This window comes from Streptomyces sp. NPDC048514 (assembly GCF_043199955.1).
Taxonomy (GTDB): domain Bacteria; phylum Actinomycetota; class Actinomycetes; order Streptomycetales; family Streptomycetaceae; genus Streptomyces.
This window is the reverse complement of sequence record NZ_JBICWT010000008.1, coordinates 1-115343: the sequence shown is the minus strand read 5'-3', so window position 1 is coordinate 115343 and position 115343 is coordinate 1. Positions and strand designations below refer to the sequence as shown.

Here is a 115343-nt window from a genome sequence, read left to right as displayed (position 1 = left end):
TCCCGGGGGACGGGCCCCAGGGCCGGCCCGCCGTACCCGTCGGCGCCTATGGCGCCGCCGTCAGCGCGCGCGGCGGGCACCGGGAGGCGGCCGAGGAGTACGTGAAGTGGCTCTGGGTCGACCGCACCGACTACCAGCAGGACTTCGCGCTGTCCTACGGATTCCACATCCCCGCCCGGATCTCCCTCGCGAGGAAGGCCGCCCGGCTGCGGAAGGGCGCGGCCGCCGACGTCGTCCGGTTCACCACCGACCACGGGTACGCCCAGCCGCTGCTGTGGACCCCGGCGAGCCAGACCGCCTACCAGGACGCGCTCAGCCGGATCATCAGGGACGGGGCCGATCCGGACCGTGAGCTGAAGGCGGTCGTGGGGAAGGTGTCGGGCGAACTCGGCCGTGTGAAGAAGAACGCGAAGAAGAACGCGAAGAAGAAGTCGTGAGGCGCCGACGGGCCCTGTGGTTCTGGGTGTTCGTCGGGCCGTTCGCCCTGGGCCTCGCGCTGTTCACGTACGTTCCGCTGCTGTGGAGCGTGGGCCTGAGCTTCTTCGACGCGCACAACACCGTCACGCCCACGCACTTCGTCGGCCTGGACAACTACACGTCGATGCTGCACGACGAGGCGTTCGTCGACAGCCTGTGGACCTTCCTCGTGTTCACCGCCTTCATCGTGCCCGCCACCTTCGTGTTCGCCCTCTCCCTCGCCCTGATGGTCAACCGCGTCGGGCGTGCCCGGGCCTTCTTCCGGTCGGTGTTCTTCCTGCCCGCGGCCTGCAGTTACGTCGTGGCCGCCCTGATCTGGAAGATGTCGATCTTCAACGGGGTGCGGTTCGGGCTGGCCAACACGGTGCTGGGGTGGTTCGGCGGCGATCAGGTGGCGTGGCTGTCCACCACCGATCCGCCCTGGTACTGGCTGGTCGTCGTCACCGTACGGCTGTGGCTGCAGGCCGGGTTCTACATGCTCCTGTTCCTCGCGGGGCTGCAGCGCATCGACCCGGTGCTGTACGAGGCGGCCGCCGTGGACGGGGCCCGGCCCGGCTGGACGGTGCTGCGGCACATCACCCTGCCCCAGCTGCGGGCCACCTCGGTGGCGGTGCTGCTGCTGCTCGTCGTGGGGGCCTTCCAGGCCTTCGACGAGTTCTACAACCTGCTCTCCGACGCGCGGGGCTACCCGCCCTACGCCCGGCCGCCGCTGGTCTACCTCTACTACCTCGCGCTCGGGCAGGGCCAGGACCTGGGGCTCGGCAGCGCGGGCGCGGTGATCCTGGCGCTGATCATCGCCGTCGTCACCGTGGGGCAGGCGCGGTGGCTGAGACTGGGAAGGACGGACGCGGATGGATGACGCCCTGGTACGCACCGGGCGGGCGCTGCGGCTGGTGCTGCTGATCGTGCTGGCCCTGCTGTTCCTGATCCCGTTCTATCTGCTGGTCCGCAACGGCCTGTCCACCGAGCAGGACATCACCTCGCCCGAGTGGACCTTCGTGCCGGGGGAGCTGCGGTGGGGGAACGTCCGGGAGCTGTTCGACGACCCGTCCGTCCCGTTCGCCCGGTCCCTGCTCAACTCCGCGCTGATCGCCGTGGCGACGACGCTCGGCACGCTGCTGCTGGCCTCCCTCGCGGGCTACGGCCTCGCCCGCATCCCGTACCGGCACGCGAACAAGGTCTTCTACGGCATCCTCGGCACCCTGCTGGTCCCGGCGGCCGTCACCTTCGTGCCGAGCTTCGTGCTGGTGTCGTCGCTGGGCTGGATCTCCACCCTGCGCGGCCTGGTCGTGCCGACCCTCTTCTCGGCCTTCGCCTGCTTCGTCTTCCGGCAGTACTTCCTCGGCTTCCCGCGGGAGCTGGAGGACGCGGCGCAGGTCGACGGGCTCGGGTACTGGCGCACGTACTGGCTGGTGGTCGTGCCGAACGCGCGGCCGGTGTTCGCGGCCGTCGGGACGATCGTGTTCCTCGGCGCGTGGAACTCCTTCCTGTGGCCGCTGGTGATCGGGCAGGACCAGAACGCCTGGACGGTGCAGGTGGCCCTGTCCTCGTTCACCACCGCCCAGGTCGTCAGGCTGCACGAGCTGTTCGTGGCGGCGGCCGTGTCGATCCTGCCTCTGCTGCTGGTGTTCCTGTGCTTCCAGCGGTGGATCGTGGCGGGGGTGGAGCGGTCGGGGATCGACTAGGCCGGCGCGAGCCGGTTCACAGGGAGCCGCCGCCGTCCACCACCAGGTCGGTGCCGACGAGCGAGGCCGCGTCGTCCGAGGCCAGGTAGAGGACGGCGGCGGCGACCTCCTCGGTGGCGGAGATCCGGCCGAGCGGCAGGGTGGCCCGGGCGCGCTCGGCCCGGTCCGCCTCCGTCTCGCCGGCGCGCAGGGACATGGAGGTGGCGGTGGCGCCCGGGCTGACCACGTTGACGCGGACCCCGTCGCGTACGTGGTCCAGCGCGGCACCCCGGCTCAGGGCGGTGACGGCCGCCTTGGTCGCGGAGTACGCGGCCGCCCCCGCCGAGGTGGCGTGCCGGCCGAAGGTGGAGGACACGTTCACGATCGCGCCGCCCGCCGGCTGGGTGCGCATCCGGCGGATCTGGGCCTGCAGGGCCAGGTGGACACCGGTCACGTTGACGGCGAGCTGGGTGTGCCAGTCGTCCTCCGGCAGGTCGGCCAGCGGTTGCCCGCCCCGGAAGACGCCCGCGTTGTTGACCGCGACGTCGAGCGAGCCGAAGTGCTCGACGGCGGCGCGCACCAGCGCCTCCGCGTCGGCGGCGCGGGAGACGTCGGCGGTCACCGCGAGGGCCTTGCCGCCCAGGTCCTCGATCAGGCCGACGGTCTCGGCGAGGGGGCCGGGCCGGCGCCCGGCGACGACGACCTGGGCGCCCTCGGCGGCCAGCGCGACGGCGACGGCCCGGCCGATGCCGGATCCGGCGCCTGTGACGAGGGCGGTGCGGCCGGTGAAGCGGTGACGTGCGATGGTCATGATCTCCCCTTTTTCTTGACCGATCGGTCCATTATGAGGGCGGCGAAAACGCCCTCCGGCGGAGGGCGTGCCGCGGGTGGCTCAGTCCAGCAGGGTCAGCGCCAGCTCGGCGGCGTCCCGGATCCGGGCGGGGTCCGCCGACGCCTTGCCGACCACCCGCAGACCCTGCAGCAGTACCAGCAGGGTGCGGGCGAGCCCGAGCGGATCGCGGTCCGCGGGCAGCTCGGCCTGGGCCTGGGCACGGGCCAGGGCCGAGTGCAGCGCGCTCTCCAGGTGGTCCCAGTTCCGCTCGACGCGGCGGGCGGCGGCCGGGTCGTGCGGTGCCAGCTCGGCCGCGGTGTTGGTGACCATGCAGCCGTTCAGGCGGAGCCGATCGTGCGTGGCCTCCGCCGCATAGCGCCGTACGACCGCCCGCACGGCCGGCAGGGCGGGGCCCGGCCGGGACAGCTCGCGCACGATCGCGGTCGAACCCGTCCGCTCGTAGCGGTCCAGCGCCTTCAGGTACAGCTCGTGCTTGCTGCCGAAGGTGGCGTACAGGCTGGCCCGGCCGATGCCCAGGTGCTCGACCAGGTCGGCCATCGTGGTCGCCTCGTAGCCGCGCCGCCAGAACAGCTCCACGGCTGCCTGCAGCACGGCGTCGGGGTCGAATTCCTTGGTTCTGGCCACGGGCCGCAGCGTAGTCTTTCTGGAACGAGCGGTCCAGTTGGCAGGGGCGGTGGAGGGGTCAGGCCGTCCGCACCCGGTATGCGGTCACCCGCACCGACTCGTCGTCCAGGCACTGCCCGCCGGCCAGGTCGAACCGCTGCTTCAGCAGGGGCGACGCCACGAACGGGCGGCCCTCGCGGCTGCCGGTCAGGCCTCGGGAGAGGACTGCCGCGCCGGTGAACGGGTCGACGTTGTCGATGGCGTACAGACGGTCGGCGCGGTCACGGAAGACGGCGGCCTGGCGGCCGCCCGGCAACAGGGCGGCCACTCCGCGGCCGGGCGTCAGCGCGCTCAGGCCGCAGACCGTGAACCAGCCTTCGGCCAGCATCAGTTGCACCTTCAGGCCGGTGCGCTCCAGGGTCGTGGTCATCGCTGGGCGGTTCCTTCCAGGACGTCGGCGGGCCGCGTGCCGATGGCCAGCAGCGGCAGGTCGGGCTTGATCTGGTCGCGCTCGGGGACGAAGGCGACGACCGGGTCCGGGGTGCCCGGTGCGTTGACGAAGGACACGAACCGGGCCAGCTTCTCGGGATCGCCGACGGTCTGCGCCCACTCGTCCCGGTAGGCGCCGACGTGCGCCGCCATCAGCGTCTCCAGTTCCGCGCAGATGCCGAGCGAGTCGCGCACCACCACGTCCCGCACGTGGTCCAGGCCGCCCGGGATCCGCTCCAGCCAGGCCGAGGTGCGCTCCAGGCGGTCGGCGGTGCGGATGTAGAACATCAGGAACCGGTCGATCAGCCGGACGAGTTCGGCGTCGGACAGGTCCTGGGCGAGGAGGTCCGCGTGCCGGGGGGTGGCGCCGCCGTTGCCGCCGACGTACAGGTTCCAGCCGCCCGCGGTGGCGATGACCCCGAAGTCCTTGGAGCGGGCCTCGGCGCACTCGCGCGCGCACCCGGAGACCGCCGACTTGAGCTTGTGCGGCGACCGCAGGCCCCGGTATCGCAGCTCCAGGTCGATCGCCATCCGGACGGAGTCCTGCACGCCGTAGCGGCACCAGGTCTGGCCCACACAGGACTTCACCGTGCGCAGCGACTTGCCGTAGGCGTGCCCGGACTCGAAACCGGCGTCCACCAGGCGGGCCCAGATCAACGGCAGCTGCTCCACCCGGGCGCCGAACATGTCGATCCGCTGACCGCCGGTGATCTTCGTATAGAGCCCGAAGTCGCGGGCGATCTCGCCGATCACGATCAGCTTCTCGGGTGCGATCTCGCCGCCCGGGATGCGCGGCACCACCGAGTACGAGCCGTTCTTCTGCAGATTGGCCAGGAAGTGGTCGTTGGTGTCCTGCAGCGCGGCCTGCTCGCCGTCCAGGACGTAGCCGCTCGCCCCGATCGCCGGGGCGAGGGAGGCGATGATCGAGCCGACGGCCGGCTTGCAGACGTCGCAGCCGTCGCCGCCCCGGGTGCCCTCCCGGCCGTAGCGGTCGAGCAGGTCCCGGTAGGAGGTGACGCGCAGGGCGAGGACGATCTCGTACAGCTCCTCGCGGGTCTGCGCGAAGCAGCCGCACAGGCCCTTGTCGACCTCGACCCCGGACGCCTCCAGCTCGGCGGTGACCAGTTGGCCGAGCACCTTCGTGCAACTGCCGCAGCCGGTACCGGCCCTGGTGCACTTCGACACCTCGGGCACGCCGGGGCAGCCGTGCTCGGTCACCGCGGCCCGGATCGTGCCCTTGTCCACGTTGTGGCACGAGCAGATGATCGCCTCGTCCGGCAGGGCGGACGGGCCGAGCCGGGCCCCCGCGTCCGCTCCGGCGGGCAGGACGAGGGACTCGGGGGAGACCGGCGGCACCGAACCGGTCAGCGCGCGCAGCGTGCCGTACGCCTCCGCGTCGCCGACCAGGATGCCGCCGAGCAGCGTGCCGTCACGGGCGACGACCAGCTTCTTGTACAGCCCCGCGCGGGAGTCGGAGTAGACGACGTCCAGGCAGTCCTCGGTGGTGCCGTGCGCGTCGCCGAAGGATGCCACGTCCACACCGAGCAGCTTGAGCTTGGTGGACAGGTCCGCGCCGGTGAAGGACGCCCGCTCGGCGGAGGCGATGGCGGCCGCGGCCGCCGTCGCCTGCTCGTAGCCCGGCGCCACCAGGCCGTAGACCCGGCCGTCCGCGGCCTGCGCGCACTCGCCGATCGCGAACACCCGCGGGTCGGTGACCGTGCGGCACCGTTCGTCCACGGCGATGCCGCCGCGCTCGCCGACCGTCAGGCCGCAGTCCCGGGCCAGCTGGTCGCGCGGCCGTACACCGGCGCTGAACACCACCATGTCGACGGCGAGTTCGGAGCCGTCGGAGAGCTTCATGCCGGTGACCGCGCCGTCCGGGCCGGTGACGACCTCCTGGGTGCCCGTGCCGGTGTGCACGGTCAGGCCCATGTCCTCGACGGTGCGCAGCAGCGCGGCACCGCCGCCCGCGTCGACCTGCACCGGCATCAGGCGCGGCGCGAACTCCACGATGTGCGTGGCCAGTCCGAGCCCGTCCAGGGCGCCCGCCGCCTCCAGGCCCAGCAGGCCGCCACCGACCACGGCCCCGGTCGCCGCCCTCGACCGGGCGTACGCCTCGATCGCGAACAGGTCGTCGATCGTGCGGTAGACGAAGCAGCCCTCGGCGTCCCTGCCGGGCACCGGCGGGACGAACGGATAGGAGCCGGTGGCGAGGACGAGGACGTCGTAGCCCACCGTGAGCCCGCTGCGGGCCGTCACGGTGCGCGCGGCGCGGTCGATGCGCTCGGCCGGGTCGCCCAGGTGCAGCTCGATGCCGTTCGCGGCGATGAACTCCGGGTCCGACAAGGACAGTTCGTCGGGGGTGCGGCCCGCGAAGTACGAGGTCAGCTGCACCCGGTCATACGCCGGACGCGGCTCCTCGCACAGCACGACCACCCGGTGCGTCGCGGTCGTGCCGTGCTCGGCGAGCGCCTCGAGGAAGCGCTGGCCGACCATGCCGTGGCCGACGAGCACGATCGTGGGGCGTGGCCGGTCACGAAGGGCCGTCGTGGACATCAGGAGCCTCCATCGTCGGTGAACAGGTGGAGCGGGCGGAACAGGGGACGTGGGTGGAGCGGGTGGAGCGGGTGGAGAAGGCGGGGCAGGTGGAGAAGGCGGGGCGGAGGGCCGTCGCCGGGGTCATGTCCCCGAGCGTGGGATCCCGACGTTTCCCGGTGGCATCCCTGCTGTTTCCCGCGCGGAACGCTGCGCTCAGCGGGGCCGCGCGGACGGTGTGAGGGTCCCGTGCCGGCGTCCGGGAGGGCTGTGAGGAGGCGCGGACCAGGCCGGAAGCCTCAGAAGCCGCTCAGATGCGTGGACGGCACAACCGTCCGCTCCCTAGGGTCGTGATCATGCCCGACATCTCCCTGACCGTCGTAGCCCTGCTCTGTCTGGCCGCCCTCGCGGCCGGCTGGATCGACGCGGTGGTCGGCGGGGGCGGACTGCTGCTGCTGCCGGCCCTGCTGCTCGGGCTCCCCGCGTCCACTCCGGCCGCGTACGCGCTGGGCACCAACAAGGCGATCGCGATCTGCGGCACCGGCGGCGCCGCGGTGACGTACGCCCGCAAGGCGCCGGTGGAGGTGGGCACGGCCGTACGCATCGGTCTCGCCGCCCTCGCCGGGTCCTCGGCGGGTGCCTTCTTCGCGGCCGGGATGAGCACGGACGTCCTCAAGCCGGTGATCATGGTGGTGCTGCTCGCGGTCGCCGCGTTCGTGATCCTGCGCCCCGCGTTCGGCACGGCTCCCGCCATCGGTCCCGCCACCCGCCGCCGGAAGCTCGCCGCGATCGGCCTGGCCGGTCTGGGCATCGGCTTCTACGACGGCCTGGTCGGACCCGGCACCGGCACCTTCCTGGTCCTCGCGCTGACCGCCGTCCTCCGGCTGGACCTGGTCACCGCGTCCGCCACCGCGAAGATCGTCAACTGCTGCACCAACGCGGGCGCCCTCGCCATGTTCGCCTGGCAGGGCACGGTGCTGTGGCGGTTCGCCGCGCTGCTCGCCCTCTTCAACCTCGCGGGCGGCACCCTCGGCGCGCGCACCGCGCTCAAGCAGGGCAGCGGCTTCGTCCGGATCGTCCTGCTGACGGTCGTCCTCGCGCTGGTGGCGAACCTGGCGTACCAGCAGTGGCTGGCCTGAGAGCGGCGGCCTTCCGCCGTACGGCGGGTTCTGCGCGGGGTACGGGGGTCGCATCCCGGGACACGGCGGCCTCTTCGCGGAAGTCCGGGCCCTCGCCGCCTACGGCCTCACGGAGGGCGCCGGCGGGTTCTCCGCGGAGCACGACGGGTTCCGCCCGGGGGACCGGCGGCCCCTGAGCGGGGATCCGCGCTAGCGGCTGCCCGTCAGGTACGCGAACACCACCACGTTGCCCTGGTAGCCGGTCGACCTGGAGTAGCCGCCCCCGCAGGTGATCACGCGCAGCTCGGGCCGGGAGGCCGCGCCGTACACCTTCTCGTCGGGGAAGTCGCGCGCCGCGTACACCTCCACCGCGTCCACGGTGAACACGGCCACCGACCCGTCCCGGCGGTCCACCTCGATGCGGGCGCCCCGCTTGAGCGCGCCGAGGTCGTAGAAGACGGCGGGACCGTCGGCGTTGTCGACGTGCCCGGCGACGACGGCGGTGCCCGTCTCGCCGGGGATGGTGCCGGCCTCGTACCAGCCGGCGAGGTTCTTCTCCTTGGGGGGCGGCACGTCCAGACTGCCCGAACCGGTGAGGGCCAGACCCATCAGCGGGGCGTTCACCCGGATCGCGGGGATGCGGATCCGGGTGGGCGGCGACGGCGCGAGCGCGGGGGCGCCGAGCCGCTCGCCTCCCGGATCGGGGCGGCCCTCGACGGCCGACGGCTGCGGTGGCGTCCCGGCGCTGCCGCCGAGCAGCCACACCCCCGTACCGAGCGCCGCGACGGTGACCGCGGCTATGGCGGCGTCCTTGAGCCTGGCACTCCTGCGCATCTGAACCCCTCTCCCGGAGGCGGACTGCGAAGGCCCCCGCCCCCTCCGGGCCGCGAGGGGCATCGGACCCGGAGGGGGTGGGACGTGCGGTACCGGCGGACGGACAGCGGAGGGTGTCCGTCAGATCCCGTCGCCTCTCGCCCGGCGATGCAGGAGCCAGGTACCGCCCGCGGCGGCGACGGCCAGAGCCGCCACACCCGCCGCGGTCTGCACGGGGTCGGGACCGAGTGCGCCGCCGACCCCCGTCTTCACACTTCCCCGTGGTTGCAGCTGCTGCCCGAGCGTCGTGGTCAGCGCCACCAGCAGGTCGCCCGTCACCTGCCGGCCGCCCTCGGCGCAGGTGGCGACGATCTCGTACGTCCCCGGCTGCGCGCTCGGCGGTACCCGGAACCGGCCGACGGCCTCCCCCTCGTGCGCGCTGGGCGCCAGCGTGAACGTGCCGGCGCCGACCGCGCTCGCGTCCCCGGTCGCGGAGCCCTTGTCCCCGCACGCGGCGGTGTTCACCGAGACCTGGTCCCCAGGCGACACGGTGGAGGGGTACACCGCCAGGCTGCCGGCGGGGGAGCCGGCCTCGGCCCGCGCGCTGCGGAGGTGGGCCGCCGTGTGGACGGCGTCCCCGGCGTGGGCGGGTCCCCCGACGGCCACGGCGAGCGCGGTACCGGTCAGCAGACGGGCGATGCCTCGCATGGTGCTCCCCAGAGCTTGTCCGACTCGTGCCCTACCGAGATAAGTGGCTTCCGGGCCCGGGCGCTTCCTGAGTGGCCGTCAGAAATGCGGTGAACGGGTGGCGGCCGCGCCCCCCGCACGGGCTAGTGCGCGCGGGGTTCCGGCAGGTCATGGACGGATGCGGGGTAAGTGGGAGGTTGCGGTATGAAAAGCACACGAATGGAGCGGCGGGCACCGGTGAACGGGTGACGAGCCGTCAGCGCCGCCGCCGCCCGCGGCCCCGGCGGTGGCACCGGGGGGCGTCCGTGGCACCCACCCGGTCCCCTCGGCCGTCGGCCCGGCTCCTCGGGCGTCCATCCGGTGTCCTCGGGCGTGCCCAGGTGTCCTCGGTCGTGCCTCGGTGTCCTCGGTCGCCCGTCCGGCGGGCCCGGGTGGCCGATCAGGTGACCGGTCGGGCGCCCCCGGCGTACGCGCCGCATGTACCCGCCAGAGGCCGCGGAGCCCGCGCCCCGTACCCGCGAGAGGCCGGAGTCCGCGCCAAGTACCCGCCAGAGGCCGGAGTCCGCGCCCCGTACCCGCCAGAGGCCGGAGTCCGCGCGCGCCCCCGTGCACGCCGGAGGCCGGTGCCCGCGCCGGGCACCGGCCTCCGGTGTCGTCACCGCCCGGTCAGTTCACGTTCACCGCGCTCCAGGCGGCGGCCACCGCGTTGTACTCCGTGCCTCCCGCGCCGTAGAGGTCCTTCGCGGCGTCGAGGGTCGCCGTCCGCGCCGCCTTGTAGTTCGTCGAGGACGTCATGTAGACCGTCAGCGCCCGGTACCAGATCTTGCCGACCTTGTCCCGGCCGATGCCGGTGACCGTGGAGCCGTTGTACGTCGGCGAGTCGTAGGCGACCCCGTTGATGGTCTTCGCGCCGCTGCCCTCCGCCAGGAGGTACGCGAAGTGGTTGGCGACGCCCGAGGAGTAGTGGACGTCCAGGTTCCCGACCGAGCTGCTCCAGTAGTCCGCGGAACTGCCGTCCCTGGACGGCTTGTCCATGAAGCGCAGGGCCGCCTTGCCGAAGCCGGGCTTCACGATCTGCTCGCCGATGAGGTAGTCACCGGTGTCGGAGGAGTTGTTCGCGTACCACTCCACCATCGTGCCGAGGATGTCGGAGGTGGCCTCGTTCAGCCCGCCGGACTCGCCGGAGTAGGTCAGCGCGGCCGTCTTGGAGGTGACGCCGTGCGACATCTCGTGCCCGGCGACGTCGAGGGCGACCAGCGGGCCGAAGGTGGTCCCGTCACCGTCGCCGTACGTCATGCAGAAGCAGCTGTCGTCCCAGAAGGCGTTGTTGTACTTGTTGCCGTAGTGGACGCGGTTGTACGAGCCCTTGCCGTCACCGGCGATGCCGCTGCGGCCGTGGACGTTCTTGTAGTAGTCCCAGGTCTCGTCGGTGCCGTACTGGGCGTCGACGGCGGCCGAGGCGCGGTCCGCGGTGGTACCCGTGCCCCAGTGGTTGTCGGCGTCCGTGAACAGGGTCGCGGGGGCCCGGCTGATGCAGATGCCGAAGATGCACAGGTCGGTCTTGCCCGCGGCGTCACCGGTGTAGGTGTTGCCCCGCGTCGGGTCCTTGAGCTGGTACGACGACCCGGACTGGGTGGTCTCCAGCGGCACCGTCGAGCTGTAGAGCGACTTGCCGTCTCCGGTGGCCGTCTCGATGCTGTCCCAGGAGTCGATCCGGGCACCGGTGCGGGCGTCGGTCAGCACGGTCCGGGCGACCGGGTTGCCGAGCGAGTCCAGACCGGCGGCGGTGGTCCGCCAGGCCAGCCGCGGCGCGCCGTGCAGGGCGTCGACGACCAGCTCCGGCCTGGCCTTCACCTGCTTCAGCCGCCCGCCGGAGCCGGCGGCCCGCAGCGCGTCCACGGCGAGGGCGGCGGCCTTCGGGCCGGACACCCGCGGGGTGAGGGACGACAGGGCTATCCGGGTCCGGGTGGCGCGGTCGGCACCGCGGTAGCCGCCGTCGGACGCCAGGTGGACGACGAAGTCGCCGCCGAGGACGGGGAGTCCGCGATATGTGCGGTCGTAACGGACGTGCTGGGTGCCGTCCTTGTCCACGATCACGTCCCGGACACCGGTGTCCTCGGCGGACGTGAGGCCCAGGCCGGCGGCGTGGGCGAGCAGCGCCGACGCCGCGTTCTCGATCGCGGTGGCCCGGGTCGGTCTGCCGTCGGCGTGGGCGGCGGGGGAGAGGGTGGCGGCGAGCAGGGTCGCGGTGGTGACCGCGACACCGGCGGCGGCGAGACGACGGGTTCCTCGGGTGTGCTGGCGTATCCGGCTCATCTGTCTCCTCGGGGAGGCGCCGAACTAGGCGTGGGGGTGGCGCTGATGACGACAGTGATTTAAGAGGGCATGACAAGTCATGTCCATAGCGCCTCCATGGAGATGTGTGGCGGGCCTGCGGGGGTACAGAATCGTTTCCGTGATCGCTGAGGACTCCCGGCCGCTGCCCTTCTTCGTCTACGGCACCCTCCGACCCGGTGAGGGCAACCACGATCTGTTCCTGCGCGGCCGGACCGCCGCGGAGGAACCGGGCCGCCTCGAGGACGCCGTGCTGTACGACGGCCCCGGCTATCCCTACGTCGTCGAAGGGCCCGGGGGAGAGGTACGGGGGGAGCTGGTGACCGCCCGGCCGGAGGCGTACGAAAATCTGCTCGCGGACCTGGACCGGCTGGAGGAGTACGCGCCGGGCGACCCCCGCAACCTGTATGTGCGCGTCGCCCGGGACGTCGTACGCGCCGACGGCACCGCCGTCGCGGCCTGGGTCTATCTGGCCGCCCCGCGCGTCGCCGCCCGGCTGCGCTCGGCCGGCACCCGCATCGAGGGCGGCGACTGGCTCACCCGCCGCTGACCGGGGCCCGGCGGCTTCGGCGACCGGCCCACCCGCCGCTGACGCCGGCCGGGGCCCGGCGGCTTCGGCGACCGGCTCTGCGCCGTCGACTCAGCCCAGCAGCTTCAGCCCGTCCGGCGTCTCGATCCCGAACTCCTCGCGCACCACGCGACGCGCCTCCGCCTCGTCCGTCAGCTCACGGGAGGTGACCGTGCCGTCGGCCCGGACCTCGGTCAACAAGCTTGCGTCCAGGGAGAGATGACGCTCGGCGGTGGTCCGCTGCAGATAGGCGCGACGGGTGAACGGCGAACGGGGATTCGTGCCGACGTGCCAGTTGAACACCTCGAAGTCCGCGGCGGCGAACGGCTCCAGCGTGAACGCGTACTGGCTCACCCACTCCCGCGCCGCCGGATCGTACGCCTGCAGCGCCCACAGCTCCAGCGGCCCGTCGTGCTCCAGGACCGTGAACCGGTGCCGGCGCCCGCCGCCCGCGGACTCCACGCCGAGGGCCAGCGGCACCGGCTCCAGCAGCGATCCGACCGCCCCGAAACCGACGTCCGCCAGATACGGCCGGCCGGCGTCCGGCACCTCGACCCGCAGCATCGCGTGCGTACGCGGCCGGCTCTCCGGCGTCCGGGCCCCCAGCACCACCCGCGCCGCCAGTGCGCCCACCCGGAAACCGAGCGCTTCCAGCGCCCGCCACAGCAGGATGTTGTGCTCGTAGCAGTAGCCGCCGCGCCGGCCGTGGATCATCTTGGCGATCAGGTCGGCCGGGTCGAGGGACGGGGCCCTGCCGGACAGGGGGTCCAGGTTCTCGAAGGGCAGAGCGAGGGCGTGCGCCAGATGCACCCCCCGCAGCGTCGCCAGGCCCGGCCTTCGGTCGCCCTCCCACCCGATGCGGCTCAGATAGGCGTCGAGGTCGGACCTCTCGAAGACGGACATACACCGAATCTACGCGAGCCCCGGCCACCGCGGGCTGACGCCTCTTCCCGGCCGCCGCGGGCTCACGCCTCTTCCCGGCCGCCGAGTGCCGGCGTTCTTCCCGGCCGCGGGGTGCGCGCGCCTCTCCCCGGCCGCTCCTCGGGCAGGCCCGCTCGCTCGGCCCCCCCTGCCCCCGGTCCGCTCGGCCCCCCTGCCCCCGGTCCGCTCGGCCGCTCCCCGGTCCGCTCGGCCGCTCCCCGGTCCGCCCGGCCCCGGCCCCGGCCCGGTCCGCTCGGTCGTCACCGGGCCGAGGCCAGCGCGTGCGCCACCCCGGGCTCCTGCGGTCCGAGGAAACGCGGGTCCGGGCGGAACACCGCGTCCAGCGCCGCCTTGCCCGCCGCGAACACCTCGCGGGAGCCGCCGTAGTACCAGGTCGCGTCGTGCTCGTCGTCGACACCGACCCCGTACGAGTCGACCCCGGCCGCCTCGCACAGCGCCACCGCCCGCCTGATGTGGAACCCCTGGCTGATCAGCACCGCCCGGTCGACTCCGAAGATCTTCTTGGCCCGCACGCACGAATCCCAGGTGTCGAAGCCCGCGTAGTCGCCCACGATCCGCCCGTCCGGCACCCCGTGCGCGGTGAGGTAGCCGCGCATCGCGTCGGGCTCGTCGTAGTCCTCGCGGCTGTTGTCCCCCGTGACGAGGACGACCTCGATCCGCCCCTGCCGGTACAGCGTGGCCGCCGCGTCCAGCCGGCGCGCGAGGTACGGCGACGGCTTCCCCCCGTGCCACAGCCCGGCGCCGAACACCACGGCGACCGGCGCCGGGGGCACGTCCGCAGTCGTCCGCAGCCGGTCGGCCGTGGACACGTACAGCCAGGTCGACGGCAGCAGCGCCAGCACGCACCCGGCCATCACGGCCTGCAGCAGCCGTCGTTGCCCGGCACGGGTGCGCGGCAGCCGCGGTCGACGGATCTTCATACGGTCCCCCCGGGGAAACGATCGGTTCCGACCAGGGAGGACGCCGGTGACACCGATCCGGTTTCCCCTCACGCGCCGACCCGGCCCGGAGTGAGGCCGCGGCAAACCTCCGTGACGGTGCCGCAACGGCGGCGCAACCTCGGCCCGTCAGGCTCCTTCCATGACGGCGTCTCATCCTCCCCGCTCCGGGTCCCGCCTCCGCCCGCGCAGCACGGCGCACCTCGTGGAGGGCATCCGCGGGGAACCGGCCGGCCGGCTCCGGCTCGTCCCGCCGCCCGGTCACCATCCGGCCGCGCCCGCCCTCGTCCTGGTCGCCCACGGCAGCCGCGACCCGCGCGCGCTCGCCACCGTACGAGCCCTGCTGGCCCGGGTACGCGAACTGCGCCCCGCCCTCGCCGTCCACCTGGGCCACGTCGAGCTGAACGAGCCGCTGCTCCCGCACACGCTCGCCGCCCTCGGCGACACCCCCGGCATCCTCGTCCCGTTCCTCCTCAACCGCGGCCACCACGTCGATCAGGACATTCCCGCGATGGCGGCCGCCGCACCGGCGCGCACCCGGGTGGCCGCGCCGCTCGGCCCGCACCCGCTCCTCGTGGAGGTCCTGCACGACCGCCTGGCCGAGGCCGGCTGGCAGCCAGGCCCGGACGAGGCCACCCGCCGGACGAGCGCGGTCGTCCTGGCCGCGGCCGGCTCCCGCGTCCCCGACGCGGCGGCCGGCACCCGCCGCACGGCCCGCCTCCTGGCGGACCGCCTGGGCGTCCCGGTGGTCGCCGCGTACGCCTCGGCGGCGGCCCCCACGATCCCGGCCGCGGTGCGTGCGATGGCGGCCCGGGGCAGGGACCGGGTGGCGGTGGCCTCGTACTTCACGGCTCCCGGCCGTTTCGCGACCCAGTGCGCTGAGGCGGCCCCGGGGATCGCGTCGGCCCCGCTGGGAGCCCACGAGGCGATGGCCCGCCTGGTGCTCCGTCGCTACGACCGGGCGAGGGCGAGGGAGAGGGCGGAACTCACCCCGGCCTGAACCGACGCCCGAAGCGATCCGCCCGGACCCGGCCGCCCGATGCACCGCCCAGGGACCCGGCCGCCCGACGCGATCCGCCCGGACCCGGCCGCCCGATGCACCGCCCAGGGACCCGGCCGCCCGACGCGATCCGCCCGGCCCCGGCCGCCCGATGCACCGCCCAGGGACCCGGCCGCCCGACCCGACGCCCACGGACGCGGCCGGCCAGGCCACCCACCCCCCGGCCAACCGACAGAATTCCGTGGGTGACCAGGCCCCCGGTGCCCCGATTGTCACTGCCTGCGCTTACTGTCGAATCATGGAAGGCACCGCACCCTCTTCGGCCTATGACCCGGCGTCAGCCGACCGCTGGGCTCCCGAGCCCGACAAACGGCCGGGCCGCACCGCCTTCCAGCGCGACCGCGCCCGCATCCTGCACAGCTCGGCGCTGCGCCGTCTCGCGGGCAAGACCCAGGTGGTCACCCCGGGCACCCGCAGCCAGGCCTGGGACGCCAGCCCGCGCACCAGGCTCACCCACTCCCTGGAATGCGCCCAGGTCGGGCGGGAGCTGGGCGCGGCCCTCGGCTGTGACCCCGACCTCGTCGAGGCGGCCTGCCTCGCCCACGACCTCGGCCACCCGCCCTTCGGCCACAACGGAGAACAGGCGCTGAACCGCTTCGCCGACGACTGCGGCGGTTTCGAGGGGAACGCCCAGTCCCTCAGGCTCCTCACCCGGATCGAGCCCAAGCGCTTCACCCCGGAGGGCTCCGTCGGCCTCAACCTCACCCGCGCCACCCTCGACGCCGCCACCAAGTACCCCTGGCGGCGCGGCGGCCACCCGTCCGACCCGGCGTCGCCGAAGTTCGGGGTGTACGAGGACGACCGCCCGGTCTTCGACTGGGTCCGCGAGACCGCCCCCGGCACCCGCACCTGCTTCGAGGCCCAGGTCATGGACTGGTCGGACGACGTGGCCTACTCCGTCCACGACGTGGAGGACGGCCTGCACGCCGGCCACATCGACCCCAACTGCCTGCACGCCGAACCGGAACGGCAGGCCGTCTTCGAGGTCGCCGTCGGCCGGTACGTCCCCGCGGACACCGATCCCGACGAACTCGCCGCCGCGCTCGACCGCCTGCAGGACCAGGAGTGGTGGCCGCACGGCTACGACGGCACGGCGGTCGCCCAGGCCCGGCTGAAGGACGCCACCAGCCAGCTCATCGGCCGGTTCTGCCTGGCCGCCGAGGGCGCCACGCGCGCCGCCTACGGCACCGGCCGGCTCACCCGCTACGGCGCCGAACTCGTCGTACCCCACGAGGCCCGCATGGAGTGCGCGGTGCTCAAGGCGGTGGCCGACCGGTACGTGATGCAGCGGGCCGAGCAGGAGCGGCTGCGCGCCGACCAGCGGGTGATCGTCGCGGAACTGGCCGAGGCACTCACCGTCCGCGCGCCCGAGGGCCTGGACCCCCAGTTCCGGGCGCTGTTCGACCGGGCGCCCGACGACCACGCACGCAAGCGGGTGATCGTCGACCAGATCGCGTCGCTCACCGACGCCTCCGCGCGTTCGCTGCACGCGAGACTGACCGGGCATATGTAGGAGGAACGTGACGCGGGGTGGCCTGATCGGGTCACCCCCTCTTCCCGCAACACGCCGCGTGCGGGACGCTCGCACATGGCGGCACCCTTACGAGGAGGCATCAAGTGGTCGACGCGGATCAGACATTCGTCATCGTCGGAGGCGGACTCGCCGGCGCCAAGGCGGCCGAGACGCTCCGTGCGGAGGGCTTCACCGGCCGGGTGATACTGATCTGCGACGAGCGCGACCACCCCTACGAGCGCCCTCCGCTGTCCAAGGGCTACCTGCTCGGCAAGGAGGAGCGCGACAGCGTCTTCGTGCACGAACCCGCCTGGTACGCGCAGAACGACATCGAGCTGCACCTCGGCCAGACCGTGGACCGCATCGACCGCGCGGCGAAGACCGTCCGCTACGGCGACGACGGCACCCTCGTCCGCTACGACAAGCTCCTCCTCGTCACCGGCGCCGAGCCCCGCCGGCTCGACATCCCCGGCACCGGCCTCGCGGGCGTCCACCATCTGCGCCGCCTCGCGCACGCGGAGCGCCTCAAGGGAGTCCTTGCCTCCCTGGGCCGGGACAACGGGCACCTCGTGATCGCGGGCGCCGGCTGGATCGGCCTGGAGGTCGCGGCGGCGGCCCGCGAGTACGGGGCCGAGGTCACGGTGATCGAACCGGCCCCGACCCCGCTGCACGGCGCCCTCGGCCCCGAACTGGGCAACGTCTTCGCCGAGCTGCACCGCGAGCGCGGCGTGCGCTTCCACTTCGGCGTGCAGCTCACCGAGATCATCGGCCAGGACGGCATGGTCCTCGCGGCCCGCACCGACGACGGGGAGGAGCACCCGGCGCACGACGTCCTCGCCGCGATCGGCGCGGCCCCCCGGACCGGCCTCGCCGAGGCGGCCGGCCTGGAGATCGCCGACCGGGCGCACGGCGGCGGCATCGTCGTCGACGAGCGGCTGCGCACCTCCGACCCCGACGTCCACGCCGCCGGCGACGTGGCCTCCTTCCCGCTCGCCCGGTTCGGCACCCGGCTGCGGGTCGAGCACTGGGCGAACGCGCTGAACGGCGGCCCGGCCGCCGCCCGCGCGATGCTGGGCAAGGACGTCACCTACGACCGCGTGCCGTACTTCTTCACCGACCAGTACGACCTGGGCATGGAGTACAGCGGCTGGGCGCCGCCGGGCTCCTACGACGAGGTGGTGATCCGGGGCGACGCGGGCAAGCGCGAGTTCATCGCCTTCTGGGTGAAGGAAGGGCGCGTACTGGCCGGGATGAACGTGAACGTGTGGGATGTCACAGAGCACATCCAGCGGCTGATCCGGGCCGCGGCGCCGGTGGACCTGGAGGCGCTGGCCGATCCGCACCTGCCGCTGGAGTCGCTCGCCTAGGCCCCTGCCGCCCCCGGCCGCCGTCCGGCGGCCGGGACCCGCGGTCGCCCGCGCGGTCCCCGGCGCCCCTTCCGGGGCGCCGCACGCGTCCCAGGTGTGTCGGTCCGCCCCCGTAGAATTCACGCCGTGGCAGGACGGATCAACGACGAGGACGTGAAGGCGGTACGGGACGCGGTCCCGATCGACGCCGTGGTCTCCGAGTACCTCCAGCTGCGCAACGCGGGCGGCGGAAACCTCAAGGGCCTGTGCCCGTTCCACGACGAGAAATCGCCGTCCTTCCAGGTCAGCCCGAGCAAGGGACTCTTCCACTGCTTCGGCTGCCAGGAGGGCGGGGACACCATCACCTTCGTGATGAAGGTGGACCACCTCTCCTTCTCGGAGGCGGTCGAGCGCCTCGCCGCCCAGGCCGGCATCACCCTGCGCTACGAGGAGGGCGGGTACAACCCGGCCCACCAGCGCGGCGAGCGCATCCGACTGGTCGAGGCGCACAAGATCGCCGCCCAGTGGTACGCCGAACAGCTCGCCACCGCCCCCGAGGCCGAGACCGGCCGGATCTTCCTCGCCGAGCGCGGCTTCGACCAGGCCGCCGCGGTCCACTTCGGCGTCGGCTACAGCCCCCAGGGCTGGGATCACCTCACCCGCTATCTGCGCGGCAAGGGCTTCACCGACAAGGAGCTGATCCTCTCCGGGCTCTCCCAGGACGGCCGCCGCGGCCCCATCGACCGGTTCCGGGGCCGGCTGATGTGGCCCATCCGGGACATCGGCGGCGAGGTCGTCGGCTTCGGCGCCCGCAAGCTGTACGAGGCGGACAACGGCCCGAAGTACCTCAACACCCCCGACACGGCGATCTACCGCAAGAGCCAGGTGCTGTACGGCATCGACCTGGCGAAGAAGGAGATCGCCAAGTCCAGCCGGGCCGTCGTCGTCGAGGGCTACACCGACGTCATGGCCTGCCATCTGGCCGGCGTGACGACGGCCATCGCGACCTGTGGCACGGCCTTCGGCGGCGAGCACATCAAGATCCTGCGCCGGCTGCTCATGGACAACGGCTCGGCCCGGGTGATCTTCACTTTCGACGGCGACGCGGCCGGGCAGAAGGCCGCCCTGCGTGCCTTCGAGGACGACCAGAAGTTCGCCGCCGAGACGTACATCGCGATCGCGCCCGACGGCATGGACCCCTGCGAGCTGCGGCTGGCCAAGGGCGACGAGGCCGTCGCCGACCTGGCGGAACCGCGCACCCCGCTCTTCGAGTTCGCGCTCCGCCAGATCGTGCTGCGCTACGACCTCGACACCCCGGCCGGCCGTGCCGCCGCCCTGGACGAGGCCGCCCCGATCGTCGCCCGTATCAAGAACAGCGGCGCCCAGCACGAGGTCGCCGTGGAACTCGCGGGCATGCTCGGCATCCTCGACACCCAGTTCGTGGTCCGGCGCGTGGCCCAGCTGGCCCGCTGGGCGCGCGAGCGCGGCGGCAAGGGACCGGCCCCCACGGGCGCCCAGCGGTACGAGTCAGCCGCCCGGCCCGCCACCGGCGGCCCCGCGCTCCAGCTCCGCAATCCCGTGTACGCCACCGAGCGGGAACTCCTCAAGCTCGCCCTGCAGCGCCCCGAACTGGTCTCCCCGGCCTTCGACGCGTACGGCGTCGACGAGTTCACCGCCGCCCCCTACGCGGCCGTGCGCCAGGCCATCCTGGACGCGGGCGGCGCCGAGCGCGGCGTCCAGGACGCCCAGGAGTACCTGGTCCGCGTCCGCGAGGCGGCCCCCGACGACGCCGTCCGCGCCATGGTCACGGAGCTGGCCGTGGAGGCGATCATGCGCAGGACGGTCGACGAGAACTACGCGGGCGAGCAGCTGGTGACCGTCCGCCGCCGTGCCGTGGAGCGTCGCGTCCGCGAGATCCAGATCACCGTCCGGCGCCTGGAGGCGGGCGGCGACCCGGCCCAGCTGGCCGCGGCGGGGAACGAACTGTGGGTCCTGCAGCAGTACGACCAGGCGCTGAAGACGCGCGGCGCCGCCGCCCTCTGACGCCCCCTCGGACGCCGGCGTCACCGCCCGCACCAGCCGCCCGGCGAACTCCCGCTCACGCTCCGCGAACTGCGGGAACGCGAACTGCGGGATCGCGAACCGCGGGATCGCGAACCGCGGGTACGCGAACCGCGGGTACTCGACGACGAGTGGTGCCGTGCGCCGAACCCCGTCCCGCGCCGAGAAGCGGACCTCGCCGCCACGGCCCGGGGCGCCCGCGCCGACTCCTCGGTGCAGGACGCCGAGCCGGCGAGGGTGGGCATCGGCCGCCGTCGCATCCGGCCGCGGGCCGGCACGATGTGCGTCGGCTCCGGCCCGGCCGGGTCCGCCCGGCCGCGCAGCCGCTCCGCCTCGTGGGAGCCGGCGCAACCGACGGTCACATGGGTTTCGTACACAAGTCCGGGGACCCGGAGATCGGCCCAGATCAGGGCCGTACGGGGCGCCCGGTTTTCCGGCTCCGGTGAGCAGCCGGTCACGGTCCGGACGCAAAAAGTCACCGCACGCCCCTCGTGGCGGGGATGCGTCGTACTCCACACTGGGGGCGGTGCCCGAGTCCTCGGAGCGCAGGCCGTCGACTCTCCACTCCCTCAGTGCCGCTGCCGCACACCCTCAGCAGCGATCATCCTGGAGGTCGCCCCCGTGCAGACCCAGACCCGCACCCAGACCGACAGCGCCACCGGTACCACCGCGGACGAGCCGGACGCGGAGCCGGACGTCCTCGTGGCCGTGCCCCCGCAGAGCCGCGGCGCTCTGCACCCGGAGGCGGGGCCCGCCGAGCAGGCGGAACCCCCGGCCGAGGCACTCGTCGAGGAGCCCCCGGAAGCCGACGAGCCGCTGGAGCCCGCAGAGCCCGTCGCCGCACCGTCCGCCGCCCGGGCCGAGACCGGCGGGCCCTCCGCCGACCTGTTCCGCCAGTACCTGCGCGAGATCGGCCGCATCCCGTTGCTCACCGCGGCCGAGGAGGTCGACCTCGCCCGCCGGGTCGAGGCCGGCCTGTTCGCCGAGGAGAAGCTGAGCACCACCCCGGACCTGGACAGCCGGCTGGCGGAGGACCTGGACCGGCTCGTGGTCCTTGGCCGGATGGCCAAGCGCCGGCTGATCGAGGCCAACCTGCGGCTCGTGGTCTCCGTCGCCAAGCGGTACGTCGGCCGCGGCCTGACCATGCTCGACCTGGTTCAGGAGGGCAACCTCGGGCTGATCCGCGCGGTGGAGAAGTTCGACTACGCGCGCGGCTACAAGTTCTCCACCTACGCCACCTGGTGGATCCGCCAGGCCATGTCCCGGGCCCTGGCCGACCAGGCCCGCACCATCCGCGTCCCGGTCCACGTCGTGGAGCTGATCAACCGGGTCGTCCGCGTCCAGCGCCGCATGCTCCAGGAGCGGGGCTGCGAGCCGACCTCCGAAGAGGTGGCCGCGCACCTGGACCTGCCGCCGGAGCGGGTCGGCGAGGTGCTGCGCCTCGCGCAGGAGCCGGTGTCGCTGCACGCCCCGGTCGGCGAGGAGGACGACGTGGCCCTCGGTGACCTCATCGAGGACGGCGACGCGGCGAGCCCCATGGAGTCCGCCGCGTTCCTGCTGCTCAGGCAGCACCTGGAGGCGGTCCTGAGCACGCTGGGCGAGCGTGAGCGCAAGGTCGTCCAGCTCCGCTACGGCCTCATCGACGGCCGCCCCCGCACCCTGGAGGAGATAGGCCGCCTGTTCGGTGTGACCCGCGAACGGATACGGCAGATCGAGTCCAAGACCCTGAACAAACTCCGGGACCACGCCTTCGCCGACCAGCTGCGGGGTTACCTGGACTGAGCGGGGGCCGCAGCTGCGGCCCCCGCCGGCTAGTCCACCTCGGCCACGGCCTGCGCGAACTGCGCCTGGTACAGCCGGGCGTACGCGCCGTCCGCGGCCAGCAGCTCCGCGTGCGCGCCCTGTTCGACGATGGACCCGTTCTCCATCACGAGGATCGTGTCCGCGTCCCGGATCGTCGACAGCCGGTGCGCGATCACGAACGACGTCCGCCCCGCGGCGAGCTTGGCCATCGCCTTCTGGATCAGCACCTCGGTGCGGGTGTCCACCGAACTCGTCGCCTCGTCCAGCACCAGGATCACCGGGTCGGACAGGAACGCCCGCGCGATGGTGATCAGCTGCTTCTCACCGGCGCTGACCCCCGTGCCCTCGTCGTCGATGACGGTGTCGTACCCGTCGGGCAGGGTGCGCACGAACCGGTCGGCGTGCGCGGCCCGCGCCGCATCCTCGATCTCTCCCCGGGTGACCTCCCGCGCGGCGCCGTACGCGATGTTCTCCGCGATGGTGCCGCCGAACAGCCAGGTGTCCTGGAGCACCATGCCGATGCCGGACCGCAGTTCGTCCCGGGACATCCTCCCGATGTCCACGCCGTCCAGCGTGATGCGCCCGCCGGAGACGTCGTAGAACCGCATCAGCAGGTTGACCAGCGTGGTCTTGCCCGCGCCGGTCGGGCCGACGATCGCGACCGTGTGGCCCGGCTCCACGGTGAGCGACAGGTCCTCGATCAGCGGCTTGTCCGGGTCGTACCGGAACGACACGTGCTCCAGGCGCACCCGCCCGGTCAGCTCCTGCGGGCGCTCGCCCGGTACCGGGTCCGCCTGCTGCTCCTCGGCGTCCAGGAGCTCGAAGATCCGCTCGGCGGAGGCGACACCGGACTGCACCAGGTTGGCCATCGACGCGACCTGCGTCAGTGGCATCGAGAACTGCCGCGAGTACTGGATGAACGCCTGGACGTCGCCGATGGACAGGGCACCGGACGCGACCCTCAGGCCACCGACGACCGCCACCAGCACGTAGTTGAGGTTCGAGACGAACATCATCAGCGGCTGCATCACACCGCTGTTGAACTGCGCCCTGAACCCCGCCTCGTACAGCGCGTCGTTCTGCTCGGCGAACTGCTTCGCCGACTCGTCCTGCCGCCCGAACACCTTCACCAGGGTGTGCCCGGTGTACATCTCCTCCACATGGGCGTTGAGCTTGCCCGTGGTGCGCCACTGCTGCACGAAGTGCGGCTGCGACCGCTTGCCGATCCGGGTCGCCACCACGAACGACAGCGGCACGGTGGCGAGGGCGACCAGCGCGAGGATCCAGGAGACCCAGAACATCATCGCGAGCACGCCGACGATGGTCAGCATCGAGTTGATCAGCTGGCCCATCGACTGCTGGAGCGTCTGCCCGATGTTGTCGATGTCGTTGGTGGCGCGGGAGAGCACCTCGCCACGCTGCCGCTTGTCGAAGTACGACAGCGGCAGCCGCGACAGCTTCCCCTGCACGTCCTCGCGCAGCCGGTACATCGTCCGGTTCACGGCCCGGTTGGTCAGCCTGGTCGCGACGGCCATCAGCAGGCCGGCAGCCAGGAACGTACCGAGCGCGACCAGCAGGACGTTCCCCACGGCGTGGAAGTCGATGCCCTGGCCGGGAGTGAAGTCGGTGCCCTTGAGCATGTCCGCGACCTGGCCCTGGCCGCGCTCGTGCATCGACCGGAGCACCTGCTCCTTGCTGGCCCCGGCCGGCATCTGCCGGCCGATGATGCCGGCGAAGACCAGGTCGGTGGCCTTGCCCAGGATCTTCGGGCCGACCACGCTCAGGCCGACGCTGACGACCGTGCACAGCAGCAGGCCGTAGATGGTGGCCCGTTCGGGCCTGAACTGGGCGACGAGCCGTCTGCCCGACCCCTTGAAGTCCATCGAGCGCTGGTCGGGGCCGCCCCCGGCCATCATGCGTCCCATGGGCCCGGCCATCAGGCGGCCTCCGCTTCCGTCAGCTGGGAGAGCACGATCTCCCGGTAGGTCTCGTTGGACGCCATCAGCTCGTGGTGCCGGCCGGAGCCGACGACCCGGCCCTCGTCCAGCACGATGATCCGGTCGGCGTCCCGGATGGTCGCCACCCGCTGGGCGACGATGACGACGGTCGCCTCGGCGGTCTCCGCGGTGAGCGCGCCGCGCAGCGCGGCGTCCGTGGCGTAGTCGAGCGCGGAGAAGGAGTCGTCGAAGAGGTAGATCTCCGGGCGCTGCACCAGCGTGCGGGCGATCGCCAGGCGCTGGCGCTGACCACCCGAGACGTTGGTGCCGCCCTGCGCGACGAGCGCGTCCAGGCCGCCCTCCAGCCGGCTCACGAAGTCCTTGGCCTGCGCCACCTCCAGCGCGTGCCACAGCTCCTCGTCGGTGGCGTCCGGATTTCCGTAGCGCAGGTTGGTGGCGACCGTGCCCGCGAACAGGTACGGCTTCTGCGGCACGAGCCCGACCGTGCGGGCCAGCAGCTTCGGCTCGACGTCCTGCACGTCCACGCCGTCGACCAGCACCGCGCCCTCGGTGGCGTCGAACAGCCGGGGGACGAGCCCGAGCAGCGTCGACTTCCCGCTGCCGGTGGAGCCGATCACGGCCGTCGTCTCGCCCGGCCGGGCCGTCAGGTCGATGCCCTTCAGCACCGGCTCCTCGGCACCCGGATAGCGGAAGCCCGCGCCCCGGATCTCCAGCAGGCCGTGCCGGCGCAGCTCGGTGACCGGTGCCACCGGCGGCACCACGCTGGAGTCGGTCGTCAGGACCTCCTGGATGCGTTCGGCACACACCTCGGCCCGCGGCACCATCATGAACATGAAGGTGGCCATCATCACGGACATGACGATCTGCATCAGATAGGCGAGGAACGCCGTGAGGTCGCCGATCGCCATCTCCCCGCTGTCGATGCGGTGCGCGCCGAACCACACCACCGCGATCGACGAGACGTTCACCACCGTCATGACCATGGGGAACATCAGCGCGAGCATCCGGCCGGTGGCCAGCTGCATGTCGGTCAGCTCGCCGTTGGCCCGCCCGAAGCGGCCCTGCTCGTACTCGTCGCGGACGAAGGCGCGGATCACCCGGTTGCCGGTGATCTGCTCGCGCAGCACCCGGTTCACCGTGTCGAGCCGGACCTGCATGGTCCGGAACAGCGGCCGCAGCCGGCGCACGATCAGCGTCACGCAGATGCCGAGCACCGGGACCACCGCGATGAGCACCGCGGACAGCGGCACGTCCAGCCCGAGGGCGAGGACGATGCCGCCGACACACATGATGGGCGCCGACACCATCAGCGTGAACGTCATCAGGGCCAGCATCTGGACCTGCTGTACGTCGTTCGTCGTACGGGTGATGAGCGAGGGTGCCCCGAAGTGACCCACCTCACGGGCGGAGAAGGACTGCACCCGGTCGAAGACCGCGCCGCGCACGTCCCGGCCGAGTGCCGAGGCGGTACGGGCGCCGTAGTACACGGCACCGATGTTGCAGACCACCTGCACCAGCGAGATGCCGATCATGAGGGCGCCGAAGGACAGGATGTAACCCGTGTCCCCCTTCACGACGCCCTTGTCGATGATGTCCGCGTTCAGGGTGGGCAGGTAGAGGGTGGCGCAGGTCTGCAGGAACTGCAGCAGCACCAGGAGAGCGATGGGTTTCCTGTAGGGCCTGATATAGGTCCGCAGAAGTCGTATGAGCACGCTGGGTCTCTCGGAGTCGGCGGTGGGGGCGGGGTGTGCCCCTGGCCCCTATCGTCGAACACTGCACCCGCGTTACCTCAACCGATTTACCGGAGGGCCGCGCGGATACCGCCTCACGGGTGGCACGGCCGCCGGGAACCGTCCCGCGGCCCTGCGGCCGTAACCTCCCCCGCCCCGTTCCGGAGCCCTACAGCTGGAACGCCCCGGGGTGGGTCTGCTCCCGTACCGCCGTGAACTGCTGCCGCACCGCCTGGCCGACGGCCAGCTCGTCGCCCGGCTCCAGCACCTGTGCCGCCGCACCCCGCCAGGCCGGCGGGGTGCGCGGGTCGAGTGTGCCCTGCGACACACCGAGCGCCCAGGCGGCCTGCCGGGCGGCGCCGATCGCCGCGTAGTCAGCGGGCTGCGGCACGACGACCTGCACGCCGAACAGCGAGGGCGCCACCGCCTGCGCGGCGGGCAGCTCGGCGGCCGGCCCGAGCAGGAAGATCCGCCGCACCTCCACGCCCCGCCCGCGCAGCACGTCCAGCGCGTCGGCGAGCCCGCACAGCATGCCCTCGAACGCGGCCCGGGCCAGATGCTCGGGCTTCATCGACTCGCGGCGCAGCCCCGCGAGCGTCCCCGCGGTGTGCGGCAGATTCGGCGTGCGCTCGCCCTCCAGGTAGGGGAGCAGCACCAGCCCGTGCGAGCCGGGCGTCGACTTCATGGCCAGGTCGGACAGGCTCTCCAGATCCGGCAGGCCGAGGAGTTCGGCGGTGCCGCGCAGGGCCCGTACGGCGTTCAGGGTGGTGACGACCGGCAGGTGCATGCCGGTGGCGTCGGCGAGAGAGGTGATCATCCCGGACTGGTCGGCGAGCGCCTCCCGGTGCACGGCCATCACGGACCCGGACGCCCCGAGGGAGACGACGGCGTCCCCGAGCCCGATCCCGAGGCCGAACGCGGCGGACATGGTCTCCCCGGTGCCGGCGGAGATCAGCAGCCCCTCGGGGGTGGTTCCGGCCGCGTCCGCCGGGCCGATCACCTCGGGCAGCATCGCCTGGTGGCCGAGTGCCAGCTCGACCAGGTCGGGCCGGTAGCCGCCGCTGGCCGCGGACCAGTACCCGGTGCCCGAGGCGCCGCCGCGATCGGTGGTCCGCTGCACGGGCCGCCCGAGCAACTGCCAGACCAGCCAGTCGTGGGCCTGCAGCAGTACGGCCGTGCGCAGCGCGTTCTCCGGCTCGGTCTTGGCGAGCCAGCGCAGCTTGGTGACCGGCTGGGCGGCCTGCGGAACGCAGCCGACCGCCTGCGCCCAGGCCTCCCTGCCGCCCAGCGCGTCGACCAGGTCGGCCGCCGCCACCTGGGCCCGCTTGTCGCCGCCGACCAGCGCCGGGCGCACGGTGTTGCCCTGGGCGTCCAGCGGCACGAGCGCGTTCTGCTGGGCGGAGACGCCGATCGCCTGCACGCCCTCCAGCAGTCCGCCCCCGGCCGCCTCGCCCAGGGACAGCAGCCAGGCCTGCGGATCGACGTCACTGGGCCGGCCGCTCCCGCCGTCCGGCGCCTCGACCGGATGCGGGGCGTACCCCTGCCTGAGCACGGCGCCCGTGTCCGTGTCGCAGACGACGATGCGCGTGAAATCGGGCGAGCTGTCCAACCCGGCGACTATCCCCATACCGAGGATTTTGCCGTACCGCCGAGGCTGCTTCGGCCGAGGGCGTCCCACGGCGGGCCACCGCTAGGTGTTGCTCGTGCCCCAGTCGTCCTCCGCCGTGCCGTTGATGTTGCGCTCGCGCAGGGAGCGGACCCGCTGGGCCACCGAGGCCGGGACGCGGTCTCCGACCTTGTCGCTGACCGTGTGGAAGGCCTTGCCGGCGTAGACGCGGCCCTGCTGGGCGGCGCTCTCCGCGGTGTTGCGGACGGCCGGGTTCTGCGCGATCTGCTGAGCGGACTTCTTCAGCTGCTCGTAGCGCTCGCGTCCGGCCCTCGTGCCGAGTACGTAACCGAGGGCCAGTCCGGCGACGAATGTGAGCCGGTAGCGCATGGCTGCCACCCTTCCCTTGCGTAGGTCTCTGGTGCGGCGTCGGCGCGGGGGGATACCGATTGGCGGAGCACCCCCCTGCTTGCGCTAATGTATGTGTCGCAGCGAGCGCCCGCCCCCTGGCGAATACCCGGGTAGGTACGTTCGATGCAATCGAGGCGATCCTCCGTAGCTCAATTGGCAGAGCAGCCGGCTGTTAACCGGCAGGTTACTGGTTCGAGTCCAGTCGGGGGAGCTTCGGTCCTCCGTAGCTCAATTGGCAGAGCAGCCGGCTGTTAACCGGCAGGTTACTGGTTCGAGTCCAGTCGGGGGAGCACGCTGAACGAGGACCCCTCCGGGGTCCTTTTTCATGTCCGGGGGAACCGTCGCGCCTGCGGTGATGTCCTCAAGGTCATGAGCAGCGCGGAAGCCGACCATCCGAAGCAGGAGATCGTATGAGCGGCTATGCTGCGGCAGACGGCGCGCACACATGTACGCGACACGCCGCTATGGGGCGGTAGCTCAGCCGGTTAGAGCAGCGGACTCATAATCCGTCGGCCGTGGGTTCGAGTCCCACCCGCCCCACCATGCAGGTCTGTGACCTGCCGACGTCTCAGCAGGGGCACGGATTCAGGACTTTGGGCCAACGGACTGAATCCGCCGCTCGTGAGTCCAACGGCGCCTGAAGCTCCTGGGTTCAGGATGCGTTGACCTGGGCGGATGCGTGGGTCCGTGGTCCAGGGGAGCCGTAGTCGTCTATCTGCGCGGGGTTTGGACGCACAAGTTGGGACGCTGAGGGGACGCAGGGAATGGGAAGAGTCGTCTGTGGGCCCACTTGCACCGCCCTCCGACCCTGACGGGCGGGGTCGACGGGCGGCTTGGCAGGAGAGCGAGTCACCTTGATCGTTCGGGGCTGCGGCCGTCGGGGACGGGGGAAAACGGCTCGTACCGCAAATGGCCCGAGGAATCCCCCGTGTGCAAGGGGGTAGCTCACAGACCGTGGCTGCTCTGAAACTGCGAGTGTAGGTGGGGCGAGACCGGGGCAGGGGTGCCCCCTAGGTCTGCCAGACGACGGCCCGGGCAGGCTGAGGTTCGTTGAAGGTCTCCGTTCCGGAGCATCGCGAAGAGCACGTCGGCTCGTCGTCTCGCGATGCAGAGGAGGGCTTGATCGTGGTGCTTGACCTGGGCGGGAGAACAACCGCGTGACCATGCTCGCAGAACAGGTCGACGGCATCATCGGCGTCGACACCCGCCGCGACACCCTCGCCGCTGCGGCCGTCAGCCCCATCGGTGCGGTCCTGTCCAGCACCGATGCCCCGGCAAACGCTCGGGGTTACCGCCGCCTGCTCGACTTCGCCCGCCAGCAGATCGCCGGCCGCCGGAGCTGGGCGCTCGAGGTTATCGGCAGCTACGGCGCCGGCCTGGCCACCTTCCTCGACCAGGCTGGCGAGCGTGTCGCGGAGGTCTGCCGCCGCAAGCGGCCCGCTGTCCGTGGCGGCCGCAAGACCGACATGATCGACGCCATCCGAGCGCCAGGAAAGCACTCTCCACCGAGCACCTGATCCAGCCCCGGCTCCGCGGCGAACGGGAGGCTCTCCGTGCCCTGCTCGCTACCCGCCACGGCGCGGTTCTCGCCTCCACCGCCGCGATCAAACAGCTCCAAGCCCTGATCGTGTCCGCACCCGACGACCTCCGCGCATCAAGCTGCGGAAACTCAAGTGTCCGGCCCAGGTCGCGCGTTGCGCCCAACTACGCGACCGCCCGGCACACGGCATCGTGACCAGGATGACCAGTTGGCACCAGGCAGCCTTCACGAACTGCGTGGATGCCAAGTGGTTCCAGTAACCGGCATTGCCTTTGCATTACCCAGGCATGATCTCTCCTTGAACTCACCGCCATAGAGTCGGAGACCGCACCTGCGAACAGGGGTTCATCGATGGGCGACGGCAAGGTCCCCGGCAAGGTCCTGGACATCAAGGCGGCGGCACCTGCCCTCCACCCAGGGGCCATCGATCTGAGCGAGGCGCTGACCACCCTCATCCAGACCCTCGACGGTCTGGGCGAGCCCCTGGGGCCACGACGAGCAGGGCGACAAGTTCGGCAATGCCTACAAGCCGCAGCAGAAGAGGATCGAAAGCGCGGCGGGCGTCCTGGTGCTCGGCCTGACGAGTATTCACGAGGCCATGGTGGACCTGGCCGACGGAACCGTGGACAACGACCAGCTCATCGCCGGCATGTTCACGGAAGTGAAGACCGGCAAGCAGAGCGACGGTGCCGGTGAGCGTTGAGGACAAAGCCCGGCACATCCTTCTCAAGCTGGGCATGTGGTGGCCCGAGGCGGACTCCGGCAAGCTGCGGGACGCGGCGAAGGCCTGGCGTACCTTCGCAGGGGCTGTCGACGACGTCCGCTCTCCAGTGCACCGCAGCGCATCGTCGATCATCCACCACAACACAGGGGAATCGATCGAGGCGTTCAGCAAGTTCTGGGGCCGCTATGCCAAGGACCAGGACGGCGGCTGGCTGAAGGACCTGGCGGACTCGGCGCGCGAAATGGCCAAGGCGCTCGATAAGTTCGCCGACGCCATCGACGACGCCATCAACAAGCTCTGGACGCAGATCGGCATCGACGCCGCCGTGATCGCGGGCGGCGTGACGCTCGCCTTCTTCACCGCGGGCCTCGCCTCCGGGGCCGCCGTCGCAGCGGCGGACGCGGTCATCGAGTTCGGCGCCACGATGGGTGTCGCCGTCACCACGACCGTTGCCGAGATCGCCGCAGGCACGCTCGTCGCCGCCGCCTTCGGTGGCGTGGAGTCGGTCGCCGTCGACCTCGCCGTGGCCCAGCCGCTGAAGATGGCGACCGGTCTGCAGGACGGTTTCAGCCTGGACGAGGTCAACCAGGCCGCCAAGGACGGCATGATCTTCGGCGGCGCGCTCGGAGCGGGCGGCGGCCTGCTGAAGGCGAGCATGGAAGGTGGGCTCAGCGACACCACCCCGCTGCTGCTGCGCCCGCCGTCACTCCGCCCCGACCTGGTCGAGCTGGGCCCTGCAGCCCGCAACGCCGAACGCACCCCGTGCGTGGGCGAGCCGATCGACGTGGCGACCGGCGCGATGCTGACGACGCAGACGGACCTGACGCTGCCGGGAAGTCTCCCGCTGGAGTTCACGCGCACCCACCTGTCCTCGTACCGGGGCGGGGTCTGTTTCGGCCCTACCTGGATATCCACCCTGGACGAGTGCCTCCAGATCGATGGGGAGGGCGTCGTCTTCGCGGCGGCGGACGGCATGCGCCTGGTGTACCCGGTGCCCGAACCGGGCGTGCCGACCATGCCGGTGAAGGGCGCCCGCTGGCCGCTGGAGTGGGACGGCAAACCGGACAGCGCGATGACGGTCACGGACCCGGCAACGGGCGTGACCCGCACCTTCGCCGCCCCGGTCCCGTCCCCGACCTTCGGCGTCTTCCACCTGGCGCTCGAGTCCTGGAGCGACCGCAACGGCATGCGCGTCGACGTCGAACGCGACGACGACGGCGTCCCCTTCGGTCTGCGCCACTCCGGCGGCTACTACGTCGCCGTCGACACCCAGGGCCCGCGCATCACCGCCCTGCGCCTGCTCGACGAGCCACCCTCCCGCTACGGCCCGCAGGGCACGCAGGGCGAGGGCACGGTCGTCATGCGCTACGACTACGACCATGCCGGCAACCTCACCGAGGTCATCAACTCCAGCGGTGAACCACTGCGTTTCGCCTGTGACGGCGAAGGCCGGGTCACCCGCTGGACCGACCGCAACGGCACCTGGTTCTCCTACGTCTACGACGAGCGCGGCCGGGTGACGCGCACCGAGGGCGTCGACGGCATCCTGTCCGGGACGCTGACGTACGACGACGCCGCACGAACGACGACATACACGGACTCCCTGGGCCGCGTCTCGGTACACCGCTACAACGCCGAGGGCCAGGTCGAGGAGGAGACGGATCCGCTGGGGCACGTCATCCTCACCCGCTGGGACGAGTACGGCGCCCGGCCCGTCGCCGTCACCGACCCTCTGGGACGCACGACCCGGTACGCCTACGACGCCTCAGGCAACCTGACGGAACTCACCCTGCCGGACGGATCGGTCGCGCGGGCCGCGTGCAACGCGTTCGGGCAGCCGACGGAGGTCGTCGAGCCGGGCGGGGCCGTCTGGCGGCACACCTACGACGAGCGGGGCAACCTTCTCACGAGCGTCGACCCTACGGGGGCCGAGACCCGGTACACGTACGACGAGGCGGGCCGCCCGACAGCGATCACCGACGCCCTCTGCCACACCCGCACCATCGCGTACGACCCGGCCGGCCTGCCCGTCGCGACGACCGACGAGCTGGGCCACACCACGACGATCCGCCGGGACTCCTTCGGCCGGATCGTCGAGGTGACGGATCCGCTGGGCCACACCACCCGCCTGGGCTGGACCACCGAGGGCAAACCGGCGTGGCGCCAACACTCGGACGGCACGCGCGAGTCATGGGCCTGGGACGCGGAAGGCAACCTCCGCGGCCACACCGACGCCGCCGGCAACACGACCCATCACACTTCGGGCCCCTTCGACGTCCCCGCCACCCGGACGGACCCGGATGGCGCCCGTTACCAGTTCGCCTACGATGCCGAGCTCCGCCTGACCGGTGTCACCAACCCACAGGGGAGCACCTGGTCGTACACCTACGACGAGACGGGCCGCCTGACTGCGGAGACAGATTTCAACGGCCGCACGCTGACGTACGTCCATGACGTGGCCGGACAGTTGGTCTCCCGGACCAACGGCGTCGGGGAGACACTGCACCTCACGCGGGATGCAGTGGGTCGGGTGGTGGAGCAGCGATCCGAGGCGGGCGCCGTCACGACGTTCGCATACGGTCCCGACGGCGCTCTCGCGTACGCGGCCAACACCGACGCCGAGGTCATACTGGAGCGGGATTGCCTGGGCCGCGTGCTGTCGGAGACGGTGAACGGCCGCACGACCACGCATGCCTACGACGCTCTCGGCCGCCGTGTCAGCCGGGTGACACCGTCTGGGCTGGCCTCGGAGTGGACGTACGACCCGGCGGGCCGCCCGCTCATCCTGCGCTCGCCCGTGGGCGAACTGCACTTCGCCCACGATCCCGCGGGCCGCGAGACGGAGCGCCGCCTCGGTACGGAGGTGAGGCTGACCCAGAGCTGGAGCCCGCGGAACCTCCTCACCGGTCAGAGCCTGACCTCCGGCCCGGAGGCGGACGACGCGGACCGCCTTCTGCAGCACCGCACCTACACACACCGCGCCGACGGCTACCTCACCGAGATCCGCGAGCTGACCTCGGGTACCCGGCGCTTCGACCTCGACGGCATGGGACGCGTCACCGGAGTGCGCGCCCACGGTTGGACCGAGACCTACGCTTACGACGCGGCGGGCAATCTGGTGGACGCCTCCGCGCCCGCCCACGACACGCCCGGCGAGCGAGAGTTCGACGGCACCCTCGTCCGCTCGGCGGGCGTGACCGCGTACGAGCACGACGAGCAGGGACGCCTGGTCCGCAGAACCCGCAGGCTCCTGAACGGCCAGAGCCGTACGTGGACCTACGTCTGGAACGCCGAGGACCGTCTGACAGAGGTGGTCACTCCGGACGAGGACCGCTGGCGCTACGCCTACGACCCGCTGGGCCGGCGCATCTCCAAGCACCGGGTGGCCGTGGACGGCTCGGAGCACGACCGCACGGAGTTCAGCTGGGATGACACCCTCCTGGCCGAGCAGACCGCACCGGACGGCCGGGTGCTGACCTGGGACTACAAGCCGGGCACCCCTCGCCCGGTGGCCCAGACCGACCAGGAGCCGTTGGCCACGCGGTCGAACGCGTCGTTCCTGGCGCGCCTGGCCGATGAGACGAACCCTGAGCGCACCGCTCGCTTCCACGCCGTGGTCACGGACCCCGTCGGTACGCCCATGGAATTGGTGCCCGCGTCCGGAGAGCTGCTCTGGCAGCGCCGCACCACCCTGTGGGGCGCGTACTTCCCGGTCCCGGACGATGGCGCGGGGCCCGTCGACTGCCCGTTGCGCTTCCCAGGGCAGTACGCCGACGACGAGACAGGGCTGCACTACAACCTGCACCGCTACTACGACCCCGGGACAGCCCGGTACATCAGCGCGGACCCGCTGGGGCTGGAGCCGGCGGACCATCACCACGGCTATGTACGCACGCCGCTGACCTGGATCGATCCCCTCGGTCTCTCCCCCTGCAACTATGGCACCGACGACTTGTACCAGGCGGCCGCCACCATCAAGAAGGGCCAGTTGTCACCGGCCGGCAGGGCCTTGCAGAAGCACGGTGACCCGAGCCCTGGCAATCTGGCCAAGCGGGGTCAAGCTCATGTCGATATGTACAATTTCGGCAAGGTCACCAATAGTGAGCGGACCGAGATCGCCAATGAGATGATCCAGGACATACTCACCGACCCGAACGTGGTCGAGAAAGTCAACACCTCGGCGTCGTCCCAATACGGCGGCATCATCCGGGATTTCAGGGTTCCCGGAGGCTGGGGCGCCCGATGGAGTTGGCGTGGGGGCCAACTCACCTTCGAAGGATTCCTGTGATGGCGTGGCAGCACGAGGCCGAACCGGTCTACCAGGCAGAGGACTTCGTCGCAGACGGAGCACTGCGGGACGTCTGCGTCCTCGACACCACGATCGACGACTGGCGGCGGATGTTCGACGGGCTGCGCTCGGTCCCGGGACACCATGTGCTTACCTGGACGCTCTCCGGCACGACGGACAGCGGTGCTTTGGACGCCTCTGCCGTATGGTCCCGACTGGAGCGGGATCCGGAGGAGTCGGCGAGCCTGGCCATCGACGTCGACGGTGTGTGGTTCACCTGCTACTTCTTCGACATCGAAGAGATCGAGTTCACCTTCGATCCTTCCGACGTAGTCGACAAGACGACCTTCGCACCCGTTCGCGCCTTCGTGACCTGGCTGGGAACGGCGACGGGCCGGGAAGTCATCGTGACGATGGAAGGCACCGACCACGCTGCCATGCCTGCCCTGATCCGGTGGCGGCCGTGATGTGCGTCAAAGCTGGCTGGGCTCCCGAGCTGCACGGCTTCCGTCTGGCTTGCGGGCGCCTGTCTCGACGAGCTGCCACAGTGGCGTGACGGCCTGCTCCCGGGGGCGCGCTCCTTCGCGTACGATCCGGCACGCCGGATCCAGACCTTGGGAAAGGCTGCACACCGTGATCACTGTGCAGTTCACCGTACGGCCTGGCCAGGGCGACGCCCACGGTTTCGATCTGGGCGACATGACCTTCCCGGGGACCTCGGTACGGCCGACTCGGCCGGATACGTCCCCGATCAGGGCATGATGGTCTACCTTCCGATCGTCCAGCTGCTGGACAGCCTGGGCGACTCTCTCCGGGGCAACACGCGCGTGCTCACCTTCACCGGTGCCGACACCTCGTTCTGCCTTGTCGTTCGACGAACCAAGAACGGTCCGTCGGCCGCCGGCAAGAACGGCGTCGTCGCCCGGACGACGGCTCCAGAGCTCGTCTCCGCCGTGCTGAACGCTGCGGAGGTCCTTGGGCCGCGGCCTCCCTCCGGAAGACCCCGTCACACCCGACAGAAAGCTACCCTCGCCAACGTTTTCACCTGCACCGACTCCACCGTAGGCCGGGCGACCACCATTCATCGCACCCCGGACGCACCCCGGAGCCCCGGCCAGCCGCGCCCCGGAGTCCTTACTACCTGGCAGCTCCCGGCGGCCCGGCGGCCCGCCCCCTCTCCCGGCGGGCGCGCATCGCCCCCCGCCCGGTATCCAACCCGTCGCACAGGGTGGCGACGTGTCAGGCGTGGGCCATACCCTGGACGCAGGGCGGCGGAGCCCGGTCTGCCCTGCCCCGACGGGAGGTTGGGGGGCCCGGGCCGAGACGGGGGAGCGCTTGTACGGCGAAGGAAATGGCGGTCATGCGCCAGGACTCGAGCGTGAGCTTGTTGATCAGATGTGCGCGGTGACCGGACTCGATGCACCGGAGGGGCGCGATCTCTTGATCAGTATGCTGGCGAGCCGGTTACCCGAGCTGGGCAACATCCGGCGGCACGGCCGGACGCGGCTCGAGATGCTGGAGATCGTCCGCGCCTGCCTGCAGGAGCCCCGCGGCTTGCCCGAACTGGTCGCGACCCTGCACGACTACGCACCCAATTCCACCCCCGTGCTCAGGATCCGGGAACTCGTCGTCGCCTCCCCGGTGCTGGCGGTCCTGTCCGAGGCCGAGTTACGGGAAGTCCATTCGCTGCTGGCCCGCGTCCGCCATCTCGACGTACGCGGGGTGCTGTACGCGTCGGCCGGTGACCTGACGCTCCCGGACCGGCGACTGTCCACCCTCCGCGAGGCCTTCGACTTCCTCGCCGGCGTCAACGCCCGCGCCGACGGCCTGCTCCCCGTTTCGGCACTGGTCGAGCACGTGCTCGCGGCGCTCGACGAATCCGACGTCCACCGGCCCGTCGCCGACGGCCTGCGGGAGTGGAACGACGCCCAGGCCGCCAAGCTCGGCCTCGGTCCACAGCTCAAGGCCCTGCGCGCGGAGATCGCCCAGACCCCGGCAGCACAACCAGCCCCGGCCTGTCTCGTTATCCAGCTGAGCAGACACGGGATGAGTCCGGACCGCTATCTGCTGTCCCACTGGCGTCAGATACGTCCGGGCCCCTGGCGGCCGGAGCGCGGAGAGGACCAGATCGTGGCCCTGAGCGACGTGGAGGCCACCGTGGAGCGGCTGGTCGTCCGCGCCGAGAAGGAGTGGGCCGGGCGCCCCGGCCGGCCGGTGCTGGAATTCGTGCTGCCCGTCCATCTGCTGAACCATCCGATGGAATGGCTGCCGATGGCCTCGCAGTCCTCCTCCGCGACCGCGCTGTGCCTGAGCTATCCGGTGGTGCTGCGCAGCCTGGAGCGGATGCGGGCCCGCGAGTTCCACCGCCGGTGGCACAACCGCTGGCAGCAGATGATGGAGGACGCCGGCATCGTCTGCCACTGGGACACCACGGGCCGGCGCGGTCACGACCCCGTCCAGTGGACCAGCAGGCTGACCGCCGACGAACGGCTGGTCCTCGTGGCGCTCAACGCACCGCCGCTGCCCGGGCCCGCCGGCAGCCAGGCCTCGCTGGAGGCCGCGCTGCGCGCCGGGGTGCCCCTGGTGGTCTGGGACCGCCGGCCGGCGCCGCCGGGTGAGTTCCGCCGCCGGGTGAAGAAGCTCATCAAAGGAAAAGCGATCGAACTGCCGCAGCGGGTCCAGCGGTTGCGGAACGAAGCGGCGACCGCCGCCGCGTCGCAACGGGACGCGCACGCGGGCCGCCATCTCGCGGTGCTCTTCGACGACCCGAACCGCATCGTCGACTGGTCCTCCCCGGACACGGATCCCGGGAGCGCGCGTGGCGGACACAACGCCGAGGGGGAGTCATGAGCGGTGTCCATCACCCGGTCCACGGCAACGGCAACGGAGGGACCGTCAGCAGCCGCAGCTGGTGGCTCTACCGCGGCACCGGTCAGCCGTTGACCGACATCCGCCTGGCCGACGTACTGCCCCCGCCACCCGCCTGGCGGAACTTCGACGGCGGCCCGGTGCTGCCGGCCGTGCCGGCCGAGAGCGCGGAGACCGACCGCCGGCTCGGTGCGGTGGGCCGCGCCACCCCCCGGCAGAACCCGCACGACATCGACATGATCAACACAGCCCTGCTGCTGCGCCGCCCGCTGCTCGTGACGGGCCGGCCCGGCATCGGCAAGTCGACCCTCGCCTACCTCGTCGCGCGCGAGCTGGGCCTGGGCCGGGTCCTGCACTGGGGCATCACCTCCCGGAGCACCCTGCGCTCCGGACTGTACGAGTACGACGCCATCGGCCGGGCCCAGGCGTCGCTCGGCCGCGGCCCCGCCGGTGCCCCGGTGCCGTCCGGCACCCCGGGCACCCCGCAGGGCGCGGCCGGGCCGGCCGCGGACGCCGCCCGCGGCGGGGAGAGCGGGGACCCACGCATCGGGGACTTCGTGCGGCTGGGTCCGCTCGGTACCGCGCTGCTGCCCTACGAGCTGCCCCGCGTCCTGCTCATCGACGAGCTGGACAAGAGCGACATCGACCTGCCGAGCGACCTCCTGCACGTACTGGAGAACGGCTCGTACGACATCCCGGAGCTGGTCCGCGCCCGCCGGCGGGAGGCGAACGCGCGGGTGTTCACGGACGACCCGGACGGCACGGTCACCGTGACCGACGGCCGGGTGCGGTGCCGCGCCTTCCCGTTCGTCGTCATCACCAGCAACGGGGAACGGCAGTTCCCGCCCGCCTTCCTGCGCCGCTGCGTCAGGCTGGACGTCTCACCGCCGCGCGAGGACCAGCTCGCCGCCATGATCGCGTCCCACTTCCGGGACCAGGACGGCCGGCACGACGCCCTGATCCGCGCGTTCGTGGAACGCAGCCGGGAGAACGGCGGACTGGCCACGGACCAGTTGCTGAACGCCGTCTATCTGCGCACGGCCGGGGTCCGTGAGGAGGACGAGTCCTGGGGCGAGCTGCTGGAGGCTCTCTGGCGCGAACTGTCGGGAGCGCCCTGATGGGGGACGATCCGCGGCGGTACCCGGAGCCCTTCGAGCTGGCCGAGGCGCTGTGGCTGCACGCCTACCAGACGCTGGCCGCGCGGCTGCCGCCGTCCGCCGGTCCGCCCCAGCCCCGGCCCTCCACGCTGTCGGGGCTGTCCGGGCTGCCCGAACTGCCGGGACAGCCGGGACAGCACGGGCTGCCGCCGGCGGACGGGGCCCGATCCGGCGGGCCTCCCGGTGCCGCGGGGGGCGCCGCCGACGGTGCCCGGGACGGCGCGGCGGACCGTGCGCAGGCCGGCTCCGCGGGGGACGGCCACGCGGCGGACGACGGGTCGGCTCGTGGGAGGGGCGGGGCGGCCGGCGCCGGGTGGCCGGAGCAGTCGCCGCCGGGCGGGTCGGCCCTGCTGCCGGTGCTGCCGGTGTCCGTGGGGCCGGCGGTGTCCGTGGCCGGGTCCGGACCGGCGCTCCGGGTCGCGTACGTCCGGGCCGAGGAGGCCGCGCCCGGGCCCGATCTGCCGGACGCGCCGGAGATCGGTCGTCGGCTGCGGCCGCTGAAGCAGGTGGTGCCCTCGGCGTTCGACGTCGAGCTGGACGAGGAGGCCACCGCCGAGCACGCCGCCGAGGTCGGCCTGTGGCTGCCGTACGTGCGGTCGGCGGACGAACGCCGCTTCGACCTGGTGCTGGTGGTGGACGATCACGCGACCATGGTGATCTGGCGGCAGACGATCAAGGAGTTCACCGCGGTGGCGGAGCGGCTGGGCGCCTTCCGCGATGTGCGGGTGCGCCGGCTGGACGTGCGCGAGGGCCCCACGGGACCGGAGGCGGTACTGCTCGGCCCGGACACCGGCGACGGCCGTACCGGTGTCCCCGGCGAACTGGTGGACCGGACGGGCCGCCGGATCGTCCTCGTGCTCACCGACGGCCTGGGGCCGCTGTGGCGGACCGGCGCCGGCCGGGAGGCGCTTCGGCTGTGGTCGGCGGCCGGACCGGTGGCGGTGGTGCATCTGCTGTCCCAGCGGGACTGGCACCGCACCGGTCTGGTGCCCCGGCAGGCGCGCCTGCACAGCCCGCGTGCGGGGGCCCGCAACACCGAGCTGTCCGTCGACTTCCCCCTGGAGTGGCGCGACCCGTTCGACCCGCCGCCGGACAAGTGGACGGTGGCCGTCCCGGTGCTGGAGCTGGACGCCGACTGGCTGGGCCGGTGGGCGGCCGTGGTGGCCGGGGAGGAGTCCGGCTGGGTCGACGCCAGCGTGCTGCTGCTGGGCGTGCCCGAGCGGCCGGGTGTGGAGGTCCGCGAGCCCCCGTCCGACCCCCCGGCGCCCTCGGTGCGCGAGCGCATCCGGCGCTTCCGCAGCCACGCGACGCCCACCGCCTTCCGGCTGGCCACCCATCTGGCCGCCGCCATCCTCGAACCCCGCCTGGTGCGGGACGTACAACGCAAGTTGGTGCCGGAGGCCCAACCGGTGCATCTGGCCGAGCTGTTCCTGAGCGGCCTGGTCGAACAGACCCCGCCCGGCGCGCCGCCGGGGGAGGACTCCCGCATCCCCCTGGACTTCGTCGACGGCGCGCGCGAGGAGCTGCTGTCCGCCGCCATGCGTGCCGACACCGCGCGCGTGGTGAGTTCGGTGTCCGATTTCTACGGTGACCGTTTCGAGGCGGCCCGCCGGCTGCACGGCGCGCTGCTCGCCCCGGAAGAGGTGCCCGATCCTCAGGTGACGGTGGAGAGCCTGCCGTTCGTGCGGGTGGAACTGGCCGTCCTGCGTGCCCTCTCGGGGCCCTATCTGCTCCGCGCGCGACGGATCAGCGCAGCCCTGGAAGGGGTTCTGCCTGGAGCGTCGATCACGCAGAACACGGAGCGCATGGTCCACGATGTCAGTAATGAACACATAAATTCCGACACGGACGGCCTGATCATGACCGACACCACCGCCAGTCAGCACCAGCGCGAAGACGGGGATACCGCCGACATCACCCCGCCCAGGGGTACTCCGGTATCGAGTTCCGACGGGCAGCCGGGCGCCGGGTCGTCACGCGGTGCACAGACCCGGGGGCCGGCCGGACAGCAGCCGCCCCAGCTACCGGCGCGCGGTTCCGTGCCCGCGATCTGGGGCAACGTCCCACCGAACAACCCCAATTTCGTCGGTCGCGAGGATCTGCTCGCACAGGTGCGGGAACAGCTGGTGACCGGCGACACCTCCGCAGTGCTGCCGCACGCGCTGCACGGCATGGGCGGTGTCGGCAAGTCGCAGATCGCCATCGAGTACGTGTACCGGTACGCGGCCGACTACGACGTCGTGTGGTGGGTCCCCTCCGAACAGCCGACGATGATCCTGACCGCGCTCACCGAACTCGCCCACCGGCTGGGCCTGAACGTGAGCAGCGAGGCCAACCGGGCCGTCCCGGCGGTCCGCGAGGCCCTGCGCCGCGGGCACCCGTACGACCGGTGGCTGCTGGTGTTCGACAACGCCGAGAACGTCGAGGCCGTACGCCCCTACTTCCCGACGGGCGGCACCGGCAAGATCCTCATCACCTCCCGGAACCAGGAGTGGGACCGGGTGGCCAGGACCCTCTCCGTCGACGTCTTCACCCGCGAGGAGAGCAAGGCACTGCTGCGCCGCCGGGCCCGCGACCTGAGCGACGTCGACGCCGACCGGCTCGCCGAGGCCCTGGGCGACCTGCCGCTCGCCATCGAGCAGGCGGCGGCCTGGCAGGCGGTCACGGGCATGTCCGTGCCCGAATATCTGCGGCTGATCAACGAGAAGATCGCCGAGCTGATGCTCGAACTCGTCCCCTCGCCGGACTATCCGATGTCGGTGGCCGCGGCCTGGGACGTCTCGCTGCGCCAGCTCGAGCAGCGCAATCCCGCGGCGCTCCAACTCCTGCAGGTCTGCTCGTTCTTCGCGCCCGAACCGATCTCCCGGAGCCTGTTCAACAACTCGCGCAGCACCACCATCGCCCCCGAACTGGACGAGGCGCTGCGCCATCCGATCAAGCTCGGCCGGGCCATCCGGGAGATCAACGTCTACGCGCTGGCCCGGATCGAGCACCGGCACGACACCATCCAGCTGCACCGCCTGGTCCAGGCGGTGCTGGTCAACCGCATGTCCCCGCAGCAGCAGGCGGACATGCGGCACGGCGCGCACCTGCTCCTGGCGGACGCCAACCCCAACGGTCCCGGTTCGCGCGAACTGTGGCCGCGCTACCAGGCGTTGCTGCCGCACGTGGTGGTGTCGCGCGCCGTGGAGTGCGACTCCCCGTGGGTGCGCGGCCTGGTGCGGGGCATCGTGGAGTTCCTCTACATCTGGGGCGACCACGACGGCGCGGCGTCGATGGCCCGCGAGGCGGTGGAGATCTGGACCGAGAAGTTCGGCGTCGAGGACCAGCAGACGCTGGAGATGGCGAAGTGGCTGGCCTTCATCCTGCGGGTGCTCGGCGAGTACCGGGAAGCCGCCGAGATGATGCAGCGCACCGCGGACATCTACATCCGGGTCGCGGGCGAGGACGACGAGGGCACCCTGGACGCTCTGATCCAGCTCTGCAGCGGACTGCGGCTGAGGGCGGAGATCGCGCGGGCACTCGAGATCAACCGGTCGGTGTACGAACGCTCCCTGCGGGCCTTCGGCGAGGACGACCCGGCCACGCTCCGCGCCGCCCACAGCCTGGGCGTCGGCCTGCGGCTGATGGGCCTGTACCGGGAGGCGCGCGAACACGACACGGAGACGGCCGGGCTGCGCGCGCTCACGCTCGGCGAGAACCACCTCGACACCCTGAGCACGCTCAGCGGCCTGTCCATCGACATGCGGGAGACCGGCGACTACCTGGAAGCCGTCGCCCACCAGGAGGACGTCTACGCCCGCTACGTCGACAACTACGGCGAGGACAACCCCGCCAGTGTCAGCTGCGCCCGGGTGCTGGCGGTGTGCCGCCGGCGCGCGGGGGACCACGACGGCGCCCTGCGGCTGGCGGAGTCGGCCCTGTCGAAGTTCGAGAGCCGCTACGGCGCCGAGCACCCGGACGCCGTCGCCTGCGCGGCCAACCTGGTCAACGACCTGCGCCAGGACGGTCAGTTGAGGCGCTCCCGGGAACTGGGCGAAGCGGTCATCGACCGCTATACGGCCAAGCTCGGCAGCAGCCACCCGTACACCCTGTCGGCCCGGACGAACGTGGCCATCACCCTGCGCCACCTGGGGGACCTCGGCGCCGCCGGAGAACACCTCGAAGCGGCGCTGCCGGGCCTGCGCGAGTCGCTGGGCGACGAGCACATCCTCACCCTGACGACGGTCATCGGCATGGCCAACCAGCACAGTGCCGAGGGGCGCCACGCGCAGGCCCTGGAACTGGACGAGCAGGCTCTGCAGATCCTGACCCGCGACCAGGGCGAGGATCACCCGACCACGCTGGCCTGTGCCAACAACATGGTCCTCGACCTGCGCGCGCTGGGTCGCGAGGACGAGGCCACGGCGCTGCACGCCGAGACCGTGCGGCGCTTCCGCCGCACCCTCGGCGAGAGCCATCCGGCGACCGTCGCCGCGGCCAGCAGCCAGCGGGCCGATGTCGACATCGCCCCGGTGCCCTTCTAGTAGTTCTCCAGTAGTTCTCCGACCGACCGGAAGCGGCCCGGCCGACCGGAAGCGGCCCGGCCGACCGGAAGCGGGTGAGCCGGCCGGGTGGCGGATCCGGCCGGCTCGGCACGCGGCGGTGGTACCACGGCGTGCCGAGGCGGCGCGCGGCGGTGGAGCTACGGCCGCGGTGCCGGTTCGGCGTCGGCGGCGGGGGACGGGCCCGGGTCGGGTTCCGGCCGGGTGCCCGGCGTCCGCTCGCCGTCGTTCCCGGCCCCGGGGCGTCCGGCCGGGCGGCGCAGCGGCCCGAGCAGCGGCCCGGTCGCCGCCGTGGTGACCAGCGCCATCACGACCAGCAGCGCGTACAGCCGCGGGCCGATCATTCCGGACTGCAACCCGACGTTCAGCACGACGAGTTCGGTCAGCCCGCGGGTGTTGAGCAGTACGCCGATGGTCAGCGAGTCGCGCCAGGACATGCGGGCGACGCGGGCCGCCAGCGAGCCGGCGGCCACCTTGCCCACCATCGCGGCGGCACATATCACCACCAGGAGCAGCAGGTCGGACGCGGCCAGCCCGTCGAGCCTGACCGCCATCCCGGAGATCGCGAAGAACACCGGCAGCAGCAGGCCGCCGCTCTCCTGGACCGGGCGCAGCAACCGGTTGTCGGGGACGCCGTCGGGCTGGCGGGGCATGATGATCCCGGCGAGCAGCGCACCGAAGATCACATGCAGTCCGAGCGCGTTGGTGACGCACGCCGATCCCAGGGCCACGGCGACGGCGACGGGGGCGTGATCGGCCATCAGGGCGCCGGGCCTGCGCATCCACCGTACGAGCAGGGGCCGTACGACGAAGAGCATCGACAGTACGTACAGGGCCGGCAGGGCCAGTCCGACGGTCCAGGTCCGGGCCGAGCCGTGCGCGCCGCCCACCAGGACCACGGCCAGCACCGGCCAGCTCAGGGCGTCGATGACACCGGCGGAGGCCATGGCGATCGCGCCCGGCCTGCTGCCGGCCAGCCCCTGGTCCCTGATGATGCCGGCCAGTACCGGAACCGCCGTGATGGACAGGGCCACCGCGATATAGAGGGTGAACGCCGTGTCGACCGGCTGTCCGCCGTTGGCGGAGGCGAATCCTCCGGGATAGAGCAGGACGACTCCGGCGCCCAGCAGCATGGGAAAGGCGAACCCGCTCAGGGAGACGGCGGTCACCGTGCCTTTACCGCGCAGCAGACGCAGGTCCAGTTCATAGCCGACGGCGAAGAGAAAGAGCACCAGCGCCACTTGCGCCAGGGCCGTCAGAATGGGCTGGATCTGCTCCGGGAAGAGTTTTTCGTAGACCCGCCCCGGGGCGAGGCCCAGCAGGCTGGGGCCGAGCGCGACGCCCGCGCATAACTCCCCGATGACCGACGGCTGGCCGAGCTTGCGCGCCACCGCACCCAGGGCGTAGGAGGCCGTGATCACCACCGCGAGAGCGGCGGCGACATGGGTGACCAAGGAGTCGGCGCTCACCGGCAGCCCCCTTCCGGCACGTGCCGCACACTGTGGCACAGTCCATACGGAGTGTAGCCGGGCCCCCGGTGTACGGCCTATCGTGGAGTGCGCTTGGTATATGCCGTCATGGGTGGGGAGCAGCGGTGACGACGGTGTTATTCGTCCACGGCACAGGAGTACGCGAGCCGGGATTGAGCGAAACTCTGGAACTGGTGCGGCAGGGTGTGAGTTCGGTACGGCCGGAAATACGCATATCTTCCTGCTATTGGGGTGGAAGTGCGGGGTCGGCGCTCCATTCGAACGGTATCTCCGTGCCGGGGTACGCCACCCGGCGTGACACACCCGGGTCGGACGGGCCCGGGGCGGGGGAGGGCGACCTCGACGCGGACGTCGAGTTCTGGGGGCTTCTCTACCTGGACCCGCTGCTCGAACTGCGGCTGCTCACCGAGGAGGCACCCCGGGCCGAGCAGGCGCCGGGCGCCCGGCCGCCGGGTGAGGCTCTCGCCGCCGCGGCCCCGGCACTCACCGCGGACGCCGGACTGCGCGGGCTGCTGGACGCCGCGGGGATCGCGCGGGACTTCCCCGCCGCCGTGGCCGCCGTACTCACCGCGCCCGACGGCCGCCGCTTCCTGCGCGCACCCGCGGCGGACGGCGAAACGGACGCGCTGGCACGGGCGTTCGTGGCGGAAGCGGTACGGCGGCGCTCCGGCGCCCAGGGGCCGGCGGCCGCATTCGACGGCACCGCCCGCGACGCGGCGGTGGCCCGGATCACCGCGCTGCTGCCCGGGGCGCCCCCGGCTGTGGACGCACCGGGGACGCACCGCGGCCCGGTGACCCGCCGGGTCGGACGGCTGGCCGGCCGGCTGGCGCTCCGACTGGCCGCCGCCCAGGCGGTGAAGCGGCGTTCGGCGCTGACCGACGCCGCCCACCCGGCCGCCGGGGACGTGCTGCTGTACCTGTCCCGGGGCGCCGCGCTCCGCGAGGCTCTCGCGCAGGCGGTCCTGGCGGCGGAGCCGCCGGTCGTCCTGCTCGCGCACAGCCTCGGCGGCATCGCCGCGCTGGACCTGCTGGTGCTGCGCCCGCTGCCGGAGGTCGAACTGCTGGTCACCGTCGGCTCGCAGGCGCCGTTCCTGTACGAACTGGGCGCGCTGCCCAGCCTGGAGCACGGCACCCCGCTGCCCGCACACGTACCGCGCTGGCTCAACGTGTACGACCGGCGGGACCTGCTCGGCTACGTCGGCGCCGGGGTCTTCCCGGGCCGGGTCCACGACATCGCCGTCGACGGCCGGCAGCCCTTCCCCCTCGCCCACAGCGCCTACTGGAGCAACCCGGAGCTGTACCGCGTCCTGGCGCCGGAGCTGCCGTGACCGCCGCCGCCCGCCCGGAGCGCACGTACGCCGTCGTCGTCGGCGTGGAACGCCATGCCGCCGGCGCCTCCTGGGACCTGCCGGGGCCCGCCGCCGACGCCCGCCGCTTCACCGCCTGGCTGCGCGCCCGCTCGGTCCCCGCCGCCAACATCTTCCTGCTGCTCGCTCCGCTGCCCGCGGCCGGCGGGCCAGAGGTGGACGTCACCGCGGGCGGCGCCGGACGGGAAGCGGTGCAGGAGGTGCTGACGCGCCGGCTGCCCGGGCTGGACGGCGACTTGCTGTGGATGTTCTGGGGCGGTCACGGCGTCACCGACCCGCACGGTCACCGCAGGCTCTTCTACGCCGACGCCGCCGCCGACGACAAGCGCAACCTGGACCTGGACGCCTGGCTCACCGCGTTCACCACCGATCTGCTGCCCGGTTTCCGGCGCCAGATCTGGCTCGTGGACTCCTGCCAGACCTTTGTCGAGGACCTCGGGTTCACCCGGTCGCTGCCCGCCGAACTCCCACCGGGTGGGGACCGGTTGACGGGCCGTGAACAGTTCGTCCTGCTGGCGTCCGGCCCGGGGCAGCGTGCGGTCAACGACCCCGCGGGGCAGTCCGGGGCGTTCTCCCGGGCCGCGCTCGCCGCCCTCGCCGCGGCGGACGGCCCGCACTGGCCACCGGACATGAGCGCGGTCGCGCAGACCGTGATCGGACGGTTCGCCGAGGGGGAGCAGCGGCCGACCTCACTGTGGTACCGGTCCTGGGCCAGCGACGTACGCGAGCTGACCTTCCCCGCCGCGCGGCGCCGGGAGGAGCCGGTGCCGGACGCGGCGCTGACCGAGCTGATCAACCTGCTGGCCGGCTGGCCCGGCATGACGGACCGGGACCAGCGCCAGCTCGTGCTCGGCATGCTGCCCGCCGACCTGTCCGGCGCCATCCCCCGGCTGGGGGCGCCGCGCCCCGACATCATCAGCATCGTCCGTACCTGCCGCCGCCATCCGGGAGGCCTGGCCGCTCTGGTCGAGGCGGTCGCCGTGGTCGAGCCGGGATCCCTCGAGCAGCGCGAGCTGAAGGACTGGGCGGCCCGCTGGCTGCCGCCGGAACAGGGCGCCTGACCGGCTGATCACGGTCTTCCCGAACACTTCTGCCATGCGTCATCATGAAGTCATCGGGATGAAGGGCGTTCTCAGGGGGATGTCGCATGAATACGTCCGCGGAGTTCATGGGATCCGAACTGGTCGATCTCAGCGACATCCCGCTTTCCGTCCTGCGGTCGCAGCAGCCCGACGTCTACGCGCGCTCACTGGACCGGCTGCTGCGCCAGGTGGAACGGCCGCGGATCAACTTCGCCGGCGAGCCCACCCCGGGACGGGCCGACTGACGGTCCCCGGGGGAGAAGGCCCGTGCAGACCGACGGACGTTCCGGACCCGGCCGGGCGGCGCACCATCTCGTTCCCTCGGTGTACTTCCACGACCTGGCCGCGGGCCGGGGCGGCCCCGACCTGATCCGGTACCTGCGGACCACCGAGTACAGCAGGCGTCTGCTGCTGCTCAGGGCGCTGCTCGACACCATCGCCGCGACCCCCGGCGCGCTGGGCCCGCTGCCACCCGTGGACAGCGCGTGGGACATCCTCACCCGGGCCCAGGAGCAGGCCCCGCAGGAGTTCCGGGAACTGCTGCTCCATCCCCAGACCGGCATCTGGCTGGGGCACAGCCTGCGACGGCTGTCCGGTACGGCCTGGGGGGACGGGCCGCTGTGGACCGACCTCGGCCATCTGCACGCGGTGTGCTGCGTCGCCGCGCTGCGAGCGGGGCTGCCGTCGCGCACCTCCGTGCCGCTGCGCGACGGCGCCGCGATGTTTCCCACGCTCGGCCTGGCCCGCTTACCGGGCCGGCCGCCCTGGGGGACGGCGGAGGTGGTGGTGGAGCGGGGCCGGCTGCGGGTCGACCCGTACGGTGCGCGCGTGGGCCCGCCGGAGCCGCCCGGGGACCCCGCCGGCGACGCCCCGGGATGGCATGGACTGCGCAGGCTGCGGGCCGAGGTGGCGGGGCGGCCGGTGGAGGTCCTGCTGGACGACATCGACCCCTACCGGGACCTCGGCGAACCGCTGCCCCCGCAGCGCCTCCGCGAGGACGAGACCGCTCGCTGGCAGGAGCGGTTCGGACGTGCGATGACACTGCTCGCGCGCACCGACCCGGACATGGCCGGCGCCGTGGCGGAGGGGCTGCGCACCATCACGGCGGTACGGCCGACGCGGCCCGGTGTGGTCGTCAGCGCCTCCTCCGGCGACGCTTTCGGCGGCATGCTGGCATCCCTGCCACCGGACCCGGCCACCCTGGCGGTCACCCTGGTCCACGAGTTCCAGCACACCAAACTGGGTGCGCTGCTGCATCTGCTGACGCTGGAACAGGACGAGGGGGCCGAACGGCACTACGCCCCCTGGCGCGACGACCCCCGGCCCCTGAGCGGCCTGCTCCAGGGCGCGTACGCGTTCCTGGGCATCACCGACTTCTGGTGCCGCCGACTGGACGAGGTGCCACAGGCGGAACGACCGCTCGCCCAGTACGAGTTCGCCCTACGAAGGCGGCAGACCCAGGACGCGCTGCGCGTCCTCGGCGCCGATCCCGGGCTGACCTCGCACGGGCGCCGTTTCCTGCGGGGGATGGCCGGGCGGCTGCCCTCCTGGTGGGCCGACGGGCGGATCCGGCCAGACATCGCGGCCCTCGCCGAATTCGCCGCCACCGACCACCGCACCGGCTGGCGGATCCGGCATCTGAGCCCGGCCCCGGACGACGTCCGCGCCCTGGCCAGGGCCTTCTTGGCGGGAGCGCCGGCCGACTGCCGCATAGGCGCGTCCTCGGTCGTCCCCGACCCCGCCGCCCCCTGGACCCACGCCCGAACCGGCCTGATCCGGACCGGAGTGGTCCGAACCGGGCCGCTCCGGGCGGGACCTGCCGGCCCGCTCGATCCGGGCCGGCCCGAACCGACGGCCGCCGACCGCGCCCTCGTCGCCCGGGACCCCGCCGCGGCCGACGCCTACGCCCGCCTCCTGGCCGACGACCCGGACGCCCCCGAGGCGTGGACCGGACTCCTCCTCGCCCTCGCCGCCGCGGACCCCGCCGCCGGGACGCTGCTCGGGCGCCCCGAACTGCCCCGCGCACTCCACCGCGAACTGCGCATCTCCGGCAGGGCGGCCGACCCGCGGCAGGTCGCCCGCTGGCTCGCCGCCGGCCTGACCCGATCCGGGCAACACCGGTTGCGGCAGGACCCGTTCGGGACATAGGAACAAGAACGGGCCCACAGTGGACGGCCGTGACGTGACGTCATCGATCTTTCACAGGGTTCCGGGCCCAGAGCGTCGAACACTCTGCTGGTTTCCCGATAGGCTCGGCCGAGACCGGAAACGGCCACTGGGCGTCGCGGATGTGACGCAGGACGACAGGACCGCGTACCCGGAGGACACAGTGCCCGCCGCCCACCCTGCCTTAACCGGCAGGCCCGTTCACCACGGCCGCACCCCGGCCGTCGTGGCCGCCGGCGGCGCGGCCGGCACGACCGGCGTGCCCGCCTCCCCCTTCGCCGACGCCGGGCCGGACAGTGCCGCGTCGGCCGCCAGGGACGTCCGCGAGACCGTGGGCTCGCGAGGTTTCCGGCTTTTCGCCTGTCATGCCCGCATCCAGAGCGGCGCCCTCGTGACAGCCGGTGGCGCCACCTCGACCGGCCCCGCCCCCCAGCGCCGGCGGGTCCGCGAGCCGGACACCTTGGAGAGGACTCGATGACCGACCTGATACTGGCCGTCAGTGCCGCGGTCGCCCTGGCGGCCGCGGGGACCGCCTGGCACTTCCACCGCGCGTACCGGCGCGAGCGAACCAGGGCCGGCGACATGCAGGGCCGGGCACAGCAGCTCACCCGGCAGCTGGGTGCCGCCGAGTACGTGGTGGCGCAACTCGTGGCCCACATACCGGCACTGGCAGCCGCGGCGGGGTCCGGCGAACAGCACGGCGGCACCCTCGCCCTGCCCCCGCAGCTGGCCCGTACGGCCCTCGCCGACCGGCTGCGCGACCTCACCGGCCAGGTGACCGCCAGCGTGACGCAGGTGCGGGAGAGCGCGCGGGCCTCCGCCGAACAGCACGCCGCCCACCTGCGGTCCGAGGCCGACCGGGAGATCGCGAAGGCGCGCCGCGAGTCGCAGGAGGCCACCCGGGCGGCCGTGCGCAGCTTCGCGTCCAGCGTGGTGGCCCGGGCCTCCAGGCTGAGCCGGGAGATCAGCCAGGGAGTGCGCTCCCACCAGGACGACGAGGCGTACGCGACCTTGGTGCACATCGACCACATCGCCCAGCAGATGCTGCTCACCGCACAGGGCTACGCGGTGCTGGCCGGCGACAAGCTCTCCCGGCGCTGGCCGCGCACCTCCCTGACCGATGTGATCCGCGCGGCCATGGGCCGGATCGAGGGCTACCAGCGGGTCGAGCACCACGAGCTGGACACCGTCGCGGTGCAGAGCCGCGCGGTCGAAGCCGTCGTCCACACCCTGGCGTTGCTGCTGGACAACGCCCTGCGCTACTCGCCGCCGGCCGCCCGCGTGCACGTCTCCGTGGAGGAAGGCCATCACGCCTGCTTCCTGATCGTGGACGACGCCGGTCTGCGGATGGACGACGAGCGGCTGCTGTGGGCCAGCGACATCATGTCCGGCAAGCAGCGCGACGAGATCACGCAACTCGGCGCCCACCCGCAGACGGGCCTGCGCGTCGCCTCGCTGCTCGCCGAGAACTACGGCTTCCGGGTCGAGCTGACCGCGCCCAACATCTACCAGGGGACCCGGGCCGTCCTCGTGCTGCCGAAGAACCTCCTGGTCTTCCCCGCCGCCGGCCGGCCCGCCGCGGCCCCCGAGCGTGCGGCCGCACCCGAGCCCCCCGCCGTAGCCGCAGCCCCGGCAGCCCCGGCCGCACCGGTGCCACCGGTGGCACCGGCCGCACCCGACCCGCAGGAGGACGCGGAGCCGGCGCCCGCCCGGACCACCGCCAGCGGACTGACCGTCCGGCAACGCCCGGCCCGGGCCCGCAGCGCGCCGCCGGCGACGTCCGAGGCGCCGGTCGTACCGGGCCGGCCGAGCGTCGCCGCCGCCTGGGCGGCCGGCACCCGCCGGGGCCGCCAGACCGACGAAACAACCGGACCCACCGAAGGACACTGACCATGCGCGACACGCACAGCAACAGCCTGGGATGGCTGCTCGACCAGGAACTCGGCTCCGTCGAGGGCGTCGCGTACGCGGTGCTGATGAGCAGTGACGGCCTGCTGCAGGCCCGTACGCAGACGATCGGCCAGGAGGACGCCGAGAAACTCGCGGCCGTGACCGCGTCCCTGCGCGCCGCAGGCAAGGCGTGGGACGAGCACGTCGGCGGCAAGGGCATGTGCCAACTGCTCATCGAGTCGCAGGGCCGCATCGGGCTGACGACCGCGGCCGCGAAGAACTCCATGCTCTCCGTGGTGACCTCCGGTCCCGAGGCCGACGTCGGCCTGATCACCCACCACATGGTGCGGCTGGCGACCAGGCTCGGCCACGAGCTGGAAGTCGCCGACCGCCGCCCCGGCGCGGACGGCGGCACCGCGACGTGAGCGGTCCGCGGCACGACCCGGACCTGATCAGGCCCTACGTCCGCACCGGTGGACGGAACCGACCCAGCCGGGATGTCCGCCTGGAGACGGTGCTCATCGCCGCCTCCGGACCCGTCGAGACGCTCGGGCCGGACGCCCGCAGGGTGATGCGCCTGTTCGCCGGCGGGCGCGGCGGCCTGGCCGTGGCGGACATCGCCGCCGCACTGGAACTGCCGCCCTCCACCGTCCGGATCCTCGTCTCCGCGCTGATGGACAGCGGCCATCTGACCAGCCCGGCCCCCGTCCAGGAGGGCCGGCCAGGACTCGACCTGCTACAGGAGGTGCTGCGTGGACTCCGCGAACTGGTCTGACCGGCCCGCTCCCCACTACCTGGCCCCCGCCGTCACCCGGTCGGCGAAGATCGTCGTCGCCGGGGCGTTCGGGGTCGGCAAGACCACCTTCGTCGGCAGCGTCTCCGAGGTGACGCCGCTGCGGATGGAGGAGCCGATCACCGAGGCGAGCGTCGGCGTGGACGATCTGCGCGGCACGCCGCACAAGACGACCACCACGGTCGCCATGGACTTCGGCCGCATCCATCTGCTGGGCGACCGCCTGGTGCTCTACCTGTTCGGCACCCCGGGCCAGACCCGGTTCCGGCCGCTGTGGGAAGGGCTGACGGAAGGCGCGCTGGGCGCCCTGGTCCTGGTCGACACCCGGGACCTCGACGGCTGCCACGAGGTGCTGAGCCTGCTGGAGGAGCAGCAGACGCCGTACGCCGTCGCCATCAACGTCTTCCCCGAAGCACCCCGCTACCCCCTGCACGAGATCCGGCAGGCGCTCGCACTGGATCCCGACACCCCGCTGACCGAGTGCGACGCACGCGACCACCGGTCCTGCGTGTACGCGCTCATCACCCTGACCGAGTTCCTGACCACCCGTCACGCCTCCGCCGCCTCACTTGTGGAGCCCCGTTCATGACCACCCCCGCCCCCGCCGGCAGCACGAGCGCTCCGACGCGCATCCCGCTGCACGACGCCGAGTTCGCCGGCGACCCGCACACGGCCTACGAGCGGATGCGCCGCGTCTTCGGCCCGCTGGTCCCCGTGGATCTCGCCCCCGGCGTCCCCGCGACCCTGGTCATCGGCTTCCACCAGGCCCGGCGCATCCTCAACGACCCGCTGCACTTTCCCGCCGACCCGCGGATCTGGCAGCAGGCCGTGCCCGAGACCTGCCCCGTCCGGCCGATGATGGAATGGCGCCCCAACGCGCTGCGCTCGTCCGGCGCCGAGCACACCCGCTACCGGGCGGCCAACACCGCGAGCCTGCAGGCGGTCGACCAGCACGAACTGCGTGCCCTGGTGGAGAAGGTCGCCTCCGCGGCCATCGGCGACTTCAGTGCCCTGGGCCACGCCGACCTGCTCACCCAGTACTCGTGGCCCATCGCCTTCCGCGTCCTGAGCGCGCTGCTTGGCTGCCCGGACGAGATCGGCCGGCGCATCGCCGACGGCATGGCCATGATCTTCGAGTCGGAGGCCGAGACCGCCGCCCGCGGCAACGAGATGCTCGGCCTGGCGGTGGCCGAACTCGTCGCCCTGCGGCGCCGGCAGCCCGGGGACGACGTCACCTCACGGCTGATCGCCCATGCCGCCGGCCTGGACGACATCGAGATGTGCCACCAGCTCGTCACCCTGTACGGCGCGGGCATCGAGCCGTTGACCAACCTGATCAGCAACACCGTGCTCAGGATCCTCACCGACGAGCAGTTCTCCGCCGGCCTGCACGCCGGTCAGCCCGTCCGGGACGCCCTCGACACCGTCCTGTACACCGACCCGCCGCTGGCCAACTACTGCATCACCTATCCGCCGTACCCGATCGACATCGAGGGTGTGCTGCTCCCCGCCCACCAGCCCGTCGTCATCTCCATGGCCGCCTGCAACAACGACCCGGCCGTCACCGCCGGCCTGGGCCCCGCCGAACTCACCGGCAACCGCGCCCACCTGTCCTGGAGCATCGGCCCGCACACCTGCCCGGCGCGGACCCACGCCTACCTCATCGCCGAGACCGCCATCACCTGCCTCCTGGACGCGCTTCCCGAACTCGACCTGGCCTGCCCCCAGTCCGAACTGGCCTGGCGGCCGGGCCCGTTCCACCGCGCCCTGGAGCTGCTGCCCGTCCGCTTCCCCGCTGTCGTCTGAAGGAGACCGGCCATGACCCGGCACACCCCGCTCGTCCTCGACCCGACCGGCGCCACGGCACACCAGGAGGACCGCGCCCTGCGCGCCATGGGCCCGGCGGCCCCGGTGGACCTGCTCGGCGTCCGCGCCTGGGCCGTCACCGACCCCGCCCTGCTCAGGAAACTGCTGACCAGCCCCGCCGTCTCCAAGGACGCCCGGGCCCACTGGCCCGAGTTCGAGCAGCGGGCCGCGACCTGGCCGCTCGCCCTGTGGATCGCGGTGCGGAACATGTTCACCGCCTACGGCGCCGACCACCGCAGGCTCCGGCGGATGGTCGCCCCCGCCTTCAGCTCCCGGCGCATCGACGAACTGCGCCCGGCCGTCGAGGCCATGGTCACCGAGCTGATCGACGACCTCGCCACGGTGCCCGCCGGGCAGGCCGTGGACCTGCGCGAGCGCCTGGCCTACCCGCTGCCCATCGCCGTGATCGGCCACCTCATGGGCGTTCCGCGGGACCAGCGGGCCGGCTTCCGGCAGCTCGTCGACGGTGTCTTCGACACCACGCTCACCCCGGAGGAGTCCCAGGCCAACGCCGTACGCCTCTACGGTGTCCTGGACGAGCTGATCGCCACGAAGACCGCCGACCCCGGCGACGACATGACGTCCCTGCTCATCGCGGCCCGCGACGAGGAGTCGGACGGCACCGGCTTCACCGGCGAGGAACTGCGCGACACGCTCCTGCTGATGATCAGCGCCGGGTACGAGACCACCGTCAACGTGATCGACCAGGCCATCGTCGCCATGCTGACCGCGCCCGACCAGCTCGACCTCGTCCGCGCCGGCAAAGCGGGCTGGTACGACGTCGTGGAGGAGACCCTGCGGCACGAACCCGCCGTCAAGCACCTTCCGCTCCGCTACGCCGTCACCGACATCGAGCTGCCCGGCGGCCGGACCATCGCCCGGGGCGACGCCATCCTCGCCTCGTACGCCGCAGCCAACCGTCACCCGGACTGGCACGGTGACAGCGCCGACGCCTTCGACGTCACCCGTACCGTCAAGGACCACCTGGCCTTCGGTCACGGGGTGCACTTCTGCCTCGGTGCCCCGCTGGCCCGCCTGGAGGTCGCGGAGGCCCTGCGGCAGCTCTTCGACCGCTTTCCCGGGCTCTCCCTCGCCGTCCCGGCAGGTGAACTGCGGCCGGTGGCCTCCCTGATCAGCAACGGCCACCAGGAACTCCCCGTTCTCCTCACCCCCGCGTAGCACCGGGAACGGCGGGCCGGATCCCGGCCGGGATCCGGCCCGCCGGGGCAGGTCACCGGCGCGGCCCGGAGCCGCACACCAACCTCCGTGACCGGTCCACTACTTGACCTGATCGCGCTTGAACGGGCCGTGTCGTGGGCACGCACCACCTACCGGCAGTCCACCCGCCGGGCCGTACCGGCAGAAGGAGGGCGTCATGGACCGTCGGATCCGGGTGCGTGTGAGCCGGCGGCCTGCCGCCCCGCGAGGACAGGAGATCGACCGCCGGACGCCCTCGGGCCGCATCCTGCCGTACTGAGAAGGACGGTGACGACGGCTCAGGTGGCGCGGCGGGCTAGGCGGCCAGGGGGTTCAGGGCCAGTGGCTCGATCCGGCCCTCCAGCATGGCGCCCAGGCCCTGTGCCGCGCAGATGTCGGGCCGCTCGGCGATGTGCACCGGCATACCGGTCGCCTGCCGCAGCATCTGGTCGAAGCCGGGCAGCAGCGCGGAGCCGCCGACCATCGTGAGCCCGCGGTCGGCGAGATCGGCCACCAGGTCCGGCGGGCAGTCGCGCAGCACCTTGCCGATCCCGTCCAGGACGGACGTCAGCGGGGTCTGGATGGCGTCCCGCACGGCCGCGGTGTCGACCCGCACGCTGCGGGCGAGACCCGTCGACACGTCCAGTCCGTGGATCTCCGTCGAGAGCGGTCCGTGCGGAGTGAGCCCGTTGCCGGACAACGCCAGCTGCAGGGGCCGGACCGACTGGCTGGGCAGCATCAGCTCGTGCGCGTGCCGCAGGTGCTGCACGATCGCGTGGTCCACGGCCTCTCCGCCCACCGGGACCCGCGCGGCGGTGACGATCGACCCCAGCGAGAGCACCGCGACCTCGGTGGCCGCCGCCCCGCACACCATGATCATGGTGGCTTCGGCCCGCTCCACCGGCAGCCCGCAGCCCACGGCGGCCGCGATCAGCGTGTCGACCAGCTCGACCCGGCGCGCCCCCAGGCCGACCAGCGTCTCGATGGTCGCCCGCTGGGCCAGCGGATCGGCGGCGTGCGGGGTGCAGGCCGCCGCGCGCAGCCTGGGTTTGCGGCGCAGCGCGCGGCGCATCTTGTCGCCGAGCAGCTGCCGCAGCATGCGCTGGGCCATCTCGATGTCGACCACCGTGCCACCGGAGACAGGCCGTACGACCCGGATGTAGTGCGGTGTGCGCCCCGTCATCTTCTCCGCGAACTCGCCCACCGCGATGAGCGCGCCGGTACGGGTGTTGACCGCCGCCACCGAGGGCTGATCGACGACGAGACCGGCGCCCTTCACGTACATCCGGGTGCGCGCCGCACCCAGGTCGACGGCGAAATGGCAGCGGCGCAACTGCTCCAGACTGACGGTCACGGCGGAACCTCCCTAGTGCGCGGCCTCGGACGCCCCGCCGGTCGGCGGGCCTATGTCTGCATCCTGCGCGGCGGTGGGTACGGGCGCCTTCCGGGGGCGGCCGGGCGGGGTGCCGCTGAACGGGCGGTTTTCCCGGCTTTTCCGGTGTGTCGGCAGGTCACAGGGCGCGAACGGCCTCCAGCAGCGGTTCGAGGGAGGACACGGTGACGTCGCTGCCCCCCTCACGCAGCCGCCGGCGCCCGGCGGCGGTGGGGGCGTAGCCGACGAAGTGGAGGCCGAGCTGCTGGGCGGCGGTCAGCTCCGCGACCGAGGAGCTGATCAGGACGCCGGCGTGGACCGCCGTCCCGAGCGCGCTCGCGGCACGCAGCAGGCAGTCGGGGTTCGGCATCAGCAGCGCTGGGTCGTCGTGGCGGCCCTGGATGCCGGTGAGGGGCAGCCGGTGGGGCTCCAGGCAGCGGTGCACGGCCCGGGAACACACGTCCGTCACCACGCCGACCCGCCGGCCGGATCCGTGCAGGGCGCGGACGAGCGCGAGGGAACGGTGCGTGAGGGGCGCGTCGGGGGCGGCGGCGACCTCCAGCTCGTCGAGGCGCGACCTCAGCAGGGGGGCGAGCCGGTCGTTGGCGAAGGCCCGCAGCAGGTCCAGTGGGTGCGTGAAGGCCTCCCGGCCGCCGGTGCCGGTGCCGGTGCCGATGCCGGGCAGCGGGCGGCCCGCCGGTGCGTCCTGCGCGGCGCGGTGCCCGGCCGCGAGGGACAGCAGGTCGAGCACGGCAGCACGCGCCGTCTGCGCCGGGAACAGCCGGGCGAGCGGACCGTCGAAGCCGATCAGCACGGCCTCGGCGCCGCCGAGGAGGGACGCCAGACGGCGCCGCGAGGAAGCCGACCGCTCCGGCACCGGCAGGGGCGTACCCTCCGGGGCCAGCTGCACGGTGTACGACACCCAGAGCCCCGGCACCGGCCAGCCGCGTACCGCCGTGTTCACCTGCCGCTGGGCCGCCGCCGCCCGGCGCAGCGGATGACGGCGGGTGATGCGGGTGGCCGCGCCGCGCAGATGCTCCAGCAGCACGCCGAGGACCCCGGTGATCTCGGCGCGGACGAAGGCGACCGGGTCGTCGACGTGCCAGGACAGCTCCACCACGGCGGTGAACACGCCCGAGCCGGAACTCGGCAGGGAGACCGTGTGACGGGCCCGGTGGGGGGTGAGGTCGACCGAGTAGTACGTCTCCGGGCGCGGCGGACGGGTGCCGTACGGCTGGATCGGGTCGAGCAGGGTCAGCGGGCCGTCGGGCGTGGTGTGGACGATCGCCGTGCGGCCCGGCGTGGGGATGCCGAGCTCGCGCAGATCGTGGGTGATGAGGGGCCCCTGGACCAGGCCGCTCTCCCGTGCCCCGGCGGACACCGGTGCGAGAGGGCAGTACCAGGCGACCGGCGGGGTCTCCGGGGCCTCGTCGCGGTAGAGCGGCCGGAACCGCTGGGCGCCCTGGGCGGCGGAACTGGCGGTGAACTCGTCGTACAGTGCGGGCGGTACGACGACCATGACGTCCGAGGCTGCCTGCGGCGGCCCGGCGGGCGGCCGCCCGAACGTCACCCGCAGCCGTGGCGGGTCGGCCAGCCGGGCGCGGGCGCGGGGCAGTTCGCGCAGGACGGCGACGAGGACGGGCAGCAGATAGGCGCCGGGCTCGGTGCGCACCAGGTAGCCGTCGGGGCGGACCTCCACCTCGTACTGGCGGGGGGTGAGGGAGCCGCGCGAGAGGATCTGGTGCACGGCGGCCTCCAGGGTGATGCGGGCTTCGGGGCGGCCGGCGAGCGCGTCGGCCGTGAAAAGGATCCCGAACCGGTCGGCGCCGTCCTCCTCTCCCGGCCCCACGGCCTCCCCGCCGGCATCGGCCGCCTGCCCGCCGGCGTCGGCGGGCTGCGCCTCGGTGCCGGCAGGCTGCTCCTCGGCTCCGGTCGCCTGTTCCTCGGTGTCGGCGGGCTGCGCCTCGGTGTCGGCAGGCTGCTCCTCGGCTCCGGTCGCCTGCTCCTCGGCTCCGGCCGGCTGTTCCTCGGCGTCGACCAGGGAGAGCCGGCGCACGCTGTCCTGGCTGAGCGTGGCGAACGGAGCGCCCTCCACGGCCGTGCCCGCTCCCTGGGCGGAGGGGACCGACGCCCGGAACTCGCCGGGCGCCCGTCCCGCCCGCCGGTCGATGAACTCGCCCATACGTTCCAGCAGTTCGGTGGTGCGGTTGCGGGCGGTGCGCGGCAGTCCGAGCAGGAGCAGATCCCGTACGCCGTCCCGGAAGGCGTAGGAGCCGGGTGAGCCGTCAGGCACGGCGGTCAGCATCCCGCTGAGTATCACCTCGGCCAGGTGCCGGGGGCGCGGATCGGGTTCCACGGCGGCCTGGACCAGCCGCATGACCGGCAGATCCGGGCGCCCCACGGCCAGATGCGCGGCGAGCCGGACCGCCTCGGGGGAGGCGGTCGCGCGGAACCGCAGCACCAGTTCCTCGGCGGACAGCAGCCCGACGTCCGTACGGTCCTCGGCGTCCGCCGGCAGCGGGCGCCCCAGCCGGGCCACCGCCGCGGGGAACTCGGCGCCGCCGGCCGTGGTGAGCAGCGCGGCCCAGTGCGCCAGCCACCGCGGCCCCGGCTCCAGCACGGGCAGGGGGACGAGGCCGGCCGGGCCGGACCGGTACGGCCCGGCGTGCTCGGACCGCTCGTCCGGTGCGTCGCGCTCGTACGGGGTGAACGCGAGGGTCGCCGTGGGTGCCGCGGGGTGCGGGGCCGACAGACGGCCGGGAGTGGTGGGCAGGGCCGTGTCCCGCCACAGGTGCTCCGGCAGTGGCTGCACGACGGCCAGGGGCATCCGGCGCGCCCAGCGGTGCAGGGTGGCGTACCACAGGGCGCCCGCGGGGCCCTCCCGCCACTGCGGGCCCATGCAGTCGCTGATCAGGAGGGTGACGGTACGGGCGTCGCCGGGGGCGTGCGCGCCGGGGCCGCGCACCGTGCCGTCGGCCGCGGCGCGGTACAGGGCGACCGTGCGGAAGATGCCCGACTGGGCCAGGGCCGTGTGCAGTTCGCGGATCAGGGGCCGCCAGACCGGCATGGTGGGGCCGGTGTCGTGGACCAGGTTCAGGCGCAGCCAGCGCTCTCGCGGCGGGCGGGTCACCGGCAGCCACCACTCGGGCGCGGCGCCGAGGCGGGCGATGCGGTCGGCGGTCGCCCGCTCGTCGAGCTCGTGGCCCACGGGCGCCTCGACCCGGCGTCCCAGCGGGCGCAGCGAGCGTTGCAGCGCGAGCGGGTGGCGCAGCATCGGGGGCGCCGGGGCCAGCAGGGTGGTGTGGGGGCGCGGCGCCGCCGGGGCGGCCGGGCGGGAGGGAAGATGGAGGGGGACGCGGACGGGCGGCGCGACGACCCGGCCGTCCGGTCCGAAAGCCGGTGCGGCCGCCGGATCCCGGCCCCCTTCCGCGGCCGGCCGGGGCGACGGCGGTTCCGGGGACAGGGCCGTTGGTCCCGGCTCCGGGGCCGGGTGCCCGCCGGCATCCCGGCCGGTGCCGTCCTGGGAGGTGGCGTCGCGGTCCATGGCGGCGCACCCGGACTCCTCGGGGACCATATGACCGGCCAGCCACAGCAGTTCGGCCAGTTCGAGCGGCGTGGGGCGGGTCCCCTGGGAGCCCCGGGCCCCTCGGGACGCCCGGGCCAGGACGTCGGCCAGCCGGCCGACGGGGTCCGGGGCGCCGGGGGGCTCAGAAGACATCGGACTGCACGCTCTGCCCCAGGTACGGCATCAGCTGCTCGGCCAGCCGGTCGAGGGACTCGGTGTCCAGGTCGGCGGAGCGGGCCAGATAGATCGCGTTCAGGAGCTGGTCGGTGGCCAGGTCGCCGGCGCCCGCCCGGGACAGGAAGCGCTCGATCAGGCTCCGCGCGTACGCGTCCGGTTCACCCAGGTGGGCGCGGACGATCTCGGCGAGGTGCCGGTCGTCCGGCTGCCGCAGATGCAGGGTGACACAGCGGCGCAGGAAGGCGGGCGGGAACTCGCGTTCGCCGTTGCTGGTGAGCACGACGAAGGGGAAGGCCCGGCAGCGGACCCGGCCGCGGGCCACCGGCACCCGCTCCTCCGCACCGTCGACCAGCACGTCGGCGACGCCGTCCGGTGCGAGCCGGGAGGCGCGCACCAGCTCGGGGATCTCGTACTGGCCCTCCTCCAGCACGTTCAGCAGGTCGTTGGGCAGGTCCAGGTCGCTCTTGTCGATCTCGTCGATCAGCAGCGCACGGGGCCGGGCGTACGGCAGGAGGGCGGTGCCGAGGGGACCCAGGCGCAGATGGTGCTCGATGCCCGAGCCGTCGTCCGCCGCCGGCCGGTCCGCCCCCGCCGCCCCGTCCGGCCGCGCGGCCTCCTGGCGGGCCGCGTACAGCCGTGAGAGCGGGTCGTACTGGTAGAGCCCGTCGTGCAGGCTGCTGCGGCTGGTGATGTTCCAGCGCAGCACCGGGCCGAGCCGCAGCTCGCGGGCGACCGCGTACGCCAGGGACGACTTGCCGGTGCCGGGTGGGCCGGTGACCAGCAGGGGCCGGCGCAGATACAGGGCCGCGTTGACCAGTTCGACCGTCTGGTCCGTGGCCTGATACGTCTCGGCACGGTGCATGCGGTCCGGTGACACGGCCGCACGGTCGGCGGCCGCGTCCGGCGCCCGGAGCGCCGGTCCGCCGTCGAACGCCCGCCAGGGAGGCGGCGGGGGCAGCTTCGTGATGCCGTCGTGCGGCTCGTTCGTACCGGTGTAGACGGGCCACAGGGGCATGGGCTCTTCTTCTCCGTGGGGGTCTTCGCTGGTGCGGTCGGTGGGGGGCGGGGTCGGTCCGGTCGGTGAGGGGCGGGGTCGGTCCGGTCGGTCGGTGGGGCCGGGTCCGGTCTGTCAGGCGACGGGGGAGTGCAGGCTCGCGGCCGGCTCGGGGAAACAGCGCGGATCGTCCCAGAGCAGCTGCAGGTCTCTCGCCCAGTGCAGCTCCGGTTCGTCGGCGGCGTCGGCGGTCAGCCGCAACGACAGGATGTGGCGCGGGAGTTCGGCGGCCGGAACATCGGCGACCGACGCGGTGAGCTGGTCGAGGAACGCGTTGCCGGGGCAGCGCGCATCCTCGTGGCCACTCCCGTGCCGATCCTCGTGACCGGTTCCGGGCCGGCCCTCGTGACCACTCCCGTGCGCATCCCCGTGCCCGGTTCCGGGCGGAGTCCCGTGACCGCCGCCGGAGGAGGGCGCGTTCTCCCGCCCGCCGCCGGGGCAACCGGTCCGGGACCAGAGCAGGACCGGGACGGGCACGGTGAGACCGACCTCGAAGTACTGCCGTGCCGCCGCGGGCGGCGCCGCGAAGCCGGCCAGCCCGGCGTCGCCGTCCCACAGCCGCTTGCGCAGGCTCGGTGGCCGCTCCTGCGTGCCGCACTCGACGCGGTGCACCTCGAGCCCGCGTCCGGAGTCCAGCCGCTGCCACTTCTTGTGCAACTGGTGACGCAGCCGGCCACTGTGGTGGCGGGCACGGTCGGTGACCACGAGGGGGTAGGCACAGCCGAGGGGCGTGCTGTCCTCGGCGCTGCACTCCCAGCGCGCCACCGCCTCGTTGAGCCACTCGCGCGGCAGGACGAACGTCACCAGCTCGTCGGCGTGCGGGGCGAGGTGGGCCACGGCCTCGTCGATCCGGCTCTGCACGTAGGCCCGCACCGCGGCCCGCGGCAGCCGGCCCGCGCCCACCGGCCGGCGCTGCCCGTCGCGGTACGCGGACACCTCCACGGTCACCTGGTCGGGACCGGCGCCACTGTGATCGATCTCCACGACGACCGGGGACCAGACCGAGGAGACGCAGGACGCGGGAGAACCCGAAGACGCGGGGGACGCCGGGGCCCCGGGGAATCCGGAGGGCTCGGGGGAGCCGGAGGCCGCACGGGGCCCGGAGAGCCCGAAGTACGCAGGGGGCGCCGGGCGCTGCGGGGGCTCCGCCGGACCGCCGTCCAGCAGTTCGCGGAGCCGGTCGGCGAAGCGGCTCACCGCCTCCGGGTCCGGGACCTCCCACTGCACGTACGCGGCGGCCGCCCACAGCGAGGAGAAGCCGCCCGGCGGCAGGGGTGGCCCGAAGGCGCCCACCGCGGCCGTGTACAGCCGGTTCGGATCGCCCGCCCGGCCGGCGTCCGCGACGCGCCGCAGCAGCGCGTACAGCCGCCGGCGAGCGTCGTCCCGGTGGCCGGGCGTGGGCACCAGTTCGCCCAGCTCGGGCCAGTACCGGGCCATGACGTCCAGCGGCAGCATCCGGCCCTTGCGCACCTGAGGCGTGCCCGAACTCGCGGTGACCATGCCGACCACCCTGCCGTCGGGCAGGGTCGCCGCGGCCCCGCTGAACCCGGCTTCGAGCGGTTGCCCGTGCCCGTGCCACGCCACCAGCTCCAGCCACTCGCCGGCGATCAACTGGCCGGACACGGCCTGGTATTCGGCGAGGGTCCCCTCGTCGTAGCCGGCGGGGAAGCCGTAGGCGATCAGCCTGGGGTACGGCTCGGTGTACGCGGCGTCGGGCGGTGCGAACCCGGCCGGGGCGAGGAGGACGTCGCGGTCCAGTTCGAGGACGGCGACGTCGCCGGGGTCGGTCGCCTCGCCCGCCCAGCCGCCGTGGGCGACGACGGACGCGCTCAGCTCGCCCAGCTCCCCGGCGTGCGGGAAGGAGACGGTCACCGCCGCTTGGTCGCTCCACCTGACGACATGGGCGCAGGTGAGCACCCGGCGGGCGGCGACCAGGAATCCGGCGCCCACCTCGTTGCCGCAGACGATCCGGGCGTGCCAGGCAGCGCTGTCCATCACCGGTCGGGGAACTCCGGGCCCGGCGCCGTCCGCCCCGGCCCGCCGTGCGGCGCGCTCTGCTCCGGCACCGCCTGCCCGGGCACCGCCTGCTCCGGCGCGCTCTGCCCCGGCACCGCCTGCCCGGGCACCGCCTGCTCCGGCGCGCTCTGCCCCGGCACCGCCTGCCCCGTCACCGCCTGTCCCGGCACCGACTGCCCCGGCACCGCCTGCTCCGGCGCGCTCTGCCCCGGTACCGACTGCCCCGGCACGGTCCGTCCCGGAACCGTCTGCGGGGACGGCTGGCCGGGGGACCAGCTGAGCTTCACGACCAGGTGGCCCTCCGTCGATCCCTTCGCGATGACCGCACCGGCCTCCGCGGACAGCCGCACCCCGAACTCGATCTCCACCGCGTCGGGGCACAGGGGCCCGTCCCGGAAGACCCGCAACGCGGCCGCGGCCGCCCCGCGTACCCCCTCCAGCGCTCCCTCGAAGGTGCGGGCCGCCTGCGCCGGCCCGTCACCGCGCGAGACGAGGCGGGCGCCGGGTCTGGCACCGGCGTCCTCCACCACGACGAGCGCCCCGTCCTCGGTCTTGAACTCCAGCAAACCGTCCATGGCGCCGCTCGCTCCCCCGTCGTACCTGACACATGACCAACTTCCATGTTACGGACGGTGCTTCGGGTGTCACTTTTTTGTAGGCCAGTGGCGCGACATCCGCCGAGACTGGCGAGAACCCGCCACTGCGCCAACCCGCCACGTCCGTTCGGCATCGCCGTCACACCCGCTGCCCGACACTCTTCGCAGCACGCGACCCACTCGACCCGTACGAGAAGAGGCGTGGATGAGCCGAGGACGAGGAGCAGGCGGACGCGGTACCGCTCTGCTGGCGGCGGGGCTGTTGAGCGTCCTGCCGCCGGGCGGCACGGCGGCCGCACGGCAGGCGACCGTGGCCGCCCGCATCACCCAGGACGCCCCGACCACCGCCACCACCGTCACCCTCGTCACCGGCGACCGGGTGACCGTCACCGGCCTCGGGCACGGGAGGCGGACGGTCACCGTGCGGCGGCCGCCCGGCGCCACCGGCGCCGTACGCACGCAGGTGGCGGGCGGCCGGCTCACCGTCGTACCGGACGAGGCGCTGCCGTATCTGCGGGCCGGGACCCTGGACCGGCGGCTGTTCGACGTGAGCGGGCTGATCCGGCAGGGGCTGACGGACGCGAAGGCGGACGCGCTGCCGCTGATCGTGACGTACGCGAAGGGCGCACGGACGGCGGCCCCGGCCGGTACCGAGAAGACCCGCACGCTGGCCAGCCTGCGCGGAGCCGCCGTCGAGGCGGCCAAGGGCCCCGCCTTCTGGCGGTCGTTCACCCGGGGCGGAGCCGTCGGCAAGGTGTGGCTCGACGGCCGGGTCGAGGCCGACATGGCCGAGAGCAACGCCCACATAGGCACCCCGGCCGGCTGGGACGCGGGACTCACCGGAAAGGGCGTCACGGTCGCCGTCCTCGACACCGGCGTCGACCGGACCCACCCCGACCTGACGGACCGGGTCGCCACCACCAGGAGCTTCGTCGAGGGGCAGGAGGTCGCCGACCGCAACGGCCACGGCACCCACGTCACCTCCACGGTCGGCGGCAGCGGAACGGCGTCCGGCGGCAAGGAGAAGGGGGTCGCGCCGGACGCGACGCTGGCCGTCGGCAAGGTGCTCGGCGACGAGGGCTCGGGCAGCGAGTCCCAGATCATCGCCGGCATGGAGTGGGCGGCCCGGGACGTGCACGCCAGGATCGTCTCCATGAGCCTCGGCTCCACCGAACCCAGCGACGGCACCGACCCGATGGCCGAGGCGGTGAACACCCTCTCGAAGGAGACCGGCGCGCTCTTCGTCGTCGCGGCGGGCAACACCGGCGCCCCGTCGTCCATCGGCTCGCCCGGTGCCGCCGACTCGGCCCTCACCGTGGGCGCGGTGGACGGCGACGACCGTGCGGCCTACTTCACCAGCGCCGGCCCCCGCTACGGTGACAACGCCCTGAAGCCCGACCTCTCGGCCCCCGGCGTCGACATCCTCGCCGCCCGCTCCCAGCTCGTCGCCGGCAGCGGCCCCTACACGGTCATGAGCGGCACCTCCATGGCGACCCCGCACGTCGCCGGCGTGGCGGCCCTGCTCGCCCAGGAACATCCCGACTGGACCGGCGCCCGGCTGAAGGACGCCCTGCTGTCCACCTCCGCGCAACTGGACGCCTCCGCCTACACCCTGGGCGCGGGCCGGGTCAGCGTCCCGGACGCGGTGCGCGCGAAGGTCACCGCCACCGGCAGCGCCGACCTCGGCTTCCACCGCTGGCCGTACGGCACGGACGAGCCCGTCACCCGGACCGTCACCTACACCAACACCGCCTCGGAACCGGTCGCGTTGAAGCTGTCCGTACGGGGTGCGCCGGAAGGTGCCGCCACCCTCGCCGACACCTCCCTCACCGTCCCCGCCCACGGCACCGCCTCCACCACCGTCACCGGCGACGCGGCCAAGGCACCGGCCGGCCGGACCAGCGGGCAGATCGTGGCCGCCGACCCGGCCGGAGCCACGATCGCGCACACGGCGTTCGGACTGGTCAAGGAGGAGGAGCGGTACACGCTCACCGTCCACGTCAGGGACCGGGCCGGCGCGCCCACCGCCGCCGACCTCGCCGTGCAGCGGCTCGCCGCGGGCCAGGACCCCGAGCCCGCCCGGGTCGGCGACTCCGGCACGCTCGAACTGCGCCTGGAGCCCGGCACCTACTCCCTCACCTCCTTCCTCGACGTGCACGGCAGCCACGGCGCGGACTCCCTCGGCCTCGGCTTCCTCGCCGCCCCCGAGATCACCCTCGACCGGGACCGCGAAGTCACCCTGGACGGCCGCACCCTGCGCGAGATCGGTGCGCACGTGGACCGGCGCACCGAGACCCGCCAGCTCCTCATGGAGTACGACCGCAAGGCGAACGGCGCCGACCTGTTCGGCGCGGTCCAGGTGCCCCTCACCTACGACAGCGTCTTCGCCGCCCCCACCGAGAAGGTGACCCGGGGCGACTTCGAGTACCGGACCGTGTGGCGGCTGGCCAAGCCGATGCTGGAGGTCGACGGGGTCGGCGACGCGACCGTCCAGGCGGGCGGCACCCTGATCGAGGGCCGCACGCGGCTGCCCCTCGTGGACGCCGGCGACGGACCCCTCACCGGAGTGTCCGGCAAGGCCGTGCTCGCCCGCCTCGCCGACGGCGCCGACCCGGCCGCGCTCGCCCGGGCCGCCCAGGAGGCGGGCGCCAGGGCACTGTTCGTGACGGACGACCGGCCCGGCCGGCTGATGGCCTGGTGGGGCACGGACGACAACGCCGACCGGCCCCTGCAGATCGCCACGGTGGACACGGCCGACGCGGCCCGGCTGCGCGCGGCCGGCCGGGTCGACATGACCGGCACGGCCGACTCGCCGTACGTGTACGACCTCTCCGAGGGCCACCGGGGAGCGATCCCCGACCGGTCCCTCGCCTTCACGCCGTCACGGCACCGACTGGCCGCCGCGCACGTCGGGTTCCACTCGGCGCAACCGGCCGGCGGCGGCGAGTTCCGGTACTCGATCACCGACACCTTCCCCGTCGGCCTCGGCTTCCAGGAGCGCGTCGCGCTGCCCGCCGAGCGCACGGACTACGTCTCCACCGGCCCCGGCCAGCTGTGGCACGAGTCCGTCACGGCCGGCGACGGCGCGCTGGAGGAACGCAGCGGACTGGTCCGCTACGAGGGCGGCACCCGGCCGGCGCTGGACTGGTTCCGGCCGGTGTGGCATCCGTGGCTGGGCACCGGGCTCGGCTGGGGCCAGCAACGCTCCGGGAACCAGATCCAGTTGAACACCCCCGGCTGGGGCGACTCCGGGCCCGACCACACCGGCTTCGGCGACGTGTGGAGCGAGGACAGCGGGATGCACCAGACCACCGCCGTCCGTCTCGACGGCACGCTGGTCGACGAGGGGACCGGCTCCGCCGCCTACGTGTGGGACGCGCCCGCCGACGAGCACACCTACCAGGTCGTCACCGACACCGCGCTCGACGCCGACCGCTGGAAGCTCGCCACGGAGGGCCACACCGAGTGGACCTTCCGCTCGGCGGCCACCCCGGAGGATCACTGGACGTACCTGCCGCTGATCAACCTCGCCTACGACGTCGGCACCGATCTCACGGGCGCCGTGCGCGGCGGCCGGCGGACACCGGTCACGCTCGGCGCCGCGTACGTGGCGCACGCCGCCGGCACCGGCGGACTCGGCGGCGGCAGGCTGGAGGTGTCGTACGACGACGGCGCCACCTGGCGGCAGGTCCGGCTCACCGCCGGCGCCGGGACCTCCTGGCGTGGCACGCTGACCGTGCCGCGCACCGCCGGCTCCGTCTCGCTGCGGGCCTCGGCCCACGACGACGGGGGCGGCTCGGTCACCCAGGAGATCATCCGGGCGGTGCCGGTGAAGTGACCTCGGGCGGGGGGCGGTCCGCGTGGCCGACGACACCCCGGACCACCCCCAGCTCCACCAGGTCCTGCGGCCGGATCCGCAGCTGTCCGGCGGTCGCCTCCACCTCCCGCGGCGGGCGCTTGAGGATGGCCGCCGCGAGTTCCGGGGCGATCACCGAGAAGTAACTGTCCGGCGTGGCCCAGGTGTTGCCGGGAGCGGCCAGCGCGAGCGCCCCGCCGGAGCCGCCCTCGCCGACGACGAGCGTGGTGAGGGGGACCCGGGCGGCGGCCACCGCCCCGAACACCTCGGCGATCGCCGCTCCGGCACCCTGCCGCTCCGCCTCCGCGTCGCTCGCGGCGCCCGGGGTGTCCACCAGGGTCAGCACCGGGATGCCGAGCCGGTCCGCCAGCCGGATCAGCCGGGCCGCGGTGCGGTACCCGGCGGGCCGGGTCGCCACGCCGGTCTGGGCCGCGAACGCCACGGTACGGCCGTCCCGCTCACCGAACCCGCAGAGCATGCCGTCGGGGTCGCTGCCGCCGCACCGGTCACCGCTGATGGCGAGGCGGTGCGTGAAGTAGGCGTCCAGATAGGCCTGGGCGCGCGGCCGTCCCGGTGCGCGGGCGCGGCGGACGGCGTCCCAGCCGGTGGCGGGCAGACCGCCACTCCCGAGGGCCCCCGGAACGGGAGCGGCCTCGGCGACCACCCCGGCCGGCGCGCCGTGCCGGGCCGGTGTGCCGGGCCGGGTCCGGGGCTCCCGGGACAGCAGCCGGAGCCAGGACCCCAGCACCTTCTTCAGTTCCGCCGGATCCACCACCGCGTCCGCCGAGCCCGCGGCCACCTGGGCCTCGGCCGTGTACGCGGCCGGATCGGCGTCCGGCGGCCGGACCCGGGAGCCGGCGAAGCCCACCTGGGCGCCGGGCAGGGCCAGGACGACGTCCGCGCCCGCGCCGAGCGTGGCCCAGCCGCCGCCCGTCGTCGGGTCCCGCAGTACCGCGATCTGGGGCAGCCCCGCCTCCCGGGTGAGCGCCGACTGCCGGGCCACCCGCTGCAGCTGGGTCAGCGCGATCATGCCCTCCTGCATCCGGCTGCCCCCGGTCGCGATCAGCGGCACGACCGGCAGCCGGTGTTCCCGGGCATACCCGTACGCCGCCTCCAGCCGGTCCCCGGTGCGCTCACCCAGCGAGCCGCCCAGGAATCCGAACTCGAAGACGATCAGCACGGCCCGGGTGCCGTCGACGTCCGCGACGGCGCTGACGACCGACTCCTCCTCGCCGGTGCGCTCGGCGGCACGCTCGCGCGAGGCGTCGTACCCCCGCCAGCCGAGGGGGCCGTCCGGCCGCTGGCGCCTGCCGGCGCGCGGGATCTCCGCCCGGCTCCCGGCGTCCGAGAGGAGGGCCAGGATCTCGCGTGCCGACCGTCGCTCAGACATCCGCCAGGGCCCGCTTCATGATCTTCCCCATGTCGTTGCGGGGCAGCGCGTCCAGGTGCCGGACGACCCGGGGCCGCTTGTGCGGGGCCAGCCGCCGGGCCACGTGGTCCGCCAACTCCTCGGCCGTGGGCGGGTCCTGCGGGTCGGCCGGGACGATCCAGGCCACGATCCGTTCGCCCAGGTCGGCGTCCGGCTCCCCGGTGACCGCGGCCTCGCGCACCCCCGGGTGCTCCAGCAGCGCGTTCTCGATCTCACCCGCCCCGATCTTGTAACCGCCGCTCTTGATCAGGTCGGTGGCCTTGCGCCCGACGATCCGCACGTACCCGTCCGGCTCGCGCACCGCCATGTCCCCGGTGCGGAACCAGCCGTCCGCCGTGAACGCGGCGGCCGTGGCGTCGGGCCGGTTCAGGTACGCGGTGAACAGGTTGGGGCCGCGCACCTGGATCTCGCCGACGCTCTCCCCGTCGTACCCGGCGATCGGCGTGCCGTCCTCCTCGACCAGCCGCAGCTCCACGCCCGGCAGGGGCACCCCGACCGTGCCGGCCCGGGCCTCCCCGTCGGCCCGGACACTGGTGTTCATCAGGGTCTCGGTCATGCCGTACCGCTCGATCACCCGCCGCCCGGTCGCCGCCGCGATGCGCTCGTGGTCGTGCACGGGCAGCGCGGCCGAGCCCGAGACCAGCAGCCGGGCCCGGCCGAGCGCGGCGGCCAGCTCCGGGTCCCGTGGCAGCTCCTCGGCGATGCGGTGGTACATCGTCGGCACCCCGAAGAGCATGGTCGCGCCGGCGTTCAGCTCCCGTGTCACTCCCTCGGTACTGAACCGCCCCAGGTGCCGCACCGACCCGCCGCGCCGAAGGGGACCGAGCACGCCCAGCACGAGACCGTGCACATGGAACAGCGGCAGCCCGTGCACCAGCACGTCGTCCCCGGTCCACTGCCAGGCGTCGGCGAGCGCGTCCAGGGTCGTGGCGAGCGCCCGGCGCGGGAGCACCGCGCCCTTGGGCGGGCCGGTGGTACCGGAGGTGTAGACGATCAGCGCCGGGTCGCCGTCGGGCACCGGTGCGCCGGGGACCGCGCCGGACGCGTGGACGTCGACCTCGATGCGCTCCAAGTGTCCGAGGGCTGAGGGGAGTTCGGTGCCCGGGGCGATCAGGACGAGGGGCGGCGCGCTGTCGGACAGGATGTGCGCCAGCTCCTTCTCGCCCGACTTGGGGTTCAGCGGTACCGCGGCCACCCCGGCGAGCAGCGCGCCCGTCACCGCGACGGCGGTCTCCAGCTCCGGGGTGGCCCACACGGCGACCCGGCCGCTGCCCCGCAGCCGCCCGGCCAGCGCACCGGCGGCCCCGGCGAGCGCGCCGTACGTCGCCGACCGCTCGCCGAACCGCAGGGCGACCCGTTCGCCCGGACCTTCCACCAGCGCGGGGAAGAGGGAGGACACGTGACGCACTCCTTACCGCCGACCCACCGTCGGCCATCGGTGACGACAGCACCCTTCCTACACCAGGAGCCTCGCCGCCACGACCGTGCCGTGATCCGCGGCTCGCCGGCCCGCGGCGCCGGATGCCCCGGTGCGGGGCATGCGCTGTCCCGGTACCGGTGGCGGTTGTTAACCTCGTCGCTGATCGAACCGCCGTACGACAGGGAGTTCCGACGTGCCCCGCATCGCCCTCGCCACGTACGACCCCGGAGCCGAGCCGAGCGCGGACACCGATCTGCCCGTGCTGGTGCGGGCGCTCACGGCCGCGGGTGCCGAGGCGGAGGCGCGGTACTGGGACGACCCGGACGCGGACTGGGGTGGCTACGACCTCGTCGTCATCCGCTCCACCTGGGACTACAGCTGGCGCGCCGGGGAGTTCGCGGCCTGGGTGGAGCGGGTCGGCGCGCTGACCCGGATCGCCAACCCGGCCCCGGTGGTGCGCTGGAACACCGACAAGCGGTACCTGGGCGAACTGGCGGCGGCCGGCGTGCCCACCGTCCCCACGCGCTACATCGCGCCGGGCGAGCCCGCCGACCTGCCCGCCGGTCACGAGTACGTCGTCAAGCCGACCTCCGGCGCGGGCGCCCGGTACGCCGCCCGCTACACCCCCGCCGAGCACGACACGGCACTACGGCAGCTCGCGCGGATGCATGCGGAGGGGCTGACCGCGATGGTGCAGCCCTACGTGCGCGGCATCGACGTCAGCGGGGAGCGCGCGCTGCAGTTCATCGGCGGCCGCCTGCTGCACGCCAGCCGCAAGGGCGCCGTCCTCACGCCCGGCACGCCCTACGACGCCGACAAGTGGGCTCACCCGGACCTGCGGCCGTGGCGGCCTACGGACGCGGAACTCGCCGTGGCCGAGCGGGCCCTGGCGGCCGTACCCGGCGGGAGCGGGCTGCTGTACGCCCGCGTGGACCTCGTCGACGGGGAGGACGGCGAACCCCTGCTGATGGAGCTGGAGCTGGTCGAGCCGAACTGGTTCCTGTGGCTCCACCCGGACTCCCTGCCCCGCGTGACCGAGGCGATCCTGGCGACGGCCGTACCCGGTTAGCGCGGGCGGACGGCCCGCACCTCGGCGGACGGTCACGTGACGACCGCCGTCCGCTGGAGCAGTCCCCAGGTGAACTCGGCGACCACCTCGTGCCGTACGCCGTCCCGTCCGGGTGCCGTGAAGGCGAGCCCCCACCGGGTGGGCGCCGTGCCCTCCAGCGGGCGGGCCGGGGCGAAGGCGCGGGCGGCCTCGTCCACCGTGCAGGACCAGGGGACGAGGTCGTCCAGGGTGGCCAGGGCGGGGGGCGGCGCGCCCGGTGCCCGCACCAGCCACTCGTTCCACACCGCCCCGTCGGGTCCGACGAGCACCTCGAAACGCAGGTCGGGCCAGAGGGACACGGGCCACCGGCGGGCCTCGCAGGTCATGTCGCCGATGCGGCGCGGTACGACGGCCTCCGGCTCGCCGAGCACCGAACGGTACCGGGCGGCGGCGGACCGCGACCGCGCCGAACGGACCATCGCCTGCCAGCGCTTGTTGGTCTCCCGCAGGTCCGCGACCGACGCCCCGAGCCGTCGGCGGGCGTCCTCCACCAGATCCGGGTTGTGGTCGGCCATGCGGCGCAGCAGCACCAGCTGGAAGTCGAGATGCATGGCATCCATGGTGCCCGCGGGCGCGGGTCCGGTACCCGGCCATTGCCCCGCGCGCCCTTCCCTGACTAGCCTGTGTTCGCGATACCGATCGGTTGTTGATATCTCGAACATAGGGAGGGGGCCGGCCGTGGGACGCCTCGTGCCTGCCGTGACCCGGGCTCTCGACATTCTCGAGCTGTTCCTCGACGGGGACGGGACGCTCTCCGCCCCCGACATCGTGCGCAGGCTGCAGCTGCCGCGCACCACCGTGCACGAGCTGGTCACCACGCTCGCCGCCCGCTCGTACATCGTGCCGGTGCCCGGCCAGCCCGGACGCTACCGGCTCGGCGTACGCCCGTACCAGCTCGGCAGCCGCTACGCCGAGCAGCTCGACCTCGCCGCCGAGGGCCAGCAGGTGGCCCGCTCGGTCGCCGAGACCTGCGACGAGACGGTGCACGTGGCCGTCCTCGAGGGCACCGACGTCATCTACATCGCCAAGGTCGACTCCACGCACGCCGTCAGGATGGTCTCGGCGGCCGGCCGGCGGCTCCCCGCCCACTGCACCTCCGTCGGCAAGATGCTGCTGGCCGCGCTGCCGGAGCGGGAGCTGGCCGCACGCATCCCGGACGGCGCCGAGCTGGCCGCGATGACCCCGAACAGCATCACCGAGCCCGCCGCGCTGCGTGCGGCCCTGGCGGGGATCCGGCAGCGGGGCATCGCGGTGGAGAGCCGCGAGTCCAACCCGGACGTCTCCTGCGTGGCCGCGCCGGTCCGCGACCGCACCGGCCAGGTCGTCGCCGCCCTGTCCATCTCCGTGCCCATGATCCGCTGGAGCGAGGAGCGCCGGGCGGAGCTGGAACGGCTCGCCGTACACGGCGCGGCCGAGCTGTCGGGGCGGCTGGGCCACCGGGGTACGGCATGACGGTGTACGAGGTGGCGGTGCGGGCCGAGGCGGCGCTGGGCGAGGGTCCCACCTGGGACGCGGCGTCCGGCCGGCTGATCTGGCTCGACATCCTGGGCATGCGCGTGCACACCTACGACCCCGGCACGGGCCGGCGTACGGTGGGTACGACCGAGCAGCACGTCGGCGCGGCCAAGCCCCGGGCGGGCGGCGGCCTGGTGCTCGGCCTCCGGGACGGCGTGGGCCTGCTGGACCCCGACGGCGGCTTCCGCTGGCTGCACCACGAGCCGGTCGCCGGCCGCCGCGCCAACGACGCGGCGGTGGCCCCGGACGGTTCCCTCTGGGCGGGCACGATGCGCTACGACGAGGCGCCGGGCGGCGGCACGCTGTCCCGGCTGACGGGCGACGGCACCGTGCGCACGGTCCTGCCGGACGTCACGGTCGGCAACGGCACCGGCTGGAGTCCGGACGGCCGGCTGATGTACTACGTCGACTCCCCCACGCGTCGCGTGGACGTCTTCGACCACGACGAGGACGGTGTGCGCAACCGCCGCCCGCTGACGGAGATCGAGGAGGGCGCGGGCTTCCCGGACGGCCTCACGGTCGACGCGGACGGGTGCGTGTGGGTGGCGCTGTGGGACGGGGGAGCGGTGCGCCGCTACACGCCCGCCGGTGCACTGGACCGGGTGATCACCCTGCCGACACGGCGGACGACGGCCTGCGCGTTCGGCGGCCCCGGCCTGACCGACCTGTACGTGACGACGGCCCGCACCGGCCTTTCGGCTCCGCACCCCCTCGCGGGCGCCCTGCTGGTCCTGCCCGGCGCGGGCCGGGGCCTGCCCCAACCGGCGTTCCAGGGCTGACCGGGGCCGGGCCGGCCGCTTCCGCCGCCTACGCGACCCTGGCGGCCGTGTCCTTCTCCAGCGTGGCCAGGGCCCGGATCGCAGTGATGTCCGTGCGGTGGCGCAACGCGCGGGAGATGGCGGTGATCTCGCGGAGCAGGCTCGTGGGGTCGGACCCGGGCGCCGGGTCCGGCGACCGGGCGGCGTTGCCGTCGAGGGCGGCCAGGATGCCCACCGCGGCGGCCAGCGCGCGTGCCCGCTCCGGTGGATGGCCGAGGACGAGCGCGGCGTCGTAGGAGCGGCTGCCGAGGCCCGTGTCGATGTGCCGGGCCAGCGGCAGCAGCGCGTCCCGGATGAACGTCTCGCGCCGGGTCAGCCGCAGCTCCGGCGTGGCCCGCAGCACGAACGGCACCCCTTCGCCGGCCGCGGCCCGCATCAGCCGGTACAGCCTGCCCAGTTCGCGGTGGGCGAGCCGCACCCGCCAGCGGTCGTGCAGATACTGGCCCGCGTGCGGCAGGATGAAGCCGGCCGCGACCAGGATGGCCGCCAGCGAGGCGACCGGCGGTGCCAGGTTCGTGCTCAGCCAGTCCAGGTCCCCGCCGCACCAGTGCGCGACGACGGCGGTCAGCTTCGACCCGTTGAAGATCAGGTTCAGCGCGTAACCGGCGCCCAGCAGCTTCAGCCCCCAGCGCAGCCAGGCGTCCAGGCCGTCGGTGTGCGCCCAGTTCCAGATGAGCCGGGAGGTGACCAGACAGGCCACGCCGTGTGCGACGAGGTAGAGCAGGATCTCCTCGCGCATGAAGAGAGTGTCGGCGTAGTACGTGTCCAGGTCCCGGATCCGCTCCACGGGCACGTCGGCGAGCAGGAACAGCGCCCACAGCGCGACGATCACCCCGGAGTACACCCGGACCACCCGGCGCAGCGCGTGCCGGCCGGCCGCCGAGCGGTCGGCCAGGCCGTTGCGCCAGGTGACGATCAGCAGCAGGCACGCGCCGGACAGCGCGGTGATGAGCGAGTAGCACAAGGGTGCCGAGAAGTTGGGCACGCCGGTCAGCCGGTTCATCCGGGCGATCATGGACGGCGTGCAGAACACGAACACCGCGCAGGCGAGCAGCAGCAGTCCGCCGACCGCGCGCATCAGCGGGTCCCGCCACAGCCGGATGATCGAGGGCAGCTTGATCGCCAGGGCGACGGTGAGCAGTGCGGTGGGGATCCAGAAGGAGATGTAGAACCGGTCCAGGAAGGCCGAGGGTTCGAGGGCCAGCCCGGTCACCGCGCGGCCACTCCCCGTCCGCGGTAGCCGAGGATGCGTTGCGCGGGACTCGGCGGGGCCACCTCGTCCGAGCCGGTCACCTGGGACCGGAACAGGGCGGCCAGCCGGTGCCCGAAGTCGTCCGCCTCGGCCTCGTCGGCCTCGCGGGAGCCGTTGCGGGCGGCCACCGTCAGTGCCATGTCCCGCCAGCCGGGCGTCTCGGCGAAGGCACGGACCGCCGCCGCCCCGGCCTGGTGGTGATGCCGGTGCCCGGCGTGCAGATGCCACAGCTCGTGGCCGAGGATGACCAGTTGCTGTACGGCCTCGGCCCGCTCCTCCACGATGACCAGGTCGAAGTCGGCGAACTCCACGCAGAGCCCGGTGACCTCGATCTCGTCCGGGAAGCGTTCGAAGCGCAGCTCCACCGGCCGGCCGCCGCGCAGCGCGCTCATCTCCTCGCACAGCGCCCGGCCCAACTGCCTCACCCCGTCGGGCGAACGGGTCCGGGCCCGGACCGCGGCGGCGAGGTCGCCGGCCAGGGAGCGCATCGCGGGGCCCGAGCGGGAGCGCCGCAGCCGTACGGCCAGGCGTGCTGCCCGTTCCCGCGCGCCGCCGAAGCTCATCGGTCTCCCTTCCCACCGCGGTCTGCGGCCGGTCCGAGCGTACGCGCCCGGAAGTGTCCGCGTCATGTGGTCCCGTGACGCTCGTTCAACACGGAACCACCCGGCGCGCGGGCCCCGCGGGGTCAGCGGCCGGGGGAGGGCACCGGGGTCACCGGCACCCCGCCGGCCGCGCTGCCCAGCAGGGTCAGGCTCACCCGGCCGGGGCCGGACAGCGTGGTGAACTCCGAGAGGACCGCCAGTGCGAGGGTGTTGGTGCCCCGGGTGCGCAGGATGCCGTTGGGCAGGACGAAGGTGTGCTGCGGGCCGACGTCGTTGATGTACTGGCCCATGTTCCAGCCGTTGAGGAAGATCTGCGCCCGGTAGGCGCGGTACGGGTCGTCCTCCAGGGTCAGGCCGATCGAGGCGTCGACGTCGGCCGGCACCGACAGCCGGAAGGTGGTCCGGTACCACGTCACCCCCTGGTAGCGGGGGCTCCGCGGGAAGGTGACCGCCTCCCAGTCCCGGTCCGGGAAGCCGGGCAGATGCCAGCCCTCCCGCTCCCCGTACAGCCCGCCGTTGTTCATCGGGCCGCGCACCGGGTCCGCGGCCGCCTCGCCCTGGATGCGCCAGGTGACGTCCGGGTCCGCCCCCGTGCAGGAGGCCGAGGTCAGTCCGCGGGCCACCTTGTGGGTGTCGAGCGCCTTGCCGTCCTGGTCGTGCTGCATGCGGCGGACGAGGACCGACAGCACATGGCGGCCGGGGGAGCGCAGCCGCCGCCGTACCGGGAGGACGGCCGTGCCGGCCCAGCTGCCCTGGCGGACGGTGGACTTGTCCGGCACCGGCATCCGGTGCGTGCCCAGCGGTTCGCCGTCCAGCCACGCCATCAGCAGGCCCTGCGTACCGGTGCTGTAGGCGAGCGAGATCTCCTCCAGGCCGCTGGAGTCGGTGAAGGATCCCCGGTACCAGACGTCCCCGTAGTGGAAACCGTAGTCGTCGGCGAACAGCACCGGCCCGCCGTCCGGCACCGCCGTGCTGCTGTACGACGACGTCCTGCCGGCGACCTGCCACGTCGAGTCGTCGAAGCTCGGGCCCGCCTCCGGGTTCTCCGTCCGCATCCGCCAGCCGCCCAGCTCGGGCAGCCGCACCTCGGGGACGGCCGGCAGCGGCCCGGTGCTCATCAGGCTGCCGGAGCCGGTGACCCGGGTGGGCAGGGCGCGTCCGTTCCAGACCAGGGTGTCGATCCCGCGCGGGCCCCACACCTCCACCGCCGTCGCCTCGGTGACGTCACCCGTCAGGTGGACCTCCGAACCGCGCACCTCGGCGTGGCGCAGCAGCTTCGGTCCGTACACCAGCAGGGTCCCGGACGGGGTGTCGTAGGGGAACATCCGTACGGCGGTGGCGTCGTCGGCGAAGAGCAGCAGCAGCGGGGTCTCGCTCTCGCCCTTCTGCACCAGGACGCGGGTCAGCCCGGCCTCGCCGAGGGGCGCGTTCACATGCAGCTCGCCGCGGTCGTAGACCCAGGCGGCCTCCGGGTCCAGCCTTTGGACGCTCGGCTCGGCCGGGCACTTCAGCACCAGGTCCGCCATGTCGCCGTGCCGCCCGGAGAACAGGGCGATGTCCCGCCGGCCGGCCGTCAGGCACAGCACGGGCTGGGCGGTCGAGTACTTCAGGGTCCGCCTGCCCAGGGACAGCCCGGTGGCCAGCAGTCTGGCATCCCTGCCGGGCACGGTGATCCGCAGGTCGCCGGCGTCGGTCGGCAGTTCGGTGGTGACGTCGTCCGTGCCGTCGTTGCGGGCGATGTACACGTGGGCGCCGGTGTCCGGGTTGGCCAGGTGGTACACCTTCAGGCCCGCCGCCGTCACCTCCGCCGCGCGGTCCAGCCTGGCGAAGTCGGGCACGCGCTGGAGCAGGTGCCCGATCTGGTGCATCGGCGCGATCTTGGCGGTGACGCCGCGGCCCTCGTCGATGGCGGCGCCGTAGTCGTAGGAGGTGTAGACGACGGGTGCGGGCAGCCATCCCCACGACGTCCCGCCGAAGGTCATGTACACGTTGTGCAGGGTGAGCCCGTTGGCGAGGTTGGTCAGGTAGAAGCGGCGCTCGTAGGCCGCGTCCCGGGTGCGCCGCGACTCGGCGTACCCCTTGCCGTCGAACTCGGCCCCGCCCCACGGATCGAACCAGCCGCCGCCGAACTCCGGCACGAATCCGGGCGTGGACGGCGAGGCGGTGGCCCCGCCCTTCGTCCCGCCGGGCCCGTAGTGCCCCCAGTCCGGCGGGGTCTTGGAGGGCGACGGATAGCCGTCGAACCCGTACAGCCAGCCACCCCGCTCCCCGCCGGTGCCGAAGGACCCGGGCACCCAGTAGCCGTTGCGGCCCTTGTCGTTGTGGAACAGCGGGACGTCGATGCCGTCCGAGCGCACCTTCCGGTACAGGTGGGACATGTAGGTGCGGCCGGTGGCCTCGGTGACGTGGGCGTCGTACTCGTTCTCGATCTGGTAGAGCAGGACCGTGCCGGTGCCCTGCGTGAACAGATGCTCCCGGGCGATCCGGTCGACCTGCGTGAACCACTCGTCCACGTACGACAGATAGGTCGGATCTGCGGTGCGGGCGGTGCCCTTCGTGGCGGTCAGCCAGCCCGGGAAGCCGCCGCCGTCGACCTCGGCGTTGATGTACGGACCGGGCCGCAGGATGACGTACAGCCCCGTCTCGGCGGCCGTGCGCAGGAACAGGTCCAGGTCCCGGACGCCGGTGAAGTCGTACCGGCCGGGGGCGGGGGAGTGGTAGTTCCAGGCCACGTAGATGCTGACGGCGTTGTAGCCGTGGGCCCGCATCTTCTGCAGCACGTCCCGCCACAGGGACGGGCTCGGCAGCCGGAACGGATGCAGCTCACCGGACCACACCACCAGCCGCCTGCCGTCCACGATCAGGGAGTAGCGGTCGTACCCGACGGTGTGCCGCCTGCCGTCGGCGCCCGGCGGGGCGGGCGGGGGTCCGGTCGGCACACTTCCGCCCGCGTACGCCGAAGGCGCACCGGGTCCGCCGCTGCCGCCCAGCGCGAGGCCGAGCGCGGCCGAACCGGCCAGGGCACTGAAGTTACGTCTGCTGAGCGCCAAGGTGGATCCTCCCGGGCGATCTTACGGGGCGCGGGTGCGGCCATTGTCCATGGAGGTACGCCCCACAATGGACGCATGAGGATCTCGGCACGGGCGGATTACGCGGTACGGGCGGTTCTGGAGCTGGCCGTACGGCAGGATGGCGGCCCGGTGAAGGCGGAGGAGATCGCCGCCGTGCAGGACATCCCGCACAAGTTTTTGGAGGGGATCCTGGGCGATCTGCGGCGCGCCGGGATCGTCGACAGCCGGCGTGGCGGGGGCGGCGGCTACCGGCTCGCCCGGGACGCGGCGGCGATCACGGTCGCGGACGTCATCCGGGGTGTCGACGGCCCCATCGTCTCGGTGCGCGGCGAACGCCCGACCGGCCTCGCCTACACCGGCACGGCCCGGCCGCTGCTGCCCCTGTGGATCGCCCTGCGCGCCAACGTCCGCCGGATCCTGGAGGGCGTCACGCTCGCCGACCTCGCGGCGGACACGCTGCCCGAGCCGGTCCGTGCGTTGGCCGCCGAACCGGCGGCCTGGGAGAACCCGTGAAAACCCCGGTGTGAATGGCCTGAGTTCGCCCTGTCGGGCCGGAGCGGGGCTTCCTACGATTCCCTCGCCTCCTCTCCCTTCACAGGTTCCACACAGTTTCTTCAAGGTTGAACGGAGGGGCGGAGGCCGAACCCCCCACCCACTCAACCGGGAGAAACCATGGCTGGTGGACTCCTCCTGAGCGGCGCCGTCGCCGCTCTCCTCACTACCGCCCTGCCCACCCAGAACCCGTCCTCCGTGTTCGACGACCCGCCTCCGGACAAGATCGTCATCGACGTGGCCACGGTGAACGGCTCCGGCTGCCCGGCGGGTACGGCCGCCGTGGCGGTCTCGCCGGACAACACGGCCTTCACGGTGACGTACAGCGACTACCTCGCCCAGGCCGGCGGCAACTCCGACCCCACGGCCTTCCGCAAGAACTGCCAGCTCAACCTGGTGGTCCATGTCCCGCAGGGCTTCACCTACGCCGTGGCCCAGGCGGACTACCGGGGCTTCCTCTCGCTCCAGCCCGGCGCGACCGCCACGCAGAAGGCCTCGTACTACTTCCAGGGGTCCTCGAGCACCGTGCCGCGGACCCACCCCTTCGGCGGGGCCTACAACGACGACTGGCAGGTCACCGACACCACCGACTGGGCCCAACTGGTCTGGGCGCCCTGCGGTGTGCTGCGCAACTTCAACATCAACACCGAACTGAGGGTGAACGCGGGCAGCGCCAACCCCGGCAAGGTCAGCTTCATGACGATGGACTCCACCGACGGGGACATCAGCACGGTCTACCACCTGGCGTGGCAGCAGTGCCCGAAGCACTAGTGCTCCACCGGCCGCCGGGCCGGCCGCCCCGCGGCCGGCCTCGGGCGCAGCGCTAGCCCGCCTGTCCCATTCCCGCCGCGTTCGGCCAGCTCTGGGCGTTCGGCCAGCCCGTTGCCGGGGCCGGGGTCAGGCCGGTGGCGGGGGCCGGGGCCGTCATGCCCCGTACCTGGGCCGCGGTGAGACCGCCGCGCGCCGGGACACCGGGCGGGGTGGGCGCGACGGCGGCCGCGGCCGCCGGGACGGCGGGCATCGGAACCGGGCCCGGCCGCGCAGCCGGTTGCGGTGCGGGCGCCGGGACCATCGGCTGCTGGACCGGCATCGGCGCGGGCGCCGGCACCGGCACGGGTATCGGCGCCGGCGCGGGCGTCTGTGGCGGCACCGGGGCGGGCATGGGCGTCTGTGCCGGCACCGGGGCGGGTGCGGGGGCGCGCTGGGCTGCCGCCGGCATCGGCATCCCGGCGCCGGGCTGCACGGCGGCGGGGAGCGGCATGCCGGTGCCGACGGCCGGAGCGGGGACGGCCGCGGCCATGGCCTGGGCGTCGAGCCCACGCAGACCGGCCCCGTTGGTCTCGCTCATCAGCCGGTCGATCGCCGCCGTACCCGAGCTGTAGCTGGTCCCGGCGCCCAGCTCGGGTACGGCGGTTCCCCTCCTGGCCCCGTAGAGCACCTGCTCCAGGCCGGACACCAGGCGACGCACGTCGACCTGGGGGCGCACCACGAGTCTCAGGAAGCGGCTGGAGGAGCCGATCTTGTTGCCGCACTCGCGGACCAGGATCCGGTGCTCGGTGAGCAGCCGGTCCCGGACCACGGTGCCCTCGGCTCCGACGGGAAGGCGTACGAACAGGAAGTTGCCCTGGGACGGATAGACGGTGAGCCCGGGGAGCGCGGAGAGGTGGCTGGCCATCTCCAGGCGGTCGCGGCGCACCTGCAGCAGGCTCTGCGCGTACTCGGCCCCGTGCTCCTTCAGCATGAACACCACGTGCTCGGCGAAGGAGTTGAGGTTCCACTTGGGCAGCATCGCGCGGACCCTGCCCGCGAGCGCCGGGTTGGCGACCAGGTAGCCGAAGCGTATGCCGTGCAGACCGAAGTTCTTGCCCAGGCTGCGCAGGACCACGACGTTCGGGCGGAGCATCGCCTCCTGCACGACGCTCGGCTCGGCCTCCGCGTCGGCGAACTCCAGGAAGGACTCGTCCACGATCACCAGGTCCAGATCGGCCATGGCGTCCATGAACTGGACCACCGACTGCTTGCGCAGATAACCGCCGTCGGGATTGTTCGGATTGCAGATCACGGCCACGCGCGTGCCGCGCGCACGGATGAACTGGGTGTACTGGGTCAGGTCCAGGGCGAAGCCGTTCGCCTCCTGCAGCGGGAACATGTCGACCCGCTTGCCGGTCTCCATCGGCTGGTCGGTCCAGCGGCCGAAGGTGGGCACCGGGATCGCCAGGGACTCCCGGACGAGGAGGTGGTCGAGCCAGGTGATCAGCTCCGTGGAGCCGTTGCCCATCGCCACACAGCTGGGCGGCAGTTGCAGCAGACTGCACAGCTCGGCGGTGATGGTGTCGGCGCCGCTGGGGTAGTACGTGACGATCTCGCGCAACCGGGCCGACATCTCGTCGAACATGGCCGGAGTCGGGAAGTACGGGTTGCACGGGATGCAGAAGTCCACCGGTCCGGCCCCGTCGCCGCCCTCCCGCGCCAGCGCCGCCATCGAGGGGCTGTGCGCGGCGGTGCCGCGGAACAACGAGGTGACGTTGCCGGCCAAGGGGACCTCCGTTCAGGTGGCCCGTGCGGGGGAGCACGGGCCGCCCATGGATACGGCAGGGGCGGCCGAGCCGTTCAACTCACCGGTCGTGTGAGCCGGTTCACGCCCCCGAGCGCGCGATCGGGCCCGGTCCGGTTCACGAGCCGGACCTGCGCTTGTTCCACACGTCGAACCCGACCGCCACCAGCAGGGCCAGGCCCTTGATGACCTGCTGCCAGTCGGTGCCGACGCTGAGGAGGTTCATGCCGTTGTTCAGCACGCCCAGGACGAGACCGCCGATGATGGCGCCGAGGACCGTACCCACGCCGCCGCTCATGGAGGCGCCGCCGATGAACGACGAGGCGATGGCCTCCAACTCGAAGTTGAGACCCGCCTTCGGCGAGGCCGCGTTGAGGCGGGCGGAGACCACCAGCCCCGCCAGGGCCGCGAGCACGCCCATGTTGAGGAAGACGAGGAAGGTGACCTTCTTGTCCCTGACGCCGGACAGCTTGGCGGCCGGCAGGTTGCCGCCGATCGCGTAGATGTGCCGGCCGAACACCGCGTTGCGCATCAGGTAGCCGTATCCGACCACCAGCGCGCCGAGGACGAGCAGCACGATCGGGGCGCCCTTGTAGCTGGCCAGCAGCAGCGTGACGACGAGGATCGCGGACGTGAGGGCGACGAGCCCGAGCAGGAAGAGGCTCCTGGGCGGCACGTCGAGGGAGAACTCCCGCTGGCGCCTGCGGTCGCGCACCTTCTGCACGACCGAGGAGACGATCAGGGCGAGGCCCAGCAGCAGTGTGAGGTTGTGGTAGTCGGTGGCGGGTCCGGCCTCCGGCAGGAAGCCGTTGCCCATCTTCTGCAGGCCGCCCGGGAACGGCCCGAGGGTCTGCCCCTGGAGGAAGATCTCCGTCAGACCGCGGAAGACCAGCATGCCGGCGAGGGTGACGATGAACGACGGTATGCCGAAATAGGCGATCATGAAGCCCTGCGCCGCTCCGGCCACGGCGCCCACCAGCAGGCACAGCACCAGGGCGACCGGCCAGGCGACACCGTGCTGGACCGTCAGGACGGCCGCGAACGCGCCGACGAACGCCGTAAGCGAGCCGACCGACAGATCGATGTGGCCCGCGACGATCACCAGCATCATGCCGATCGCGAGGATCAGGATGTGGCTGTTCTGCAGCACGAGGTTGGAGACGTTGCGGGGCAGCAGCAGATCGCCCTCGGTCCACACCGCGAACAGGGCCACGATCAGGCCGAGCGCGATCAGCATGCCGTACTGCCGCATGTTGGCGCGCAGCCCCGCCAGCATCAGCCGCAGCAGACCGCCGGGGGCCGGGGCACCGCTCTTGCCCGGTGGCGCCGGGGCCGGGGTCCTGGCCGGCACGTCCGTGCTCATCGGGTCACCTCCTTGTCCTTCGTCATCTGGCGCATCAGCGATTCGGAAGAGGCCTCGGCCCGGGAGAACTCGCCGGTCAGCCGGCCCGCGGCCATCGTGTAGATGCGGTCGCACATGCCGAGCAGCTCGGGCAGTTCGGAGGAGATGAGGACGACCGCCCTGCCCTCGGCCGCCAGCCGGTCGATGACCGTGTAGATCTCGAACTTGGCGCCGACGTCGATGCCCCGCGTGGGCTCGTCCAGGATCAGCACGTCCGGGTCCGCGAAGATCCACTTGCTGAGGACGACCTTCTGCTGGTTGCCGCCGGACAACCTGCCCACCGGCTCCAGGACGGTCGGCGCCTTGATGTTCATCGAGGTGCGGAACCGCTCGGCGACCCGCCGCTCCTCGTGCTCGTCGACGACGCCCCGCCGCGCGACCTTGTCCAGGGCGGTCAGCGAGATGTTGCGGTTGACGGTGTCGATGAGGTTGAGCCCGTAGTGCTTGCGGTCCTCGGTGACGTAGGCGATGCCGTGCCCGATCGCCTCCGCGACGGTCCGGGTGCGGATCTCCGCGCCGTCCTTGAGCACCGTGCCGCCCGCCCAGCGGCCGTAGGAGCGGCCGAAGACGCTCATGGCGAGTTCGGTGCGGCCGGCGCCCATCAGGCCCGCGATGCCGACGATCTCCCCGCGGCGCACGTGGACCGACACACCGTCGACCACCTTGCGCTGCCGGTCGATGGGGTGGTGCACGCTCCAGTCGCGGATCTCCAGGGCCGGGGCCGCGCCCTCCTCCGTCCGGTGCGCGGTGCGCTCGGGGAAGCGGTGGTCGAGGTCGCGGCCGGCCATCCCGCTGATGATCCGGTCCTCGGTGGTCCCCGGGTCCCGCACGTCGAGGGTTTCGATGGAGCGCCCGTCGCGCAGGATCGTCACCGAGTCGGCGACCCGGCGGATCTCGCCCAGCTTGTGCGAGATGATGATCGAGGTGATGCCCTGGGCCTTCAGCTCCAGTATCAGATCGAGGAGTTTGCCGCTGTCCTCGTCGTTCAGGGCGGCGGTCGGCTCGTCCAGGATGAGCAGCTTCACCTGCTTCGACAGTGCCTTGGCGATCTCCACGAGCTGCTGCTTGCCCACGCCGATGTCGGCGACCCGGGTCTGCGGGTGGTCGGTCAGGCCGACCCGGCGCAGCAGCTCTGCGGCGTGCCCGAGGGTGGCGTTCCAGTCGATGAGGCCGCGCGTGGCGTGCTCGTTGCCGAGGAAGATGTTCTCGGCGACGGAGAGGTACGGCACCAGTGCCAGCTCCTGGTGGATGATGACGATGCCGTGCTGCTCGCTGGCCCGGATGTCCCTGAATCGGCAGACCGCCGACTCGAAGAGGATCTCGCCCTCGTAACTGCCGTGCGGATGGACGCCGGAGAGCACCTTCATCAGGGTGGACTTCCCGGCGCCGTTCTCGCCGCAGACGGCGTGGACCTCGCCCCGACGTACCGTCAGAGTGACGTCCGAGAGCGCCGTGACACCGGGAAAGGTCTTGACGATCGAGCGCATTTCCAGGACGGGTCCCGCCATGGTCGTGCCTTCCGGTCGGTGTGGGGTCGGTCGGTTCTGGCGGCTCACCTGAGCTGTGCGTCGGTGTAGTAACCGCCCTTGACCAGGACGTCTTCGTAGTTGGTCCGGTCGACGCTGACCGGCTGGAGCAGATAGGAGGGGACGACCTTGGCGCCGTTGTCGTACGACTTGACGTCGTTGACCTCGGGCTTTCGCCCACCGAGGACGTCGTCCAGCATCGTCGCGGCGACCTCGGCGAGCTTGCGGAGGTCCTTGTAGACGGTCTGCGTCTGCTCGCCGGCGATGATCGACTTCACGGAGGCCAGCTCCGCGTCCTGACCCGTGACCACCGGAAGCGGCTTGTTCCCCGAGCCGTAGCCGTCCGACTTCAGCGCGGACAGGACACCGATCGAGATGCCGTCGTAGGGGGAGAGGACGGCGTCGACCCGCTCGTTCTGGTACGAGGAGGTGAGGATGTCGTCCATGCGCCGCTGGGCGGTGGCGCCGTCCCAGCGCAGGGTGGTGACCTTGTTGAGCGCGGTCTGCCCGGAGCGGACGACCAGCCGCTTGTCGTCCAGGTACGGCTTGAGCACGCTCATCGCGCCGTCGAAGAAGTAGCGGGTGTTGTTGTCGTCGTTGGAACCGGCGAACAGCTCGATGGAGAACGGGCCCTTCTTCCCGCTGTCCAGGCCCAGCTTGTGCGCTATGTAGGCACCCTGCAGCCTGCCGACCTTCTCGTTGTCGAAGGACGCGTAGTAGTCGACGTTCCGGGTGCCGAGGATCAGACGGTCGTAGGAGACGACCGGGATGTGGGCGTCCGCGGCCTCCTGCAGGACGTGTTCGAGGGACTTGTTGTCGATCGCCGCGATGATCAGGCCCTTGACGCCCTGGGTGATCAGGTTCTCGATCTGCGAGACCTGCTGCTCGGGGTCGTCCTCGCCGTACACCAGCTTGGTCCGGTAGCCCTTGGCGCGCAGGTCCTTGACGACGTTGGCGCCGTCGTTGATCCAGCGCTCGGAGGACTTGGTCGGCATCGCGACGCCGATGGTGCCGCCCTTGGCGTCGCCCGCCTTCTCCTTGCCGCCACCCTCTCCGCTCTGCCCGCAGGCAGTCAGGACCAGGGCGAGGGAGGCGGCTGCGGCCGTCCCGGTGAGTGCGGCTCTGTGATTGCGCATGGTGATCAGTCCTTGGTCGTCTCGTCGTGGCGAGGGGTCACGCGTTGCTGGGGAAGCGGTGCAGCGGGCCCGGCAGCCGCGAGCCGAGCGGCGCCATGCCGCCGTCCGCGCCGTGCCGGGCGAGCAGGTCCAGGGCGAGCCGGCCGCGCCGTACCCGCTCCCTGGCGGTGTCCAGGGTCAGATCCCGCAGATGGGCGCCCCACGGGTAGATGCCGGGCGCCTTCGACAGGCCGAACTTCAGGTAGAGCGGTGCGCCGCGCCGGATCAGCTCGGCGACCTCGTACATCCGCACATGGCCGCCGAGGTCGTCGGGGGCCTCGATGTACAGGTCCATGGGGGCGCCGGACACCCGCCGGATCTCCGTGAGGTGGTCCGGCGTCAGATCGCCCGGCACGTTCACCGAGTCGGCGCCGAGCCGTTCGAAGACGGCGTACGAGGCCGGGTTGACCGGGCCGATCAGCGCCGAGACCTTCAGCGTGGTGCCGGCCGGGAGGATCCCTTCGGTCCGGGCCCGGTGCAGGGTCCACAGCACGCCCTCGTCGGCGACCAGCAGGCACTGGACGCCCAGCTCGGTGGCGCGGACGGCGTCCTCGACGCAGCCGGCCACGGCGTCGTGACCGCGTGCACGCGGCCCGGCCCCCCGGGAGTCGGACCGCACCGCGCCGCCGATGTCCCAGGTGCCGCGCGGGCCGGTGAACAGGCACAGCTCGATGCCGCGTTCGGCGGTGGCCCCGGCCATCTCGGTGATCTCGGCGTCGGTGAGCATCCACACGCCGCTGCCCTGGCTGATCCGGTGGATCGGCACATCGAGGCGGGCGGCCTCCTCGAGCACGACCGCCAGCGCTTCGGGACCCTCGCAGGAGGGGATCTCGGTGCGCCAGCGGCCGCCGCCCGGAAAGCGGTGGGCGGAGGCGTCGGCCGGGTCGGGGGTGGGCGCGGCCAGGCCGAGTGCGGCGAGCACGTGCTCGCCCGGCCTGCGGGCCGCCGGGGCGGAAGCGTCGGTCACGAGCTGTCCTTCGCGTTCGGTATTTCGGACGTTGTTCGCGTCTCAGGGTGCGGAAACAGACGGTGCGGCCAGTGGAGTGGTCGGGGGAGGCCGGAGTGGTCGGAGGGGAGGGGAGTCGGCCGGAGGTGGAGGGGAGTGGTCGAAGGTGGAGGAGAGTCGGCCGGAGGTGGAGGGGAGTGGTCGAAGGTGGAGGGGAGCGGTCAGGGGCGGAGCAGCACCTTGCCCACCTCCGGATCCCCGCTCGCCACCAGCTCGATGGCCCGCGGGAACTCGGTCAGCGGCAGCTCGTGCGTGACCAGTGGCAGCGGATCCAGCAACCCGGCGTCGAACATCCGCACGGCGTGTGCCCAGGCCGGTGGCGGCGCCCCGAAGACGGTGCGCACCTCCAACTGCCGTACGACGAGGTCGGTCGGGTCGAGGCCGTCCGCGCCCGGCGCCGGGATGCCGGTCAGGACCAGGCGTCCGCCGCGCCGGAGCAGGGCGGCGGCGGTGCGCGCGGCCGTCGCGGAGCCGGCGGCCTCGATGACGACGTCGTAGTCGCCGGGCGACTCCTGGTCCGTGGTGCGGAAACCGGTGGCCCCGAACCGCCGGGCGAGCGCCTCCCGGTCGGCGCGGACGCCCACGACCAGCAGGTCCGCCGGCGAGACGGCCTTCAGGAACTGCACGGCGAGCATCCCCAGCGTGCCGGTGCCGACCACGGCGACCCGCTCGCCCGGCCGGGCGTCCGCCCTGAGTGCGGCGGCCGCGACGCAGGCGGCCGGCTCCAGCAGCGCGGCGGCGGTGAGGTCGGCGCCGTCCTGCAGGGCGTGCAGCAGCCTTGCGGGCAGGGTGAGCGTGGCGGCCATGGCGCCCGGCCGGGTGAAACCGGTCTCCTCGTAGCCGTCCGTGCACAGGGTGGCCTCGCCCGCGTGACAGCGGTCGCACACCTGGCAGTTGTGGAAGCCCTCGCCGACGACCTTGCGGCCGACGAGCGTCGCGGGCACTCCGGCGCCCACCGCCCCGACCGTGCCGGACCACTCGTGGCCGGGGACGAGCGGATACCGCGCATACCCCTCGGGCCGGTCGCCCCGGTACACCTCGCGGTCGCTGCCGCAGATGCCGACCGCGTGCACGGTGACGAGGGCCTCTCCGGGGCCGGGCCGGCGGGGCGTGTGGGCCTCGACCCGGTGTACGCCCGGCGCCTCGACCACGATCTGGAAGCTCACGCGGTCCCCTTCGGCCGGCGCTGCTCCCAGCCCTCGGCCCACAGGTCGAACCGGGCCTGCTGCTGCGGGAACTCCGCGGCGGCGTCGACGTCCAGCTCGACCCCCAGACCGGGCTCGTGCGACAGCCGGAAGTATCCGTCGACGACCTGGGGAGCGCCCTTGACCACCTTCTTGATCTCGGCGTCCGCGAAGTCGTTGAAGTGTTCGAGGACCTTGAAGTTCGGGGTGGTGAAGCCGACTTGGAGCGAGGCGGCGGTCAGCACCGGCCCGCCCACGTTGTGCGGGGCGACGAGCACGTAGTGCGACTCGGCGGTCGCGGCCAGCTTCCGGGTCTCCCAGATGCCGCCGACGTGGCCGACGTCGGGCTGGATGACGTCCGCGGCCTGGCTCTCGAACAGCTCGCGGAACTCGATCCGGTCGTGCACGCGCTCACCGGTGGCGATCGGGATGTCGACCTTGGCGGCGACCTTCTCCAGCGCCTTGAGGTTCTCCGGCGGCACGGGCTCCTCCAGCCAGGCGGGCTCGAAGGGGGCGAGCTCGCGGGCGAGGCGGACCGCGGTGGCGGGGGAGAAGCGGCCGTGCATCTCCAGCATCAGCTCGGCGTCCGGGCCGATCGCGTCGCGCACGGCCTCGATGAGCGAGACGGCGTACCGGGTCTGCTCGCGGTCGAGTTCGAAGTGCCCGGTGCCGAACGGATCGATCTTCAGCGCCCGGTAGCCGCGCTCCATGACCCCCTGGGCTGCCTTGTGGTAGGCCTCCGGGGTTCGCTCGGTCGTGTACCACCCGTTGGCGTAAGCCTTGACCCTGTCGGTGACCCGTCCGCCGAGCAGCTGCCAGACCGGCACGCCGAGCGCCTTGCCCTTGATGTCCCAGCACGCCATCTCGACGACCGCGATGCCGGACATGACGATCTCACCGGCGCGGCCGTAGTCGCCGTATTTCATCCGGCGTACGAGGTCCTCCACGGCGAACGGATCGGAGCCGCGTACGTGGTTGGCCTCGGCCTCCCGCAGATAGCCGATCAGCGCGTCGGTGTGCCCGAGCATCCGGGTCTCGCCTACTCCCGTGATCCCCTCGTCGGTGTGCACCCGGACATAGGTCAGGTTGCGCCACGGGGTGCCGACCACGTGTGTGCTGATTCCGGTGATGCGCACGGCAGTTGCCTCTCAGCTGTTCGAGATTTCGTCACACGTTCGAAATGTTGGCGTGACAGTAAGGAGGGGGTGGTGGGGGTGTCAATGGGTCTTGCGGGTAACGGTTTCGGCGCGGCCTGCGGGATATGTTGCGCTCCCCCACCAAACCTTCACAGGCCTGCCTAGGAACGTGACCGGCGCGGACCTTAGTCTTCCCGCGTCATGGACTACTGCCACCCGTGCCGACGGCACCTCAACGGCGCCCTCGCCTGCCCGGGCTGCGGCGCACCGGCCCTACAGCCGGTCGTGCCCGCACCGGCACCCCCCGCCTCCGCAGGGGCCGGCGAGACCTACGGCGGACCGGGTCCTGCGCAGGGGTACCACCTCAATCAGGGGTACGGCGGCACCCGGGCATACGGCGCCCTCCCGGAGCAGCACCAGCAGCAGCGGCATGCCGTCGTCGGGGGTGTGGCGCACGGGGCCGGAGCCCACCTCGACGGGCCCCGGCCGGCTTGGGAGCCGGAGGGGCCGGCGGCCACGGAGGCACCGGAGGGCATGGCCGGGGCGGAGGGCACGGCGGAGCCGGAACCGCGGGATGCGTCCGAGGGCGGCGGCCGGGCCGCCCGGCGCAGGGCGCGCGATGCCGTCACGGTGAGCCCCGCCGGGGCCGACTCCGGCAGGCGGGAGCGCAGGGCGCGCGACGCCGTCACGGTGAGCCCCGCCGAGGCCGACTCCGGCAGGCGGGAGCGCAGGACCCGCGACGCCGTCACGGTGAGCCCCGCCGGGGCCGACTCCGGCAGGCGTGACCGCAAGGCCGCCGCACACCGTCGCCGCCGTCGCCGTGCCGTGCTCGTCGCCGCCGGCTTCGTGCTGGCCGCGGGCGGCCTCAGCCTCGCCGAACTCGGCACGGACGCGCCCTTCTCGCCCTTCTCCAGCGACCCGCCGGCCGCGTCCGGGGACACCGCGGCGGACGGCGGCTCGTCCCCCGCGGCGGCGGACGGCACGGCTGCCCCGGCCGGCGGCACCGCCGGCGCCTCGCGTGGTGCCTCCGTCTCCCCGGACGCCTCGGCATCCGTGTCCGCCTCCGCGTCCGCCTCCAGGTCACCCGGGGACGAGGACTCCGCCTCCCCGTCCGCGAAGGACACCGGCAAGCCGCAGGCGCCGGCCGGTTCGGCCGCCGGCGCGACCACCACCGCCCCCGCCTCCCCGGGCACGGGCGGCCCGGCCCACACCCCGGCCCCGACCGCCCCGACCGCCCCGACCTCCGACCCGACCCCGAGACCGTCGCCCACCAAGACCTGCAACCGCTTCTTGTGGTGGTGCACCTGAGCCGCGCCGCAGGCCGTCCCGCACCGTCCCTCTGCGCCATCCGGGGCATCGCCGACACCCTCGGGCCCTCGTGACGGTTGAGTCGATCGGGTACGTCTCGCCGTACCGATCCCGGAAGGCTCGAAGCGGGGACGGGTGCCGTACCGAGGGGGAGCAGCGAGCAGCGGATCGGTTGAGGAGAGCGGATGACGCGGGAGATCACCGTCCACGGCACGGTCGCCGAGGGCTTCGAGGCGGTGCGCGAGGCGTTCGCCGCGTTCGTCGCCGCGGAACGGGACGACTACGAGGGCCAGTTGTGCGCCTACGTCCACGGCCGCCGGGTCGCGGACCTGTGGGCGGGCGAGGGGGTGGCGGGCGACTCGCTCTACGGCGTGTACTCGGCCACGAAGGGCGCGGCCCACCTGGTCGCGGCGATGCTCGTGCAGGACGGCACGCTGGAGCTGGACCGGAAGGTCACCTACTACTGGCCGGAGTTCGCCGCCGAGGGCAAGGGCGCGCTGACCCTGCGGGAGTTGCTGGCGCACCGCGCCGGTCTGATCGGCACCGACACCGGCTTCACCCTCGAGGAGCTGGCCGACGACCGGTCGATCGCCGAACGCCTCGCCGACCAGCGGCCGTTCTGGCGTCCCGGCATGGCCTTCGGTTACCACGCCCTGGTCATCGGCGCGCTGACCGGCGAGGTGGTGCGGCGGGCTACGGGCCACACCGTGCAGGAGCTGTACGAGGAGCGGATCCGCGCGCCCTACGGACTCGACTTCCACCTGGGCCTGCCGGCCGACCGGGAGCCCCGCTTCCGCACCGTCCTGCCGATGCTGCCCACCCCGGCGCAGCGGGCGCTCCTCGACGAACTGCCGTCCGGACCGCACACCCTGACCGCGATCGCCTTCAACCGGCACGGCGCGGAGCCGACCGATCCGGAGGGCCTGGCCAACGAGAGGCTGATCCGCGCCAAGGGCCCCGCGTCCGTGGGCGGTGTGTCCTCCGCGCGCGGCCTGGCGGGGATGTACGCGGCGGCCATCAGCGAGGTCGACGGCAAGGCCCCGCTGCTCAAGGAGGACACGGTCGCGGAGTTCGGGCAGATCCACTCCACCGGCCACGATCTGGTGGGCCGGGCTCACAGGTCCTTCGGCCTGGGTTTCCAGGCGACCGCCGACACCTGGCACCCCTTCCTCGGCGCCGGCACGTTCGGCCACAGCGGCGCGAACGGCGTGCAGGCCTTCGCCGACCCCCGCAGCGGTCTCGCCTACGGCTACACCCGCCGCCGCTTCTCCTTCACGGGCGGCGCGGCACCGGAGAACAACCGGCTGGCGGCGGCGCTGCACCGCGCGGCGGTGAAGTGACCCCCCACAGGCCGGGCCGCGGCACACAGGCACGGCCGCCGCAGCCGTGGCCGCTGACACGCCCGGCAGCCGCAGCCGCTGACCCACGCGCACGTACGACAGCCGCAGCCGCAGCCGCAGACGTCGATGCACACGCACAGCAGCCGCATCCCACGTCCAGGGATGCGGCTGCCGCTGTGCGCAACGATCGACGTCAGGCCAGCGTCACGGTGATGTTGCCGCGGGTCGCCTTCGAGTACGGGCACACCTGGTGGGCCTTCTCCACCAGCGCCCGGGCGGCGGCCTCGTCGACGCCCGGAATGCTCGCCGAGATCTCCACGATGATCCCGAAACCGTCGTCGTTCTTGCCGATGCCGACCTTGGCGGTGACGGTCGAGCCGGAGACGTCGGCGCCCTCCTGCCGGGCGACCACGGCGAGCGCGCCCTGGAAGCAGGCGCTGTAGCCGGCGGCGAACAACTGCTCCGGGTTGGTCCCGGCACCGCTGCCGCCCATCTCCTTGGGCGGGTTCACGACGACGTCGAGCTTGCCGTCGTCGGTGGCGACGCGGCCGTCGCGGCCGTTCTCCGCGGTGGCGACGGCGGTGTACAGGACGTCGGACTGCTGAATGGGCATGCGGGGGTCCTCCTCCTCGGTCCGCCGTGACTCGCGCCCACGATCGACGGCGGATTTCGGAAAGAAGCTACCGCATGCCGGAAAGTCAAGGCCAGGGGCTCAGAGCTTGACGATCATCTTGCCGGTGTTGTCGCCGCGCAGGACCCCGAGGAACGCCTCCAGGTTGTTCTCGATGCCCTCGACGACCGTCTCGCGGTACTTGAGCGCGCCCGAGGCGACCCAGGGACCGACCTCCTGGACGAACTGGGGCTGCAGGTCGTAGTGGTCGCCGACCAGGAAGCCCTCGATGCGGCCGCGGGTCTGGATCAGGCGCGCGAGGTTGCGCGGGCCGGGGGCGGGCTCGGTGTTGTTGTAGACCGAGATCATGCCGCAGACGGCGATCCGGCCGCCCTGGTTGAGCGAGCCGATGGCGGCCTCCAGGTGGTCGCCGCCGACGTTGTCGAAGTACACGTCGATGCCGTCGGGCGCCGCCTTCCGCAGCTGCTCGCCCACCGGGCCGCTCTTGTAGTTGAACGCGGCGTCGAAGCCGTACTCGTCCACCAGCAGCCTGACCTTCTCGTCGGAGCCGGCCGAGCCGATGACCCGCGAGGCGCCCTTGAGCTTGGCGAGCTGACCGACCTGGCTGCCCACGGCACCCGCGGCGCCGGAGACGAAGACGACGTCGCCCTCCTTGAAGGAGGCGGTGCGCAGCAGGCCGGCGTAGGCGGTCAGGCCGGTCATGCCGAGGACGCCGAGGTACGCCGACTCCGGCGCGGCCTGCGGGTCGACCTTGACGGCGTGCTTCGCGTCCAGGGCCGCGTACTCGCGCCAGCCGAAGAAGTGCAGGACGTGGTCGCCGACCGCGATGCCCTCGGCGTTCGAGGCGACGACCTCGCCGACCGCGCCACCCTGCATGACCTTGCCCAGCTCGAAGGGGGCGGCGTAGGACTTCGCGGCCGACATCCTTCCGCGCATGTACGGGTCGACGGAGAGGTAGGTGTTCCGGACCAGGATCTGGCCGTCGCCGGGGGTCGGGACCGGCGCCTCGACCAGGGCGAAGTCCTCGGGCTTCGGCCAGCCGACCGGACGGCTGCGCAGGTGCCACTCGCGGCTTACGGAGGGGAGGGCGGGGGACTCGGACATGGCGGGTGACCTTCCTCAAATACTTCAGAACCTGAAACAACCTTGCACCTGAATATTTCAGGATGTCAAGTAACCGGGTATTCTGGTGAGCATGTCCACCCCACCCAAGCCACACCCCGCCGACGAACTCACCATGGAGGTCGTCGAGCTGATCGGTGACGTCGTGGCCCGTTTCTACGCGGACTACGAGAAGGCGGCGGGCGAGCACACGCTGACCGGCCCGCAGGCCCGGCTCCTCAGCCTGCTCTCGCTGGAACCGCTGCCCATGCGCAAGCTGGCCCACAAGCTCAGGTGCGAGCCCTCGAACGTCACCGGGATAGTGGACCGCCTGGAGTCCCGCGGCCTGGTGGAGCGCCGCCCCGACCCGGCCGACCGCCGGGTGAAGGTGGCCGCCGCCACCGAGGAGGGCCTGCGGGTCGCCCGGGACCTGCGCGAGGGACTGCACTTCGCCCGCGAGCCCCTCGCCGGGCTCTCCGCGGACGAGCGCCGATCCCTGCGCGACCTGCTGCGCCGGATGCTCGGCGCCTGACGCTGCGGATCGGCGCCGCCGGCGGCCGCGACCGGGAGACCGGCCTTGGGTAAAGTCTCCGGCATGCGTGATCTCGGGGTGGGGTTCGGTTATCTGGTGAAGGGCCAGCGCTGGGTGTCCCGGCACGGCCGCAGTTACGGCTTCGGTCTGCTGCCCGGCCTGATCACGCTGGTCCTCTACGCGGCGGCACTGGTCGCGCTCGCCGTGTGGGGCGAGGACGCGGTCGCCTGGTCCACCCCGTTCGCCGACGACTGGTCCAGCCCCTGGCGGGGACTGTTCCGGGGTTTCCTGACGGCCGTCCTGTTCGCCCTCGGGCTGCTGCTGGCCGTGCTCACCTTCACCGCCGTCACCCTGCTGGTCGGCCAGCCCTTCTACGAGAGCCTGTCGGAACGCGTCGACGCCGACGTCTCGCCCGACGGCGGCGCCCCGCGGTCTGGGCTGCCGCTCTGGCGCGAACTGTGGATCTCGGCCCGCGACAGCGTGCGCGTCCTGCTCCGGGCCGGGCTGTGGGGCGTGCTGCTGTTCGCCCTCGGGTTCCTGCCGTTCGTCGGGCAGACCGTCGTACCCGTGCTCGGCTTCTTCGTCACCGGCTTCTTCCTCACCGAGGAACTGGCCGCCGTCGCCCTGCAGCGCCGGGGCGTGGAGCTGCGCTCCCGGCTCACCCTGCTCCGCTCCCGCAAGGCCCTGGTCTGGGGCTTCGGGACACCGCTGGGCGTGGCCTTCCTGGTGCCGTTCGTCGCGGTGTTCCTGATGCCGGGCGCGGTCGCGGGCGCCACGCTCCTCGCCCGCGACCTGCTGGGCGAGGAGAGCGGCGACGGCGGGCCCGCGCCCGCGGCGCCCGGCACGGCACCCCGTGCGACGCCCGACGCGGAGGACGTCAGCCGCTGACCGGGGCACCCGCCGCGGCCGTGGTCAGCCGTGCACCCGCCGCCTCCCGGCGGGGTCCGCGGCGTGCGCCTCCGGCGCGCCGGCCGCCACCGTCACGATCGACCGCACCTGGTCGATGATGTCCAGCCGGTTGCGTACGAACTCGGGGTCGGTCACGGTCCCCGTAGCCGGGTCGGTGTTCCCGGCGCCGAACTCCAGCACGGGCGTGTGCACGTGCCCGCCGGGCAGGGTGTCGTGCAGGCCGAGGCGGTCCCGCAGCAGCGTGGCCCGGTAGGCGATCTCGTTGGAGAGGTAGTCGCCACCGCCTCCGGCGCGGGCCGTCGAGCCGGGGGTCGGGCCGGCCGGCCGCACGACGGGGGAGGAGCCGCCCGCGGGTATCTCGGTCACCTCCGTGTGGTCGTAGACCGGGAAGCGCCCGGTGTGCGCGGCCACCACGGCGGCGTACGGCAGGGTCGTCGTCGTCCACTGGGGCTGGGAGGCCGGGTCGGCGACCGGTACGGTCTCCGTCCGCGAAACGGCGTCGTTGTCCGGGAAGCCACCCCGCCAGGCGCCGTTGGTGCGCTCGACGTCGAACCGGCCGACGCGGCCCTGGCTCACGGTCGTGAAGAGGTCGGTCTCCGGCAGCTGCGGCCGCAGCGCCCGCTCCACCGTGCCGTCCGCGAAGTCCTGCCAGCGCACCGGGAACACCACGGTCTCGATGCGCGCCGGGCCCCGGGCCGTCCGGATCACCGTGCCGTCGAGCGCGAGCGCGCTCGCCCCGGACGGGTTGGAGATGCGGATGTCCCGGTCGAGGGTGAACGGGTCGAACCCCGTGAGCAGGATCCGCCTCGTATGCCCCTGCGCCGGGCGACGGATGTCGGTCTGTCCCCGCGAAACCCGCTCCAGCAGGTCCAGCAGCGCGGCCCGCTGTCCGTCATCGAGGCCGAACGCCGGTTGCCAGGTGCGTACCTCACGCGTCATGCCCAGCCGGGCCCAGTACAGCGGCCGGTCGTCGTCCCGGCTCAGGTCACCGCCCGCCGGGCCCCTTCCCTGCGCCCGGTCCACGGCCCGCCGCCACAGCGCCGAACCCTCCCGTTCGACGAGCCGGCGGGCCTGCGCGCGGGAGTGCGTGAGCGTCAGGGAGCGGCCGAACTCCGGTGCCACGTCGCCGAATCCGGAGCGGCTCAGGATCTCCCGCGGGACGGCCCCGGCGAGCCGCTGTTCCTCGACGGTGGGGGAGGGGGCCGCCAGGGCCGCCGGAGCGGCGGAGGCCGTGGCGGTGGGGGCGGACAGGCCGGCCAGCAGGGCCAGGGCGAGAACGCCGAGACCGGTGCGCAAGGGTGTCAAGGCAGGTGGTCCTTCCGTCGCTGTGGGGCGCGTGGTGCGGTGGACGGCGGCAGTATCGCGTGACGGAAGCGGCCGGCGCCATGGTGCACCCGGCGATCCGTCAGCCGGCCGGCTCGCCCGGCAGCCGCAGGAAGTCCCGGAACACGCCCGGCCCTGGTTCCCCCGCCAGGAGGGCGGCGCCGCCCTCGCCGACGTCCCCACCGGCACCCACGAGCCCGGCGGCCGGCTCCCCACCACCTGGGGCGCGCTCGCCGACGCCCGAGATCCGGGACGAGACGGCGAGTGCGTGGGCTTTTGTGAAGGGTTCGTACGAGATCGCTGCCGGACGCTCGATCGCCGACCGCAGGCTCACCGCGCCGATTATCGTCTGATCCGGGACAAGTCCCCCCTGAGCAGCCCCGGTCCGGGACCTGACCCCTGGACCGGGGCTCACGGCTTCCCGGGGACGCGAGCGGGAGCCCGGGGACGCGCCCGCACAGGTCCGCCAGACAGGCGAATGTGCCATTCGGTTGGGTGCCGGCCGTACCGGACCGGTTGCGGGGCCGCGGGTTTCGGCGGATTGCTGGGGATGTCGTCACGAACGGCGCTACCCCCAGGAGAACACCATGAGCTATCAGCAGGACCTGATAATTTGCCGCGAGCTGGGTGAGCGGCATGGCGAGAGCCGGGCACTGAACAGCCTCGGTGTCGCCCTGCAGCAGGTTCAGCGGTTCGACGACGCCATCGCCGCCCACCAGCAGGACCTCGTGACCTGCCGTGAGCTGGCAGAGCATCATGGCGAGGGGCAGGCGCTGAACAACCTGGGGACGGCGTTGCAGCAGGTGCAGCGGTTCGACGAGGCGATCGAGGCCCATCAGCAGGCCGCCTGCTGCTTCGCCGAACTGGGCGACCGGCACCGCGAGGGGCAGGCGCTGAACAATCTGGGGACGGCGTTGCAGCAGGTGCGCCGGTTCGACGAGGCGATCGACGCGCACCAGCAGGCCTCCGCTCGTTTCGCGGAGCTGGGCGACCACGACGGCGAGGGCCGGGCGCTGAACAATCTGGGGACGGCGTTGCAGCAGGTGCGCCGGTTCGACGAGGCGATCGACGCGCACCAGCAGGCCGCCGTCCGTTTCGCGGAGCTGGGCGACCACGACGGCGAGGGCCGGGCGCTGAACAACCTGGGGACGGCGATGCAGCAGGTGCGCCGGTTCGACGAGGCGATCGAGGCCCACCAGCAGGCCGCCGCCCGCTTCACGGAACTCGGTGACGGCGAGGGCGAGGGCCGGGCGCTGAACAACCTGGGTATGGCGTTGCAGCAGGTGCGCCGGTTCGACGAGGCGATCGAGGCCCATCAGCAGGCCGCCGCCCGCTTCGCCGAACTGGGCGACGACGAGGGCCGGGTCCTGAACAACCTCGGCACCGCTCTGCAGTCGCGGGGCCTGTGGCGGGTGCGCAAGGGCAGGAACCAGAGCGAGGTCAAGGGACAGCCCGACGCCAGGAGCGACGGCAAGGGCCCCGGCGAGCGGCTGATGCCGCTCGTGGTGGACGTCCCCGCGGTCTCCGCGGCCTCCGCCGCCCAGTCGTCCGCGGAGTTCACCGCGTGCTCGGAGGCCGTCGCGCTCGCACCCGCGGACGAGGCGGCCACAACCCAGACGGACCTCCACGCGGAGAACAAGCGCTGGGGACGGCGCCGCAGGCTCCTGGACCCCGTGCTCTCGGACGACCTGCAGTGAGACGGTCCGGCGCGCCGCCGTCGACCCGGCCGCCGGACCCGCACGGCCTGCCCCGGCCGCCGACCCGCACAGCCCTCCTCGGCCCCGGCCGCCGGACGCACGGCCTGCCCCGGCGGCCGGGCCCGTACCGGCTCAGGCGCGGACGCCGAAGCCGTACACCGTCTGTGAGCGGTACGCCTCGCCCGGCCGCAGCTCGGTCCGGGGGAAGCGCGGCCGGTTGGGGGAGTCGGGGAAGTGCTGGGTCTCCAGGGCGATGCCGTCGCCGGGCGCGAAGGGGGCCGCGAGGTGGTCGGCCGTGTAGAGCTGGAGGCCCGGTTCGGTCGTCGCCACGGTCAGGATCCGCCCGGACGCCGGCTCGTGCAGCTCGGCCACCTCCTCCGGCGTCCCGGTGACCCCCTTGTCCAGGACGAAGTTGTGGTCGTAGCCCGAGCCGACCTTGCGGGGCGCGCGGAAGTCGAAGCGGGAGCCGGCCACGTCCTCCAGCGACCCGGTCGGGATCAGGTCCGCGTCGACCGGCGTGAACCGGGACGCGGCGAGCCGCAGTTCATGCCCTCCGGCCTGGCCCGCGTCGTGGCCGGCCAGGTTGAAGTAACTGTGATTGGTGAGGTTGATCACCGTCGGGGCGTCGGTCACCGCCCCGTAGGCGATCCGCAGCGCGCCCGACGCGTCCAGCGTGTACGCGGCCGAGACCTCAAGCCGGCCCGGGAAGCCCTCCTCGCCGTGCCGGCTCACCCGGCTCAGCCGCACCCCGTGCTCGACCGGCTCCGCCGCCCACACCCGGTTGCCGAAGCCACGGGCGCCCCCGTGCAGGGAGTTGGGCCCGTCGTTCGGCTCCAGCGCGTACACCCGGTCGTCCAGCGTGAAGCGGGCGCCCGCGATCCGGTTGGCGTACCGCCCGATCAGCGCGCCGAAGTGCGGTTCGGGGTGCGCGAGATACCCGTCCAGACCGGCGAACCCCAGCACCACGTTCGCCCGGCGGCCCGCCCGGTCCGGAACCTCCACCGACCGCACGATCCCGCCGTACGTCAGGACCTCCACCCGGGTCCCCGCGCGCTCCAGCGTCCAGCGGTGGACCTCGCTGCCGTCGGGAAGTGTGCCGAAGAGTTCGCTCATGTGGAAAACCCTAGGCGAGCGGCGCCCTAGGCAACCGGATCCGGCGCGGTGATCGTCCGGTAGGCGATCGACGCGAGCCGGGCCTGGCCGTCCCGGCTCGGATGGAACCAGTCCCAGTGGCTGAGCTGATCGGTGCCGAAGTCGTAGTCGTACACCGCGTTTCCGTCGAAGCGGCAGCGGCGGTCCTTGGCGCAGACCTCCTTCAGCACCTTGTTGTACTCCACCACCCGCCGCTGCACCCGGTCCCGGCGCACGCCGGCGGCGCGGGTCAGGTCGTCCGCCTCGCCCAGCATCGACGGGCAGATGCCCAGCTTCCACACCTGCTTGCCCAGCGGATTCGACCGGCCCTCGGACCACAGCCGCTTGAGGTTCGGCACGCTCGCCACGTACACCTGCGTCCTGGGCAGCGTCGACCGCAGCGTGCCCAGCGCCTCCTCGAAGTCCGCGCGGAAGTCGGCGACCGAGGTCATCGCCGACGCCGACCGCCGGCAGGCGTCGTTCGCCCCGACCATCACCGTCACCAGGTCCGGGCCGTGCACGGCCGCCTGGGCCATCTGCTCCGGCAGATCACCCATCCGGGCCCCGGTCACCGCGTAGTTCCAGCTGCGCTCCGCCGCGCCGGTCACCCCCAGCAGCCGCACCGCCAGGCTCTCCACCTCGGCGTCACTGCCCGTCGCCCACGACACCTCGGGGCAGTCCGACAGCACCGCGCACGCGTCGAAGCCGCGCGTGATGGAGTCGCCGACCGCGGCGATCGAGTCCGGGCTGCGGTTCCACACCGGGGCGGGCTTCGCGGCCCGCGCCTTGCTCACATCCGGCGCCGGCGCACTCCCGCCGGCGTCGCATCCGGCGAGGCCCAGCACGGCGGCCGCCACGACGGCCGACGCCGTCCGTGCACGGCAGCTTCGCTTCCGCATCCCCTGGTGATCCCCTCGTCGTGGCTTCGGTGCTTCCTCGGCGCTCCCTCACATAACAACGCGCGAGGGTTCCCGGCCGGGCCCGCCGGAACGGCGCACCCCCGTACAAGCGTCCCCATGGGTGAATGGCGGGGGTTTCCTGGCACCGGGACCGACGGTACGTCACACTCCTTGCGCCGCCGCAGGGTAGCCTCGCCATCAGGGCGGCCGTCGTGGTACTGCCGCCCAGCCAGTCCGCAAGATGTCCCGCTCTGTCCGGAGGTCCCGGTGACGACACGTGGAGTTCTGTACGTGCACTCCGCGCCGCGCGCGCTGTGCCCGCACGTCGAGTGGGCCGTCGCAGGGGTGCTCGGCACGCGCGTCAGCCTCGACTGGATCCGGCAGCCCGCGGCCCCCGGCACCTGGCGCTCGGAGTTCTCCTGGCAGGGCGAGGCCGGCACGGCCTCCAAACTCGCCTCGGCACTGCGCGGCTGGCACCTGCTGCGCTTCGAGGTCACCGCCGAGCCCTGTCCGACCGCGGAGGGCGAGCGCTACAGCTGCACCCCCGACCTCGGCATCTTCCACGCCGTCACCGGCATCCACGGCGACATCCTCATCCCCGAGGACCGGCTGCGGGCGGCCCTGACCCGGTCTCAGCGCGGGGAGACGGACCTGGAGGCGGAGATCGCCAAGCTCCTCGGCAAGCCCTGGGACGACGAACTCGAGCCGTTCAGGTACGCGGGCGAGGGCGCCCCGGTGCGCTGGCTCCATCAGGTGGTCTGACTTCCCGGCCCCCTGAGGGGCAGCACCCCGAAGCGGCGCGGGCAACCGCCCGAGCGGCCACGACGCCCCCGCACCGGCGGTGCACAGCCCCGCGAAAACGGCGACGGCCCGGCCTCCACCGAGGAGACCGGGCCGTCAAGGCATCCGCACTCAGACGGACCTGAACGCCAGGACCACGTTGTGCCCGCCGAAGCCGAACGAGTCGTTCAGCGCGGCGATCCGGCCCTCGACCGGCAGCTTGCGCGCCTCGTCGCGGACCACGTCCGCGTTCGCCTCGGCCTCGGGGTCGAGGTTCTCGATGTTGATGGTCGGCGGTGCCACCCGGTGGTACAGCGCGAGCACGGTCGCCACCGACTCCACACCGCCCGCGCCGCCGAGCAGATGCCCGGTCATGGACTTGGTCGCGGACACCGCGATGTGGTCGGCGTCGTCGCCCAGCACCTTCCGCAGCGCCTTCAGCTCGGCGATGTCACCGGCCGGCGTCGAGGTGGCGTGCGCGTTGACGTGGACGATCTCGGCCGGGTTCAGACCGGTGTTGTCCAGCAGGTTCTGCAGCGCGTGCGAGATGCCGCGGCCCTCGGGCTCGGGCTGCACGATGTCGTGGCTGTCGGCCGAGATGCCCTGCCCGACGGCCTCCGCGTACACACGGGCACCGCGCTTGGCGGCGTGCTCGGCGGACTCCAGGACGAGCACGCCGGCGCCCTCACCGAGGACGAAGCCGTCTCGGGCGACGTCGTAGGGACGCGACGCGCCCTGCGGGTCGTCGTTGTTCTTGGACATCGCCATCATGTTGCCGAACGCGGCGATCGGCAGCGGGTGGATGGCCGCCTCGGTACCGCCGGCGACGACGACGTCGGCGCGGCCGGTACGGATCATCTCGATGGCGTAGCCGATGGCCTCGGCGCCCGAGGCGCACGCGGAGACCGGCGTGTGCACGCCCGCCCGGGCGCCCACGAGCAGGCCCACGTTGGCCGAGGGGCCGTTGGGCATCAGCATGGGGACGGTGTGCGGGGAGACGCGGCGTACGCCCTTCTCCTTGAGCACGTCGTACTGGTCGAGCAGCGTCGTGACGCCACCGATGCCGGAGGCGATGACGGCACCCAGCCGGTCCGGGTCGACGCCGGCGCCCGGTGCGGAGTCGTCCGCCGCAGCGGTGCCGGCCTTGCCGGAGAAGCCCGCGTCCTGCCAGGCCTCCTGAGCGGCGATCAGGGCGAACTGCGCCGAGCGGTCCAGCCTGCGGGCCTGCGGCCGCGGAATGACCTCGGACGGCTCCACGGCGACCGGGGCCGCGATACGGACGGCCTGCTCGGCCGCCCAGTCCTGCTCCAGGGGCTTGACGCCGGACTTGCCGGCGACCAGACCCTCCCAAGTGGAAACTGCGTCGCCACCCAGCGGTGTGGTTGCGCCGATACCGGTGACGACCACGGTGCGATTGGTCGGGATCACGGGAATTCTTTCTCCAACGGATACGGGATTCGACGGCGCCACCGCCGGGTGGCGGGGCCTTGCAGCCTGTGGCCTAAGGGGTGGCTCAGGCAGCCTGGTGCTTCAGGATGTAGTCGGTGGCGTCACCGACGGTCTTCAGGTTCTTGACGTCGTCGTCCGGGATCTTCACGTCGAAGCGCTCTTCGGCGGCGACGACGACCTCGACCATGGACAGCGAGTCGACGTCCAGGTCGTCGGTGAAGGACTTGTCCAGCTGGACGTCCTCGGTGGGGATCCCGGCGATCTCGTTCACGATCTCGGCGAGACCGGCGACGATCTCTTCCTGAGTGGCGGCCATGTCAGGCGCTCCTTCTTCGATATTCCAGACGGTTTTACGGCGCCCGCCGCGCGAGCGGCAGGCGGTGCTGCTCCCGCACCGGATCGGGTGATCCGGCACGGAGTGCCTAGGGGAGGGTAACGACCGTGGCGGCGTAGACGAGACCCGCCCCGAAGCCGATGACGAGCGCGGTGTCGCCACTCTTCGCCTCCCCGGTCGCCAGGAGCCGCTCCATAGCGAGCGGGATCGAGGCGGCCGAGGTGTTGCCGGTGGTGCGGATGTCACGGGCGACCGTGACGTGCTCCGGCAGTTTCAGCGTCTTCACCATCGAGTCGATGATCCGCACGTTGGCCTGGTGCGGAATGAAGACGTCCAGGTCGTCCGCGCTGATTCCGGCCGCGTCCAGCGCCTGCTGGGCGACCTTCGCCATCTCGAACACGGCCCAGCGGAACACCGCCTGGCCCTCCTGCGTGATCGCGGGGAACTTGACGTTGCCCGCGCTGTCGAGGGGGAGTTCGGCGAGGTCGCCGATCCTGAAGCGGTCCCACGGGACGGTCTGCTTGATCGTCCCCGACTTGTCGCCCTCGGAGCCCCACACGGTGGGGCCGATGGCCGGCTCCTGGGCGGGGCCGACCACGACCGCGCCGGCGCCGTCGCCGAACAGGAAGGCCGTGGCCCGGTCCTCCAGGTCGGTCAGGTCGCTCAGCCGCTCCACACCGATGACGAGCACGTACTCGGCGGAGCCCTCCACCACCATGCCCTTGGCGAGGGTCAGGCCGTAGCCGAAGCCCGCGCAGCCGGCCGAGATGTCGAAGGCGGCCGCCTTGTTCGTGCCCAGCTTGTCCGCGATCTCGGTGGCGACGGCCGGCGTCTGGCTGAAGTGCGAGACGGTCGAGACGACCACGGCACCGATCTGCTCGGCGTCGATGCCGGCGTCCGCGACAGCCTTGCCGGAGGCCTCGACGGCCATGGCGGCCACCGTCTCCTCGGGGCCCGCCCAGTGCCGGGTCTCGATGCCGGAGCGCGAGCGGATCCACTCGTCGGACGAGTCGATCGTCTCGAGGATCACCTCGTTGGGCACCACCCGGGTCGGCCGGTAACCGCCGACACCGAGGATGCGCGCGTACGGGGCGCCCTTGCTGGGCCTGATCTTCGCCATGTACGGCTCCTTAGGCACCTGCGTGCTCGGAGATGAGCGCGCGGGCCGCGTCGAGATCGTCAGGGGTCTTGAGGGCCAGCGTCTGCACGCCGGGCAGGGCCCGCTTGGCCAGGCCGGTCAGGGTGCCGCCGGGGCACACCTCGACGAGCGCGGTGACGCCCAGCTCCTTGAAGGTCTCCATGCACAGATCCCAGCGCACGGGGTTGGCGACCTGGCCGACCAGCCGCTCCAGCACCTCGGTGCCGGTGGCGACGGCCCGGCCGTCCCGGTTGGAGACGTAGGTGACCTTCGGGTCGGCCGGCGCCAGCTCCTCGGCGGCCTTGGCCAGCGTCTCGACGGCGGGGGCCATGTGAGAGGTGTGGAAGGCGCCCGCGACCTTCAGCGGGACGACCTTGCGGACACCCTCGGGCTTGTCCTCGTTCAGGGCGGCGAGCTGCTCCAGCGTGCCGGCGGCGACGATCTGGCCCGCACCGTTGATGTTCGCCGGGGTCAGGCCCAGCCTCTCCAGGTGCGCGACCGACGTCTCGGGGTCGCCGCCGAGCAGCGCCGACATACCGGTCTCGGTGATCGCGGCGGCGTCGGCCATGGCCAGACCCCGCTTGCGGACCAGACGCAGGGCGGCGGTGTCGTCCAGGACCCCGGCGAAGGCGGCGGCGGTGATCTCGCCGACGCTGTGACCGGCGACCGCGCCGGGGCCGATGCCGGCGATGTCACCGAGTGCCGCGGCGGACAGGATTCCGGCGGCGACCAGCAGCGGCTGGGCCACCGCGGTGTCACGGATGGCGTCCGCGTCGGCCTCGGTGCCACAGCGGGCGAGGTCCAGGCCGACGGCGTCCGACCAGGCGGCCACGCGGTCCGCGGCACCGGGCAGTTCGAGCCAGGGAGTCAGGAAGCCGGGCGTCTGGGCGCCCTGGCCGGGAGCGACGAGTACGAGCACTCTCACACTCTCTCTTGGGGACGGCCACGGCCGCCCGTGGGGACAGGGACGAAGAACAGGGAGGGCTTTTGTGGGCCCCCGACAAAACCCTACGGTTGAGCTTCGCCATCGGCCAGACGCCCCAGGATGAGCGCGATCCGCAGTGTGAAGGCGGATCGTACATCGGAGGGCGACCACCCGGTGACATCAGTCACACGTCGGAGCCGGTAGCGCACGGTGTTCGGGTGAACGAAGAGCATCCGTGCCGCGCCTTCCAGGCTGCTCGCCTGCTCCAGGTAGACACTCATCGTTTCCAGCAGCGCCGAGCCCGCTTCCTCCAGCGGTCTGTAGATCTCCTCCACCAGCTGCTCCCGGGCGCTCGGATCACCCGCGATCGCGCGCTCCGGCAGCAGATCGTCCGCCAGCACCGGCCGGGGGGCGTCCTGCCAGGCGGAACACGCCTTCAGCCCGGCGGCGGCGGCCTGCGCCGACCGCGTGGCGGCCAGCAGATCGGGTACGACGGGCCCGGCCACGACCGGTCCGGCGGCGAACGGCCCGATCAGCGACCTGGCTACGGCGAGCGGATTGTCGCTGCCCCCGGCGATCACCACGAGCCGGGCGCCGAGCACGCCGGTGAGCACCTGGAGCTTGGCGTGCCGGGCGGCCCGCCGGATCGCCTCGACGGTCAGTTCGCTGTCCCCGTCCGGGGCGGTCCCGAGCACCACGCACACATGCTCGGGCGAGTTCCAGCCGAGCGCCGCGGCCCGGCTGACGGCCCCCTCGTCGGCCTCCCCGCTGAGCACCGCGTTCACCACCAGCGACTCCAGCCGGGCGTCCCAGGCACCGCGTGCCTCGGCGGCCTGCGCGTACACCTGGGCGGTGGCGAAGGCGATCTCGCGGGCGTACACCAGCAGCGCCTCGCGCAGCACGCTCTCGTCGCCGGGCGCGGCCACCTCGTCGATGGCGCTCTCCATGACCTCGATGGTGGTGCGCACCATCTCCACGGTCTGCCGCAGCGTGATGGCCCGGGTCAGCTCGCGCGGCGCGGTTCCGAATACGTCCGTGGAGATCGCCTGGGGGGCGTCCGGGTGCCGGAACCACTCGGTGAACGCCGCGATGCCGGCCTGGGCCACGAGCCCGATCCAGGAACGGTTCTCCGGTGGCATGGCCCGGTACCACGGCAGGGTCTCGTCCATGCGCGCGATGGCCTGCGCGGCGAGACTCCCGGAGGACTTCTCCAGCCTCTTCAGGGTCGCGGAGTGCTGGTGGACGCCGCGTGCTGCGGGATCGCTGCTGTGGGATTCGGGTTCGGGCACGGGGACAAGACTGCCTTATCGGGCCGCCGCCATGTGCCGCCGGGTCGCCCCTGGCACCGTCACCCCCCTGGCCCAAGGGGCGGGCACACCCCGTCAGGGACGGCCCCGGCGGTGCTGCCGGCGGTGGGCCCGGGGTCTACCGTTGGCGTCGTGATGGACGTACGGCGCGCCGGTGAGCGCTATCGCGGAGGGGACCGGGAGGGCGGTGTCGACTCCCGTCACGCCTTCTCCTTCGGCCCGCACTACGACCCGGACAACCTGCGCTTCGGTGCGATGATCGCGTGCAACGAGGAGCGGCTCGCTCCCGGTGCCGGCTTCGGCGAACACCCGCACAGCCACACCGAGATCGTGACCTGGGTGGTCGAGGGCGAGCTGACCCACCGGGACTCCGCCGGCCACGAGACGACGGTCCGTCCCGGAGACGTCCAGCACCTCAGCGCGGCGGCGGGCGTCCGGCACGTCGAACGCAACGACGGCGGCACCCCGCTGACCTTCGTCCAGACCTGGCTGGCCCCGCTGACCCCGGGCGGCACCCCCTCCTACGAGCGGATCGCCGGCATCGCCGACGCCACGCCGTACGCCGTCCCCGGGGCCGGCGCACTGCTGCACGTGCGCCGGCCGGCGCCGGGGGAGCGCGCCGCCGTGCCGGACGCCGCGTACGTGTACGCGCACGTGGTGCGCGGGCACGTCCGGCTGGCCGGCGAGGACCTGCACCCCGGTGACTCGGCGCGGATCACCGGGGCGAACGGCCTGGAGATGGAGGCGGTCACCGCGGCCGAGCTGCTGCTGTGGGAGCTGACCCGGTGACCGGCGCCGCACCGCTCACTCCTGGCGCGCGGGCTCCTCGGCGTTCCGCCACACCGTGACGTCCACCGTCATGTAGTCGCCCAGGTCGGATTTGGGGGCGGTGCCCCGGAAGGTGACCAGGGCGATGTGGCCGGACGTGGTGTGCACGCACATCTGGGAACCGGTGGACAGCTGCGAGAGCTTGGCCTCCTCCGCGTACCGGGTCTCGGCCCGGCAGGTGGCGAGCGAGCCCTGCTGCGCGTTGTTCAGCAGGACGATCTTGTTGCCGCTGCTGCCGAGGATCTTCTCGTCGCCGAAGCCGTTGGTGTCGTAGTAGAGGTCGGCGTCGTCGACGTACCGGGACCCGATGTCGTCGTGCAGCGGCTTGGGCGGCGAGTCCGCGAACCGCACGTAGTAGTCCATGGGGACGTCGATGCCCTTGAAGGAGATCGGCTTGGGGTCCGGCCGGGCCGAGGAGCCGGATCCGGCGGCCGAGCCGGAACCGGAGGCGGCGGCGGATCCCGGGCCCGAGTCGGAGTGCGCGGCCGAGCCCTTCGCGGAACCGCCGGTGGCCCCGTCCTTCGTGTCGCCGCCCAGCCCGCTCAGGTAGACGGCGCCGCCCCCGCCGACCAGCACCGCCGCCACGACGACCGCGGCGATCACACCGGCCCGGTTCCCGCGCCGCGGCCGGGGCTGCGGCCGGGGCTGCGCGCCGGGCCAGGGAGCGGCCGGGGGCGTGGCGGCCGGCGGGCCGTACGACTGTGGCGGCGCCGGCGAGTAGGGGACGGCCGGTGCGGTGTGCGGGGCGGCCGACGTCGGTGCGATGTGCGACGCGGCGGCCGTCGGTGCGGTGTGCGGTGCCGGCCGGTCGACCTGGGTCACCGGAGCGGTCGGCGGCGGCGCCGGCACCGCGGTGGTGGGCGCGCCCGGAGGAGGCGTGGCCGGTGCCGCGGTGGCGGGCCGGGTGACGGGCGCGGTCGCCGGGGGCGGCGGTGCGGCCGCGGTGGGGTGGGCACCGGGGACGGTCGCCGGCGGAGCCTGGGTGGGCATGGCCGGCCGGCCCGCCAGTGCGGCGGACGCCGAGACCCGCCGGGTGATCTGGGTGCCGATCGCCGCCGGCAGCCACTCGCCGGACTGGCGCAGCCCGCCCGGGGACGCCTCCTGGCACAGCGCGATGATCTCCGCCGGGGACGGACGGGCCGCCGGGTCCTTCGCCAGGCAGCGGCCGACGAACCCGAGCACGTCCGGCAGGCCGGTGAGGTCGGGCTCCTCGTGCACGATCCGGTAGAGCACGGCGTGCGAGGGCCCGTCGCCGTACGCGCCGGCACCGCGCGCCGCGAACGCGGCGACCTGGCCGAGCGCGAACACGTCCGAGGCGGGCGTGATCTCCTTGCCGGCCGCCTGTTCCGGCGACATGAAGGCGGGGGTGCCGACGGAGACACCGGTGCCGGTGAGGGCCGTCGCGTCGGTGGCCCGTGCGATGCCGAAGTCGATGACCCGGGGGCCGTCGCCGGCCAGCAGCACGTTGGACGGCTTCAGGTCGCGGTGCACGATGCCGGCGCCGTGGATGACCGACAGCGCCTCCGCGACACCGGCGAGCAGCAGCAGGAGCGTGGGCACCGGAAGCGGGCCGTGCTCGGCGACGGCCGCCGCCAGCGAGGGTCCGGGCACGTACGCCGTGGCCAGCCAGGGCCGCTCGCCGTCGGTGTCGTAGTCGATGACCGGCGCGGTGTACAGGCCCTGCACCCGCTGTGCGGCCTTGACCTCCTGCCGGAACCTGCGACGGAACTCGGGGTCCTCGCTCAGCTCCGGCCGGATGGTCTTCAGGGCGATGGGATGCCCGCCGGGGGTGTACGACAGGTACACCGTGCCCATACCGCCCGAACCGAGGCGTGCCGCGAGCCGGTAGCCCGCCACCGCCTGTGGATCGCCGCTCTCCAACGGCCTGAACTGGCCGTCTGTTTGAAGACCGCCCATCACTCTCCCCCGATACCTGTGCCTGTGAACTCGTGGTGCAGGGGGGAGGTTATCGGACGGTGTTCAGTGTGCGCCGCGTGACTCCCGGAGTACCGCGTCGGTGAGAACCGGCCACGCCTCGATCGCCCAGTTCCCGAACGCCCGGTCCGCCAGCGCGACTTGGGCCAGCCCGGCGTCGGGGTCGATCCACAGGAACGTACCGGACTGGCCGAAGTGCCCGAAGGTGCGCGGGGAGGACGAAGCACCGGTCCAGTGCGGTGACTTGGCGTCACGGATCTCGAAGCCGAGCCCCCAGTCGTTCGGGTTCTGGTGCCCGTACCCCGGCAGCACGCCCTTGGTCCCGGGGTACTGCACGGTCATCGCCGCCGCGACCGTGCGCGGGTCCAGCAGCCGGGGCGCCTGCACCTCGGCCGCGAACCGCAGCAGGTCCGTCACCGTCGAGACGCCGTCCTTGGCCGGCGAGCCGTCCAGCGAGGTCGCGGTCATCCCGAGCGGCTCCAGCACCGCCTGGCGCAGGTACTCCGCGAACGGGATGTCCGTCGCCTTGGCGATGTGGTCCCCGAGCTGTTCGAACCCGGCGTTGGAGTACAGCCGGCGGTCCCCGGGCGGGGCCGTCACCCGGTGCTCGTCGAAGGCCAGGCCGGAGGTGTGGGCGAGCAGATGGCGCACCGTGGACCCGGCCGGGCCGGCCGGCTCGTCCAGCTCGATCGCACCCTCCTCGTACGCGACGAGCGCCGCGTAGGCCGCCAGCGGCTTGGTGACCGACGCGAGCGGGAAGCGGTGCCCGACGGGGCCGTGCGTCCCCAGCACGGTCCCGTCGGCTCGTACGACACCCGCCGCGGCGGTGGGGACGGGCCAGTTCTCGATCAGCGCCAGACTCTGCAACGACATGGGGCCGAGCCTATGCGGCTCACAGCAGCAGCCGCATCGAAGGGTCCGGATCGCGGGTGAAGCCGAGGGAGGCGTAGAGCGGCTCGGCCTCTGGGGAGGCGTTGAGCAGCACGTGCCCGGCGCCCCGTGCCCGGAACCACCGCAGCAGCTCCTCCATGCACGCGCGCGCGTGCCCGCGGCGCCGGGCGCCGGGATCGGTGGCGACGCTGAAGACGTGTCCCACCCGCCCGTGCGGATTGCCCGCCTTGCCGATCCGGTACTCCAGCGTCCCCGCGGCCAGCGCGGCCAGCGACCCAGGCCGGCCGGGGTGGTCGACGACGAAGGCCGCGAAGTCCCCGTCGGGCGCGGCGAGCCGCTCGCGCAGCGTGGGCAGCGACTCGGCGTGCCAGTCGGTCGGCCCGGAGCCTCCCGCGCTCCACAGGGAATCGATCATCACCTGGCGCAGCCGCAGCACTTCGGCGGCGTCCTCGGGTCCGGCCCGGCGTGCAAGACTCATGCGCCGCACGGTAGCCATCCGCCCCACGCCCCGTCCCGCGGATTTCTCCCCGGTCCCGCTTGCCTGGAGTGCACTCGAAGGTCATAGCGTGGGGTGCATGACGGTGATGCAGACCCCGCCGGCGGACGCCGGGACCACTCCCGCCGACGTCTGCTCCGCCCCGCCCCGGCGCCATCCACGTCCCGACGGCCAGGACCGCTACACGATCAGCGAGGTGGTCGCGTTCACCGGTCTGACCGCGCACACCCTGCGCTGGTACGAGCGGATCGGCCTGATGCCGCACGTCGACCGCTCGCACACCGGCCAGCGCCGCTACAGCAACCGCGATCTGGACTGGCTGGACTTCGTGACCAAGCTGCGGCTGACCGGCATGCCGGTGGCGGACATGGTCCGGTACGCGGAACTGGTGCGGGCGGGCGAGACCACCTACGGGGAGCGGCGCGAGCTGCTGGAGTCGACCCGCCGGGACGTGCTGGCCCGCATCGCGGAACTGCACGACACCCTCGCCGTCCTCGACCGGAAGATCGGCTTCTACGCCGCGGAGTCGGGGACGCCCCAGACGGCGGAGGCAGCGGTACGGCACCGGTGACGCCCCGGGCCGGCGGACGCTACAGCTCGGCGAGCAACTCCGCCTTCTTGAAGGAGAACTCCTCGTCGGTGACCAGCCCGGCCTGGTGCAGCTCGCCGAGATGCCGGATCCGCTCGGCGATGTCGGCCGGGTCGCGCCGGCACGGTGCCGGCACCGCCGCCACGGCTCCCCGCGCCCGCACCGCCGCCAGGACGGCCGCCGCGAACGGCAGCGACTCGTGCACCGGCCCGTACCCGAGCCCGAAGACCACCGAGGCCGGGTCCTGGTCGGGCTGGACCGGCCGGTCGGAACCGGCCTCTCGGGGGAGCAGCCGCAGGTGCCCCTCGAAGAGTTCCGGCGAGCGCCACTCCACCCCGCTGAGGCCTGCGACCGGGTAACTCTGGTCGCCCGCCTTCCACTTCGCCGAGGACGCACCGGTCCAGGACCAGCGGAACTGCACGGACGTCCCGTCGAAGGAGGCCTTGCCGTCGTACGCCTTGAACTGCAGCGGCGCCTCGGGCGCCGTGACCAGGTGCCGTTCGCTGGGGCCGGACTCGGTCAGCAGCCCCTTGATCTCGTCGGCGTAGTACTCCGCGAGGGTCTCCCGCTCGGCGGGCAGGACCAGCCGGTAGGGGTCCGAGCCCTCCTTGAGCTGACCGGCCGCCGCCTCCGTCAGCGGGTCGGCGCCGGCGCGGGGCACCAGGCGCAGGGCCACGGTGCCGCGTTTGCCCGGCGCGAGCGTCACTTCCTCGATCGCGGACAGCGGCACGCGTCGTTCCCCGAGCGCCTGGAAGAGCTTCGGTGTTCGAATCCCCCGTTCGTAGCGGATGAGCACGGAGTCGGACTCGAACTCCCAGACGGCATGAAAACCCGCCAGTACGTCACCCATGCGGCTCATCGTATGCGGCACGTGCTCCTCCGTCGCCACCCGCGCAGACCGCACTTCCTGCTGTTTCTACGCGCGTTCGGCCGTCACGGTGCCGGGCAGACCGGCCCGGCACGCATCGTTCTCGCGTGCGCACGTCACCGCGTCGTAGGCACCCACCCCGACGTCGGCGAGGTTGCGCAGACTGTCCGTACCCGGCTGGAAATAGCCCGCGTGCCCCTGCGCGTCCCGCGCGGACAGCACCCGAGCACCGAACGCCGAGGACACCGGGTCGGCGCCGTGACCGAGGCCGCCCAGCTCCAGGTACGGAACGTCCTGCACCCAGTCCGTGGCGTCCCGCATCGACCACAGCCGGGCCGTGGTGCCCAGCGCGGCGGCCCTGGTGACCCGCATGCCGGGACTCGCGGCCACCGCTATGTCGCTCACCCGGCGCGGCATGCCGTGCGCCGCCACCCCGCACACCACGGAGCCGTAGCTGTGGCAGACCATCGCCACCGGGGCGCGGCCGGGCAGGGCCCGCAGCAGGCCGTTCAGCCGTACGGCGCCCTCCGTGGCGCGCAGTCCGGTGGCCGCGTCCACACCGAGGCCGTCCGGCGCGGTGTAGTCGGCCCAGGCGATCACGGCCGTACGCGTGGCGGGGCTCGCCGCGCGCTCGGCCGCGTACAGCGCCTTGGCCATGCCGACCGGGGCGCTGTACCTGCGGTTCGTCCGCTGGAAGGTGAGCAGGTCGGTGTCGACGCCGGGGACGACGACCGAGATCCGCTGCGCCCGGTCGAGACTTCCGAACACCTCGGCGATCCGGCCCGAGCCCTGCGGATCGAACGCCAGGATCTGCCGGCCGGGGTCCAGCAGGGACTCGTACCGGTGCATACGGCGGCCCGCGTCCTGCTGTCCGGCCGCGCTGAGCCGGTTGTCGTGCATGCGTTTCTTCTCGACCCTGCGCGCCTTCTCCAGCGCGATGCGGTTGGCCTGGTAGCGCAGGGTGACCGGGGCGCCGTTCATGTTGCCGACCGCGAGTGCGTAGCGGTGGGCGAGACGGTCGCGGTCCTTGTGGTCGAGCGAGACGAAGAAGCGGGTGAGCCGCGCCGGGTCGGTCTCGGGGTCCGGCAGCCGGAGGCCGTGCAGGCTGCCGTGCTCCCACTTGGCGAGGGAGGTCTGCAGCGCCGACGACTCCCGGTGGGTGCGCAGTGCGGTCCAGCCGGTGGTCGCGAGCATCACGAACACCACGGCCAGGGCGAGCAGCGCGCGCCAGACGTTGAGTTGCGGTGAGGTGTCGAAGGAAGTCACTGGGAGGACACACTAGGAGAACGGAAGGGTCTCGGGGTAACCGAGTGACAGGGATCACGTTTTGGTGTACGTCGAACGCTTTGCCGACGAGTTGCCGGGTGCCGGGCCCGACGCTCTCGGGGACGTCCCGTCAACGCTCTCCGGTGGTGCGCCAGTTCCCGGTCAGGGCCGAACCCACCTGATCGAGGGACGCCGCGGTGAGCGTTCGGATCGCCTCCGGGCTGAAGTCCTCGCCCGTGCTCCACTGCCGTTCGGTGACCCTTATCACCCCGCCGAACACGGCCACGGCGAGCCGTGGCCGCGGGTCGGTCTCCACGTCGACGCCCTCCCGCTCGGCCAGCAGGCGCGCGATCGTCTCCTCCGTGGCGGCCGAGCGGCGCAGGTGCGCCGCGAGCAGCGCGGGCGTCGACTCGATCGTCCGGTACATGCGCAGATACAGCTCGACCGGGACGGCCGACTCGACGGTCTCGCGGATCGCGTCCCAGCCCTGGAGGATGGCCTGCCGCAGGGCCTCCATCGGCGCCTCGTGCGCCGGCCGCGCGCGCACGGCCGCCACGAAGTGCGCCTCCGTCATCGCCTGCACCGCGAAGGCGGCGTCCTCCTTGCCGGCGAAGTAACGGAAGAAGGTGCGCTGCGAGACGTCGACGGCCTCGGCGATCTCGTCGATCGTCGTGTTCTCGTACCCCTGGGTCGTGAACAGCTCGAGCGCGGACCGCAGCAGTGCTTCCCGGGTACGTCGTTTCTTGCGCTCGCGCAGCGTCTCCAATGCCCTCTCCCGATGAACGTTCCCCCAGCTCAGACCATGTGCCGGTGTCTTGTCAGTTACCGACTTGTGAATTGGTTTGTCAACTGTCAGTGGCTGTCACTAGCCTCAACGGTATGACTAGTCAGACCGCGATCGACGCCACCGGGCCGGGGGGCGAAGCGCCGGCTCCCTCGTCGGAGCCGACTCCGGCGGCGGGCCTGCGCGGCCATCCGTGGCTCACCCTTCTCACCGTCGCCGTAGGGGTCATGATGGTGGCCCTCGACGGCACCATCGTGGCGATAGCCAACCCGGCGATCCGGGACGACCTGCACGCGACCTTCGCCGACGTGCAGTGGATCACCAACGCCTACTTCCTCGCCCTCGCGGTCACGCTGATCACCGCGGGCAAGCTCGGTGACCGCTTCGGCCACCGGCAGACCTTCCTGATCGGCGTCACCGGCTTCGCCCTGGCGTCCGGTGCCATCGGCCTGTCCCACAGCATCGCCGCGGTCGTCGTCTTCCGCGTCTTCCAGGGACTGTTCGGCGCGCTGCTCATGCCGGCCGCGCTCGGCCTGCTGCGGGCCACCTTCCCGGCCGAGAAGCTCAACATGGCCATCGGCATCTGGGGCATGGTGATCGGCGCGTCCACCGCCGGCGGCCCGATCCTCGGCGGCGTCCTCGTCGAGCACGTCAACTGGCAGTCGGTGTTCTTCATCAACGTGCCGGTCGGCCTGCTCGCACTCGTCCTCGGCGTGCTGATCCTGCTGGACCACCGCGCCGAGAACGCCCCGCGCTCCTTTGACCTCCCCGGCATCGTCCTGCTCTCCGGCGCGATGTTCTGCCTGGTCTGGGCGCTCATCAAGGCCCCGGCCTGGGGCTGGGGCGACGGCAAGACGTGGCTCTTCATCGTCGTCTCCGTGGTGCTCTTCGCCCTCTTCGCCTTCTGGGAGACGAGGGTCGCCGAACCGCTGATCCCGCTGGGCCTGTTCCGCTCGGTCCCGCTGTCCGCGGGTGTCGTGCTGATGGTCCTGATGGCCATCGCCTTCATGGGCGGCCTGTTCTTCGTGACGTTCTACCTGCAGAACGTCCACGGCATGAGCCCCATCGACGCCGGTCTCCATCTGCTGCCGCTGACCGGCATGATGATCGTCGGCTCCCCGCTCGCGGGCGCCGCGATCACCCGGCTCGGCCCGCGCATCCCGCTGGCCGGCGGCATGGCCGCGACCGCGATCGCCATGTACGGCATGTCGACGCTCGACGCGGGCTCCGGCAGCGGCGTGATGTCGCTCTGGTTCGCTCTGCTCGGCCTCGGCCTCGCGCCGGTCATGGTCGGCGCCACCGAGGTCATAGTCGGCAACGCCCCCATGGAGCTGTCCGGTGTGGCGGGCGGCCTCCAGCAGGCGGCCATGCAGATCGGCGGCAGCCTCGGTACGGCCGTGCTGGGCGCCGTGATGGCCTCCAAGGTCGACGGCGACCTGCCGGGCAACTGGGCCGGAGCGGGACTGCCGAAGCTCACCCCGGCGCAGCTGGACCAGGCCTCCGAGGCGGTCCAGGTCGGTGTGGCCCCGGTGGCCAAGGGCACGCCGGAGCCGATCGTCGCGAAGATCACCCAGGTCGCCCACGACACCTTCATCTCCGGCATGAGCCTGGCCTCCCTGGTCGCGGCCGGCGTGGCGGCGGTCGCCGTCCTGGTCGCCCTGTTCACCAAGCGGGGTGTCAACGCGGAGGCGGGCGCGGGCGTGGGTCACATCTGACCCGCGTTCTCCGTCCTCCGCGCGGAGTTCGCCTATCAGGGTGACTCCGCTCAAGATTCCTCGCCCCCGGCGCGCGCCGCAGGTCACAGTGGGTCAGGTCCTCCGCAGGGCATGGGAGGGCGATCGGGCCGCGGCGGGGGGGGGGGGGGGGGGGGGGGGGGGGGGGGGGGGGGGGGCGGGGCGGCGGGGGGGGGGGGGGGGGCTCCCCCCCCCCCCCCCCCCCCGCCGGCCGCCCCCCCCCCCCCCCCCTCGGCGTTCACGCCTACGGCACCTGCGCGCGCGCCTCGCGACGGTTGTCGC

General features: G+C 72.9%; 89 protein-coding genes, 3 tRNA genes and 1 pseudogene (1 of these 93 running past the window's edge). 44 read left to right on the top strand and 49 right to left on the bottom strand.

The window, feature by feature from the left end:
• The 3 genes in view from ACGFT2_RS19105 to ACGFT2_RS19095 are tightly spaced (each overlapping or abutting the next) and all read left to right on the top strand, a layout consistent with a single transcriptional unit that may run on beyond the window.
• Nucleotides 1-437, top strand: partial view of an ABC transporter substrate-binding protein gene (locus ACGFT2_RS19105; protein ID WP_393279393.1) — the final stretch only. 835 nt of this gene lie to the left of the window's left edge; 437 of the gene's 1272 nt are visible here — the last part of the coding sequence; its start codon lies off the left edge, out of view; the stop codon is at nt 435-437.
• Entirely contained in the window at nt 434-1336 is a 903-nt protein-coding gene (locus ACGFT2_RS19100; protein ID WP_393279391.1) for a carbohydrate ABC transporter permease, read from the top strand. Before ACGFT2_RS19105 ends, ACGFT2_RS19100 begins: the two co-directional genes overlap by 4 nt.
• On the top strand, nt 1329-2162 hold the full coding sequence (locus tag ACGFT2_RS19095) for a carbohydrate ABC transporter permease (RefSeq protein ID WP_393279389.1): 834 nt from the start codon (nt 1329-1331) through the stop codon (nt 2160-2162). The genes ACGFT2_RS19100 and ACGFT2_RS19095 overlap by 8 nt, the downstream gene beginning before the upstream one ends.
• A 16-nt stretch (nt 2163-2178) precedes the next feature.
• Here the strand turns inward: ACGFT2_RS19095 and ACGFT2_RS19090 are convergent, their stop codons facing one another.
• From ACGFT2_RS19090 to nirB, 4 genes are all read right to left on the bottom strand, one after another.
• Nucleotides 2179-2952 carry an SDR family NAD(P)-dependent oxidoreductase gene (locus tag ACGFT2_RS19090; RefSeq protein WP_393279387.1) on the bottom strand — a complete coding sequence of 258 codons (774 nt, stop codon included), beginning with the start codon at nt 2950-2952 and terminating at the stop codon, nt 2179-2181.
• Between the two features lie 81 nt (nt 2953-3033).
• Nucleotides 3034-3618, bottom strand: coding sequence for a TetR/AcrR family transcriptional regulator (locus ACGFT2_RS19085; RefSeq protein ID WP_393279385.1), 585 nt, complete (start codon nt 3616-3618; stop codon nt 3034-3036).
• Between the two features lie 58 nt (nt 3619-3676).
• The gene (nirD, locus tag ACGFT2_RS19080) at nt 3677-4027 is read right to left on the bottom strand and encodes a nitrite reductase small subunit NirD (protein ID WP_393279383.1); all 351 of its coding nucleotides are present in this window, start codon (nt 4025-4027) and stop codon (nt 3677-3679) included.
• Nucleotides 4024-6642, bottom strand: coding sequence for a nitrite reductase large subunit NirB (nirB, locus tag ACGFT2_RS19075; protein WP_393279381.1), 2619 nt, complete (start codon nt 6640-6642; stop codon nt 4024-4026). Before nirB ends, nirD begins: the two co-directional genes overlap by 4 nt.
• A gap of 335 nt (nt 6643-6977) precedes the next feature.
• On the opposite strand from nirB, the gene ACGFT2_RS19070 reads away from it, so the two are divergent.
• Entirely contained in the window at nt 6978-7760 is a 783-nt protein-coding gene (locus ACGFT2_RS19070; protein WP_393279379.1) for a sulfite exporter TauE/SafE family protein, read from the top strand.
• Between the two features lie 189 nt (nt 7761-7949).
• On the opposite strand, the gene ACGFT2_RS19065 is transcribed toward ACGFT2_RS19070, so the two are convergent.
• The 3 genes from ACGFT2_RS19065 to ACGFT2_RS19055 all read right to left on the bottom strand — a co-directional run bounded on the left by ACGFT2_RS19065 (nt 7950) and on the right by ACGFT2_RS19055 (nt 11555).
• The gene (locus tag ACGFT2_RS19065) at nt 7950-8573 is read right to left on the bottom strand and encodes a class F sortase (RefSeq protein ID WP_393279377.1); all 624 of its coding nucleotides are present in this window, start codon (nt 8571-8573) and stop codon (nt 7950-7952) included.
• Between the two features lie 120 nt (nt 8574-8693).
• The gene (locus ACGFT2_RS19060; protein WP_393279375.1) at nt 8694-9260 is read right to left on the bottom strand and encodes a hypothetical protein; all 567 of its coding nucleotides are present in this window, start codon (nt 9258-9260) and stop codon (nt 8694-8696) included.
• A 645-nt stretch (nt 9261-9905) separates the two neighbouring features.
• Nucleotides 9906-11555, bottom strand: coding sequence for a M4 family metallopeptidase (locus ACGFT2_RS19055; RefSeq protein ID WP_393279373.1), 1650 nt, complete (start codon nt 11553-11555; stop codon nt 9906-9908).
• Nucleotides 11556-11694: 139 nt separating this feature from the next.
• On the opposite strand from ACGFT2_RS19055, the gene ACGFT2_RS19050 reads away from it, so the two are divergent.
• Nucleotides 11695-12123, top strand: coding sequence for a gamma-glutamylcyclotransferase family protein (locus tag ACGFT2_RS19050; RefSeq protein ID WP_393279371.1), 429 nt, complete (start codon nt 11695-11697; stop codon nt 12121-12123).
• 90 nt (nt 12124-12213) lie between these two features.
• Here the strand turns inward: ACGFT2_RS19050 and ACGFT2_RS19045 are convergent, their stop codons facing one another.
• Complete coding sequence (locus ACGFT2_RS19045) at nt 12214-13044, bottom strand: arylamine N-acetyltransferase (protein WP_393279369.1); 831 nt, start codon at nt 13042-13044, stop codon at nt 12214-12216.
• Between the two features lie 278 nt (nt 13045-13322).
• Nucleotides 13323-14003, bottom strand: coding sequence for a vancomycin high temperature exclusion protein (locus tag ACGFT2_RS19040; RefSeq protein ID WP_393279367.1), 681 nt, complete (start codon nt 14001-14003; stop codon nt 13323-13325).
• Nucleotides 14004-14163: 160 nt separating this feature from the next.
• On the opposite strand from ACGFT2_RS19040, the gene ACGFT2_RS19035 reads away from it, so the two are divergent.
• The 5 genes and pseudogenes from ACGFT2_RS19035 (at nt 14164) to ACGFT2_RS19015 (ending at nt 21783) form a co-directional block, all read left to right on the top strand.
• Nucleotides 14164-15021, top strand: coding sequence for a sirohydrochlorin chelatase (locus tag ACGFT2_RS19035; RefSeq protein ID WP_393279365.1), 858 nt, complete (start codon nt 14164-14166; stop codon nt 15019-15021).
• 298 nt (nt 15022-15319) lie between these two features.
• The gene (locus tag ACGFT2_RS19030; protein WP_393279362.1) at nt 15320-16594 is read left to right on the top strand and encodes a deoxyguanosinetriphosphate triphosphohydrolase; all 1275 of its coding nucleotides are present in this window, start codon (nt 15320-15322) and stop codon (nt 16592-16594) included.
• A gap of 104 nt (nt 16595-16698) precedes the next feature.
• Complete coding sequence (locus ACGFT2_RS19025; protein WP_393279360.1) at nt 16699-17961, top strand: NAD(P)/FAD-dependent oxidoreductase; 1263 nt, start codon at nt 16699-16701, stop codon at nt 17959-17961.
• 126 nt (nt 17962-18087) lie between these two features.
• The gene (dnaG, locus tag ACGFT2_RS19020) at nt 18088-19983 is read left to right on the top strand and encodes a DNA primase (protein ID WP_393279358.1); all 1896 of its coding nucleotides are present in this window, start codon (nt 18088-18090) and stop codon (nt 19981-19983) included.
• Between the two features lie 518 nt (nt 19984-20501).
• A pseudogene (locus ACGFT2_RS19015) lies at nt 20502-21783 on the top strand (sigma-70 family RNA polymerase sigma factor).
• Nucleotides 21784-21812: 29 nt separating this feature from the next.
• Here the strand turns inward: ACGFT2_RS19015 and ACGFT2_RS19010 are convergent.
• The 4 genes from ACGFT2_RS19010 to ACGFT2_RS18995 form a co-directional block, all read right to left on the bottom strand.
• Complete coding sequence (locus ACGFT2_RS19010; protein WP_393279356.1) at nt 21813-23741, bottom strand: ABC transporter ATP-binding protein; 1929 nt, start codon at nt 23739-23741, stop codon at nt 21813-21815.
• Complete coding sequence (locus tag ACGFT2_RS19005) at nt 23741-25474, bottom strand: ABC transporter ATP-binding protein (protein WP_393279354.1); 1734 nt, start codon at nt 25472-25474, stop codon at nt 23741-23743. Before ACGFT2_RS19005 ends, ACGFT2_RS19010 begins: the two co-directional genes overlap by 1 nt.
• Before the next feature lie 187 nt (nt 25475-25661).
• The gene (locus tag ACGFT2_RS19000; protein ID WP_393279352.1) at nt 25662-27119 is read right to left on the bottom strand and encodes an FGGY-family carbohydrate kinase; all 1458 of its coding nucleotides are present in this window, start codon (nt 27117-27119) and stop codon (nt 25662-25664) included.
• Between the two features lie 63 nt (nt 27120-27182).
• A complete protein-coding gene (locus tag ACGFT2_RS18995; RefSeq protein WP_393279350.1) occupies nt 27183-27488 on the bottom strand; it encodes a YtxH domain-containing protein in 306 nt (101 codons plus the stop codon).
• Nucleotides 27489-27647: 159 nt separating this feature from the next.
• On the opposite strand from ACGFT2_RS18995, the gene ACGFT2_RS18990 reads away from it, so the two are divergent.
• The 9 genes from ACGFT2_RS18990 (at nt 27648) to fxsT (ending at nt 42612) form a co-directional block, all read left to right on the top strand.
• Nucleotides 27648-27720: transfer RNA gene (locus tag ACGFT2_RS18990), tRNA-Asn, on the top strand.
• A 6-nt stretch (nt 27721-27726) separates the two neighbouring features.
• Nucleotides 27727-27799 (top strand) — tRNA-Asn (locus tag ACGFT2_RS18985).
• Nucleotides 27800-27975: 176 nt separating this feature from the next.
• Nucleotides 27976-28052: transfer RNA gene (locus ACGFT2_RS18980), tRNA-Ile, on the top strand.
• A gap of 620 nt (nt 28053-28672) precedes the next feature.
• Nucleotides 28673-29026, top strand: coding sequence for a transposase (locus ACGFT2_RS18975; RefSeq protein WP_393280031.1), 354 nt, complete (start codon nt 28673-28675; stop codon nt 29024-29026).
• A gap of 715 nt (nt 29027-29741) precedes the next feature.
• Nucleotides 29742-34061, top strand: coding sequence for a DUF6531 domain-containing protein (locus ACGFT2_RS18970; protein WP_393279348.1), 4320 nt, complete (start codon nt 29742-29744; stop codon nt 34059-34061).
• Entirely contained in the window at nt 34061-34528 is a 468-nt protein-coding gene (locus ACGFT2_RS18965; protein ID WP_393279346.1) for a hypothetical protein, read from the top strand. The genes ACGFT2_RS18970 and ACGFT2_RS18965 overlap by 1 nt, the downstream gene beginning before the upstream one ends.
• Before the next feature lie 928 nt (nt 34529-35456).
• Nucleotides 35457-36911, top strand: a complete 1455-nt coding sequence (locus tag ACGFT2_RS18960) for a hypothetical protein (protein WP_393279344.1) — start codon at nt 35457-35459, stop codon at nt 36909-36911.
• Nucleotides 36908-38047 (top strand): AAA family ATPase, encoded by a 1140-nt coding sequence (locus ACGFT2_RS18955; protein WP_393279342.1) that lies wholly within the window; start codon nt 36908-36910, stop codon nt 38045-38047. Before ACGFT2_RS18960 ends, ACGFT2_RS18955 begins: the two co-directional genes overlap by 4 nt.
• Complete coding sequence (gene fxsT / locus ACGFT2_RS18950; RefSeq protein WP_393279340.1) at nt 38047-42612, top strand: FxSxx-COOH system tetratricopeptide repeat protein; 4566 nt, start codon at nt 38047-38049, stop codon at nt 42610-42612. The genes ACGFT2_RS18955 and fxsT overlap by 1 nt, the downstream gene beginning before the upstream one ends.
• 158 nt (nt 42613-42770) lie before the next feature.
• Here the strand turns inward: fxsT and ACGFT2_RS18945 are convergent, their stop codons facing one another.
• The gene (locus ACGFT2_RS18945) at nt 42771-44099 is read right to left on the bottom strand and encodes a cation:proton antiporter (RefSeq protein ID WP_393279338.1); all 1329 of its coding nucleotides are present in this window, start codon (nt 44097-44099) and stop codon (nt 42771-42773) included.
• Nucleotides 44100-44392: 293 nt separating this feature from the next.
• On the opposite strand from ACGFT2_RS18945, the gene ACGFT2_RS18940 reads away from it, so the two are divergent.
• The 10 genes from ACGFT2_RS18940 to ACGFT2_RS18895 all read left to right on the top strand — a co-directional run bounded on the left by ACGFT2_RS18940 (nt 44393) and on the right by ACGFT2_RS18895 (nt 54463).
• Nucleotides 44393-45448 carry a hypothetical protein gene (locus ACGFT2_RS18940; protein WP_393279336.1) on the top strand — a complete coding sequence of 352 codons (1056 nt, stop codon included), beginning with the start codon at nt 44393-44395 and terminating at the stop codon, nt 45446-45448.
• Complete coding sequence (locus tag ACGFT2_RS18935; protein ID WP_393279334.1) at nt 45445-46548, top strand: caspase family protein; 1104 nt, start codon at nt 45445-45447, stop codon at nt 46546-46548. The genes ACGFT2_RS18940 and ACGFT2_RS18935 overlap by 4 nt, the downstream gene beginning before the upstream one ends.
• A gap of 86 nt (nt 46549-46634) precedes the next feature.
• On the top strand, nt 46635-46814 hold the full coding sequence (locus ACGFT2_RS18930) for a hypothetical protein (protein WP_393279332.1): 180 nt from the start codon (nt 46635-46637) through the stop codon (nt 46812-46814).
• Nucleotides 46815-46836: 22 nt separating this feature from the next.
• Nucleotides 46837-48717, top strand: coding sequence for an HEXXH motif domain-containing protein (locus ACGFT2_RS18925; RefSeq protein WP_393279330.1), 1881 nt, complete (start codon nt 46837-46839; stop codon nt 48715-48717).
• Between the two features lie 492 nt (nt 48718-49209).
• Nucleotides 49210-50625: an ATP-binding protein gene (locus ACGFT2_RS18920; RefSeq protein ID WP_393279328.1), complete on the top strand. Its 1416-nt coding sequence runs from the start codon at nt 49210-49212 to the stop codon at nt 50623-50625.
• Between the two features lie 2 nt (nt 50626-50627).
• Nucleotides 50628-51050: a roadblock/LC7 domain-containing protein gene (locus ACGFT2_RS18915; protein ID WP_393279326.1), complete on the top strand. Its 423-nt coding sequence runs from the start codon at nt 50628-50630 to the stop codon at nt 51048-51050.
• Nucleotides 51047-51400, top strand: coding sequence for a DUF742 domain-containing protein (locus ACGFT2_RS18910; protein ID WP_393279324.1), 354 nt, complete (start codon nt 51047-51049; stop codon nt 51398-51400). Before ACGFT2_RS18915 ends, ACGFT2_RS18910 begins: the two co-directional genes overlap by 4 nt.
• Nucleotides 51378-52007 carry an ATP/GTP-binding protein gene (locus tag ACGFT2_RS18905; RefSeq protein WP_393279322.1) on the top strand — a complete coding sequence of 210 codons (630 nt, stop codon included), beginning with the start codon at nt 51378-51380 and terminating at the stop codon, nt 52005-52007. Before ACGFT2_RS18910 ends, ACGFT2_RS18905 begins: the two co-directional genes overlap by 23 nt.
• Nucleotides 52004-53224 carry a cytochrome P450 gene (locus ACGFT2_RS18900; RefSeq protein ID WP_393279320.1) on the top strand — a complete coding sequence of 407 codons (1221 nt, stop codon included), beginning with the start codon at nt 52004-52006 and terminating at the stop codon, nt 53222-53224. The genes ACGFT2_RS18905 and ACGFT2_RS18900 overlap by 4 nt, the downstream gene beginning before the upstream one ends.
• A gap of 12 nt (nt 53225-53236) precedes the next feature.
• Nucleotides 53237-54463 carry a cytochrome P450 gene (locus ACGFT2_RS18895; RefSeq protein WP_393279318.1) on the top strand — a complete coding sequence of 409 codons (1227 nt, stop codon included), beginning with the start codon at nt 53237-53239 and terminating at the stop codon, nt 54461-54463.
• 334 nt (nt 54464-54797) lie between these two features.
• Here the strand turns inward: ACGFT2_RS18895 and ACGFT2_RS18890 are convergent, their stop codons facing one another.
• The 5 genes from ACGFT2_RS18890 to ACGFT2_RS18870 form a co-directional block, all read right to left on the bottom strand.
• Nucleotides 54798-55835, bottom strand: a complete 1038-nt coding sequence (locus ACGFT2_RS18890; RefSeq protein WP_393279316.1) for a rod shape-determining protein — start codon at nt 55833-55835, stop codon at nt 54798-54800.
• Between the two features lie 157 nt (nt 55836-55992).
• The gene (locus tag ACGFT2_RS18885; RefSeq protein WP_393279314.1) at nt 55993-59571 is read right to left on the bottom strand and encodes an SAV_2336 N-terminal domain-related protein; all 3579 of its coding nucleotides are present in this window, start codon (nt 59569-59571) and stop codon (nt 55993-55995) included.
• Nucleotides 59561-60610: an AAA family ATPase gene (locus ACGFT2_RS18880; protein WP_393279312.1), complete on the bottom strand. Its 1050-nt coding sequence runs from the start codon at nt 60608-60610 to the stop codon at nt 59561-59563. Before ACGFT2_RS18880 ends, ACGFT2_RS18885 begins: the two co-directional genes overlap by 11 nt.
• A 114-nt stretch (nt 60611-60724) precedes the next feature.
• Nucleotides 60725-62644, bottom strand: coding sequence for a trypsin-like peptidase domain-containing protein (locus tag ACGFT2_RS18875; RefSeq protein WP_393280028.1), 1920 nt, complete (start codon nt 62642-62644; stop codon nt 60725-60727).
• Nucleotides 62644-63240, bottom strand: coding sequence for a CU044_2847 family protein (locus ACGFT2_RS18870; protein WP_393279310.1), 597 nt, complete (start codon nt 63238-63240; stop codon nt 62644-62646). Before ACGFT2_RS18870 ends, ACGFT2_RS18875 begins: the two co-directional genes overlap by 1 nt.
• A 226-nt stretch (nt 63241-63466) precedes the next feature.
• On the opposite strand from ACGFT2_RS18870, the gene ACGFT2_RS18865 reads away from it, so the two are divergent.
• Nucleotides 63467-67099, top strand: coding sequence for a S8 family serine peptidase (locus ACGFT2_RS18865; protein WP_393279308.1), 3633 nt, complete (start codon nt 63467-63469; stop codon nt 67097-67099).
• Here ACGFT2_RS18865 and ACGFT2_RS18860 read toward each other — a convergent pair.
• Complete coding sequence (locus tag ACGFT2_RS18860) at nt 67074-68507, bottom strand: carboxyl transferase domain-containing protein (protein WP_393279306.1); 1434 nt, start codon at nt 68505-68507, stop codon at nt 67074-67076. The two genes, ACGFT2_RS18865 and ACGFT2_RS18860, sit on opposite strands and share 26 nt — an antisense overlap.
• Entirely contained in the window at nt 68500-69945 is a 1446-nt protein-coding gene (locus ACGFT2_RS18855; RefSeq protein WP_393279304.1) for an acyl-CoA synthetase, read from the bottom strand. The genes ACGFT2_RS18860 and ACGFT2_RS18855 overlap by 8 nt, the downstream gene beginning before the upstream one ends.
• Before the next feature lie 214 nt (nt 69946-70159).
• Between ACGFT2_RS18855 and ACGFT2_RS18850 the strand changes: the two genes are divergently transcribed.
• Nucleotides 70160-71035 (top strand): RimK family alpha-L-glutamate ligase, encoded by an 876-nt coding sequence (locus ACGFT2_RS18850; protein WP_393279302.1) that lies wholly within the window; start codon nt 70160-70162, stop codon nt 71033-71035.
• Between the two features lie 32 nt (nt 71036-71067).
• Here the strand turns inward: ACGFT2_RS18850 and ACGFT2_RS18845 are convergent, their stop codons facing one another.
• A complete protein-coding gene (locus ACGFT2_RS18845; protein WP_393279300.1) occupies nt 71068-71634 on the bottom strand; it encodes a hypothetical protein in 567 nt (188 codons plus the stop codon).
• A 118-nt stretch (nt 71635-71752) separates the two neighbouring features.
• Here ACGFT2_RS18845 and ACGFT2_RS18840 point away from each other — a divergent pair, with 118 nt between their 5' ends.
• Both ACGFT2_RS18840 and ACGFT2_RS18835 read left to right on the top strand, forming a co-directional pair.
• Nucleotides 71753-72526, top strand: a complete 774-nt coding sequence (locus tag ACGFT2_RS18840; protein WP_393279298.1) for an IclR family transcriptional regulator — start codon at nt 71753-71755, stop codon at nt 72524-72526.
• Complete coding sequence (locus ACGFT2_RS18835) at nt 72523-73368, top strand: SMP-30/gluconolactonase/LRE family protein (RefSeq protein ID WP_393279296.1); 846 nt, start codon at nt 72523-72525, stop codon at nt 73366-73368. Before ACGFT2_RS18840 ends, ACGFT2_RS18835 begins: the two co-directional genes overlap by 4 nt.
• Before the next feature lie 28 nt (nt 73369-73396).
• On the opposite strand, the gene ACGFT2_RS18830 is transcribed toward ACGFT2_RS18835, so the two are convergent.
• From ACGFT2_RS18830 to ACGFT2_RS18820, 3 genes are all read right to left on the bottom strand, one after another.
• Entirely contained in the window at nt 73397-74620 is a 1224-nt protein-coding gene (locus ACGFT2_RS18830) for a DUF6545 domain-containing protein (RefSeq protein WP_393279294.1), read from the bottom strand.
• Nucleotides 74617-75222: a toxin-antitoxin system, toxin component family protein gene (locus ACGFT2_RS18825; protein ID WP_393279293.1), complete on the bottom strand. Its 606-nt coding sequence runs from the start codon at nt 75220-75222 to the stop codon at nt 74617-74619. Before ACGFT2_RS18825 ends, ACGFT2_RS18830 begins: the two co-directional genes overlap by 4 nt.
• A 122-nt stretch (nt 75223-75344) precedes the next feature.
• Entirely contained in the window at nt 75345-78311 is a 2967-nt protein-coding gene (locus ACGFT2_RS18820; protein ID WP_393279291.1) for a beta-galactosidase, read from the bottom strand.
• Nucleotides 78312-78386: 75 nt separating this feature from the next.
• Here ACGFT2_RS18820 and ACGFT2_RS18815 point away from each other — a divergent pair, with 75 nt between their 5' ends.
• Together ACGFT2_RS18815 and ACGFT2_RS18810 are read left to right on the top strand one after the other, a co-directional pair.
• Nucleotides 78387-78845, top strand: a complete 459-nt coding sequence (locus tag ACGFT2_RS18815) for an RrF2 family transcriptional regulator (RefSeq protein ID WP_393279289.1) — start codon at nt 78387-78389, stop codon at nt 78843-78845.
• Between the two features lie 159 nt (nt 78846-79004).
• Entirely contained in the window at nt 79005-79655 is a 651-nt protein-coding gene (locus ACGFT2_RS18810; RefSeq protein WP_393279287.1) for a DUF4360 domain-containing protein, read from the top strand.
• Nucleotides 79656-79707: 52 nt separating this feature from the next.
• Here ACGFT2_RS18810 and ACGFT2_RS18805 read toward each other — a convergent pair whose 3' ends face one another.
• The 7 genes from ACGFT2_RS18805 to ACGFT2_RS18775 form a co-directional block, all read right to left on the bottom strand.
• A complete protein-coding gene (locus ACGFT2_RS18805) occupies nt 79708-81420 on the bottom strand; it encodes a pyridoxal phosphate-dependent aminotransferase (RefSeq protein ID WP_393279285.1) in 1713 nt (570 codons plus the stop codon).
• A 136-nt stretch (nt 81421-81556) separates the two neighbouring features.
• Nucleotides 81557-82801 (bottom strand): multiple monosaccharide ABC transporter permease, encoded by a 1245-nt coding sequence (mmsB, locus tag ACGFT2_RS18800; protein WP_393279283.1) that lies wholly within the window; start codon nt 82799-82801, stop codon nt 81557-81559.
• Nucleotides 82798-84348, bottom strand: a complete 1551-nt coding sequence (mmsA, locus tag ACGFT2_RS18795; protein ID WP_393279281.1) for a multiple monosaccharide ABC transporter ATP-binding protein — start codon at nt 84346-84348, stop codon at nt 82798-82800. The genes mmsB and mmsA overlap by 4 nt, the downstream gene beginning before the upstream one ends.
• A gap of 44 nt (nt 84349-84392) precedes the next feature.
• On the bottom strand, nt 84393-85502 hold the full coding sequence (gene chvE / locus ACGFT2_RS18790; RefSeq protein ID WP_393279280.1) for a multiple monosaccharide ABC transporter substrate-binding protein: 1110 nt from the start codon (nt 85500-85502) through the stop codon (nt 84393-84395).
• Between the two features lie 37 nt (nt 85503-85539).
• On the bottom strand, nt 85540-86508 hold the full coding sequence (locus tag ACGFT2_RS18785) for a hypothetical protein (protein ID WP_393279279.1): 969 nt from the start codon (nt 86506-86508) through the stop codon (nt 85540-85542).
• 200 nt (nt 86509-86708) lie between these two features.
• On the bottom strand, nt 86709-87713 hold the full coding sequence (locus tag ACGFT2_RS18780; protein WP_393279277.1) for a zinc-binding dehydrogenase: 1005 nt from the start codon (nt 87711-87713) through the stop codon (nt 86709-86711).
• Nucleotides 87710-88867: a mandelate racemase/muconate lactonizing enzyme family protein gene (locus ACGFT2_RS18775; protein WP_393279275.1), complete on the bottom strand. Its 1158-nt coding sequence runs from the start codon at nt 88865-88867 to the stop codon at nt 87710-87712. The genes ACGFT2_RS18780 and ACGFT2_RS18775 overlap by 4 nt, the downstream gene beginning before the upstream one ends.
• Nucleotides 88868-89068: 201 nt before the next feature.
• On the opposite strand from ACGFT2_RS18775, the gene ACGFT2_RS18770 reads away from it, so the two are divergent.
• Entirely contained in the window at nt 89069-90175 is a 1107-nt protein-coding gene (locus ACGFT2_RS18770; RefSeq protein WP_393279273.1) for a hypothetical protein, read from the top strand.
• A 185-nt stretch (nt 90176-90360) separates the two neighbouring features.
• Complete coding sequence (locus tag ACGFT2_RS18765; RefSeq protein ID WP_393279271.1) at nt 90361-91515, top strand: serine hydrolase domain-containing protein; 1155 nt, start codon at nt 90361-90363, stop codon at nt 91513-91515.
• A gap of 193 nt (nt 91516-91708) precedes the next feature.
• Here ACGFT2_RS18765 and ACGFT2_RS18760 read toward each other — a convergent pair whose 3' ends face one another.
• Together ACGFT2_RS18760 and ACGFT2_RS18755 are read right to left on the bottom strand one after the other, a co-directional pair.
• Nucleotides 91709-92128 (bottom strand): organic hydroperoxide resistance protein, encoded by a 420-nt coding sequence (locus tag ACGFT2_RS18760; protein WP_393279269.1) that lies wholly within the window; start codon nt 92126-92128, stop codon nt 91709-91711.
• Between the two features lie 99 nt (nt 92129-92227).
• A complete protein-coding gene (locus ACGFT2_RS18755; RefSeq protein WP_393279267.1) occupies nt 92228-93250 on the bottom strand; it encodes an NADP-dependent oxidoreductase in 1023 nt (340 codons plus the stop codon).
• Between the two features lie 91 nt (nt 93251-93341).
• Here ACGFT2_RS18755 and ACGFT2_RS18750 point away from each other — a divergent pair, with 91 nt between their 5' ends.
• Both ACGFT2_RS18750 and ACGFT2_RS18745 read left to right on the top strand, forming a co-directional pair.
• Nucleotides 93342-93779, top strand: coding sequence for a MarR family winged helix-turn-helix transcriptional regulator (locus ACGFT2_RS18750; protein ID WP_393279265.1), 438 nt, complete (start codon nt 93342-93344; stop codon nt 93777-93779).
• A 63-nt stretch (nt 93780-93842) separates the two neighbouring features.
• Nucleotides 93843-94667, top strand: a complete 825-nt coding sequence (locus ACGFT2_RS18745) for an EI24 domain-containing protein (protein WP_393279263.1) — start codon at nt 93843-93845, stop codon at nt 94665-94667.
• Between the two features lie 24 nt (nt 94668-94691).
• On the opposite strand, the gene ACGFT2_RS18740 is transcribed toward ACGFT2_RS18745, so the two are convergent.
• The gene (locus ACGFT2_RS18740; RefSeq protein WP_393279260.1) at nt 94692-95993 is read right to left on the bottom strand and encodes a pyroglutamyl peptidase; all 1302 of its coding nucleotides are present in this window, start codon (nt 95991-95993) and stop codon (nt 94692-94694) included.
• A gap of 100 nt (nt 95994-96093) precedes the next feature.
• A complete protein-coding gene (locus tag ACGFT2_RS18735) occupies nt 96094-96345 on the bottom strand; it encodes a hypothetical protein (protein WP_393280063.1) in 252 nt (83 codons plus the stop codon).
• Between the two features lie 253 nt (nt 96346-96598).
• On the opposite strand from ACGFT2_RS18735, the gene ACGFT2_RS18730 reads away from it, so the two are divergent.
• On the top strand, nt 96599-97708 hold the full coding sequence (locus ACGFT2_RS18730; protein WP_393279258.1) for a tetratricopeptide repeat protein: 1110 nt from the start codon (nt 96599-96601) through the stop codon (nt 97706-97708).
• Between the two features lie 132 nt (nt 97709-97840).
• Here ACGFT2_RS18730 and ACGFT2_RS18725 read toward each other — a convergent pair whose 3' ends face one another.
• Both ACGFT2_RS18725 and ACGFT2_RS18720 read right to left on the bottom strand, forming a co-directional pair.
• Nucleotides 97841-98821, bottom strand: a complete 981-nt coding sequence (locus ACGFT2_RS18725) for an aldose epimerase family protein (protein WP_393279256.1) — start codon at nt 98819-98821, stop codon at nt 97841-97843.
• Between the two features lie 26 nt (nt 98822-98847).
• Nucleotides 98848-99738: an SGNH/GDSL hydrolase family protein gene (locus ACGFT2_RS18720; protein ID WP_393279255.1), complete on the bottom strand. Its 891-nt coding sequence runs from the start codon at nt 99736-99738 to the stop codon at nt 98848-98850.
• 267 nt (nt 99739-100005) lie between these two features.
• Between ACGFT2_RS18720 and ACGFT2_RS18715 the strand changes: the two genes are divergently transcribed.
• Nucleotides 100006-100500, top strand: coding sequence for a DUF3145 domain-containing protein (locus ACGFT2_RS18715; RefSeq protein WP_330340336.1), 495 nt, complete (start codon nt 100006-100008; stop codon nt 100498-100500).
• A 150-nt stretch (nt 100501-100650) separates the two neighbouring features.
• Here the strand turns inward: ACGFT2_RS18715 and ACGFT2_RS18710 are convergent, their stop codons facing one another.
• The 5 genes from ACGFT2_RS18710 to ACGFT2_RS18690 all read right to left on the bottom strand — a co-directional run bounded on the left by ACGFT2_RS18710 (nt 100651) and on the right by ACGFT2_RS18690 (nt 105653).
• On the bottom strand, nt 100651-101946 hold the full coding sequence (locus ACGFT2_RS18710; RefSeq protein ID WP_393279252.1) for a beta-ketoacyl-[acyl-carrier-protein] synthase family protein: 1296 nt from the start codon (nt 101944-101946) through the stop codon (nt 100651-100653).
• Between the two features lie 85 nt (nt 101947-102031).
• Nucleotides 102032-102283: an acyl carrier protein gene (locus ACGFT2_RS18705; RefSeq protein WP_393279250.1), complete on the bottom strand. Its 252-nt coding sequence runs from the start codon at nt 102281-102283 to the stop codon at nt 102032-102034.
• A gap of 106 nt (nt 102284-102389) precedes the next feature.
• The gene (locus tag ACGFT2_RS18700) at nt 102390-103421 is read right to left on the bottom strand and encodes a ketoacyl-ACP synthase III (protein WP_393279248.1); all 1032 of its coding nucleotides are present in this window, start codon (nt 103419-103421) and stop codon (nt 102390-102392) included.
• A 10-nt stretch (nt 103422-103431) separates the two neighbouring features.
• Nucleotides 103432-104358, bottom strand: coding sequence for an ACP S-malonyltransferase (locus tag ACGFT2_RS18695; RefSeq protein WP_393279246.1), 927 nt, complete (start codon nt 104356-104358; stop codon nt 103432-103434).
• Between the two features lie 89 nt (nt 104359-104447).
• On the bottom strand, nt 104448-105653 hold the full coding sequence (locus ACGFT2_RS18690; RefSeq protein ID WP_393279244.1) for a PucR family transcriptional regulator: 1206 nt from the start codon (nt 105651-105653) through the stop codon (nt 104448-104450).
• Nucleotides 105654-105806: 153 nt separating this feature from the next.
• On the opposite strand from ACGFT2_RS18690, the gene ACGFT2_RS18685 reads away from it, so the two are divergent.
• The gene (locus ACGFT2_RS18685; RefSeq protein WP_393280025.1) at nt 105807-106460 is read left to right on the top strand and encodes a pirin family protein; all 654 of its coding nucleotides are present in this window, start codon (nt 105807-105809) and stop codon (nt 106458-106460) included.
• 15 nt (nt 106461-106475) lie between these two features.
• Here the strand turns inward: ACGFT2_RS18685 and ACGFT2_RS18680 are convergent, their stop codons facing one another.
• The 3 genes from ACGFT2_RS18680 to ACGFT2_RS18670 all read right to left on the bottom strand — a co-directional run bounded on the left by ACGFT2_RS18680 (nt 106476) and on the right by ACGFT2_RS18670 (nt 109803).
• Nucleotides 106476-108416 (bottom strand): serine/threonine-protein kinase, encoded by a 1941-nt coding sequence (locus ACGFT2_RS18680; RefSeq protein WP_393279242.1) that lies wholly within the window; start codon nt 108414-108416, stop codon nt 106476-106478.
• Between the two features lie 63 nt (nt 108417-108479).
• Nucleotides 108480-109307 carry a serine hydrolase domain-containing protein gene (locus ACGFT2_RS18675; protein WP_393279240.1) on the bottom strand — a complete coding sequence of 276 codons (828 nt, stop codon included), beginning with the start codon at nt 109305-109307 and terminating at the stop codon, nt 108480-108482.
• 19 nt (nt 109308-109326) lie between these two features.
• A complete protein-coding gene (locus tag ACGFT2_RS18670; RefSeq protein ID WP_393279238.1) occupies nt 109327-109803 on the bottom strand; it encodes a GNAT family N-acetyltransferase in 477 nt (158 codons plus the stop codon).
• A gap of 97 nt (nt 109804-109900) precedes the next feature.
• Here ACGFT2_RS18670 and ACGFT2_RS18665 point away from each other — a divergent pair, with 97 nt between their 5' ends.
• Nucleotides 109901-110392, top strand: coding sequence for a MerR family transcriptional regulator (locus tag ACGFT2_RS18665; protein ID WP_393279236.1), 492 nt, complete (start codon nt 109901-109903; stop codon nt 110390-110392).
• 19 nt (nt 110393-110411) lie between these two features.
• Here ACGFT2_RS18665 and ACGFT2_RS18660 read toward each other — a convergent pair whose 3' ends face one another.
• The 3 genes from ACGFT2_RS18660 to ACGFT2_RS18650 all read right to left on the bottom strand — a co-directional run bounded on the left by ACGFT2_RS18660 (nt 110412) and on the right by ACGFT2_RS18650 (nt 113310).
• On the bottom strand, nt 110412-111260 hold the full coding sequence (locus ACGFT2_RS18660; protein ID WP_393279234.1) for a DUF4429 domain-containing protein: 849 nt from the start codon (nt 111258-111260) through the stop codon (nt 110412-110414).
• Nucleotides 111261-111326: 66 nt separating this feature from the next.
• Entirely contained in the window at nt 111327-112544 is a 1218-nt protein-coding gene (locus ACGFT2_RS18655; protein WP_393279232.1) for an alpha/beta hydrolase, read from the bottom strand.
• A 130-nt stretch (nt 112545-112674) separates the two neighbouring features.
• Nucleotides 112675-113310 carry a TetR family transcriptional regulator gene (locus tag ACGFT2_RS18650; RefSeq protein WP_393279230.1) on the bottom strand — a complete coding sequence of 212 codons (636 nt, stop codon included), beginning with the start codon at nt 113308-113310 and terminating at the stop codon, nt 112675-112677.
• Between the two features lie 113 nt (nt 113311-113423).
• Between ACGFT2_RS18650 and ACGFT2_RS18645 the strand changes: the two genes are divergently transcribed.
• Nucleotides 113424-115043: an MFS transporter gene (locus ACGFT2_RS18645; RefSeq protein WP_393279228.1), complete on the top strand. Its 1620-nt coding sequence runs from the start codon at nt 113424-113426 to the stop codon at nt 115041-115043.
• Nucleotides 115044-115343 lie beyond the last annotated feature (300 nt).

Coding starts and splice junctions, on each gene's coding strand:
- ACGFT2_RS19095 (WP_393279389.1), top strand. CDS start 1,329: ATGGATGACGCCCTGGTACGCACCGGGCGGGCGCTGCGGCTGGTGCTG.
- ACGFT2_RS19090 (WP_393279387.1), bottom strand. CDS start 2,952: ATGACCATCGCACGTCACCGCTTCACCGGCCGCACCGCCCTCGTCACA.
- nirD (WP_393279383.1), bottom strand. CDS start 4,027: ATGACCACGACCCTGGAGCGCACCGGCCTGAAGGTGCAACTGATGCTG.
- nirB (WP_393279381.1), bottom strand. CDS start 6,642: ATGTCCACGACGGCCCTTCGTGACCGGCCACGCCCCACGATCGTGCTC.
- ACGFT2_RS19070 (WP_393279379.1), top strand. CDS start 6,978: ATGCCCGACATCTCCCTGACCGTCGTAGCCCTGCTCTGTCTGGCCGCC.
- ACGFT2_RS19065 (WP_393279377.1), bottom strand. CDS start 8,573: ATGCGCAGGAGTGCCAGGCTCAAGGACGCCGCCATAGCCGCGGTCACC.
- ACGFT2_RS19060 (WP_393279375.1), bottom strand. CDS start 9,260: ATGCGAGGCATCGCCCGTCTGCTGACCGGTACCGCGCTCGCCGTGGCC.
- ACGFT2_RS19055 (WP_393279373.1), bottom strand. CDS start 11,555: ATGAGCCGGATACGCCAGCACACCCGAGGAACCCGTCGTCTCGCCGCC.
- ACGFT2_RS19045 (WP_393279369.1), bottom strand. CDS start 13,044: ATGTCCGTCTTCGAGAGGTCCGACCTCGACGCCTATCTGAGCCGCATC.
- ACGFT2_RS19040 (WP_393279367.1), bottom strand. CDS start 14,003: ATGAAGATCCGTCGACCGCGGCTGCCGCGCACCCGTGCCGGGCAACGA.
- ACGFT2_RS19035 (WP_393279365.1), top strand. CDS start 14,164: ATGACGGCGTCTCATCCTCCCCGCTCCGGGTCCCGCCTCCGCCCGCGC.
- ACGFT2_RS19030 (WP_393279362.1), top strand. CDS start 15,320: ATGGAAGGCACCGCACCCTCTTCGGCCTATGACCCGGCGTCAGCCGAC.
- ACGFT2_RS19010 (WP_393279356.1), bottom strand. CDS start 23,741: ATGGCCGGGCCCATGGGACGCATGATGGCCGGGGGCGGCCCCGACCAG.
- ACGFT2_RS19000 (WP_393279352.1), bottom strand. CDS start 27,119: ATGGGGATAGTCGCCGGGTTGGACAGCTCGCCCGATTTCACGCGCATC.
- ACGFT2_RS18995 (WP_393279350.1), bottom strand. CDS start 27,488: ATGCGCTACCGGCTCACATTCGTCGCCGGACTGGCCCTCGGTTACGTA.
- ACGFT2_RS18975 (WP_393280031.1), top strand. CDS start 28,673: ATGCTCGCAGAACAGGTCGACGGCATCATCGGCGTCGACACCCGCCGC.
- ACGFT2_RS18965 (WP_393279346.1), top strand. CDS start 34,061: ATGGCGTGGCAGCACGAGGCCGAACCGGTCTACCAGGCAGAGGACTTC.
- ACGFT2_RS18960 (WP_393279344.1), top strand. CDS start 35,457: ATGTGCGCGGTGACCGGACTCGATGCACCGGAGGGGCGCGATCTCTTG.
- ACGFT2_RS18955 (WP_393279342.1), top strand. CDS start 36,908: ATGAGCGGTGTCCATCACCCGGTCCACGGCAACGGCAACGGAGGGACC.
- fxsT (WP_393279340.1), top strand. CDS start 38,047: ATGGGGGACGATCCGCGGCGGTACCCGGAGCCCTTCGAGCTGGCCGAG.
- ACGFT2_RS18930 (WP_393279332.1), top strand. CDS start 46,635: ATGAATACGTCCGCGGAGTTCATGGGATCCGAACTGGTCGATCTCAGC.
- ACGFT2_RS18920 (WP_393279328.1), top strand. CDS start 49,210: ATGACCGACCTGATACTGGCCGTCAGTGCCGCGGTCGCCCTGGCGGCC.
- ACGFT2_RS18915 (WP_393279326.1), top strand. CDS start 50,628: ATGCGCGACACGCACAGCAACAGCCTGGGATGGCTGCTCGACCAGGAA.
- ACGFT2_RS18900 (WP_393279320.1), top strand. CDS start 52,004: ATGACCACCCCCGCCCCCGCCGGCAGCACGAGCGCTCCGACGCGCATC.
- ACGFT2_RS18895 (WP_393279318.1), top strand. CDS start 53,237: ATGACCCGGCACACCCCGCTCGTCCTCGACCCGACCGGCGCCACGGCA.
- ACGFT2_RS18885 (WP_393279314.1), bottom strand. CDS start 59,571: ATGTCTTCTGAGCCCCCCGGCGCCCCGGACCCCGTCGGCCGGCTGGCC.
- ACGFT2_RS18880 (WP_393279312.1), bottom strand. CDS start 60,610: ATGCCCCTGTGGCCCGTCTACACCGGTACGAACGAGCCGCACGACGGC.
- ACGFT2_RS18875 (WP_393280028.1), bottom strand. CDS start 62,644: ATGGACAGCGCTGCCTGGCACGCCCGGATCGTCTGCGGCAACGAGGTG.
- ACGFT2_RS18870 (WP_393279310.1), bottom strand. CDS start 63,240: ATGGACGGTTTGCTGGAGTTCAAGACCGAGGACGGGGCGCTCGTCGTG.
- ACGFT2_RS18865 (WP_393279308.1), top strand. CDS start 63,467: ATGAGCCGAGGACGAGGAGCAGGCGGACGCGGTACCGCTCTGCTGGCG.
- ACGFT2_RS18860 (WP_393279306.1), bottom strand. CDS start 68,507: ATGTCTGAGCGACGGTCGGCACGCGAGATCCTGGCCCTCCTCTCGGAC.
- ACGFT2_RS18845 (WP_393279300.1), bottom strand. CDS start 71,634: ATGGATGCCATGCATCTCGACTTCCAGCTGGTGCTGCTGCGCCGCATG.
- ACGFT2_RS18835 (WP_393279296.1), top strand. CDS start 72,523: ATGACGGTGTACGAGGTGGCGGTGCGGGCCGAGGCGGCGCTGGGCGAG.
- ACGFT2_RS18825 (WP_393279293.1), bottom strand. CDS start 75,222: ATGAGCTTCGGCGGCGCGCGGGAACGGGCAGCACGCCTGGCCGTACGG.
- ACGFT2_RS18815 (WP_393279289.1), top strand. CDS start 78,387: ATGAGGATCTCGGCACGGGCGGATTACGCGGTACGGGCGGTTCTGGAG.
- ACGFT2_RS18810 (WP_393279287.1), top strand. CDS start 79,005: ATGGCTGGTGGACTCCTCCTGAGCGGCGCCGTCGCCGCTCTCCTCACT.
- mmsB (WP_393279283.1), bottom strand. CDS start 82,801: ATGAGCACGGACGTGCCGGCCAGGACCCCGGCCCCGGCGCCACCGGGC.
- mmsA (WP_393279281.1), bottom strand. CDS start 84,348: ATGGCGGGACCCGTCCTGGAAATGCGCTCGATCGTCAAGACCTTTCCC.
- chvE (WP_393279280.1), bottom strand. CDS start 85,502: ATGCGCAATCACAGAGCCGCACTCACCGGGACGGCCGCAGCCGCCTCC.
- ACGFT2_RS18770 (WP_393279273.1), top strand. CDS start 89,069: ATGGACTACTGCCACCCGTGCCGACGGCACCTCAACGGCGCCCTCGCC.
- ACGFT2_RS18765 (WP_393279271.1), top strand. CDS start 90,361: ATGACGCGGGAGATCACCGTCCACGGCACGGTCGCCGAGGGCTTCGAG.
- ACGFT2_RS18760 (WP_393279269.1), bottom strand. CDS start 92,128: ATGCCCATTCAGCAGTCCGACGTCCTGTACACCGCCGTCGCCACCGCG.
- ACGFT2_RS18755 (WP_393279267.1), bottom strand. CDS start 93,250: ATGTCCGAGTCCCCCGCCCTCCCCTCCGTAAGCCGCGAGTGGCACCTG.
- ACGFT2_RS18750 (WP_393279265.1), top strand. CDS start 93,342: ATGTCCACCCCACCCAAGCCACACCCCGCCGACGAACTCACCATGGAG.
- ACGFT2_RS18745 (WP_393279263.1), top strand. CDS start 93,843: ATGCGTGATCTCGGGGTGGGGTTCGGTTATCTGGTGAAGGGCCAGCGC.
- ACGFT2_RS18730 (WP_393279258.1), top strand. CDS start 96,599: ATGAGCTATCAGCAGGACCTGATAATTTGCCGCGAGCTGGGTGAGCGG.
- ACGFT2_RS18725 (WP_393279256.1), bottom strand. CDS start 98,821: ATGAGCGAACTCTTCGGCACACTTCCCGACGGCAGCGAGGTCCACCGC.
- ACGFT2_RS18720 (WP_393279255.1), bottom strand. CDS start 99,738: ATGCGGAAGCGAAGCTGCCGTGCACGGACGGCGTCGGCCGTCGTGGCG.
- ACGFT2_RS18705 (WP_393279250.1), bottom strand. CDS start 102,283: ATGGCCGCCACTCAGGAAGAGATCGTCGCCGGTCTCGCCGAGATCGTG.
- ACGFT2_RS18700 (WP_393279248.1), bottom strand. CDS start 103,421: ATGGCGAAGATCAGGCCCAGCAAGGGCGCCCCGTACGCGCGCATCCTC.
- ACGFT2_RS18685 (WP_393280025.1), top strand. CDS start 105,807: ATGGACGTACGGCGCGCCGGTGAGCGCTATCGCGGAGGGGACCGGGAG.
- ACGFT2_RS18680 (WP_393279242.1), bottom strand. CDS start 108,416: ATGGGCGGTCTTCAAACAGACGGCCAGTTCAGGCCGTTGGAGAGCGGC.
- ACGFT2_RS18675 (WP_393279240.1), bottom strand. CDS start 109,307: ATGTCGTTGCAGAGTCTGGCGCTGATCGAGAACTGGCCCGTCCCCACC.
- ACGFT2_RS18670 (WP_393279238.1), bottom strand. CDS start 109,803: ATGAGTCTTGCACGCCGGGCCGGACCCGAGGACGCCGCCGAAGTGCTG.
- ACGFT2_RS18665 (WP_393279236.1), top strand. CDS start 109,901: ATGACGGTGATGCAGACCCCGCCGGCGGACGCCGGGACCACTCCCGCC.
- ACGFT2_RS18660 (WP_393279234.1), bottom strand. CDS start 111,260: ATGGGTGACGTACTGGCGGGTTTTCATGCCGTCTGGGAGTTCGAGTCC.
- ACGFT2_RS18645 (WP_393279228.1), top strand. CDS start 113,424: ATGACTAGTCAGACCGCGATCGACGCCACCGGGCCGGGGGGCGAAGCG.